Genomic DNA, 115343 nt, shown 5'->3' on the forward strand with positions numbered 1-115343 from the left:
CACCTGCACGTATCTGGCCATACCCGCTGCAGCGGCGGTGATCGGCAGAATCGGCGCGGCCCATTTCAGGGACGCGTTATCGCCGCCGAGTACCGCCGGGGCGATCTGCGCATGCGGGCAGGGCACATCGGCGGCGGCCCGCACCTGGTGGGCGGGTACGGCGAGCAGCCCTGGCATCCCGCCGGTGGCCGCAGCACGCGTGAGTTGGCCGCCTGAGCCTGCCGCAGTGCCCGTGCGGGGCAGATCGGCGCTGCACCCCAGCGCCGCCAGGACAGTCAGCGCCGCCGCCAGCAGCAGTGCCCCCGCACGCTCCCGCAGCGGTCGGCGCTGCCCATAGCCCGGGGGCATCCGCATACACCCACTGTAGCTCTTACCCCTACCGGGTATGGCTTTATTGGCGTGGTGGGCGGACGGTGTCCAGGTACGCGTGCAAGGATGCCCCCCACGGGTATGGCGATCGCGCGGCGGGCGGGCCGTCGCGGCACTGCCCGGTACGCCAGGAGGTGGATCTGTGGGTACGGTGCTGCGGTCCGTGCGGTTCCAGATTGCGGTGGTCGCGGTGGTGGTTTTGGCTGCAGCCGGTGTGGTCGCGCTCGGCGTGCGTCATCGGCTGCTGCTGGGCCCGGACACGGTGGACTGTGCGCGGTACAAATGTGTGGCGCTGACCTTCGATGACGGCCCCACCCCGTTCACCGATCGGCTGCTGCAGGTGCTCACCGACCGCGGCGCCAAGGCCACGTTTTTCCTGATCGGCAACAAGGTGGCCGCCGACCCCGAGGCGGCCCGCCGGATCGCTGCGGCCGGGATGGAGGTGGCGGGCCACACCTGGGAGCATCCGAACATGGCCACCATCGCGGTGGCTGATATCCCCGCGCAGCTGCGCCGGGGCGCCGAGGCGATCGCGGCGGCCACCGGCACCTTCCCGCACCTGTACCGGCCTGCCGGCGGGGTCTCCAGCGACGCGGTGCGCGCCGAGGCCCGCAGGCAGGGACTGGCCGAAATCCTGTGGGACGTCATACCGTTCGACTGGATCAACGACGCCAACACCGCCGCCACCGTCTACATGCTCAAAACCCAGATCAAACCCGGCGCGGTGGTGCTGTTGCACGACACCTATTCGAGCACCGTCGACATCGTCTACCAGTTCCTGCCGGTGCTGATCGCAGGCGGCTATCACATGGTCACCGTCAGTCATCTGCTCGGGCAGCGCGCCCCCGGCTCCAGCTACGGTGGCCGCGAAAATGGACCGCCGGTCAATGACATTCATGACATCGCGGCCACCAAGATTCCCGGGCTACCGGCCACGCCGTCGCCCAGGCCCGCACCGAACCTGCCCATCACCGACATCCCGAACCAAAATCCCGGCGGCCCACAATAACCCGAACCGGCACCCAGTTAGCCTGCGGGCTAACGATTTTCAGGCACACTGAGCAGGCTGGGGCCCTGGGGGCGGGCGAGGCCGACAGGCAGCGCCCCTTCGGTGATCGCGGGCGCCGGCCACCCCGGCCAGTGCCCCCGTTGCAGCCGGGCCCGAGGAGCCGCCGATCCACGGTCTCTGAGTTACCTATCGGTGCCATGGCGCACCCACATGTTCTGTAAATCGGCGTGGCGGAGCGCTCCTGTGCGGCGCGCCCGGAGCCGGTCAGCACTGCACGGTGACGTACATGACGTGCGAGGCCAGGGCCCGGGTGGCTGGGCCTTTGCGCTGGGGCACTTGGTTGTAGATGTGTCGGCCGACGCGCACCGAGACGGCGGTGCACCCCGACAGCGGTCTTCCGGTGGTGTCGCCGTTGACGATCACCTGATCGCCGCGGGTTTTGAGTTCGGTGATCACGGTTTGGGCGTTGCCCGGCGCTTTCGGTCCGGGTTGGGCCGGGCCGGCGGCGGCCGGCGCTGCCCATGCGAGCGCGGTGAGGCTGGCCGCGACCGTCAAGGCGGCAGCGGCCAGTGCTCGTGGTGCACTTAGTGCTCGTAGGGGTGCGGTCACGGTCATGGATGTCCTTGTATGGCAGGAGTATTCGAAGTGCTGCAGATGCCTGCGCGGCCATGTGGCCGGGGCGCGGTGGTGCCGTGAGGGTGCCGCCCCCGCAGGGACGCAGAGTGGCGGGGGCGGCACCGGCTTAAGGGGCGGGGTTAGCGGTGCGGGGGTTAGCGGTGCGGACCCCAGCCACCGCCGTGGCTCCAGCCACCGCCCCAGCCGCCACCGTGGCCCGGTCGGGGCCAGCAGTTGTGATGGCGGCAGCCGGGACCGGCGGGCGCCTGGGTGCTGATGGAGTCGGCGGCCCGGCCGGGCCCGGCCGCTTGGGCCAGGGCGGGTGCGCTCAAGGCCAGGGTGAACGCGGCCAGTGGGGCCGCGACAGCAGCGGTGAGCCTGCGATAACAGATAATTGTGTTGTAGTTCATGAGGATTCCTTGCGTGAGGGGGCCGCCGTTGCGGCGGCCGCGATGGGATGGCCCCGACCAGTGCTCCCCCCAGTACCCGCATGCGGGTACCGGGGAACTGATGGTCAGCGCCGCATCACGCAGAAATGCTGCAGACGCTCACGTCCGCCGCGCAGAAACCAGGTCGAGGGCCGCCGCGGCGGGCCGCGGGTGCTGTGCGACCACAGCGCCCCCCATGTCGCCGCGGCGACCACCGCAGCCGCGGACAGCAGATCCCACCCGTGCAACGCACCAACTGCCTCCGCGGCCACCGCGGCGGCAGTCACTAAGGCGCACCGATGGTGATCGCGATCAGTGGCCGCGTCGGCTGCGCCTACGTGTGTGGCAGCGGCAGGGGCCCCAGCCACGGAAAGCACGTGCGGCGCGGGTGCGGCGACAGCGACGGCCTCGCGCATGCCCGGCACGCATTGCAGCGAGGGCACCAACACCACCGCCGCGGTCAGCAGTACGCGCACCACGCCCACCGCCATCCGGTGCGGGCGTGGTGCGATGCGTTCACCGCACAGCGCCATCACTTCACCATACACATCTACCAGGTACCCGTATAGGGTATCGCCGAAATGCATTGACGCTGGTCGCATCGGTGCTTGCACCAGGCGCCGATGTCCGGCAGGTGGTTACGGGGACTCTTCGGCGGGCGCTGGGGGCGGCTGCCCGTGCGGGTCTTCCAGGATGGGGGCGGCCGGTGCGCCGGGCATGACCGTCGGCGGGGTGGCGGCCTCGGCGCCGCCGATGTTTTGCGGCGGGCGTCCATAGGGGTCTTCGAGTGCGGGGCTCTCGTTGCCTGCGCCGAACTGCACGCCCGTGGTGCTCGGTGCCACCGGCCGGCTGATGCCTCCGGCGATCCCGTAGCGGGTGCTAGAGGAGGACTGGATGTTGGGCGGGTGGGCGGCGTTGCCGAGCTTGCTGCCGGGCATCCCCGACCCGGCGGCTCCGGGGTCGGCGTTGGTGGCGATCTTCACCCCGCGCGCATCCACCGTGGCGGGGGCCACGGCCGGGAAGTTGTAGTAGCTGTAGGTGTAGCTGCCCGGCACTGCCGGCAACGGGGCGGGGATGGCGGGAATGAACGGGATCGGCGGGGCCGGGTCGGCCGAGGCCGCCGGTGTCGCGGCGATGGCGAGTGCGGCGGCGAGCACGCCGGCCGTGGTGCCCGCCGCACTCAGAACACGGTGTCGTGTGGCCATAAGCGGTGTCCTCTCAAAAGGGATGTGTTGTTTGCCGAGCCGTGCTGTCCGGCCGCCTGCCCGAGATGGGCCCGGCCATGCGGTCTTATGCGGCCAGTGTGTAGCCGGCCCGGCCTATAGCCGCCTCGATCGCGGCGACCTGCAGCGGCGCGGTGCTGGAGATGGTGACGGTGCCCGCGGTGACATCGACGTCCACACCGCTGACCCCCGGCAGGGCACCGACCTCCTGACGCACCGCCGCGGCGCAGTGCCCGCAGCTCATACCGGACACCCTGACTGTCACTGTGCTCGCCGGAACGCTCATCGCAACCTCCTTGCCGGGACCTAACAGATTACGAAAGGATACCCCCGTAGGGTTAATCGTGCAGAGCATTGCTGCCAGGCCTGACAGGTCGGCTTTCCAGGAAGGCCCATATACCCGATCAGGGTATCGATATCCGCCCTCTAACTGCGATGTTATGCAGGGCTTGGCCGCACAACATCGACCGTTCCGACGATGTCATCACAAGGAGATGTGGGTTGCCCTGCCGTACACGTACGGGGTATCTCAGAGTGGCGGAAGCTTGTGCGGCGGCCTGTTTCCGTATCCTGGCCGCCGGTGGTGGCCTGTGTGCGCTACGGGCTGCACAGCAGTGCGCCGGAGGCGGCCAGTGCGGCGGTGATCAGCGGCCCGGCGGCGATGAGCGTGAGGGTGATCGCCAGCGCGGTCGCTGCGCGTGCCCGCGCCACCAGCGTCGGCGGAGATGCCACGAGCCGTTCGGCGCGGTTCAGGACCGCCACATGGGCCGCGCCCAGGGCCCAGGCCGGGGTGCTGGCGGCGCCGGCTAGGTTCATCAGCCCTTCCAGCAGGGCGCTGCGGCCGTGCTGGCGTACTGCGGCGTCATCGGCGCACATCTCCAGTAGCCCGGACACCTCGGTGTGGCCGTCGGTCATGAGCCGAACCCGCGGTAGCACCGTGGCCAGAGCGCGCAGCGCGGTCACGAGCTGGGGGTGATGTCCGGCCAGGTGGGCGCGTTCGTGTGCCAGTACCGCCGCGATCTGCTGGTCATCGAGGGCGGCAAGGGCGGCGGTGGTGAGCACGATCGCCGAGGGGCGTCCCGCCACGCAGTAGGCGGCCGGTTCTTGGGCCTGCAGAACCATCACGTCGCCGGCGGCGCCGGTGTGCCGGCCCACAATGTGTACGGCGCGGGCGTGTTCGTGGGCGGTGCCGCGCAAGCCGATGAGCGTTCGGGCCAGGCGCACACCCAGTGCGGCGGCCGCTGCGCTGATCGCGGTGGCCAGGGCCAACAGCGCGGCCTGGGCGGCGATACCTGCATCGCCGGCAGCCACCGCGTGCAGGCTGGTGATGCACGCCGCGAGTACCAACGCGGGGGAATCCCATTGGCGGGCAACGTCAATGACGATGAGTACGGTAGCGGCCAGCCAGGTGGCCAGGACGCTGGCGATAGCGGCCAGCCATGCGGTGATCGCCAGGTGCGGGGTATGGCCGGCGCGGGTCAGCAGCGGCAAACAGCGCGGCCCGAAAACCAGCACCACGGTGCTGTAGAGCAGCAGACAGACGGCGATACTCACGTGGCGCGGGCCCGTTTGGCCGGGCGACGCAGCACCGCCCGCAGCCGCGCCGATTCTTCCGGGGTGATCTGTTCCAGGAAGTGGGTCAGAACCAGATCTGCGCTGCCGCCGCCGTCGAGGGCCTCGCGCATCAGGCGGGCGCTGTGCTGCTCGCGGGTCAGGACCGCCCAATACCGGTAGGCTTTGCCCTCGCGTTCGCGCTCCAGCCAGCCCTTGGTGTGCAGGTTGTCCATCGTGGACATCACGGTGGTGTAGGCGATATCGCGTTCGGTGGCCAGCTCGTCGAACACCTCCCGCACCGTGGTGCCCGTGTCCTGGCCGCGGCTCCACACACGGTCCATCACGACCGCTTCCAGCTCCCCAAAACCTCGACTACGCACTGCTGGTATCTCCCTGGCCGTCAGCATTCTTACGGTCTACGTACGTACATAGTAATCCCGGCGGTCAGCCGATGCCTCCGGCACTGTCATTGGCCGTCGGCGAACTGGTATGTGGAGGCGATGGCCTCCCCCGGGCGCGGGGCGCCGTAGATGACGGCGATCTGGTCGTGGGCCGCCAGGGTGATCGCGGCCGGGTTACCTGTCTGCGGCACGCCATTGACCAGCACGCGCAGCTGTTTTCCCGCCCCGGTGCGCAGGCCTCCGATGTGATCGGCGGCCAAGCTGACCTGCCATTCGGTGAACAATTCGCCGAGGCTGAACTGCCGGCGCACCGGTGACTCGATATGGATGAGGCCGCTGTCGTCGTGGGTGTGCAGGGCGCTCATCGTGCCGCGGCGCACATCGACACCGATATTGGCCGGTACCGGCACCGGCTGCCCGTCCACCTGCACGTCAAGATGGGCGTGAATGTGCTGCACCGTGCCTTCCATGCGGGCCATCGGCAGACCCGCGGCGTCCGCCGCCGCACCGGGATCGGCCGGGGCCGGCCACGGCGGGGTGCCCTCGGCGCCCACCGCAACGGTGGCTGCCGGATGATCCAAACCTGCCGGCGCACCCGGCGCGGTGTGCTGAGCACCGTGCGAGGCGATCACGGTACCGATGACCGCGACCGCGAACACCGCCGCCGCCGTGGTACCCACCAGCGGCACCAGGGGCCCACCCGCACCCGAGCGCAGATCCGTTACGGCACTGCGCCTGTCACGGCGGCCCGCAGCGCGTGCTGCGCGCCAAAACGTCATCGATAACACTCCGTTCACCGGCCAATGCGCCCACTCGATCTCGGCGCCTTCCGGGTTCATCGACCCGGGGTACGGCACCCTTTGGGTGGCCACCGCGGATCGGGCTGCTAACTACAGGGCGCGGTCGCGCCCGGATTTGAGCTGGTCGATCTCTGTACGCAACGCTCGCAGTTCCTGGCGCTCAGCAGTATTGGACTCGCCTGGGGCCCGCATCATCATCCACATCATCGCGCCCATCACCAGCGGACAAGCCAGTACCGCCGCCGCTGTGAAGTAATACGCCATCGGGCTCCTTCCCAAACGGTTGATGACTCATACCCACGATCTACTATCTCCGTACCTAGATAGTAGATCGTGGGTATGAGTTGCGCCAGGGCCCGGAGATGCGGCGCTTCGGTGTGTCACATCACCTGCCCTGCACGTCAATTCACCGCACAGTCCCGTCAGGGCTTATCGTCGCAGCAGTCGCCGCCGCCCTTGGGCGCGGGCATATCGGCGCAGCAGGAACATTCCGAGTCCGGCGCGGATTTCATCGCGGCCATCATCGTCTTCATCGCCGCCCCATCGCACCACATCAGCGCGGGCATCGCCCCGCCGCCCTGGTAGGTCACCATCCCCGGCGCCGCACCGGTGACATCGAAATACACCTTGCCCGTGGCGGTGTGCCCGGCGGCGATGGTGGCCCCCGGGATGCCGTAGGGGCTGGCCACCTGCCACAGCACCGGGTAGTGCTCCTGCGCGCCGGAGACGGCGGCCAGGTTCGGAATGAGCGGGGTCACCGACCCGGTCACCGCGCGCACCGAAGCGGTTGCCTCCCAAAGCTGCCCAGCCACCGGATAACCCAGCACCGCATCGACGCTCGCCCGCAGCCCGCTGACGGTCCATTCCTGCACCACCGCGCCACCGGCATCACTGAGCCGCTGATGCGACCCCATCTTGTGAGGACAGCCGGGTTTGGCCGCGTTCGCCAGCGGAACGCTGACCGCCAACATCGCCACCACCGCAGCCGTAGCCACCATGATCATTCGCAATACACGCACGTGCACAACTCCTTCCAACGCAACTCGGTTTCCTATGTACCTGCTACGTAAATCGATCGCATGTTGATCTACTATCTACGTACCTAGATAGTAGATCAGGGGCGAGGATTGTGGTGGCTCGACGGCAGATGCGGTATTCGGTGAGGCGGCTCGCCGTACTGCTGGTAGCCGGCGCCACCGCGATAGCGGTGCTGCATTGCATGGCAGCAGTCGAAGGCCCCGCGCTCGCCGCCGATCGGGGGCACCCGAGCGCCCCGGCCGCTGCTGCGCCCAGCGCCGATGCGGTCCGCGCAGTCCTTGGGCCGGCGCATCCTTGGGTGCATTGCCTACCCGCTGCGCCCACGATCGACGTCGGCGACAGCCATGGCCTTGGGCCGGTGTCGGGTCCGGCCCAGACGTCCTCGACGGCGTATCACCAGCTCCGAACCCCGGGGCCGCGGGCACCGCCATGGCTGGCACCAAGCGGCGGTGGCCGCAACCTTCGGTACCGGCTCTGCGTGATCCGGCGCTGAGCGTGCGCCCGGGTCCCGGCATTTCGCGCGCGGGCCCCACACGCCACGCTCACTTGCCGCCGCTCTCGATGCGGCGCCTCACACGTAGGGAAATCCCATGCAAAACAACAGTTTTCTTCGCCGCATCAGCATCAGCGCAGCGGCTGCGCTCGGGGCCGCGGCGCTAGCGGTCGCGGCCGCCCCCACAGCGCCCGCCGGGCCTGTCGGGCCCGATGCCCTGCAAGTCATCGCCATGCTGCAGCGCCAAGGCGACAAGGTCATCGTCAGCCGGACCGGAAACAAGCCCCTGCAAATGTGCGCGGTGACCTCGGTGCGGGAAATCGACGCCCAGTACTGGTGGACACGCCCACAAGTGCGGGACCCCAGACCCGCCAGGCGCCCCAGCGGGGTCGGGCCACAGCTGATCATCCGCACCATGCGGGTAGAAATCAGATGCTAGTGGCGATGTGCGCGGCGAACCGGGCCGACCTGCACCGCCGCCGCTGAGCACCTCGCCGGGCCTGCTCCCGGTGAGCGTGTGGCGGTGGACGGGTTGGCAATCCAACAACAGGAAACGCTATCATCGCCTTATGGCGATTAAAGGGTGGGTGGCGCAGGCTTCTGAACCGGTGTCATTGGGGGCGGCTTCGGCGCTGTTCCATAGCCTTTCCGATCAGACGCGGTTGGCGATCTTGCGGCGGCTGGCCTCCGGTGAGGCGCGGGTGGTGGATTTGACGGCCGAGTTGGGGCTGGCGCAGTCGACGGTGTCGGCGCATCTGGGGTGCCTGCGTGATTGCGGGCTGGTCGATTTCCGGCCGCAGGGCCGTTCCTCGGTGTACCGGCTGACCCGCCCGGAGGTGCTGGCGGTGTTCAGCGCCGCCGAGGCCTTGTTGGCCGCCACGGGCAACGCGGTGGCGTTGTGCCCGAACTACGGCCACTCCACAGAGCGGAAGGTAGCGCGATGAGTGATGCATGCTGCGGCCACGCCGAACCCGCCGGCAGTGACGCCGATGGCGGCCACCAGCGTGAGCCCGAACGGCTTTGGGAGGTCAGCGAACTGCGGTTCGCGGCGCTCGCCGGGGTGGTGCTTTTGGCCGGGTATGTGGTGGGCTGGACCGGCGGGCTCCGGCCCGTCGAGATCGGCCTGCAGGCGACCGCGCTGGCGATCGGCGGCTACACGTTTATGCCCTCGACGCTGCGCCGGCTGGCCCAAGGCAAGATCGGTGTCGGCACCCTGATGACGATCGCCGCGGTCGGGGCGGTGATCCTCGGTGAGGTCGGCGAAGCCGCGATGCTGGCGTTCCTGTTCTCCATCAGCGAAGGCCTCGAAGAATACGCGCTGGCCCGCACCCGCCGCGGGCTGCGGGCACTGCTGTCCCTGGTGCCCGAGGAAGCCACCGTCATCCGCGATGACACCGAAATAACTATCCCAGCAACCGAGTTGCGGGTCGGTGACACGATGTTGGTGCTCCCCGGAGAGCGGGTGGCCACCGACGGCACCATCACCGCGGGCCGCACTGCCCTGAACACCTCGGCGATCACCGGCGAATCGGTACCGGTTGAAGCCGGGCCGGGCGATGAGGTATTCGCCGGCTCGATCAACGGCACCGGGGTCCTGCACGTGGACGTTACCGCTACCGCAGCCGATAACTCGCTGGCCCGAATCGTGGCGATCGTGGAAGCCGAACAATCCCGCAAGGGCGCCAGCCAGCGCCTAGCGGACCGGATCGCCAAACCGCTGGTGCCCGCGATCATGATCATCGCCGCCGCGATCGCCGCCATCGGCTCGGTGTTGGGGGATCCGCTGGTGTGGATTGAGCGGGCTCTGGTGGTGCTGGTGGCCGCATCCCCATGCGCACTGGCCATTTCGGTTCCGGTTACCGTGGTCGCCGCTATCGGCGCCGCCTCCAAACTCGGCGTCCTGGTCAAAGGCGGTGCTGCCCTTGAGGCTTTGGGTGCGGTGCGCACCATCGCACTGGATAAGACCGGCACCCTGACCGCCAACCGGCCCACCGTCATCGAAGTCGCCACCACCATCGGCGCCACCGCGGAGCAAGTCCTATCCGCCGCAGCAGCATTAGAGGCCCGCAGCGAGCACCCACTGGCCGCAGCGATCCTGGCCGCCGCCGGCCGCATCGACCCGGCCGACGAGGTGCAAGCGGTCACCGGCGCAGGGTTGACCGGCCGCCGCGACAGCCGCACGCTGCGGCTGGGGCGGCCCGGCTGGCTCGATCCCGGCCCGCTCGCCGCGGACGTGGCGCGGATGCAGAACAGCGGCGCTACCGCGGTCCTGGTCGAACAGGACGGCCAGCTGCTCGGCGCGATCGCGGTGCGCGACGAGCTGCGCCCCGAAGCCGCCCAAGTCATCGCCGATCTGCACCGCGGCGGCTACCAGGTGGCGATGCTCACCGGCGATAACACCGCCACCGCCACCGCCCTGGCCCGCCAGGTCGGTATCGACACCGTGCACGCCGACCTGCGCCCCGAAGACAAAGCCCGCATCATCAGTCAACTGCGCCAACATCATCCGACCGCAATGGTCGGCGACGGCGTCAACGACGCCCCCGCCCTGGCCACCGCCGACCTCGGCATCGCCATGGGCGCCATGGGCACCGACGTAGCCATCGAAACCGCCGACGTGGCCCTCATGGGCGAAGACCTGCGCCACCTCACCCAAGCCCTGGCCCACGCCCGCCGCGCCCGCGCCATCATGCTGCAAAACGTCGGTATGTCCCTGGGACTGATCGCCATCCTGATCCCACTGGCCCTGACCGGCCTGCTGGGCCTGGCCGCGGTCGTGGCCGTACACGAACTAGCCGAAATCGTCGTCATCGCCAACGGCGTACGCGCCGGACGCACGAAACCGCTGATCAACCCCGAACAAGCGAAAACCTCTGCAGCACAACTGGCTCATCAACCATAACCGGCCCGCCACCGGCCACCCCCGTGATCAAAAAACAGTGACAACACGGCGACCAGAGAGCGACCATGAAAAAGGCAGGCCATCACTCCCCATCGGCGAGCAGCACCCAGGCCCTGCACCTCGAAGCGGGAGTCACCGCGCTACGTGGGATACACCGCTACATAAAATTGTGTATCTCATGGCTATAAGCCCACAGCCAAAACACCTCGGTAACAATCAGATACACCGCCCAAAACGTTACAGATAAAATGGCTGCGGCGAACTGAGAATGGAGTGCGGCGCGGTCAAGGCCGCCCAGAGCGCCGAGCGCCTCCAACCTTGCGGGGACTTCTGCCGGAGCGTTCGCATGGACGGTTCCCGCACCGCCATCGTGGCCGGTGTTGAGGGCGGTCAGCAGTTCGACCACCTCGGCTCCGCGCACCTCACCGACCACGATGCGGTCGGGACGCATGCGCAATGCCTGACGAACCAACTGGCGCAGAGTCACTTCCCCGGCGCCCTCGACGTTGACGGTGCGCGCCGACAGCGTGACCACATGCGGGTGACGCGGCGCGAGCTCGGCGGCGTCCTCGGCGCAGATGATGCGTTCTGACGGGTGGACCGCTCCGAGCAGTGCCGAAAGCAAGGTGGTCTTACCTGCGCCTGTGCCCCCGGTGACAAGAAAGGCCAGCCGGGCGGCAAGCATTCCGCGAAGTAGCGCACCGGCATCCTCCGCAACGGTGCCGTCGGCGATCAGCTGCTCCAAACCCTTAACAGTGGGGCGCAATACGCGCAGCGATACACAGGTGCCGCCTACTGCGACGGGCGCCAGCACCGCGTGGATACGCACCACCGAACGGGGCGGACCGATGCCCGTCAGCTGTCCGTCAACAAATGGCTGCGCGTCATCGAGGCGTCGTCCAACCGCAAGAGCCAACCGTTGCGCGAGTCTGCGCACGGCAGCCTCGTCGGCGAATCTCACTGTAGTGAGCCGCAACCCTTGACTGTCATCCACCCAGACCCGATCGGGTGCGGTGACCAAGACATCCGTCGTACCCTCGGCGCACAACAGCGGTTCGAGAATGCCTGCACCGGCCAGCTCACTCTGGAGCTCCTTTATGTTGTGTAGCACATCGCTATCGCCCAGTACGCCACCGGATTCAGCGCGAATCAGGGCCGCCACTGCCGAGGGACGCAGCGTGACATTCTCGGTGGCGAGCCGCTCCCGAACACGGTCGATCAACGATCCGGTCACGCCGCCGCACCCTTGCCGTCCCGCGAAACCAGCGCCAGCACTGCTCGCGCGGCACCCGCCAATGGTGAACGCCCCGATAGCCGTAGACCACCGTTGTCGAGACGATTGCCGAGATTCGGTTCTGGCCGCATAGCGGCGATCATTGGAACTCCCACGATTTCGGCCACCTCCGCCGGGCGCAACCCGCTCGGCGCCGGACCGCGCACCACCGTGCCGATGTTCTGGTTGGTGGCTTGTATCGCGGCAGTCACCAGCGCTGCGGCTGCACACGCCCGTACCTCGGCCGGCGTCACCACGACGACCAAATCCGTACGCTCCAGTGCGGCCACACTCGTCGGGCTGAGCCGCCTCGGCAGATCAATGATCACCGGCACTCCGGCTTCCCGTGCGCTGTCGATCACCCCACCGACTGCCTCCGCGTTTCCGCCGCCTCCCGTTCTATCGCCCGACACGACAACAAGCCCGCGACGATGTGGCAATGCACGACGAAGAGCGTCGAAACTCACTCGACCGCTGCGCATATCAATATCCGGCCACCGCAGGCCGTCGATGTCCTCCCACCCGAGCAGCAAGTCGATTCCGCCGCCATAAGGATCGGCATCCACGATGAGCGCACCTCCCGGCACGCTCAGGCCAATCGCGGCACACAGAACAGATGCACCGGCACCACCGCGCCCACCCACCACAGCAATCACCGGGGCCTGGCCCGCCCGTGCGGTGGGCGGTATTGCTGAACAAGCCTCGACGAGCCGGACCTCATCCTCGGGCAAGGCGAGCACCTGCTCGGCACCCACCGCAACTGCCCTTCGCCACATCTCACTCGTCGGCTCGTCGCGAGAGACAAGCAGGACCCGCGCTCGGCGCGGCAGTCGACTCACCGCATCCAGCGACGGATCAGCGCCGTCGAGCACCACAGCGCCCGCACGGGTCCACGCCTGCCTGCCGATCGCGCCGGCGTCGGTAGCGAGGATCAACGGTCTACCGGTCGCGGCGACGATCCGTTCGATGTCGTTGCCGAGAGTTCGATCGCCCACGGCGACGACGATCGGCTCTCCCGCCATTCCCTCCACGCGCTCCACCATCGAGGTTGCGCGATGAGAGCACCAGGGACGTCGTCGAGATTGGGGATGGATGCGAATCTGTGGATAGATCCGAGATGAACCGCAAAAACCGGTGATTTAACGTCCCCAGAAAAGAGGACGACCCTCGCCAGGGGGGGAGGAGGCGAGGGTCGTCGTGCTTCAGCCCCGGGGGGTCGGGCTGAGACACACTCGGCATAGCCGAGTAACCCCACTATACACACGAACCAGGTGAGGGTGGCAAGACCAATCGGCTGAAAAAAGGGAAAGAAAGGCAACCCTTCTTCTAGCACCGCTGCGTTACCAGACCACCCCCGTTGAACTGCGACTTTCCGGATGGACACGACGGCACACCCGGTGAGATCTATCCTCGAGCTGTGACCGACCACGCAACGGAACCCGGACCCTTCCCTTCCGTTGAGGACCGGGATACCGACGCCATCAGCCAGCCCACGGATAGCGCGCCGGCCCCCAGGACGGCAGCCTTCTTCGATCTGGACAAGACCGTGATCGCGAAGTCGAGCACACTCGCGTTTAGCAAGCCGTTCTTCGACCAGGGCCTAATAAATAGACGCGCCGTCTTAAAATCGAGTTACGCGCAGTTTTTCTTCTTGCTGTCCGGCGCCGATCACGACCAGATGGATCGCATGCGTACGCACATCACCAATATGTGTACGGGCTGGGACGTCGAGCAGGTGAAGGCGATCGTTGCCGAGACACTGCACGACATCGTCGATCCGCTGGTGTTCGCCGAGGCCGCTGACCTGATCGCCGACCACAAACTCTGCGGCCGCGATGTCGTGGTGGTCTCCGCCTCGGGCGAGGAGATCGTCGCGCCCATCGCCCGCGCTCTCGGCGCGACCCACGCCATGGCTACGCGCATGGTGGTGGAGAACGGTAAGTACACCGGCGATGTCGCCTTCTACTGCTACGGCGAAGGGAAGGTGGCAGCGATCCAGGAACTCGCCAAACGCGAGGGCTACCCCCTGGAACACTGCTACGCCTACTCCGATTCGATTACCGACCTACCGATGCTGGAATCTGTCGGTCACCCGACAGCCGTCAATCCAGATCGGGCGCTGCGCAAGGAATCCATGGCGCGCGGCTGGCCGGTGCTGACGTTTTCGCGGCCCGTGTCGCTGGGTGATCGGATACCGGTCCCCTCCGGTGCCGCGGCCGCCACTACGGCCGCCGTTGGACTGAGCGCGATTGCCGCTGGGGCACTTACTTATTCGTTAATCCGCAAGCTGCGACCGTAGTACTAGACACGCGTCACTTTTGGTACGCGAGTAACAAAGTAGTGACCATTGGAATTGCCCCTTGATGTGACCGTCGTCTCAGTGTAGAAAGAAGGTACGGAAGCCTGGCAAGGCCAAGGTCGACTCGGAAGAGAAGGATCGATCTCCCGACCTAGGATTCCCAGCACGGACCACGGCACCCACGCGGAGCACGCCGCGACAAGGGCAGAAGCGTTGTGGGCCTGCGCAATCGCGAACAGAGACGACTCATCAGACTTCTTGGGTGAAGTCCGAGTAAGAAGCGTCGTGAAAGCGCCGAGGCCACCCACACAACCCATAATGCACGCTTGGTAACCGGAGGATCCGTGCTAACGGGCGGCGGGCCGATTTATTCGGACCGTCGCCCGTTTTTATGTACAGACGGTTTTCATCAGCTCGACGCCGTATCGGCAATCGATGTCGCCTCAGCAGCCCCTGCCGTTAATGCCTGACAGCAGAAGATAATCCACGCGGCAATAGCCTCCGGCGTCCCCTCGGCAAAAGCGGAGGAAAGCTCTCGGTATCTTCCCGATTGACGCATCCACATCACCTCCGGAACACCGAGCGCATGCGGGTCAAGACCGCGCGACACTGTCACCAACCGGGATGCCGCGCGCGCGACCACACCATCGGCAGAACCAAATGGGTTCAGCGCCAAGAGTTCCCCGTGTGCAATCGCCGCAAGAATCGGTGCGGACGCCGATGTTCCGCCCGAGATCAGCTGCGCCAACAGCTCCAGCCGCTCGGTATCGACACCGGGGCGCGGCCGTCCCAGAGTGTCCTCGTCGGCCATGCCGGTGGCCGCCAGCACATGGAGACGCGCCAATGCCTGCAGCGGTGCGCGCGACCACACCGATGTCATCTGGCTGAGCGCGTCCCCATCGAGGGCCTGCCCCACACGCAGCGCACCTGCCAATACCGGGTCATCCACCGCTCCATCGGCGCTCAGCTTCATGGTGCCACCATCCAGCGCCGACGAGGATCTGGCCGCCCGCACCGCCGCCTCGGCCGCGGTCACCGGCCATCCCCGCAGATTGGCGCGGTGACGGTGAACCTTGCTCAGCGCGTCGCGAGCGGATTCGGCGGCTTCGGATACTCCCGGCAAGGTGGCCAGCGGCGCGAGTGGATCAGTCATGGTCCACTAACGGTACTGAATGGCTCGTCGTGCAACAGACTCACCGCAACGCCTTGCGCTCCTCGCGCCGGATCCGCTGCTGCTCCGGGTCGGGAACCGGCACCGCCGCCAGCAGACGCTTGGTGTAGTCATCCGTTGGTGCGGTCAATACCTGCTTATCGGAACCAAATTCAGCGAGGCGGCCATGGTTGAGCACCGCGATACGGCTCGCGACCAATTCGACCACCGCCAGGTCATGGCTGATGAACAAGCATGCGAAGCCGTGCTCACGTTGTAGCTCGGCGAAGAGTTCGAGCACCCGCGCCTGCACCGAAACATCCAGCGCCGAGGTCGGTTCGTCGGCGATCAGCAGCGTTGGCTCCAGCGCCAAGGCCCGCGCGATGCCGACACGCTGCCGCTGCCCACCAGAGAGCTGATGGGGGAAGCGGTTTCGCATGTTCGCGGGCAACTGCACCTGCTCCAGCAGCGTCTTGACGCGGTTTTCCCGTTGGGAGCGATCCATATCGGTGTGCAGAGTCAACGGTTCGGCGATCGACTGGCCGATCGGCCATCGCGGATTCAGCGATGATCCCGGATCCTGGAACACCACCCCCACCTTGCTCCGGATGTCCCGCAGCTGTTTGCGGTTGGCCTTCGAAATATCATGTCCCGCAACACAGATAGTTCCCGATGTCACCTTGAGCAGACCTACCGCGGCACGCCCGATGGTGGATTTCCCGGAACCTGATTCGCCCACGAGGCCCACCACCTCACCCCGGCCGATGGAGAAGGACACATCGTCGATGGCCCGGAAGCTTCCCCCCTTGCCCGGATACTCGATGACCGCGTGCTCCACCTTTAGCGCAAGATCGCTTGGCGGTTCCAAAGATTCGTCATTGCCGTGCAGGGTGGCACCCAGGTGGGGCACCGCCGCCAGCAGCTGCTGCGTGTACGGCTGCTGGGCCCGGTGGAAGATGGCATCGGCATCCCCCTCCTCAACGACCTCACCGTCCTTCATCACCATGATGCGGTCCGCCATGTCCGCCACCACACCCATATCGTGCGTGATCAGAATGATTCCAGCATCGATGCGATGTCGCAGATCGCGCATGAGATCAAGGATTTCGGCCTGCACGGTCACGTCGAGCGCGGTGGTGGGCTCGTCGGCGATGAGCAGCCCGGGATCCAGCGCAAGAGCCTGCGCGATCATCGCTCGCTGACGCTGCCCGCCGGAAAGCTGGTGCGGGTAGTGCTTAACGCGCTTCTGCGGCTCGGGCATATCCACCAGCTCAAGGAGCTCGATGGCGCGGTCGCGTGCCTGACGGCGCGTCACCTTCTTATGCGCACAGACGGCCTCGGCGATCTGCCAGCCGATGGTGTACACCGGATTTAGTGCCGTCATCGGCTCCTGGAAGATGACGGCGACGTCCTTGCCGCGCACCTCTCGCAGCTCGTCATTGGTGGCACCGAGCAACTCGGAACCGTTGAGCTTGATGCTTCCGTCAATGCGCGCGCTGGAGGGCAACAGCGCCGGAATGGCCATGGCGGTGGTGGATTTTCCCGAACCGGACTCGCCAACGATGGCAAGCACCTCGCCCTTGGCGACGGTCAGCGAGACACCCTTGACGGCCGGCACCCATTGTTTATCGACCTCGAAATCGACCGTGAGGTCCCTGATCTCGATCACGGAATCTGTTGGCACCTCGTCTACCTCCTCCGCGGATCGAGAGCGTCGCGGAGGGCGTCGCCCACCATGATGAAGCCCAGCACGGCGGCCGACAGGAACAGGGCGGGAACGATGACCAGTCGTGGCGTGGTGGCAAAACGGGACTGTCCGTCATTGATCTGCAGCCCCCACGATATCTCCGGCAACTCCAGACCGATGCCCATATAGGTCAGCGTGGCTTCTGCCGCGATGAAGCTACCCACCGCGATGGTGGCGTACACGAGGACCGGCGCCAACGCGTTGGGAAGTATGTGTCGCAGCAGGATTCGCCATGTCGGTGCTCCCAGCGCGATGGCGGCCTGGACGTAGTCGCTCTGCTTGATGGTCATCACGCTGGAACGCACGAGCCGCATCGAGGTCATCCAGCCGAACACAATCAGCGCACCTGCGACACTCCACACGGTCCGATGGCCCACCACGGACAACAGGATCATTCCGCCCAGAATCGTGGGAATGCCATAGAAGACATCGGTCAAACGAGACAAAGCAGAGTCCGCGATGCCCCCGAAATATCCCGCCAGCGCCCCGACGAAGACGCCGATGATCAGCACACCGATCATCGCGATCAGCCCAATCGTCAGTGACACCCGGGCTCCATAGACCACATTGGCGTAGTAGTCGCAGCCCTGCAGGTCCGTTCCCAGCCAATGGGCCGCGCTGATCCCCTTACGGGCCTGATAGAGGTCACAGTCGCGGGGGTCTTTCCCGAAGGTGAACAACTGTGGCGCCAACGCCATCAAGACCAGAATCGTCAACAGGATCGACCCGGTGATGAAGAAGCCGCTGCGGCGCAAGTATTTCCAGGCATTACCCCAGAGGTCCGCCTGCTCCACCAGCGATTCGGCAGCGGCGTCGGGGCCCGACACCGGGCCCGGAGCGTGTATGGGGTCACTCATAGCGAATCCTCGGATCCAGCAGCGCATACAGGATGTCGACGACGAGATTGAAGAAGATGTAGAAGAAGACGATCAACGTCAGGATGCTCACCACCACGGCACCCTCCTGGTTGCGGACCGCGTCGAATGTCGCTCTCCCCAGTCCGGGGATATTGAACACCGATTCGGTGACGACGGCCCCCGCCAGCAGCGCCCCGACATCTGCCCCGATGAACGTGACCACCGGAATCAGGCTGTTACGCAGCGTGTGCCGCAGCAGAATGCGCGATTCGGAGATGCCCTTGGCACGGGCGGTACGGACGTAGTCGGCATCCATGGTCTCCAGCATCGAGGTCCGGGTCAGGCGAGCGACATAGGCCATGGACAGTGAGGCCAACACCAGTCCAGGTAGCAGGAAGCTGTACCAGCCGTCCCGGATTCCCGCGATGGGGAACCAGCCAAGCTTGAAGCCGAACAGGTACTGCGCCAAGAAGCCGAGCACAAACACCGGCATCGAGACCAACAGGGTTGTGGTGACGAGGACCAGGTTGTCGTAGAACGATCCCCGGCGCACCGCACACAGCACTCCGGCGGTGATGCCGATGATCGTCTCGAATACCACCGCCACCACCGTGAGCCGCAAGGTCACCGGCAAGCGTTGTGCAACGGTATGCGCGACAGGACGTTCCTGAAAGTCAGTACCGAAGTCACCGTGTAGAAAGCCCACGATGTACTTGCCGTACCGCACCAAGAACGGATCGTTGAGGTGAAAGCGCTCGCGCAGCTGCGCCATGACCTCGGGCGTGAATGGGCGGTCACCCGCCAGTGCCCGAATGGGATCACCCGGCAGCGCGTACACCAGGGCGTAGATGAGCAGAGATGTGCCGATGAGTACCGGGATGGCCAGCAGCAGCCGCTTCACGATGTAGCGAAACATGCCTGCGTTCTGCCACAAGTGCCGGACATCAAGGAGTTTGGCGGTCATTGCACGACCTCCACATCGGCGTACTCAATGCAGTCCTGGATGCCGATCTTGACATTGCTCACCCGCTTGGAATGCACCGCCTGGTTGACCTCATAGAACAGCGGGGCGGCCGGAAGATCCTTGAACAACAAGTCCTCCGCCTTCTGATACGCCTTGGTGGCAAGCTCCACGGTCGGTTGGTTATTGCCCTGCCTCAGCAGCTCATCGAACGCTGGATTGCTGTAGAACACGTAGTTCGATCCGGCAGGAGGAAGCGCCACCGTGCCGTACAACGACTCAAGGAAGTTGTAGATCGACGGGTAATCCATCACCCAGCCGGACCGAAAAGGTCCTGTCATTCCCTTACTGTCCTGCAACGGCAGGAACTGCGACCACGGCAGGCTCTTGAGGATGTACGGCACCTTCAGGTTGGACTGCAGCTGGTTTCCGATGGCCTGCACCCACGACAACGCACCGGTGCTCGACGAGCTGTACCACAGCTCAATGGGCTTGCTCCGATCGAAATGAGCGTCATCGAGCAGCTTGTTGGCCTCGTCGACGTGCAGCTCACACAGCTTTCCGCAGGCCCCCTTGCGGTACCCGTAGACCACCGCCGAACCGTAAGAAGTGGCGGGCGTGCGAGTGCCGGAGAAGATCACCTGGGTGATCGCCTCGCGATCGATGGCCATGGAAATCGCCTGGCGCACACGCACATCACCGAACCGCGGGTCATACATCGGAAAGCCCAGTGAGGTGATGTCCGGGCGTGGCCGCTCCAAAAAGGCCGATCCGAATTCGGCCCTGGCGTTCTCGTAGGCGGAGTCGGGCAGATCAAGCTGAATATCCAGGGCGCCGGCCTGCATATCGGTGTACGCGGTCAGTCCCTCGGTGTACACGCGCCAGATCAAGCCCTTGGACTTGGCCTTCTTCGGGCCTACATATTGGTCGTAGCGACTCAGCGTGAAACCGACGCCGCGCACCCAATCGCCGTCTGCCTTGAACGGGCCGTTGCCTATGGGGTGCACCCCGAACTTGGCCGGATCCTGAAAAAAGACCTTGGGCAACGGGAGAAACGCGGTGTACCCCAATGTCATCGGGTAGATCGCGAACGGAGTGTTCAGCCGCACGGTGAACGTCAGGTCATCCACGACATGCAATCCGCGCATCTGTGTCGCCCGCGGTGGAATCTTGTTCTTCGGGTCACCCTGCAGATCATCGAACCCGTCGACATTGGCGAGGAAGCTCGAGGAGCCCTGGGCGTTGGTGCTCAGGGCGGTGTAATTCCATGCGTCGACATAGGACTGGGACATCACCGGTTCCCCGTTGTGGAATGTCCATCCGGGCTTGAGCTTTATCGTCCAGTTGATGTTGTCGTGACTGGTGATCGATTCGGCCACCCCGGTGTACTCCACCTCGGCGGTGTCATTGTTGAACTCGACCAGCGCGGTAAATAGCGAGCGCAGGATCCGACCACCCTGATTCTCGGTGGTGTTTCCCGGTACCAAGGTGTGCTCGGGTTCGGTGATGTACATGCTGAAGTAGCCCGGCGGCGCCGGAGTCACGAGGTCACCGCAGCCGGCGGGAAGGATCGCGGCAACACCAACGAGCAACGCGACGGCCAGTCGGCGGAACCTCATCCTCACCCTTCCCTTCGGTAGCTGAAATAGGTAGGACGAACCATAGGCGGGTATCACGCCGATGTCTCTTCATCGACACACCGCCGCGCCCGGATCTGCACGACGACCCCAATTACTTCTCGGTAATCAAGACCGCCCACTAGGCTTTCGAAGCGGACCTGTCTATGGCAGAAAGGCCAGATCAGATGACCGAAATCAGCACCGAACCGGATCGCTACCCGCCGTCACCGGAGTTTGTGGCGACGGCGAACGCGACCGCCGACCTCTACCAGGCGGCCGAGGAAGACCGACTCGGGTTCTGGGCGCAGCAGGCCAACCGCCTGCACTGGAGCGAGCCCTTCGGTGAGGTACTCGACTGGTCCGGGGCGCCGTTCGCGAAGTGGTTCGTCGGCGGCAAGCTCAATGTCGCGTACAACTGCGTCGATCGGCACGTGGAGGCCGGCAATGGTGATCGCGTCGCCATCCACTGGGAGGGCGAGCCCGGCGACACCCGCACCATCACTTACGCCGAGCTGCTGACTCAGGTCAGCCAGGCGGCCAACTATCTGACCGAGCTCGGCCTGGTGTCCGGTGACCGAGTCGCCATCTACATGCCCATGCTGCCCGAGGCGATCGTGGCGATGCTGGCATGTGCGCGGCTGGGGCTGATGCATTCGGTGGTGTTCGCGGGATTCTCCGCCGCCGCGCTGCGGGCGCGCATCGACGACGCCCAGGCCAAGCTGGTCATCACCTCCGATGGCCAATGGCGGCGCGGCACCGCTGCCCCGCTGAAGGCCGCCGTGGACGAAGCGCTGGGCGGCGAGCCAAGTTCTGTCGAACATGTTCTCGTGGTGCGCCGCACCGAGATTCCCGTCGACTGGACGCAGGAACGCGACCTGTGGTGGCACGAGACGGTCGCTCACGCCGACACCACCCATACGCCCGAATCCTTTGATTCCGAGCATCCGCTGTTCCTGCTGTACACCTCGGGGACGACCGGAAAGCCCAAGGGCATCGTGCACACCTCAGGCGGCTTCCTGACGCAGACCTCGTACACGCATTTCAACATCTTCGACCTCAAGCCCGAGACCGACGTGTATTGGTGCACAGCCGATATCGGCTGGGTCACCGGCCACACCTACATCGTCTACGGCCCGCTGTCCAACGGCGCCACTCAGGTGGTCTACGAGGGCACACCCACCTCGCCCAACGAGCACCGGCATTTCGAGATCATCGAAAAGTACGGTGTCACCATCTATTACATCGCTCCCACGCTGGTGCGTACGTTCATGAAGTGGGGGCGCGACATCCCGTTCGCACACGATCTGTCGAGCCTGCGACTGCTGGGCAGCGTCGGTGAGCCGATCAACCCTGAGGCATGGCGCTGGTACCGCGAGGTCATCGGCGGCAACCGCACCCCCATCGTCGACACCTGGTGGCAGACCGAAACCGGCTCGGCGATGATCTCGATGAACCGGTCACCGGCTATCTGGTGCTCGATCAGCCGTGGCCGTCCATGCTGCGCGGCATCTGGGGCGACCCTGAGCGCTTCAAGGAGACCTACTGGTCTCGCTACGCCGACAAAGGCTGGTACTTCGCCGGAGACGGCGCACGCTATGACAGCGACGGCGCCATCTGGGTATTGGGTCGCATCGACGACGTCATGAACATCTCCGGGCACCGGATCTCCACCGCTGAGGTGGAATCCGCACTTGTCGGACACGAAGGTGTCGCCGAGGCCGCCGTCGTCGGCGCCACCGACGAGACGACGGGGCAGGCCATCGTGGCGTTCGTGATTCTCAAGGCCAGCCACACCGTCGAGGGTGACGAGCTCGTCTCGCACCTGAAAGCCCAGGTTTCCAAGGAGATCTCGCCCATAGCCAAGCCACGCGAGATTCACGTGGTACCCGAGCTGCCCAAGACCCGCAGCGGCAAGATCATGCGGCGGCTGCTGCGTGACGTGGCCGAGGGGCGCGAGCTGGGCGATACCTCGACACTGGTCGACCCGAGCGTCTTCGAGGCGATCAGAGCCAGCAAGTAGGACCGACTCGAGCGCAACGACCGGGGGCTATCCCACCGGGGTGTAACCCACTCCGGCGGTGCGGTTCTTGGCGTTGATATCGGCCAGCACGGTGTTGATCGAGTATGTGGTGGTCGGGGTGTGCAGCGGGATGTATTTGATGACGCACACCGGCAGCTTGGTCGCAGCGCCGTGGATCATTCCCACCAGCTGTCCGTTCACGGTGACCGGCGCACCCGAGTCCCCTGGCTGTCCGCAGACCTGATTGATGAATGTGCCGGGCTCAGCTCCGGCCCCGAAGGTCACGCCGCATGAGTTGCCGGTGGTACGTCCCAGCTTGCACGCGATGTCACCGGGCTGCGGGTCCGGCCCGATTCCGGTGATGGTGAAACCCTTGTAGGTGTTCACCGGCTGCACCTTCTCGGGATCGAACTGGATGGTCGCGTAGTCGTACTGCTCATTGCCGTTGACGAACTTGCCGAGCACACCCTTCTTGGGAAAGTCCTCCGAGGCCACCTGCGAACCCGCACCACCGCAGTGGGCCGAGGTGAAGCCCACCAGATTGCCCTTGTTGTCGTGACCGATCGTCGTCAGCGTGCAGAGGGTGTCGCCGTTGATGACCAGCCCGGCGCCACCGCCCATGGGCACCTTGTCATCGGCGCCGGCCGCGGGGGCCGCGCCAGCCGGAATCACGCCCGCGACGAGGCCGAACAGCGCGATCAGGACCGACAACCCGTATCGCATACGCCGCCCAGATGACCTCATCGGCGCCTTAGCCTCTTCACGCATGCGGCTCATTGGTGCAGCCTTTCTCATTCCGGCCGCATCTCTCCCCCGTCGGCCATGCCTGCCACCCATTCTAAACAAGATTCACACTGGTCACTTCTGTCACAGTGTTATCGATTGGGTAACGACGCCGCCCGGTCAGACGCGCCGCAACCCCGGCGCCATCGACGTGGCAACATAGGCCGCACGACATCACACCGGACCCGCAAGGGGACACGGAGGGAGCACAGTGAGCAGCCCTGGAAGCCGCAACTACCGCACAGACAGCAATGGTGTTCCGATCACCGTCGCCGCCATTCCGCTGTCCGATCCGAACGCGACCGGCACCGGCGAACCCACCATCGGCAATCTCGTCCGTGACGCCACCACCCAGGTTTCTGCCCTGGTGCGCGCCGAGGTGGAGCTGGCCCGCGCCGAGGTCGTCCGGGACGTCAAGAAGGGCGTTGCGGGCAGCATCTTCTTCATCGCGGCCCTCGTCGTGCTGTTCTACTCGACGTTCTTCTTCTTCTTTTTCGCTGCCGAGATTCTCAAGATCTGGCTGCCCGCTTGGGCCGCCTATCTGATCATCTTCGCCGCCATGGTGTTCGTCGCCGTCCTGGCGGTGCTGATCGGTTTCCTCCAGGTCAGACGAATCCGTGGACCGCGTGACACCATCGCCTCCGTCAAGGAGACACGGACCGTGTTCACCTCGCGAGACGATGAGACCCCCGCACTGACCGAGTCGGCCAAGCCCGCAGACCCGTCGGGCTGGTAACTGATTCACGTCGGCTCGATACCGACACACCTATGCTCTTTGATCAGACGGCCCGCCACCCCGACCCGTCCGTGGTCCGCATCGTCGGCCCATGGCGTCATTTCGACGTGCATGCCAATGGAATTCGGTTTCACGTGGTGGAGGCCGAGGCCCCCAGCACACCGACCGTAGCCGTCACCAGCAGACCGCTCGTACTGCTGCTGCACGGATTCGGCTCCTTCTGGTGGTCGTGGCGCCATCAGCTTCGCGAACTGACGGACGCCCGCGTGGTGGCCGTCGATCTGCGCGGCTACGGGGGCAGCGACAAACCACCGCGCGGATACGACGGATGGACACTGGCCGGCGACACCGCCGGATTGATTCGCGCGCTGGGCCACACCTCGGCCACGCTCGTCGGGCATGCCGAGGGCGGTCTGGTCTGCTGGGCCACCGCCAACCTGCATCCCCGGCTTGTCGATGCCATCGCAGTGGTGAGCTCACCGCACCCGATCGCGCTGCGCACCGCCACATTCCGCAGAACCGGGCAGGGTGGGGCGCTACTGCCTTCATTGATGCGCTACCAGGTGCCGATCCTTCCCGAGCGCACCCTGACACGTCATCACGGTGCCGAGCTGGAACATCTGGTGCGCTCGCGGGCCGGCGCACAGTGGACCACCACCGAGGATTTCACCGAGACCATGAAGCAGCTGCGCACCGCGATCTCCATCCCGGGGGTGGCCCATTGCGCGCTGGAGTATCAGCGGTGGGCGGTGCGCAGCCAATTACGCAGCGAAGGTTGGCGTTTCATGCGCTCGATGAACCGCGAACTGTCCGTCCCCGTGCTCCACATGCGCGGCGATACCGATCCGTACGTGCTCGCCGACCCGGTGCACCGGTCACTGCGATTCGCACCCCACGGACAGTTCGCCGCACTGCGCGGGGTGGGTCACTACGGCCACGAGGAAGATCCCGCCACCGTCAACGAACACCTACGGGGCTTTATTGGGCGCCGGTGACTGCGGCCCATTGACGGGCTGCTCCGGCGACTTGTTGGCCTCCGGCGAGGAGATGCAGCTGCCAGTACCGACGGGCTCGACAAGATCGGCCTTGGCGAGCTGATCCTTGACCTGTTTGGCGGTGAGCGCGAATCCGGTGTCGTCATCGTCGATGGCCGCCCCGAAGACCACGCCGAGCACCCGACCTTCCGTGTCGATCAGCGGACCGCCCGAATTGCCTTGGAGCACCGAGCCCCGGACGGTGTACACCTCGCGGGTGACCGTGGTGGACCGGTAGATGTCTGGGCCATTCAGTTCGATGATCTCGCGGACCCGCGCCGGGGTCGCCTTGTAGTTCCCACCGCCCGGGTAGCCCAGCACGATGGCATCATCCCCGGTCTTGGCAGGCTTGGGCGCGAAGACCAGCGGCGCCGCCGGCATATCCGGAACGGCGAGGATCGAGATGTCCGCGCTGGGGTCGTAGGCCACCACGCTGGCGTCGAAGGTCTGCCCCGCCGACTCCACGGTGACACTGTTCGTGCCGGCCACCACGTGGGCATTCGACATCACGCGGTGCGGGGCGATGACGAATCCGGTTCCCTCAAGCGATTTTTGGCAGCTGCGGGCAATACCCTTGATCTTGACGACGCTCGGCTCGGCTCCGCGCACCACCGGACCATCAACCAGTGATGAATCCGGCGCATCAACGGCCGCAATGGGGGTCTTGCCGAACGGCTGCAGCACACTGGTGACCCCAGAGGTGTCCAACAGCTTCGACAGATCGTTGGGCACCTTGCGGAGTTGGTCCGGGGCGTACTTGTCGACCTGGCTGAGCACCTTCGATTCACGTGCTGCCGCAGCGATATTCGGCTGATTCGAGCTTTGCATCGGGATGGACAGCAGCCATGCGGCCACCAGTACGGCCGCTACCTGCAGCACCACCCCCACCGCCGAATCACCGGCGCGCAACGCCCGATTCTTGATGGCACCGCGCATGGCCCGGCCCAGCACCACGCCGGCGACCTCACCGATGACCACCAGCACGAGGATGAGCAAGAGTGAGGCGAACAGTCGGGTGCGCGCTCCATCCAGGTTGCCCACCACATGCGGAGCGAGCATGACGCCCGCCACCGCGCCCAGAATCACTCCGACGAAGGACATCAGGGAACCCAATGCGCCGGAACGCCATCCGGACACCGCCGCGATGAATGCGACAGCGATGACGCCGATATCAAGCCACTGCGATGGATTCAGGTTCATACCGACCCTCCCAGGTGCTCGGCCAGTAGCTCATCAAGATCACGAAGGTTACGAGTGTCCCACGGCTGCGCCCAGCCGGACACTTCCAGCATCGCCGCGATGATCTGCCCGGTGAAACCCCACACCAGCATCCCCGGAAGCAAGAAGGCCGGGCCGCTGTAACGAATACCAAAAGTCTTCTTGGTCACCATGATCCGATTTGCCGGATTGACGAGGTCGCCGATCTTCACGCGCGAAACCTCGGCGGTCTCGCCCGGATCGACGGCGAGGACCGGACCTGGATCGGGTGAATACGCAAGCACCGGCGAGACGTGAAAACCGGACGGAGGAATGAAGAGCGGCTCCATCACCGTCAGCGGTTGCACCCGGACGGGATCCAGCCCCGTCTCCTCGTGCGCCTCACGCAATGCCGTTCCCACCGGTCCCCCGTCACCGGGATCGGTGGCGCCGCCGGGAAACGACACCTGGCCGCTGTGCTGACGCAAGGTCGATGCCCGCACCGTCAGCAACAGATCTGCCTCGGTGGGGTCGGTGACCGTTCCGTCGGCGGATACCAGCACTAAAACCGCCGCCGGACGCCCGGAGGAAGGCAGCTTGCGCGCCCGAAGCACCGCCTTGATCGCGGGGTGCACGCCTCGGCCGTAGATATCTTTGACACCCGCGGCGTTGTCCACCAGCGGTCGCATCCAGTCAGGAGCGGCGCCGGGCGTCAACGGCGCCGTCGCCAATCCTCTTCGCGCAAGCGGCTCATCGGCAGTCACGACCTAGAACCTCACTCCCAACGCTTGCTCCACCTCGGCACCGATCTCATCCGCCGAAGTGAACGAACGCGGTAGCACTCGGGCAACGCTACCGTCCGCACGAATCAAAATTGTTGTGGGCATGACATTCGGTGACTTCAGCGCGGCCGCGATTCGGCGGGCTCCATCCTGGATCATCGGCAGCCGGACGTGGAGCTCGGCCAGCTTGGCCAGCCCGGCGGCCTCATTCTCGTCTTGGTGCACCGTCACAACGGTCAGCTTGTCGCCCGCGCGGCGCTGCACCTCGGCCATCGCCGGCAGCTCATCGGCACACGGACCACACCAGTAAGCCCACAGGTTCAGCACCACCGGACGCCCGGCGAGCGCGGCACCGACCGGCACGCTGACCCCACTGCATTCCAGAGTTATCCCGGCCAGTTCCGGCATGCCCGGGGCGCTACCAGCGGCCGGACAGGGCGGCAGTTGGGCCTGGCGGCGCAGTTCCGCCAGGGCCTCGGGGGTATCGGCGTCTCGGCGTTCCCGGGCGGCGACAGCTTCCTGGCCCCGCGGCCCGCGCTGCCGCTCATCGTGTTGTTGCGACAACATGACAGTGATCAGCGCGGCGACCAGCACCACCCCGACGATCGTCCACCGTGCCCCGGTGCTGAGCCGAGCCACGTCACAACCCGGCCAAGGCCAGCAAGTGCTCGGTTTCCGGGCCCTTCACCAGCGCGGCCGCCAGCTCCGGATCTGTCGGGCCCAGCCCATACGACGGGCAATCCTTGGCCAGGGTGCACACCCCGCAGGCCGGCTTGCGGGCATGGCATACGCGCCGGCCGTGGAAGATCACCCGGTGACTGAGCAGGGTCCATTCCTTGCGCTCGATGAGCTCGCCGACAATGTGCTCGACCTTGACCGGGTCTTCTTCCTCGGTCCACCCCCAACGCCGAACCAGCCGTCCAAAATGCGTGTCGACGGTAATGCCCGGGATATCAAAGGCGTTGCCCAGGACAACATTTGCCGTCTTACGGCCAATGCCGGGCAGGGTGACCAAGTCCTTCAGGCGCGGCGGCACCTCGCCGCCGTATCGCTCCACCAGCTGGGTTCCCAGCCCAATGATCGAGTTCGCCTTGTTCCGGTAGAAGCCGGTGGTGCGGATCATTTCTTCGAGTTCGGTCCGGTTGGCCCCGGCGTAGTCCTCCGCCGTGCGGTACTTGGCGAACAATGCGGGGGTCACCATGTTGACCCGAACGTCGGTGCATTGCGCCGACAAGATGGTGGCGACCGTCAATTCCAGCGGTGTGGTGAAATCCAGTTCGCAGTAAACATGTGGAAATGCTTGCGCCAGAGTTCGATTCATCCGTCGCGCACGACGGACCAGTCCCGTGTGCGTCTCGGTCTTCCCGGCCCGGACCGGGGCTGACGTCTTCGCCGTCGATTTCGCTCTGGGCTTAGAGGCCGATCCGGTCACAGACACAAGCCCAGGGTAGCGGGAGCTTGCGACACCGCAGGGGCGAGCACGTCCACCGATTGCACCCTTGCGCAGGACAAACCGGTTGTTTTTCGTGACCTCGTCGAGATCTTGGGCGTGTTTACTTCAACCCGTGTCGGGCCTATTCGGTTTGTTGGTACCCGGACTTCTCATGCTTGCCAGCCTTGGGCTGGGCAGGCTGGAAGCCGGGTTGATGCGGCATACCTTGCAGCCAAGTGAGGTCGCCGATTTCCTGGACCAAGCAAGTCCATCGGATATGAATCGGCTCGCCCGTGACGGCATGCCGTCGGCCATCGAGGGTTTGCACCAGCGTCAGTTGCAACGCATCGAGCCGTCGTTGGAAGCGGTGTACGAGGCCACCACAAACGGCTATAACCAGCCACGAGTCAACGGTTTGTCCATGAATCGCCTGCGTGACGAGGGTGTGCCCTCCATGCGCTCACGGCATTCGGTGGTGGATTCACTGCGTGCCGGTGGGGCAGCGGTGTAGCTTGGATCACGTTCTTTAGCGACTTGGCCTCTAGACTCATGTCGAGCAGGCCAGCGCAAGCATGACCAACGAATTTGGGTAAGGGGCAAACGTGGACGAGATCCTGGCCAGGGCCGGAATCTTCCAGGGTGTCGAACCGAGTGCCATCTCGGCGCTGACGAAGCAGCTGCAGCCGGTTGACTTTCCGCGCGGGCACACGGTGTTCGCCGAGGGCGAGCCTGGCGACCGTCTGTACATCATCATCACGGGCAAGGTGAAGATCGGACGCCGGTCACCCGACGGCCGTGAGAACCTGCTGACGATCATGGGCCCGTCGGACATGTTCGGTGAGCTGTCGATCTTCGACCCCGGGCCCCGGACGTCCAGCGCCACCACCATCACCGAGGTGCGCGCGGTGTCGATGGACCGGGACGCGTTGCGCGCCTGGATCGGCGACCGTCCGGAGATCGCCGAGCAGCTACTACGCGTGTTGGCTCGCCGCCTGCGCCGCACCAACAACAATCTCGCCGACTTGATCTTCACCGATGTGCCCGGTCGCGTCGCCAAGCAGCTGCTACAGCTGGCCCAGCGGTTCGGCACTCAGGAGGGCGGCTCGCTGCGCGTGACGCACGACCTGACGCAGGAAGAGATCGCTCAGCTGGTGGGTGCGTCCCGCGAGACCGTGAACAAGGCGCTGGCCGATTTCGCGCACCGCGGCTGGATCCGGCTGGAGGGCAAGAGCGTCCTGATCTCCGATTCGGAGCGTCTGGCTCGCCGCGCGCGCTAGCGGTTCGTGCATCAGCGTGACGCGCTGAACGCCACCACCGCGACGCACACCAGCGTCAACACCGCACCGGCTTGTTGAATCCGGCTGAGCCGCTCATGGAGCACCACGCGGGCGATAAGCACTGTCACCACTGGGTACAGCGAGGACAGCACCGCCGCCACACCCAGGCTTCCGCGCGATGAGGCGTACGTGAAGAGCAGGATCGCGGACGTGTCCAGCACCCCTGCGAAGGGCACCACCCCGAACGGCGGGCGCAGGTTCCGCCGCAGGCTCGTCCAGTTGAACGCCCCCAGTACCAGGATCAGCATCACCTCGGTGGCGCGGGAAACCACCACCGCCTCAACGGGGTGATGCCGGCCTGCCTCGGCCAGCAGGATCATGCAGACCCCGAACATCACCATGCAGAAGAACGACCACACCAGCACCTGTCGCCCCGGGCGCTGTCCATCCAAGCCCTGCGAGGCAGAGGCCAACATGACGCCGACGAGTGTGCCGGCCAGCCCCAGATATGTCAGCCCCGAGAGTGACTGTCCGATCATCGCGCCCCAGATGACCGGTACCACTGCGCCCACCGCCGCGATGGGCGAGACGACCCCCATCGGACCGATGGCAAGCGCGCGATACAACGCGTAGAGAGCCGTGAAAGCTGCTGGGCCGGAAAGCGTTCCCAGCAGCGTGCGGCCGTCGAAATGCGTAGACGCGGTAAGCACAGCCACCAAACTCACCACGGCCAGCCCGACGGGCCGGCTCAGCGCAAGCACGGCGAGCGTGGAACGCCGCTTGCTCGCGTGCCCGCCAATGAAGTCACTGATGCCCCAGCTGAGCGACCCCGCGAGGGCCAATGGGATGGGGTTCACCGCTGACTAAACAGCGCGCAGGTAGTCCAGCTGCGCCTGCACCGACCATTCGGCGGCGCCCCACAGCGACGGGTCCACGTCGGTGTAGACGAACTCGACAACCTGCCGGGCCGAGGCATGCTCACCCAATGCGGCCAGCGCCCCGCGCACCTGGTCAAGACGCTGCTCGCGGTGCGCCAGGTACTCGGCCGAGATCGCCGACAAATCACCGTGCTCCGGACCGTGGCCGGGCAGCACGGTGCGCCTGCCCAGGCCCTCGAGGCGTTTCAGTGATTCCAGGTAGTCGCCCAGACCGCCTCCGTCCTGTGCGATGACGGTCGTGCCCCGCCCGAGGATGGTGTCGGCGGTCAACACCGCGTCATCCAGAACGAAGGACACCGAATCATCGCTGTGCCCGGGGGTGGCGAGCACCGAGATCGACAATCCCGCGACGTCGATGCGCTCACCGTCGGACAGCGCCACCGAATCGCCGCGCAGCCACGCCGGGTCCGCGGCACGCACCGGCGCACCGGTCAGCTCGACCAGACGGTCGACACCACCGGTGTGATCGAAATGCCGATGGCTCACCAAAACCAGAGCCACCTTGCCGATCTTCGCCAGCTCCTCGACGTGCACATCGGGGTCACCGGTGGCGACACCCGGACCAGGGTCGACGATGACGACCTCGTCGCTGCCCGGCGCGCGCAGCACCCAGGTATTGGTGCCTTCGAGCGTCATCATCCCCGGGTTGTTGGCCAGCAGCACCGAAGCGGTCTCGGTGACCGGACGCAGTTGCCCGTAGGCGGGATGGGTCATCAGGCGGAGGCTTCCGCTCTGACTTCCACCACGATCTCCACCTCCACCGGGGCGTTGATCGGCAGCTCCGCAACACCCACGGCCGAGCGCGCGTGCACACCGGCATCCCCGAACACGTCGCCTAGCAGCTCCGATGCTCCGTTCACCACACCAGGCTGGCCGGTGAACCCAGGTGCCGAGGCGACGAATCCGACGACCTTGACCACCTTCACGACGTTGTTGATCCCGACGAGCGCGTCCACCGCGGCGACAGCATTGAGGGCACAGGTACGGGCCAGTGCCTTGGCATCCTCCGGCGTGACCTCGGCGCCCACCTTGCCCGCGGCGACCAGGTTGCCGTCCACAATGGGCAGCTGCCCCGAGGTGTAGACGTGGTTGCCGCTGCGCACCGCGGGTTGATACGCGGCCAAGGGCGCTGCGACGGCGGGCAGTTCGATTCCGAGCTCGGCGAGCCGGGCGCTATGGGTGCTCATTTCGACCTCTTCAGGTAGGCGACGTGCTGTTCACCGGTGGGTCCGGGTAGCACGCTCACCAGCTCCCAGCCGTCACTTCCCCACTGATCCAGGATCTGCTTGGTGGCATGTGTCAACAGCGGGACGGTGGCGTACTCCCATGCGGTGCGTTCGGTCATACACGCAACCCTAGACAAGCACAGACGTTCTGACATCGGCTCGATCATGGACAGTTAGCATGCGTGCGTGGTGAACACTTCCCCTGACTCCCCCAGCGATGCGGCGGCGGGGCCCTTGTCAGATGCCTGGCCCGCACGAGTCGCGAATGCGCGACTGCACTTTGTGACCGGCAAGGGCGGGACGGGAAAGTCCACCATCGCCGCGGCGCTGGCCCTTGCGCTGGCCGCGGGCGGCCGCAAGGTACTGCTGGTCGAGGTCGAAAACCGGCAGGGCATCGCCCAGCTTTTCGACGTACCTCCACTGGCACCCAAGGAACTCAAGATCGCCACCGCCGAGGGCGGCGGGGCGGTGAATGCCCTCGCCGTCGAGATCGAAACGGCGTTCATGGAGTACCTCGAGATGTTCTACAACCTCGGACTGGCCGGGCGTGCGATGAAGCGCATCGGCGCCATTGAGTTCGCCACCACCATCGCGCCGGGTCTGCGGGACGTCATCCTGACCGGAAAGATCAAGGAGTGCATCGTCCGCGTCGATAAGTCCGGGCGGCATGTGTACGACGCCGTCGTGGTCGATGCACCGCCCACCGGCCGGATCGCCCGCTTCCTCGATGTGACGTCGGCACTATCCGATATCGCCAAGGGCGGCCCCATCCACTCCCAGTCCGAGGGAGTGCGCAAGCTGCTGCACTCGGACCAGACGGCCATCCACCTGGTGACCCTGCTTGAGGCGCTGCCCATGCAGGAAACCGCCGAGGCCATCGCGGAACTGAGCGAGATGGGCCTGCCGATCGGCAGCGTCATCGTCAACCGAACCGTGGTGCCACACCTCTCGCCCGCCGATCTGGATAAGGCCGCCGAGGGCGTCATCGACGCCGACGCGGTGCGTAAGGCATTGACCGATAACAACGTAACTCTCTCCGACGCGGACTTCGCCGGTCTGCTTACCGAGACGATCGAGCACGCGACACGGATGCGTGCGCGCGCCGAGAGCGAAGAGCTGCTTGGCGAGCTGCAGATACCTCGACTGGAATTACCCACGCTGGCCGACGGCGTCGACCTAGGCAGCCTCTACGAACTGGCCGAGAGCCTGGCCGAGCAGGGAGTCCGATGAGCAACACACCTGCCGTCTTGGACATGGCGGCCATCCTGGAAGATCGCAAGAATCGCGTCGTGGTCTGCTGCGGCGCAGGCGGTGTCGGCAAGACCACCACCGCCGCATCGGTCGCACTCCGTGCCGCGGAGTACGGCCGCACCGTCGTGGTGCTCACCATCGACCCTGCACGCAGGTTGGCCCAGTCGCTGGGCATCGAGGCACTGGGCAACACCCCGCAACAGGTGCACGTCGAAGGCATCAAGGGCGAGCTGTACGCGATGATGCTGGACATGCGTCGCACCTTCGACGAGCTGGTGGTCCAGCACGCGGGATCCGATCGCGCACAATCGATTCTGGACAACAAGTTCTATCAGACCGTCGCCACTTCCATGTCGGGCACGCAGGAATACATGGCCATGGAGAAACTGGGACAGCTTCTCCACGAAGATAAATGGGACCTGATCGTGGTGGACACACCACCATCCCGCAATGCCCTTGACTTCCTGGACGCGCCAAAGCGGTTGGGCAGCTTCATGGATGGACGCCTCTGGAAGATGCTGCTGGGCTCCAGCCGCGGCCTGGGCCGGATCGTCACCGGAGCCGTCGGGCTGGCGATGAAGGCGCTGTCGACGGTGCTCGGATCGCAATTGCTTTCCGATGCTTCCCTGTTCGTGCAATCACTGGACTCCACGTTCGGAGGCTTCCGCGAGAAGGCCGACCGCACCTACGAACTGCTGCGCCGGCGCAGCACTCAGTTCGTCGTGGTGTCGGCCGCCGAACCCGATGCGCTGCGTGAGGCGACCTTCTTCGTCGAGCGGCTGAGCCAAGAGGGCATGCCGCTGGCGGGCCTCATCCTCAACCGCACCCACCCCACGCTGTCGAGCCTGACCGTCGAGCGCGCCATCGATGTCGCGGACAATCTCGAGGAATCGGGCGAGTACAGCCTGCCCGGAGCGGTGCTGCGGGTTCATGCCGAGCGCGCGGCGACCGCCAAGCGGGAAATCCGGCTGCTGTCGCGGTTCACGAGTGCCAACCCCACGGTCCCGATCGTCGGAGTGCCCTCGCTCCCGTTCGATGTCTCCGATGTGGACGCGCTGCGCGCCATCGCCGATCAGATCACCGGCGTCGCTTCCTAAAAAACGCAACGAGCGCGCACTCAGGTGCTCCAATCCTCGCGGATCGGCGGGCCTGAGCGCGCGCTCGGCGCTAAGTGTTAGACGGCGCTCTTGTGCTTGCGCTGCGCGGCGAAGAAGTCCGCCCAGGACTCGACCTCGGGGTGAGCTTTGAGCATCGCGCGGCGCTGCCGTTCGGTCAGTCCGCCCCATACGCCGAATTCCACCCGGTTATCCAGGGCGTCGGCACCACATTCCATCATCACCGGGCAATGCCGGCAGATGACTGCGGCCTTGCGCTGTGCCGCTCCGCGGACGAACAACTCGTCAGGGTCGCCTTGTCTGCATCTGGCCTGCGAAACCCAGGCAATGCGTGCTTCTCCACCATCGATCGATCCCACTGTATGTAAAGCACTCATGGCAGGCCTTGAAGCTGACACGGGTTATCCCTTCTGTCACTAGTGGCCCACAAGAGGCGTGGGCCACAGTCCGCTCGGTGTGTAACTTGAATCACACCGTGAGATCAAGCTAGTGGTCAGGGATCTCCAACGCAACACCTGATCCGAATTTTTTGGGACGGTTGTGCCGACAACGTCTTTTCATCGCCCTTTCGGAGCCCCGCGTTACCGATCAACTACCCGCAGACACCCCCCGGGGACGCCAGTTACCCTGTGCGTATGTCAGAACGCCCGCCCGAGACGGTGACCCTCGCCAAGCTCGCGGGCTGCGGGCTTATCGCGGCGGTGGTCTTGGCCGGGCTGATGTTCCCCCTTGCGGGCGGATTCGGGCTCGCATCCAATCGGGCATCCGATGTGGTGGCCAACGGCTCCACCCAGCTGCTCGAGGGTGAGGTACCCGCGGTCACCACGGTCGAGGACGCCAGGGGCAACAAGATTGCGTACCTCTACACACAGCGGCGTTTCGAGGTGCCCGCCGACCAGATTGCCGACACCATCAAGCTGGCTCTGCTGTCCATCGAGGACAAAAGGTTCACCTCGCATAACGGTGTCGACTGGAAGGGCACGCTGGGCGGTCTGGCCGGGTACGCCTCCGGCGACGAGGACACGCGCGGTGGTTCGACCATCGAGCAGCAGTATGTGAAGAACTACCAGCTGCTGGTGGTGGCCAAGACCGACGCCGAACGCAAGGCAGCCATCGAGACCACCCCCGCGCGCAAGCTGCGCGAGATCCGGATGGCGCTGCGGCTGGACCGCACCTTTACCAAGCAGGAGATCCTGACCCGGTACCTGAACCTGGTGTCCTTCGGTAACAACTCCTTCGGCGTGCAGGACGCCGCACAGACCTACTTCGGGGTCGACGCCAAGGACCTGAACTGGCAGCAGGCGGCGCTGTTGGCGGGCATGGTGCAGTCCACCTCCGGGCTGAATCCCTACGTCAATCCCGAGCGCGCGCTGGCGCGCCGCAACCTGGTGCTCGACACCATGATCGCCAACGCCCCCGAGAAGAAGGCCGAACTCGTGGCCGCCAGGGTACAGCCCCTGGGTGTACTGCCCCAGCCCAACGAACTGCCACGCGGTTGTATCGCCGCCGGTGACCGTGCGTTCTTCTGCGATTACGTGCTCGACTACCTGGCCAAGTCCGGGATCAGCAAGGACCAGGTGATGAAGGGCGGCTACCTCATCCGCACCACCCTGGACCCCGACGTGCAGAACTCGGTGAAACAGGCGGTCTCGCACGTCGCCGATCCGGGCCTCAACGGCGTTGCCGACGTCATGAGCGTCATCAAACCCGGGCAGACTAGCCACCCCATCCTGGCGATGGCCTCGAGTCGCACCTACGGTCTGGATGGCGCGACCAACGAGACCATGCAGCCGCAGCCGTTCTCGCTTGTCGGCGACGGCGCCGGCTCGATCTTCAAGATCTTCACGATCGCCGCGGCCATGGATATGGGCATGGGTATCAACACCGTGCTCGACGTGCCGCCCACCTTTGCGGCCAAGGGCCTCGGCAGCAGCGATGGCACCAAGGGCTGCCCCAAGGACACCTGGTGCGTCAAAAACGTCGGCAACTACCGCGGGCAGATGAGCGTGACCGACGCCCTGGCGACCTCACCAAACACCGCCTTCGCCAAGCTTATTCAGTCGATCGGCGTGTCCAAGGCGGTCGATATGGCCGTGAAGCTGGGCATGCGTTCCTACGCGCAGGCGGGCACCGCCAAACCCTATGATCCCGAGGGCGACGAGAGCCTGGCCGACTACATCAAAAAGTACAACCTGGGCTCGTTCACGCTGGGCCCCATCCAGGTCAATGCCCTCGAACTGTCCAATGTGGCAGCCACTTTGGCCTCGGGCGGCAAGTGGTGCCCGCCCAATCCCATCGACAAGGTCTTCGACCGCCACGGCAAAGAGGTGCCGACGACCACCGAGTCGTGCGAGCAGGTGGTGCCCACCGGATTGGCCAACACTCTCGCGAACGCCCTGAGCAAGGACGACCAGCCCGGCGGCACCGCCGCAGGCTCGGCAGGTTCGGTCGGCTGGGGCCTGCCGTTGTCCAGTAAGACGGGAACCACTGAGGCACATCGGTCTTCGGCGTTCCTGGGCTTTACCAACAACTTGGCCGGGGCGAGCTACATCTTCGATGACTCCACCAGCCCGGGCGATCTGTGCTCGTTCCCGCTGCGCAAGTGCGGCGACGGAAACCTGTACGGCGGCAACGAGCCGGCACGGGCCTGGTTCGAGGCCATGAAGCCGATTGCCGAGAACTACGGCCCCACCGCCCTACCGCCCACTGAACCGCGGTATGTCGAAGGAGGCCCGGGCTCCAAGGTGCCCAGCATCAACGGGTTGCGCGAGAGCGAGGCGCGTGACGCCCTCAAGAAGGCCGGCTTCAAGGTGGCAGATCAGGCCAGCGTCGTGAACAGCACCGCGCCGTTCAACGAGGTCGTGGGCACCAGCCCGTCCGGGACCACCATCCCCGGCTCCACCATCACCATCTTGTTGAGTAACGGCATCCCGCCGGCGCCGCCGCCGATCGTCATTCCGGGCTTTGGCGGCCCACCAGGCGAGATGACCACCACGGTCGTCAACATTCCCGGCTTGCCGCCGATCACCGTGCCGGTGCTCGCGCCGCCCCCGTGATCTAGCGCGCGGGGGATCATCCACGACGAGAAATTCGCCACGTTTCGCGCCGGTGATCAGGGGCCACTCAGCTTTCGGAGTTACTCTCGGATGATGAACACGTCGTTCAACACGGTTATCAAGCGGGCCGCGGCGTACTCGGCAGGTTCGGCCGCGCTTGGTATCGGGTACGCCTCGATCATCGAACGCAACGCGTTCACCATCCGTGAAGCGACGATGGATGTACTCGATCCCGGTGCCTCCCCGCTGCGCGTGCTGCACATCAGCGACATCCATATGCGGCCCGGTCAGCGCCTCAAACAGGCCTGGTTGCGCGAGCTCGCGCAATGGCAGCCGGACTTGGTGATCAACACCGGCGACAACCTGGCCCACCCCAGGGCGGTGTCCTCGGTTGTCCAGGCACTCGGTGATTTGTTGTCGATCCCGGGGCTTTTCGTCTTCGGAAGCAACGACTACTTCGGCCCGCGGCTGAAGAATCCGGCCAAGTACCTCTACAAGAGCGACGAGCGCACGCACGGCGAACCACTGCCGTGGCAGGATCTGCGCGCCGCGTTCACCGAGCGTGGCTGGCACGACATGACCCACACTCGTCACGAGCTGGAGGTCGCCGGGGTGCGGATCGCGGCTGCTGGCGTAGACGACCCACATCTGCACCGGGACCGCTACGACACCATCGCCGGAATGCCGAATCCGCTGGCCACTCTGCGACTCGGCCTGACTCATTCGCCAGAGCCGCGAGTGCTGGATCGCTTCGCCGAGGATGGCTACCAGCTGGTGATGGCCGGCCACACTCACGGCGGCCAACTGTGCCTGCCGTTCTACGGTGCCATCGTCACCAACTGCGAGCTGGATCGGTCCCGGGTGAAAGGCCCGTCGCAGTGGGGTTCGCACATGCAGCTGCACGTGTCGGCGGGTATCGGGACATCACCGTTCGCGCCCATGCGGTTCTTCTGCCGCCCGGAGGCGACGCTGCTGACACTGGTGCCCGCACGCATCCGCGGCCAAGGGGCGGACGCCGAATCCGGCGACCGGCTGCCCAGCGCCACCGCGCAGTGACGTGAGCCGTGCGTGGGCCGATAACGCGGTCCGGTTGATCGAGGCGGACGCCCGCCGTAGCGCCGACACCCACTTGCTGCGATATCCGTTGCCTGCGGCCTGGGCCGACACCGTGGATGTGCAGCTGTATCTCAAGGACGAGTCCACGCACATCACCGGGAGCCTCAAACATCGTTTAGCGCGTTCACTTTTCCTGTACTCGCTATGCAACGGGTTCACCAGGGAAGGCACCACGATCGTGGAGGCCTCCTCCGGTTCGACCGCCGTCTCCGAGGCCTATTTCGCGCAACTGCTGGGGTTGCCGTTCATCGCGGTGATGACCGCCTCGACGAGCCCCAGCAAGATCGCCTTGATCGAGTCTCAGGGTGGCCGTTGCCATTTCGTCGATGAGGCACAGCAGGTGTACGCCGAGGCACAGCGACTCGCCGACGAGACCGGCGGACACTATCTGGACCAGTTCACCAACGCCGAACGAGCGACCGACTGGCGCGGCAACAACAACATCGCCGAATCGATCTTCAACCAGATGCATCACGAAAAACACCCGCTGCCAACGTGGATCGTGGTCGGCGCGGGCACCGGCGGCACCAGCGCGACCATCGGGCGGTACATCCGGTACCGGCGCTACCCCACCCAATTGTGCGTGGTGGATCCCGACAACTCGGCCTTCTACCCGTCATACATAGCGGGACATGAAGTGGTGACAGGTATTTCGTCGCGCATCGAGGGCATCGGACGCCCCCGGGTGGAATCCTCGTTCCTGCCGACCGTGGTGGACCGCATGGAACAGGTACCCGATGCCGCTTCGGTGGCGGTGATGAGACACGCCAGCAGAGTGCTGGGCCGTCGAGTGGGGGCGTCGACGGGAACCAACCTCTGCGGCGCGTTCCGGCTCATTTCTGAGATGGCACGTGATGGTGTCCCCGGGTCAGTGGTGACACTGCTGGCCGACACCGGCGATCGGTATGCCGACACCTATTTCAACGACGGCTGGGTCGCCGAGCAGGGCTTCGATCTAAAGGAGCCGTCACAGCGTCTGGCCGAGTTCGAGGACACCGGCCGGTGGGGTTAAACCTCGAGACAATAAGGGCACGTCACATCCTGTTTTCACGCCCGCGATTCAACGCATTCGCGACCGACGGCCTCGATGCGATACCCTTGCGTGGCTTCAAAGCGGGGTGTGGCGCAGCTTGGTAGCGCGCTTCGTTCGGGACGAAGAGGTCGTGGGTTCGAATCCCGCCACCCCGACTCGCAGGATCGCAGGTGAGAGGCCCTGACCGGGAGATTCGGTCGGGGCCTTCTTACTTCTCAGTCCGCAGCTGGTCCGCAGTGGCTGCCAAAGACCGCATGCGCGCCGCATCTAGTGCAACCGAAACCTGCTCCAGGTCGTCCGGGAACAGGTCGGCATAGGTATCCAAGGTGAGGACCGCAGACGCGTGTCCGAGCATCGTTTGGACCGCCTTCACGTTGGCCCCCGCACTGATCGACAGGGATGCCGCCGTATGACGGAGATCATGGGGCGTGACGGTGGGGTACGCCGGGTCTGCTTCCTGGAGGCGTTGGACAGCCACGTTGAAGACTCGCGGCCGCCAGGTCGACACTCGGAGCAGCGCTCCCCCTGGTGATGTGAACACCAAGTCCTCACGCTTTTTGCCGATCATTTGCGCGGCCAGCAGCTTGGCGAGGAACGCCGGGAAGGGCACCGAGCGACGTTCATGGGATTTCGGCGTGGACCACACCACCCGTCCGTTGACCTCGGCGATTGCCTCGCGGATGTTGACCCGGCGACGCAACATGTCGAATGACTCCACCCGCAGCGCTGCCATCTCGCCCCAACGCAACCCGGTGTAAGCGAGAAATCGGACAACGGTGGCGTACTCGCCAACCTCGCATGCCAGAAGCTCCACCTGCTGGTGCGTCAGATAGCCCCGCGATCGGTGCTGTCGTCGCGGCGACTTCACTCCCGTGCACGGATTCCGGGGGATCCGGCGGTCCTCGACGGCCATCTCGAGGATCTGGCGCAAGACGCTAAGCGCGTTCTCGATGGTGGCGGGCTTGGCTCCGCCGGCCGCCAGTTCCTGCACCCACGCTCTGATGTCCGACGACTGCACGTCGGCCACCGCAACGGCGGACCACCGTCCTTCCACGTAGCCCGACCAGGCGAACGCGCGTGTCGCGACCGTGGTCTCCTTCAAATGGCTCTGCGTCCCAAGCCATTTGGTATGCACCTCGCGGACGGTGATGCGGCCCGCTTTCGGCGCGACATAGGTGCCGATCGTCTGGGCGGCAGTGATCTCGTTGAGAAAGGCCTGCGCATCGACCTTGCGTTCGAATGACCGCGTGTTCTCTCCACCCTGGTCGTCCACATACCGGGCCAACCACCGGCGTCCCCTACCACTGCGCGCGGAAGGGCTTCCGTCTGATCGACGCCACCTGTCCTCGACGCCCGCGCGGCGGTTTCGTCGCTGCATGTGAGCCACCTCCCTTGGTGCCCAGTTTCACATCGACTACCGACAGCCGACGAAACCGTTCGGCTGGAGTCAATTTGCAAGTGATCTGCAGGGTAGTGGTGGACAAATACGGGGCGCCACCACCAGCGTTGGATTCGTTGACAGAACACACCTTTGAGGAGCATCAGATGGATCTACTGAACGCGAAACAGGTTTCGGAAATCATCGGCGTCCCCGTCGGGACCCTGCGCTACTGGCGCCACTGCGATATCGGGCCTGCCAGTTTTGCCTTGGGCCGCCGCGTCGTCTACCGCCGCGACGAGGTGCTGCGGTGGATCTCGGAGCAAGAAATTGCAACTCGGCGTGGAGGCGGCGACGCCGCGTGAGATCCGCAATTGAGAAAGACCCCGGGTCCTAGCCGAGGTCTTTCATTCGAACCACCCGATCGCTCAACCGGAGGACTCCTCATGAGAATAACCTGCCATGCCCGCCTTCAGAAGCTTCGTAGGCGGGAAAAGCATTGAGTGCCAGGGCCGAGACCGACAAAAAGTCCGTTGCCGTTCGGCTGGTGGAGATGGCCCAAGAGCGATATTGCCTCGGCGTCTCCGAGGACGGTGAACCCTTCGGCGCCGAACGCACGCGGCCGCACCTGGCGATGCTGCTACGCGCCGGCAAGGCCGGCCTGCGAGCCGAACTCGCCTCGCGCTACTTCCGCGACACCGGCACTGTCGCCGTCGGCCAGGCACTCACTGACGCCACGTTGATCCTCGAAGGCATGGCCGCCATCAAGGCTCCGGAGAAGTTGTATCTGCGCGTCGCAGAACTGGACGGTATCAACTACATCGATACTGGACGACCTGACGGCAAGGTGATCCGCATCGGCCAGGGACGGTGGACTGTCACCGATTCCGCCCCGGTTCGTTTCTTGCGAAGCAAGCTGACGGCCGCGATGCCACTGCCGTCGGTGGGTGATTTGGATCGACTGTGGGATTTCGTCAACATCAACGTCGAGGACCGACCCGTCCTCCTCGCGGTGCTCGTCGCCGCGCTCGTCCAGTGCGATGTCCCGCATCCTGTGTTGGCACTCTTCGCCGAACAGGGCAGCGCCAAGAGCACGACGACGCGCATGCTGGTCGATCTGATCGATGGCACGGTGCGCACCGCCCTCGCGCCACTGGCCGGAATCCTCACCCAAGCTCAATCCGCGGGAACTCAGGTCAACCAGTTCCGCCCACTGCTGCAACAACTTTCCGCCACCGCCCCCGCCGTCGACCAAGCCATCCAATCCGGCCCAGGACTGCGACCGCTGGCCAACCAGGCGCAGAACGCGATCACCCAGCTCGATCCACTCGTGGGCGCGCTCAACACCTCACCGTGGTGTGCCGCCACCCCGCAGTGCGCCCAAATTCGTGACCAGGTGAAGATTTTGGTCAGCCTGCGCGACAGCGGATTCTTCGACCAGATCGCCGACCTCGGGGACCGCTACGATCCCGCGACCAATGCCACCGTTGGTGGCACCCTCGCCAACGTCCAGAACGCAGTCGCCTCGCTGGACAAGGCATTCGGAGCCCTGGGTGATCCCGACGACCTGGCCACCAACCTCCGCCGACTACAGGAGGGAATCGGACAGCTGGCCTCCGGCGCTCAAGCACTCGCGACCGGTGTCCGCACCCTGGCCGACAGCAACATCGAAATGCTGTCCGGCATGAGCCAGATCGCCACCCAACTACAGAATTCCTCACGCGCAGCGGCGGACTCCGACTCCTCGAGCGGTTTCTACTTGCCCGCTAATGCATTCGAGAACCGGCAATTCACCGACGTTGCCAAGCAATTCCTCTCACCGGACGGCAAGACCGCGCGGTTCATGATCGAAAGCAGCCACGACCCTTACAGCGTCGAAGCCATGGAGCTCGCCAGCCGCATCACCGACACCGCCAACACCGCACGACCCAACACGTCGCTCGCCGACGCCACCGTATCCGTCGCCGGCTTCCCCGCCGTCAACTCCGATATCCAACGATTCCTATGGGCCGACTTCGCACAACTGGCCGTCGCCACCATAATCATCGTCGGCGTCATCCTGGTCCTACTGCTGCGCGCACTCCTGGCACCGCTCTACCTACTAGGCACCGTCGTGCTCAACTACCTCGCTTCGCTCGGCATCGGCGTTGTGGTATTCCAATGGGGACTGGGCTACGAAATCGCTTGGCCCGTACCATTACTGGCATTCATCATCCTCGTCGCCGTCGGCGCCGACTACAACATGCTGCTCGTCTCACGGCTCCGCGAAGAATCCGGGACCAACATCCGCGTCGGCGTCCTGCGCACCGTGGCAAACACCGGAGCCGTCATCACCTCAGCTGGTCTGATATTCGCGGCCAGCATGTTCGGCCTCATGGTCGGCTCAGTCGCCATCATGATCCAAGCCGGCCTCATCATCGGCTTCGGATTGCTGCTCGATACCTTCCTCGTGCGCACCCTCACCGTGCCCGCTATCGCCACACTGTTACGCGAAGCCAGCTGGTGGCCCACCAAACCAACAGCCCCGCGACGTGGTGAGCCCATCGTCGGCTGACGGCTCCTGCAAGACCTGAAACACCCCCTTCCGAGGGCGCATGAGTTGCGCGATGTCCGCAAGAGCCACACCTGCGAGGGCGACAGGCTCACGTCGTCAGGTTCAGGTTCTGGGCCTCTGTGTATTTGTCGTCGATGAGGACGACGGCGCGGTCGGGTTGGTCGATGAGTGATGCGGCGATGGAGGAGCGGTAGCCGGAGGCGCAGTGCACCCAGACTTCACCGGTGGGGACGTCGCCGACGCGGCCGGGTAGTTCATGCAGGGCGATGTTGAGGGCGTTGGGGATGTGGCCGTTGTCGTATTCGTCGGCGCGGCGGACGTCGAGGACAGTGATGTTGGGGTTGTCGATCTCGGTGGCGAGGGCGGCGAAGTCGGCGACGCGGTAGCTGCGCAGCGGGGTGTCGTGGGCCAGGGTGTGGACGTCTCCGGTAGCGGAGCCGGTGAGGTTGTCAACGCCGATGCGGGCGAGTTCGCGTCGCGCCTCGAGGATTTGGTCGTGGTCGTCGCCGATGAGGGTGAGCGGGGCGCCCCAGGTGTAGAGCCAGCCGAGGTAGGCGACGAAGGATCCTGAGAGTTCGAAGCCGAGGGTGCCGGCGAGGTGTCCGGCGGCGAAGGCGGTGCGGTTGCGTAGGTCGATGACCCAGTCGCCGGCGTCGATCCGTCGACGCAGTTCCTGGGGGTCTACCGGTGTCGGCAGTGACAGGTCGACGGGGGCGGGGCCGCGGCTGTTGATGACGCCCATGTGGGCGTAATAGGTCGGATATTCCGAGAGCCCAGCGATGAGTTCCTCGACGTAGGTCTGTTCGTCTTGAGTGAGTGCAGGGTTGGTGGTGCGTTGTTCGGCGATGGTGGAGGAGTCGCCGGTGGCGGGGCTGGAGGAGCAGAAGCTGCCGAAGCCGTGGGTGGGATAGACCGCGGTGGTGTCGGGCAGTTCAGCGGCGAGGCGACGCACCGAATGGAACTGCGCGTGCGACAGGGTTTCGGTCTGGTCGCTGCCGAGCAGGTCAGTACGCCCGGTGGTGCCGTGCAGCATGGACCCGCCGGTGAATACACCGTGCACCGTGCCGGCGGCGTCCTGCAGCACGTAGCTGACGTGGTGATGGGTGTGGCCAGGGGTGTGCAGGACGCGGAGCTGGATGGGCCCGGCGTCGATGGTGTCTCCGTCGGTGACGGCGTGTCGCTGGTAGTCGACGTCGTCGCCGGCGGGCACGACGTACACCGCGCCGGTCGTGCGGGCCAGTTCCAGGCCGCCGGTGAGGTAATCGTTGTGGATGTGGGTTTCGAGTACGTGGGTAATCTGCACGCCGTGGTCGGCGACGAGGTCGAGTACCCGGTCGATGTCGCGTTGCGGGTCGATCACCACCGCGGTGTCACCGTGGGTGATCAGGTAGCTGCGGTCTCCGAGACCGGAGGTTTCGATGATGGACACGTCCATGAGATGAACTCCTTGTTCGAATTGGGGGTGGGGTGTCACGTCGGTGTTGTGCCTCAATGCAGGAGCAGGGTGTCGACGAGGACGTAGGCCGCGACCACGAAGACGAGGTAGGCGAACCAGTGCTGGAGGCGGGTGTTGTTCAGTTTGGTGCCGAGCTGCCCGGCGATCAGCGAGCCGGCTACCGCGGTAGCGACGAAGGCTGCGGTCACCGACCAGTTGATGGTGGCGTCCTGAGCGTGCGAGGCGATGCCGGCCGCGGAGTTGGCGGTGATGATCAGCAAGGAGGTCCCCACCGCGATCGGCATCTCCACGCCCAACATGATCACCAGCGCGGGAATGATGAGGAATCCGCCGCCCACGCCGAACAGGCCGGTGAGCAACCCGACAACAGCAGCAGCGGGGATCGAGCGCGGTGCGCAGCGGCGCCAGTTGATCCCGCCGTCAGCGATCTCGCACGCGCCGCCGGTGTCGTCGGCGTCGGTCAGCATGCGGATCCCGGCGACGACCATGACCACGGCGAACCCCACCATGACGACCGTTTGCGGTAGGTGGTCACCGATGGCGGAACCGGCGAACGCGGCCGGGATGCCGGCAAGGGCGAACACACCCGCCAGCCGCCAATTGACCTGCCCGGCAGAAATTTTGGGTAGCGATCCCACCGCGGAGGCCACCGCGATTACGATCAGCGCGATGAGCACGGCCTGTTGGAAGTCCAGCCCAAGTGCATAGACCAGGGCCGGGATGGCCATGATGGACCCGCCCCCGCCGAGCAAGCCCAGCAGGACCCCGATGACCGCCCCGAAAGCCAGCGCCAGCGCGATGGTCATCGGTGCGGGGACGGCATCGGAGTCTGTGGCTGTCTAGCTGGCCGCGGTCTGCTGCAGCGAGGCGATCGCCGCTTGCAACTTCTCGGCGGCGTCGTCGGCGACCTCCCGCAGCCCGGGCGCATTAGACATTTGCACCATGACCTGCGGATCCATGGCATCGACGATGATGGTGTCCGCGTCGTCGGGGTCGGTGCGCACCGCCACATTGCAGGGCAGCAGCAACCCGATCTGTCGATCGCAGGTCACGGCGCGGTGCGCCAGCGGTGGATTGCACGCACCCAGGATCAGGTAGTTCTCCATGTCCTCACCGAGTTTGGCCTTCAGTGTGGCCTTCATGTCGATTTCGGTGAGCACACCGAAACCCTGCTCGGACAACGCCGTACGCGTGCGCGCCACCGCGTCGTCGAATGTCGTGCGCAGTGTCGTCGACAAGGCGTATCCCATCTCTCACTCCCTTCTCAATAGGTCAGGCCAACGCCAGAAACAGTTTCTCCAGCTCGGCCTCGGTCAACGGCGTCGTACCCTCGGGGGCCTCGCCGGTCACACACTGGCGCATCCCGGTCGCGACGATCTTGAATCCGGCCCGGTCCAATGCGCGCGACACCGCCGCCAGCTGGGTCACCACGTCCTTGCAGTCGCGGCCCTGCTCGATCATCGAGATCACCCCCGACAACTGACCCTGCGCACGACGTAATCGGTTGAGCACCAACGTCATACTCGCATCATCAGCAACCATCGCACACTCCTTCGCGGACCTTACCGGGTTACGCCACTACAGCGCCGACCCCACTTTCAATACTATACCCCGTAGGGTATCTAGCGGCGAACGACTTTCCTGCCGCGTAGTTCTTCCGCAGTGACGGGGACTTGGGTGAACAGTCCGGCGTAATCAGTTGGGAGGTGACGGCGTGGGCGGCGATCGCGACGCTAAGCAGCCACAGGCGTGCATAGACCGAGCGGCGCCTCGGTGCGGGGTCGGGCCGGCGATGACCCCGGCGCACAGGTAGCCCACCAGCAGGAAGTGCAGGTCAATGAGGGCGTGCAGTGCGGGGCTGTCGCTGGCGGCGGCGTAGAGCGGGGTGAAGCAGAGCGCGGCCAGGCCGCGCCGATGGTCAAGGTGAGCGTGACGATCGGGTCGGGCCAGGATGTGGGCGAGCCAACGAACGCAGGATGCGGCCGATCTCTTGGCCGTGCCGCCGCGGGATCGAACGCAGCAGCAGGGTCATCGGGGCACCGAGCACCAGGGCCAGTGCCAGTGCCAGTGCCAGTGCCAGTGCCAGTGCCAGTGCCAGTGGTGCGTACATCCCAGGAGCAGGTGTTGGTGCCGGGTCCCTGATGTACTACGGCGGCGACATCGCCGAACTCCTGCTCGTCCTGGCCCTGCTGGCCAACTGGCGCCCAACCGAGCCACCACCAAGGCGCCGACGCCACGTCCGGGACCGCAACGACACGCATCCATTCCTGCCTAGGAAGAATCTGCTCGCTCGCCGCCAGCCGCCCTACGCACTGTCGGCCGCACCACGAGTAGGTCACGGTCAGCGGCGACCCTGCGTAGGCCTCTGTGGTGGGCCCGACGTCGGCATGCCGACCGGGCAGTCGACGGGCGTGACGTTGGCCTGGCGAGGGTCCGCGGCGGGCGGCGAGCGCGTCGGTGACTGCGCCGGTGGTGAAGGCGTAGACGCCTTTGTGCAGCACGTCGATGACCTGCTCACGCCGTGGCCAGGTCTGCGGCGGAGCGCCGACACCAGTGGCGTTCTCCAGGATCTGGTCGTTGGTCAGGCGCAGCACAGTGAACTTCGCCGACGCCAGCGGCCCACGCAGACCAGCTTCCGACATCACCGAGCGCAGCACGCCCAACAAGGCCCCTTGCCCGTAGTGCATGCCCCAGTTCGCCGCCAATCGTGTGCGCGGTGACATGTCCTGCGCCCCACTCAGGCGCGACCACACATCTGCCGGCACGTAGGAGTTCGGCCGGCCGGTGAGCCGCTGCTCGATCTTCTCCGCCACGGTCATCACCGCCACGCCAACCGCGCCTGCCATCAATCCCTCGGTCACCGTATGTCGCCACATGATGGCAGTCGGTACCCCGCCGATACGGAAGGAAACTGGCCTCGCGGGGATGCGCCACCGGTCATTGTTGGAGACCGGGTATGGGTTGCCGATGGTTATCCGCTGAGGGCGCGAACGTGGTCGTAGATGGCGTTCGGGATGTCGTGCAGTGGTAGGACGCGATGGACTAGTCCGGTATCGATCGCTGCGCCAGGCATGCCGGAATGCTCGGAGCTGAACTCACTTTGAGCGAACACTGTTCCCTTGCAGAGCCTGATGGCGCGGATGCCGGCTTGCGCGTCGGTACCCTTGCCTGTGAGCACGACCGCCAGGGCGCGCGGTCCGCAGGTGACGGCCAGGGTGGCCAGCAACAGATCCGCTGACGGCCGCGCGGGTGGGAGGTCTCCGGACCTGATCAGCCCGAGACGGGCCTCGGAGGTCACCAGCAGGTGTTGAGCGGGCGGTGCGATCAACACGGTGCCCGGTGTGAGGGTGTCGCCGTCCTCGGCGTCGCGTACCGGCAGCGCGGTGCGTCGACTCAGAATCTCAGCCAAGGCACTGGTCTTGTCCGGGCTGTGGTGTTGAACGACAAGCACGGTCGCAGGCAAATCGGCTGGCAGCGGAGCCAGCACATGCGACAACGCATCCAAGCCGCCCGCCGACGTCACCAGTGCGATGACCGGGTGGTTGACCGCGTAGGGGTCATCGGTTGCGATGCCGTCACTCCGTTTACTCAGACGAGGCTTCCCAACTACTTGGCATTGTTCTCTCCTGATCGTTTCGCCACATCATGCCGTCCTGCGGGCAGATCACTACCCGGCCCGAATAGAAGGCGTGTGGAAACCGAGGCCAGCGTCCGTCTCATTTCTAGACATTCGACGCGTCTCGGCTTTTGCCTAATCGAGTTGCCATGGGCTGCGGTGTCGGTCATGCTCCGGGTTGGGGATCGCCGCGTGGACGAAGTGGTCGACGAGGGTCACGGGCTAGTTCGCGTAGGGGTCCGCGGTCGCATCAACGTTGATCTCGGTGCCGGCTGCGGCGTGGGCGGGCATCAGCGGCGTGATGCCGTAAGTCCAGCGCAGCTCCTCCAAATCACGTGCGACGACGTCGAAGAAGTCCCACTGCGGTGAAAGTACGTCGGTGGTAGCGGCCTCGCCGCGCTGCCAACTGATCAGGAACTTGACCGGATCCAGAGCCCCCTGCTGCTTGCCGATGCCATTGACCTCCTGACCGACATGCCACTCGAAGATGGTCGGCAGGATCTGAGCGCGCAACGCGTCACGGCGGTGCATCCCCCCGGTAAACGCACTGACCAGTAACTCACCCTGAATCGACGTGCTGTACCCCGACAGGACGTGCAAGCCGTCGTGCGGCACGGCCCACACACCGGTGAACGCGTTGGGCTGACCAGGAAAGTCGAAGCCGTGCTTGCGAAAGTGCGCCCAGAACTGATGTCCGTAGGTGTTCTTCGGCAACCCCTCCAAGACGAGAAACCGCTCGGCGAGTCGCTTGTCGTCATCGGTCTGCGTCTCATAGGGCATCATCGGTGCCAAGGTGTCATCGGGATTGGCGAACCCGGGAAAGTTCGAGGCGTTGCGTCGCGTCATGTCGGCCATTGCCCACGCTAGATGCCCTCGGGCGACCTGCAGAACATCGCGCACCCAGCCGTCGCTGACGTGCATGGCATGGGCGTACTCCACGACCAGTCGCAGACGGGTGGGCTCGATTACGCCGTCGGCGAGGCCAGCGCAGGCGATGAGGGCGGCCGCATGCTCTGCGAGGTCACGGTTGGCCCCGATTGCCTTGCCGAGATCCTGGGGCTCGATGCGCGGCAACGCCTTTGGATCGACGAATACTTCGGGGGTGAACAGCAAGCGGCCCGCCGCCACGACGACGCCGTCACCACGTCCAGAACGGGGGTCCGCGGGGTCGAGCACTTGTTGGACGACCCGGTGAGCGGCGGCCAGCACCGCCAGAGCCTGCTCAGTGGTCGCGCCTTCGAACACGACTTCAACCTACTGCGGATCACTAGATACGGATAGCAAGCCGTGCCCGCCTGGCTACTCCTGACGCGACCAAGACGCCTACCGACGTGAACCAACTGCTCGGTCTCATTTGTAGAGAAACGGGACACCCGACAAGTGGCCCACTCCCCGCCGCATAGTCCCAGCTTGCCTTGTCTCGTTTCCTGTCTCGCATCCCGTGTCTCAGATCCTCATGTCGGAGCCGAATGAGACGGTAGTGGTGTGACAACGATTCTCGGGTACGCCCGCGTGAGCACCGCCGCCCAAGGCCTCGATGCGCAACTGGCCGCACTCGCTGCCCAAGGCGTTGAAACCCCTAACTGAGGCCGCGGAGCTATCGCTCCTCGATGATCGGCGGGGCGGTTTTCCTTATCCACGGCGGGGTTGCGTTAGGCGGCGGTTCGCCCACCCAGGTGCCAGTTTCCTTATCTCGAGGCGCTGTCCCGAGGACCTTCCGAAAGCCCTCCTCGGTGTCGCACTCCCGAACCAACTTTTCAACGTAGGCCTGCGTGTAGCCGTAGTCCTTGTGCCGCTCGTCGTAGAGGCAGTATTTTTCGTCGGTCTTCTCGGGATGGGGGCTACCGACCGGGGGACGCACGCCAAGCCGCTTCCAGGCGTTAGTGAAGTGCCCGGTGCTGAAGAGGAACGGGATCCGATCCTGCACGACCTTGGCGGCCCTAGTCGGCTTCATGAGGCCATGCCCGACGACACCCCGCTGGCGCTCCCGGACGACGACGTGGCCTTTCTTGCCGATCGCCTCGACAATGGCCCGCTGCTCATCGTCCATGTCGTCGTATCTGGTGAATTGCACCGCCAGAGCGTCAGGGTCCTTCGGCGCGAGTTCTTGTATCACCCGGAGGCGGAGTTCGTAGCGGGAGTCACTGGTGATCGAGTCGTCGAGTCCGGCGTCGTACTCGGATATGAAGGTTCGTAGCGTCGCCGGGAGTTGAGCGCGCAGTCTGCGCAGAGTGCGCTCGCCCTCGTCGGTGAACGAGCCAATGAAGACTGGGAACCGCAGGCGAGTAGCCAGCGACAGTTCGACGCCAAACTGGCTGGTCACTTCTTCCTCGTAGTTCAGCAGAAGCGCCTGGACTTGACCACCCACCACCGCCGTTAGGGCTTCCTGCTGACGGGCGTACCGGTGCTCAAACTTGTTGCGCAGCCCGATGAAGAACATGAGGTTTGCCCGGACGGGGTCCTTCTCGTTCGGCCAGCGGTAGCGCATGCTTTTTGCCAACTCCCAACGCTTAGGCTCTCCGTCCACCCGCTCCAGCCGACGGGAGCGGCCCTGCTGGTGCCAGTACCGGTAGTCGACCCCGTCACGCGTCAACTCGGCGTGCAGCAAGTAAAGCCAGGCCAGGTGCATATGAACTACAAACCCTTCGAACGACCGGGCTTCCGAGGGGTTGTTGTAAAGCCGGACAGCCAGCGATGCCTCGTCGCGCGAGGATTCGACCATTTGCATAAACCGGGTGGGCGGCGCCATCGCACTACTCTGCCTCGCAGAGGCGCGGCGGAAGGTTAGAAACAGGGCACAAGGGCAGCCAAACAACATCGGCCGCCCCCGCCTAACGCTCATCCGCGCTACGTCACCGCCGTATCCGAATGATGTGCCGGGGCCCGTCGCCGTCACGAATCGGCCGGTGATCGCGCTGCGGCCTCACCGTGGTTTGCGCCGCTCTTGACGACGCGGCTGCAGGGGCAGCTGACGTCGAAGAATCTTTAGGCCATCAGGGGCAGTGCCGCCTCAATAATTGCTTTCCGAGGTCGGTGCCGGCCGCGGTCGCGATCGAGGTCATCGCTTCTGTGGCTAATTCCTGAACCGGCTGGGCGTCGGACTTGCCGTGTTTCAACGTCGAGCCTCGCGAAACCTTCGCCGAGTTTGGCGGGCGCCGACGAGCCCTCCCGTTGCCACCATCGGCGCTCGCACTCTAACCAGCGTCAACGAGGCACGCGAGGTCCGCGAGGGTCTTTCGCAGTTGTCATCTTGCGCTGCGCATCATCAGGATCGCAGGCCGAAAGGGCCGTCCCGGCCGAACGTCAGTACTCCAGCGCCGCCAGGACACCGTCACATTGAAAAATTCGGTCGTATCGTCCCGCAGTCCTTTGCCGGAGTATCCCTTTATCGACCAGCTTGGTGATAGCGGTGTTCGCGGCCTGGTAGGACACGCCGTGGAGCGCCGCCGCAGCCGACGCAGTGATCATGGGGTAACCGATCAGGTCGTCGGCGATCCGGAGCGAGACCCCTTTAGCTCCGTGCAAAATCGCCTGGAACTCCTCGCGGAGTGCAAGAAGCTTGTCCACTCGGTCGATGACTTCCAAGGCCTCAGCATGGATGGCCGCGGAAATAAAGCACACCCAGTTGTCCCATCCGCCAGTCTGCGAGACCCGCAGCAAGCCGTCCTGATACTCCGTGCGATGTTGCTCTAGCCACGGTGAGATGTTCAGGACTGGAAAGCGCAGTTCACCAGCACTCATCAACTGCAGAGCCATAACGAGACGCCCCAGACGGCCGTTGCCGTCATGGAACGGGTGCAGTGTCTCGAACTGGTAGTGCGAAACCGCGACTCGGATGATGGTCGGTATCGCGCTGGGTTCCCGGATCCAGTCCTGCCACAGCCGCAAGCCGTCGAGCAGCCGATGATCGGCCGGGGGCGGCACAAAGCGAGCCGACATGACACGCTGATTGCCGAGTCCGATGAACACCTGAGTGGTGCGAACACTGCCTGCGTGCGAGCCATCACTGGCAGTCCCGCGCAATAGTTCGCGCTGCAAATCCTCGAGCATCCGAACCGATATCGGTTGTCCTTCGGCCACCATGTCGTATGCCCGCTCAGCTGCGGTGACGTAGTTTCTGACCTCGCTGACCGAACCGGTGAGTTCCCCGACGTCGAGAAAGTCTGCTTCGAACACGTCCGCCAATAAGGCGTAGGTGCCCTCCAGCGCGGAGGTGCTTACCGCTTCACGTCGAGTGGCCGGCCGGGCGAGCAGGCTTGGGTTCGGCAGCAGCGAGGACGCCTGGTCGGCACGCGCCATTGCCGAGGCGGCGTCAATGACGGCAGCATAAGTCTCGGCTTTCAGCTCGAGGTTCGACGGTAGGGGGTCCGGGACGTAGGCGACGTATTCGTACGCCTCGCCTAGGCGGGGGTCATGACCCCTGATCGGAACCAGCTGTCCGATCGGGCTGTCACGAAGCGCCTCGATGTCCACCGCTTCCACCTCGACTCGCCAAGCTTGAATTCCAGAACTGTAATTTCAAGGTTAGCGCGTCAACCTTGAAAACCGACACTCTGATTTCAAGGTTCACGTTCCGCCTAACTCAGAAACGGTGGTGGTCGCGACGTGGCCTCCAGTCCGCAGTCAGTCCGCAGTACATTTTCGCACCGCCTGCGCACCCCAACCGTCCCAATGCAGCTGACCTGGGGAAACTCGCTTCCGCCAACGCACCCAACGTCATCAAAACCCCAGGTGGCGTGGTTCGGGACGAAGAGGTCGTGGGTTCGAATCCCGCCACCCCGACGCTGGAGTAAGGCCCTGACCAGGAATCCCCGGTCAGGGCCTTCTACCTTTCCAGCCCGCAGTTGGTCCGCAGCAGCCTTGAGTAACTTGGCTGGGGCCTCATCCAGCGCCGCCGACACCTTTTCCAGATCGTCGGGAATCAGGTCGGCACAGGTGTCCGAGCGTAAGCACTGCCAACGCGTGCCTGAACGGCCTTGAAGTTCGCGCCCCCTGATGGCGAGGGACGCTGCTGTATGCCGCAGATCGTGCGGCGTCACCGTAGGGAATCCTCGGTGGCCTTGACGAGCCGTCGCATCGCGGGGCGAAGATACGGGGTCGCCAGTTGGACACTCGCAACGCTCCCCATCGGCAGCGGTGAAGATCGGTCATCACGGTCCTTCCTCCCAGCACGGTGGCCTTACAGCACAGTGACGGGTCCGCAGCGGCTCGGTGTTGGCCAAAAACTCAGGGCTCGGGCATGGACCCGCCGTACGCCTTCGTTGCGGCCGCAGCCGTCCGACTCGATATACTCGGCCAAGTTGCGATGACGTTATATGGCCGAGCTCCGTTTTCGGCAGCAAAGGGTGCCGGTGGGGTTCGATCTATCTGGTCTTGCAGGGCTACTCAATATGGGCCCGCCCGTTGGCGAGGCTTGGTTTGCGCAGACCGAGTCAATCGTCGGCTTCGCTCCGCAAAAGCCCAGTGCCAAAAGACCGATAATCCTCCGCTATTGGCCGAGTTCCGGCGCGATTGCCTATGTGTTTGCCCGCACGTCCAGCCTCGACCGCTTGGAAGTTCTAAACCCTGGGCACGACCATCGTGATGAATGGCCTAAATGCTGGCTCCGCGACGACGGCAGTATCGTGGTCTCGCGGCCGCTCCCGGTGTCGAAGGATGCCCTCGACGAGGCGCACCGACTGTGTAGCGACGATGACGAAAGCACAGTCGAAGCAGTAATGAAAGCGCCATGGCGGACGAAGTAGACGCCGACGATCTGCTCACGGACGTCGGCGAAGAGCTCGACCTCGGCGATGTGGGCGTTGGTGACCTTTATGCCTTGATCGAAGAATTCGAGCGCGGCGGTATCGGTTCGCGCTGGCTCCAAGAAATTCAGACGGCGGCGCAGCGCGTTGCCCGGCGGTACAGCCCCTCGGTCTACGCGCGCAGCGCCGCATGGGATGACGAAGCCGTCAACGACTTGGCCCAAGACGTCGTCGAACGCATGCTAACGAAGGGCCAGGCCGAGTACATCTGCGATGTCGCGAACGACTTTGGACACGCCCGCGCCCTGATATACCGCCAGGTACGAATGACCTTGATCGATCGCAGGCAGCGGACTGCGATCGACAACCTTTTCGATCGAGCCGTCGAACGCCTGGGAGACCCACCCTTTGAGCAGGTGAAGAAAATGCCACGATCTTGGCGGATCGCTGGCCATAGTCCTGACGCCGCGCCTTACACGCGACGCCTCACTGCATCACTCGCTGCGTTGCCGCGCCTTCCAGGCAGTGGGACCGAACGAGCCAGTGCGATCTGGACGAAGGAGACCCTTACTGGTGCTCTGGTCCTCATCTGCAACGCCGTTCGAGAGGTCGTGGAACTCGACCTTCGAAAGATTCTGGACGAATCGTTGACAGTCTTCGCAACAGCGGAGGTTGTCTCTGATGAGGCCGGGACTGAAGACAGATCCGGCGAACTCGACCCCGGCGACCTAATTATGGCTAACGAACTCACAGAACGGCTCGACGCAGCACTGACGCGTGACGAAGCGACGGTGCTCGCTGGCAAGTGGATCGGCGATTCTGATGGCGACATTGCACGCCGCCTCGGTGTCAGCCGGCCAACCGCCGCGAAGTACAAAGCATCTGCCTTCCACAAGGTAAGTGGCGAACTGACATCACAAAGTGAAGCCGTGCTCGGGTACGTGTTGGGGCGTCTGCAGTCAATTGTTATCACCAAGGCGGGAGGAGGTACGAATGACCGAGATTGAGATCGGTGGCATCTACCGCGCGGTGGCGATGGACCGTGATACCCCGGCCGCGTTAGTGCTCGTGACAGATTTCGATGAGACGACGCAATCTGTCACCGTTGCACTGCTCAGCCCGGACATCGAGTACGGCTCAAGCGCCGACCTCGTATTATCCGGCGAGGAGATCGGCCGGACGTACGACCTACTCGCGGAGTCCGAGATTTTCGGCTACATGTGGGTGGTCCAGCTCGACCGTCGCATTGGACGAGTCGACGCGCAGGTTCTGGAGGCGCTCTCCGCGCTACGTGAGGAGGACGTTGTCGGTCGTCCGATAGCTGGCCCTCCAGTTGTTGACCGCAGCGACCCTCGCTGGAACTTCAAACTCCACGAGTTGAAGCGGCTCCAGAGGTTGACCACAGATTGCACTCGCGATCTGATCGACGGTGGGCGGGTTGCTTCCATCGACCCCCACGCACTTCGCGCACCCTCCACGGAGGTGGAAGTCGCAGCATTTGAGGAGTTTGTGGTGGAAGTGATCGACGGAGTGAGCCGTGGGACAGCGCTAGTTCCCGGTTGGCTCGTAGACAGAGCGTTGGACGACGAACTCGTGGAGGCCTACCGTGCGGTCGGCCTCTACAACTCTCTGCGTCTCTTATGGAGACTTGCCGACCCAACAGAGGCAGCGCCTACAACTCCAGCTGCCGGCTCATCGATGGAGCACTTCCAGGTACTTCAAGTGGAGATGGCATCCGCGTCTGGACACTCGAGCCTGTGGCTTCTGGGCCGGTCGACCGATATTCGAGGTCCGATCGAAGCGCGGACCGCCCGCACCCGCGATGGACGTCTCGTCCAGATCGGCCTTTTTTCTGCCAGCGCGCGCGTCACACAGTCCCGAGGGGTCTACGCATGAGCAATCCATTAATCGAGCGCCGCTTGCCATTCGCGATGCGCCGGGGCATCACTCTTCGCCGGTGGCGTCTACAAAACTTCAAGTCCGTTCGAAATGCCGAGGTCGAGCTTCGCCCACTGACCGTCGTCGTTGGTGCGAACAGCGCGGGCAAGAGCACACTGCTCCAGAGCATCCGCGCTGCGAGCCAGGCGACAGGAACGACGGGCTACCTCTACCCGCTCAATGGTCGCGGGGTCCGTCTCGGCACCGTGGCCGAAGTGAAGCACCGGGGCCCCGGCACCGACGATGAAGAACCGCTAATCATCGGCGCTGATTTCGACATTCGGGCCCCGCGAAGCGTAAATCGGGACGGAAGGGTGCTCGCCCCGGCTCAGCCAGGACCATTTCTGGCAACCCTGTCCTGGGAGGTCAAGCTTGGCGAGTCAACACAACAGAAGGGTATCGCCAAGATTGAGCGGCTTAACGTCGACCTGAAGCCAAAGGACACGGACTCGTTTTCCAGGAACGTCCAGCGTGTCGATAGGGCGTGGCTACTTGCCATCGCGGATGACGATGCCGAAGACCTTGTTCCGCTCGAGGAGGACGATGATGCGCGCTTGATTCCAAACTACTTTTCGGGACAGTTCGCCGGTGCCAATGGCAACGTGCTGGAAGTTGTCGACATCCTTGTCACTGGAGGCTTCCCGCTCGACGCCTCGGTGATGCGCCCACGCGCCGAGGTCTTGTTCGAGGCTTGGCGCGACATGCTCCTACGGCGATCCATCCAAGAGCGGGACGAGATCGAGCATGACCTCCTCACCGAGGCCAAAGCCATCGAGGAAGTCGGACGTATTCTGCTGTCGGTTCATGCCGCGGTGGTCGACGCGAAGGCTGAGTACGTGGATGCTGTGCGTATCGAGCTCAGCTCCAAGGCCCCTAAGACACGTTCCAAGATCGACCTCAACATTGCATCGGCCGAAACCTTCAGCGATGCAGTTGTCGAGGAACTGACCAAGGGCGGAGTTGGAGGCGAGGTCCCGTTCCCTCATCGCCTAGACGACCTGGGCCGGGCGTCGAATCTCGCGTCCTCGTATCTGAGTACAGGCATTCGCTACCTCGGCCCGCTTCGCGACGAACCCCGAGCCTCCTATCCCGACTCGCCAGAAGGCGACGACACCTATGTCGGGACAAAGGGAGAGTTCACGGCCTCAGTGCTGCAGCGACACGGTACTCGGAAGGTCAGTGTCCCGACTCCGCAAGACGATGGATCGATCAGGCCTTCGCGCCGACCGATCCAGCTCATGACAGCGGTGAGTCGGTGGGCCAATTACCTCGATATCGGCGAGAGCTTCTCGGTATCGGACCAAGGCCGCTTCGGGATCCAGATGGAAGTGAGGCAAAAGGATGTCGAGGGCGACCTGGACCTGACCAGTGTCGGCACCGGCGTCAGCCAGTTGCTGCCGGTCATTGTGATGTGCGTAGAGGCACCGGTCGGCTCCCTGCTCCTGATCGAACAACCTGAGTTGCATCTGAATCCACGGGTGCAGCAGCGCCTTACTGACTTCCTGTTGGCGATCGCCCAAAGCGGGCGACACCTAATCGTCGAGACCCACAGCGAGTACATGATTTCGCGATTGCGACGGCATGTCGCTGAGGATCTCGATGATGCCCTTCGGGACACGATCGGTATCTACTTTGCGAAGCGCGTAAACGGCGCGACCACATACGACCTCGTGAAGACGAACGAATACGGCGGGATTGATGAGTGGCCGGAGAACTTCTTCGACCAGGCCACCGAGGAAGAGCACGCGATCCTCTCAGCGGCGGTTAAGAAGCGCCGCACCAAGGCAGCCCAATCGGAATAGCAGCCTGAGTTTTACATCGACGCCACCTAGCCGGATTGTTCTTGGTATCCGGCAGAAAACCAGCAACAACGCAGAAGGGAGGCGCCGTATGGCACGAGGTGCACGCAAGGTCGCAACTAAGACCCTTGAGCAGAAGCTCTGGGACGCCGCCGACGCCCTACGCGGCAATCAGGAGCCGAGCGAGTACAAGCACGTCGTGCTCGGCTTGGTGTTCCTCAAGTACATCTCCGACCGATTCGAGGGTCGCCGCCAGGAGATTGAGGCCGAACTTGCAGCTGAGGGGCTGAAGCCCGAGCAGATCGAGCGTCTCGTCGAGGACCGCGACGAGTACAGCAGTCACTCGGTCTTCTGGGTTCCCGCCGCCGCCCGGTGGGACATCATTCGAAAGTCCGCGAAGCAGCCGGAGATCGGCGAATCGATCGACAATGCGATGGACCTCATTGAGCGCGAGAACCCGAAGCTGCGCGGAGTGTTGCCGCGCAATTACGGTCGTGAGGACCTCGATAAGGGTCGCCTCGGTCAGCTTGTTGACATCATCGGCTCGATCGGGTTTACCGAGACCGACGACCACGGGTCCGATGACGTGCTCGGCCGAGTCTACGAATACTTCCTCGGCCAGTTCGCCGGGAGGGAGACCGGCAAGGACGCGGGGGCGTTCTACACTCCACGCTCGGTGGTCAAAACTCTGGTCGAGATGCTGGAGCCCTATCATGGCCGCGTCTACGACCCCGCATGCGGTTCGGGAGGCATGTTCGTCCAGTCCGCCGAATTCGTGAAGGCGCACGGTGGTAAGCGCAACGACATCTCGGTGTACGGCCAGGAGTTCACCGCGACCACCTGGAAGCTTGCGAAGATGAACCTCGCCCTTCGAGGTATCGACGCGGACCTCGGAGACAAATCCGCAGACGCCTTCACCCAGGATCTGCATCCCGACCTACGGGCCGACTTCGTGCTCGCGAACCCTCCGTTCAACGTAAGCGACTGGTGGAACGCGAAACTCGGCGACGACCCCCGCTGGAAGTACGGCACGCCGCCCGTCGGCAACGCGAACTTCGCGTGGGTCCAGCACTTCCTCTACCACCTGTCACCCCGCGGTACAGCCGGGTTCGTGCTCGCCAACGGATCGCTTAGCTCGAAGAGCGGCGGCGAGGGCGAGATTCGCCGAAAACTAATCGAGGATGACCTCGTTGACTGCATTATCGCGATGCCCGACAGGCTTTTCTTCAACACCGGCATCCCGGTCAGTCTGTGGTTCGCAAGCCGTGACCGCGCCGGCAACGCACAGCATCGTGCACGAAAGGGGGAGGTGCTGTTCATCGACGCCCGCAACCTTGGCGCAATGGTCAGCCGACGTCTCCGCGAGTTGTCGGACGACGAAATCCAGCAGATTGCAGGCGTTTACCACGCGTGGCGCAATCACGACGGTGCCTTCGCGGATGTGCCTGGATTTGCGAAGACTGCGACGCTCGCCGACATAGAAGCACACGGCTTCGTTCTCACACCTGGACGCTACGTCGGGACTGAAGAAGCCGAGGTCGAAGATGAACCTATCGAGGCAAAAATTACCCGCCTGACCGCTGAGTTGTATGCCGAGTTCGACCGTGGACGAGAGCTTGAATCAACCGTCCGCGCCCGCCTTCAAGGTATCCATGACAACTGACACCCTCACTGGTGGGGACGTCGCCCGCGGTCTCGGTGGCGAGACCCGGGTCAAGTGGCCTCTCAAGCGTTCTAGCGAACTGTTCGATCTTCGCTACGGGAAGGCCCTAGTCGCGTCGAGTCGCCAACCGGGGCGAGTTCCCGTGTTCGGAACTAATGGCCAGACAGGGACTCACGACACTCCGTTGTTTCAGGGGCCCGGCGTGATCGTCGGACGCAAGGGTGCCGGGCACCTGGGTGTGCATTGGACCGACCACGATTACTGGGTTATCGATACCGCGTATTCACTGGTTCCCCGCGCCGACATAGACCTCAAGTTTGCGTACTACCTCGTGAACTATGTCGGTCTAAACCATCTAAAGCACGGCACATCGAATCCGTCGCTGACGCGCGAGGCCTTCGGTGCGCAGTACTTTCCGGTGCCGCCCGCCGAGGAGCAGCGCGCCATCGCGGCCACCCTCGACATCCTTGACGAGAAGATCGAATCGAACGGCCGCAGCGCGGCACTGCTCAACGCTTTGGTGACGCTTCACTTCCGGAGTCTGCTCGCACGCGAAACCCCCACCTATGAGCCCCTTGGGCAGCTCGCGACGATCACCAAGGGCGTTTCCTATAAGAGTGCGGATCTGAAGGAATCAAGGACCTCGCTCGTTACACTGAAGTCATTCGACCGGGCGGGTGGCTATAAGCCGGACGGCTTGAAGCCATACGCAGGACGGTACAAGCCCGCGCAGGTCGTAGTGCCAGGAGAACTCGCCGTTGCTCAGACTGACCTGACACAAGGCGCTGAAGTAGTCGGACGCGCGGTGCGCGTACCTGCCAATTCGACGGCTGACGTGCTCGTGGCGTCGCTCGACCTCGCTATTGTCCGGCCAATCGACGGGATTGCCAACGAGTACTTGCTTGGAATCCTGACCGACGAACGATTCCGTCAGCACTGCCGAAGCAGAACGAGTGGCACCACCGTGCTCCACCTAGCAAGCGATGCCATCCCCACGTACTCCGCTCCCGTCGTGACCAAGGACGCTCAGTCCCAATATGCGGACCTCGTCCGACCACTCCTAGCACGCATCGACTCTCTCGAGCGTGAGTCGGTGGCGCTGTCGAAGCTCCGTGACTCCTTACTTCCGGAATTGCTCTCCGGCCGACTCGTTGTTCCCTTGGAGGTCACCAGATGACTGGCATCGAGTGCGAACGCGCCGCCCGCGTGTACCAGCAATTCGTGCGTGCGACCTATCGAATCACGTTCGACAACCAGGCGGGAAGCTGCATCGCGATGCTGGGACCACGCCGGCGGATTGCAGACTCCGAAGCTACGGAATTCCGACACCTCGCTGAGCAGTCTTCGCGCGGTGCCATCGAAGGCGCTGCGAAGACTGCTCAGTGCGAGGCTCATCATAAAGTCGACCGAGGCGGTGCCAGCCAAACCGCCTTGTCGCTGCCGGCATTCAGCCTCGATGTCCCGGCCCGCGAAATGCCACGGCTGCGGCGCCGGAAACCCGACGGCTCCGACACCTACAAATCCGTCCAGCGTAGCGCCTGGGCACTTGCAGACGGCATCTACGGCGGGATTCGCAACCCGTTCAATCACGAAGACCATAGGGACATCGACGAACAGACGGCGCTGGAGTACGTCGCCGCGCTCAGCGTGTTCGCCCGATGGGTAGACGACGCGGAGGTCGAAACAGCACCGTGAGCAACTTCAACGAATCCGTCGTAGAGCAAGCCACTTTGGAGTGGCTCGCCGACCTCGGCTACCAAACTCTCCATGGGCCGAGTATTTCTCCGGGAGGTGATGGCCCACAGTTGCGCGACTCGTTCGCCGACGTCGTGCTCATTGACCGTCTGCTGCCCACTGTTCGCGGAATGAACGCCGGCATTGACAACACGGTCATAGACCAGGCGGTCAAGCGCCTGCTCCGCCCGGAATCCCAGAACCCGATCGATGAGAACTATCGAATCCACCAATTCCTTATCGGCGGAGTTCCTGTCGAGCATCGTGGGGCCGACGGTCAAACTCGCACCGTCCGCGTAAAGTTCCTCGACTTCGAGAATCCCGACATGAACGACTGGGTCGCTGTCAACCAGTTCACAGTGACGAAGGACGGAAAGAACCGCCGCCCCGACGTCGTCGTCTTCGTGAACGGCATGCCGCTAGCCCTGTTCGAGCTGAAGAATCCCGCCGACGAGAACGCCGACATGAAGGGCGCCTGGAACCAGATCCAGACATACCGCCGAGATATCGCGCCGATCTTCGACTTCAACGCCGTCACCGTCATCTCCGACGGTGTGCCCAGCGCCGCCATGAGTTCATTCACTGGCGCATTCGAGCACTACGCGCCGTGGAAGACCATCGACGGCCGCGACGTCGTTACCGACCGGCCTTCCCTCGAAGTGCTCATCCGAGGCGTGTTCGAGCCGAAGCGATTCCTCGACATCCTCCGCAACTTCGTGGTTTTCAGCGACGAGACGATCACTGACAAGGCCACCGGTCAGCCGATGCGTTCCCTCGTGAAGCGGGTCGCGAAGTACCACCAGTACTGGGCGGTCAACACCGCGGTCGAGTCAACTGTGAAGGCCGCGAGTCCCGAGGGCGACAAACGCGGTGGTGTGGTCTGGCATACCCAAGGGTCGGGTAAGAGCTTCGAGATGGTGTTCTACGCCGCGAAGATCATGCGCGATCCGCGCATGGAGAACCCGACTCTCGTCTTCATCACTGACCGTAACGACCTCGATGACCAGCTCTTCGGCGAGACCTTCTCGCCCGCGACAATCCTCCCTGAAAGGCCGGTACAGGCAGAGAATCGCAGCAACCTGCGCGAGCTGCTCCAGCGCGCCTCTGGGGGAATCATTTTCACGACGCTGCAGAAGTTTGCACCCGAGGAACGCGGCGACACCAACCCTGTGCTCACCGACCGCCGCAATGTCATCGTCGTCGCCGACGAGGCGCACCGCTCACAGTATGGCTTCGGCGAGACCCTTGACTCTGAGGGGCGGCTCAAGTCCGGCCTCGCCAAACACATGCGGGACGCGCTCCCCGGTGCAACCTGCCTGGGCTTCACCGGAACGCCAATCGAGACCGCCGACAAGTCCACGCAGGCTGTATTCGGTGATTACATCGACATTTACGACCTCACTCGCGCCGTCGAGGATGGCGCGACCGTCAAGATCTTCTACGAACCCAGACTCGTCAAGGTTGGGCTAAGCGACGCGATTTCCGGCGAACTCGACGTCCTCGCCGACGAGATCACCGAGCAGGTCGAAGAGACCACAGCAACGGCGGCCAAATCTCGCTGGGCTCGGCTCGAAGCGATCGTCGGTGCGGACGAGCGTCTCGACCTGGTCGCGCATGAGATCGTCGAGCACTGGGAGAAGCGGCGAGAATCCCTCGTCGGTAAGGGCATGATCGTGGCGATGAGCCGCCGTATCGCGGTCAAGCTTTACGAGAAAATCGTCGCTCTACGACCCGAGTGGCATACCGACAACCACCGCACAGGCAAGATCAAGGTTGTCATGACAGGGTCCGCATCCGACCCACAGGAGTTCCAGCCGCATCTACACGACAAGTCCACCCGGAAGGAGATCCAGCTTCGGGCAAAGAATCCCGACGACGAGCTGGAACTCGTGATCGTGCGTGATATGTGGCTCACCGGCTTCGACGCGCCCGCGATGCACACGATGTACGTCGACAAGACAATGCAGGGCGCCGGCCTGATGCAGGCTATTGCGCGCGTCAACCGAACTTTCCGTGACAAGCCAGGCGGCCTGATCGTTGACCTGATCGGGGTCTACTCCAGCCTGCAAGAGGCGCTCAAGGTCTACTCACCGTCGGACCGTGACCAAGCGGGCGTACCCATCGACGAGATGGTCGCCGTCATGCTCGAAAAGCATGACATCGTGACGTCGCTTCTACACGGAGTGACATTCGACTCGTCTCCAGGCCTGACGCCGTCGGAGAGGCTAGCGCAGTATGCGAAGGTATTCGACTTTGTGATGGCCGATCCTGATCGCACCAAGCGCTACAACGACCAAGCGCTAGCTCTCGCAAAGACATACGCGCTGTGCGGGGCGCGGGATGAAGCAGCCGCGATCCGCAACGACGTGCGTCTCTTCGTCGACGTGCGCGCCGCAATCCTGAAGATTCTCGACCCTGGTTCAGGTCGCAGCGGATCGGGCGCGGTCGACCTGGATACCGCTATCGGGCAGCTTGTAAACGAAGCAGTGTTGGGTGACAAGGTAATCGACATCTACCAGCTCGCCGGCGTCGAGACGCCTGAGCTGTCGATCCTCTCCAATGAGTTTCTCGATGGCCTTGCGCACAAGGACAAGCCGAATCTACAGATCGGTCTGCTACGTCGACTTCTCGATGACCGGATCAAGACGATCAAGCGGAGCAACGTCGTGCAGACCCGGAAGTTCTCCGAGATGCTCGACGATGCCGTAAACAGGTACAACAACCGATCGCTCACCTCCGCGCAGATCATCGCCGAACTTGTGACGCTTGCGAAGCAGATGCGTGACGATATGAATCGGCATGCGGCCCTTGGCCTTCGCGACGACGAGATCGCCTTCTACGATGCCGTCGCCCAGAACGACTCGGCCGTAATTGAACTCGGAGACGAAACACTGAAAGCTATCGCCCGCGACCTTGTGCGAACCATCCGTGACAACTGGACGATCGACTGGGACGTCAAGGAGAGCGTGCGTGCGCGGATGCGCGCGGCAGTTCGCCGCATTCTAGTTCGCTATGACTACCCGCCTGATGCCGAAGTTGAGGCTATCGAATTGGTCATCGAGCAGGCCGAACTCTTCGCCGACGACGAAGAAGAGTTCTTCGCCTGAGGTTTACATCCTTCCAGTCAGGCCAGATTGACCTTGGTGACACAGGAAGGAGATAGCCAATGAACGAGATCAAGTGCCCGCACTGCGGGACCGTATTCACCATCGACGAAGCAGATTATGCAGGCCTCGTACAGCAGGTACGGACCGTGGAGTTCGAGAAGGAACTCCACGCGCGGCTCGCCGAGGCCGAGAAGGCCAAGAATGCCGAGATCAAGCTCGCTGAAGCGAAGGTCGCTCAGCAAGCGCAGGAGGCTGCCGCACGGAAAGACGCTGAGATTCAGAGGCTTAAGAACGAGATTGCAGGGGCCAGCGCTGCGCAGGCTCTCGCAATTGCGACGGCCGCTGAGGAGGCCCAGAAAGCCTTCGGCGACAAGGATACTCAGATCGAGCGGCTCAAAGCTGAGCTGGACGGCGCGGATACCGCCCAGGCTCTCGCGGTCGCGAAAGTCAGCGAGTCGGCCCAGAAGACTGCTTCCGAGAAGGACGCGGAGATCCAGCGACTGAAGGCCGAACTCGAAAACGCAAGCACCACCCAGGAACTCGCTCTCGTAAAGGCCGTGTCGGCGGTGCAGCACAAGCTCGATCAGGCCGAGAACAAGCTCGCCCTCCAGAAAGCCGAGCATAAGGTCTCTGAAGGAGCGCTCAAACAGAGCCACTCGAAGGAGATCGCACTCAAGGACGATCTCATCGAACGCCTAAAGGACCTGAAGGCCAAGCTTTCAGTGAAGCTGCTCGGCGAGGATCTCGAGCAGCACTGCGAGACCGAGTTCAACCGCGTGCGGGCGCTAGCATTCCCGAACGCCGAATTCGGTAAGGACAACGACGCATCCGGCGGAACCAAGGGTGACTACATCTTCCGTGACTTTAACGACGATGGGGTCGAGTACATCTCGATCATGTTCGAAATGAAGAACGAGGCCGACGGATCATCGAACAAGAAGAAGAACTCCGACTTCTTCGCCAAGCTCGATAAGGACCGTCGGGAAAAGGGCTGTGAGTACGCCGTACTCGTGTCCATGCTGGAAGAGGACTCCGAGCTATACACCGGCATCACCGACGTCTCACACGAGTACCCGAAGATGTTCGTCGTCCGGCCGCAGTTCTTCCTCGCTATCGTCGCCCTGCTGCGCAATGCTGCCCAGGAGACCATCGTGGTCAAGGCCGAACTGGAGCAGGTGAAGAAGCAGAACATCGACATCACCAACTTCGAGGCGGAACTCGACGGGTTCAAGTCGGCGTTCGGCAGGAACTACGACCTTGCGAAGCGCAAGTTCGATACCGCCATCAAGGAGATCGACACCACTATCGATCGCCTCCAGAAGGTGAAGGACGCGTTGCTCGGCTCGGAGAATAACCTCCGCCTCGCCAACGACAAGGCGACCGCTCTCAGTGTCAAGAAGCTCATCCGGGGCAACGAGACGATGAAAGTCAAATTCGCAGAACTCGAACCGCCGCAGGAGCCTGGGGCCGCCTGACCGACCCGTTTTGATGTGCCCCTTAGCCTCCCCGGCTGAGGGGCACATCACTGTCAGTGTTTCGCTAAACCGGATACGCCCACTCATCCCCATGTGCAAGCAGGCCCGCACCACTTGAACTCGTTAAACCCCGGTCTCAAGCCGGTGGCGAGGCCGGGGTCATTCGACTAGAGCACAGACCCGAGGGCCACTGGTCAAACACGTCCTCATTGCGCCGGCCGCGGACCAGCTTGGCCGCAGCTAGAACCGCCTCCCCGGACAGCGGGCCGGAAATCATAGCCTCGCCAGTCCACAGCCAGTCCGCAGCGCTCTCGACTCCGCCCGAACTCAGCCAACGCCGCCAACGCGCTGACCTTGCAAAATCCAACGCTGCCAATTCACTCAAAATGGCTGGAACCGCCGATTTCGGGACGAAGAGGTCGTGGGTTCGAATCCCGCCACCCCGACGCTGGAAGTAAGGCCCTGACCAGGAATCCCCGGTCAGGGCCCTTTTCATACGCATGGCGGAGCAGCGCGTTACCCCACCACCGTGACATGGTGGAGGTATGGCCGTCTCTGAACTCGCGTCGAATCCTGTCGCCCTCGCGGCCGTCGCCATCGGTTTGCTTCTTGTCTGGAAGCTGCGCAAGGCCGTGATGTTGATTGGCGTACTGGCAGCACTGGTGCTCCTGGTCGCCATGTACCGGTAACAGCTAAGCAGGAACGCGCGACATTTCATTCGGTAAGGTTTGACAAAACCCGACGATGGGAGCTTTTAGATGAAGAATCGCCTTATGGGCGCTGGCGTGATCGCGCTGGCAGCCGCACTCAGCGGACCGGCGTTGGCCGCCGCCGCCCCTGCCGATGATCAGCAGATCCGGCAGATCATTTCCGGCGAGGCTTCGGCGATCAAGTCGCTCGACAACGCCACACTCTCGACATTCTTCTGCGATAAGTACCGCGGCACGATCGCCTCGAAGTCTGCTGATGACCAGATCCCCCCGATCGGTCAGGTCGCTGGGTACGGGCCGGGCATGATCAGCGCCGTTGCGTCCGCGGCCGGGGTCTCCGCTCCCACCGCTCAGGCGCTGACCACCGCGATCCAGAACAATGACGACAAGGCCTACCGTTCGTCGTTCCGCGCAGCAGCCAAAGAGGTGCTGTCCGGCGTCACCTACGACGTCCACGACATCAACGTCACCGGACCGACGGCCACCGCCGGGGTCACCGCGCAGGGCCACGACGTGACCGCCAATCAGCAACGCGAATTCGTGCTGGAGAACGGCAAGTGGAAGGACTGCACCGACCCCGAAAAGCGGGCCGAGACCTCGGGCAATCCGCTGCTCACGTCGTTGATGGGCTGACGCCCTAGAACTCCACACAGATCAGGCCGCCTGTGTCCTTCGGGACGTAGGCGGCCTGATCTGTGGTGACTCGCCGCAATATTCGGTGGCGCTACCCCATTCTGGTCTCTACTCTGGATCCGTTTGTGCCATAACCGATTACCTCACACAAGATAGAGCCGATGTCTGATTTCTCCCCGATCATCACCGATTTCTGGCAGGGCTATCTTGGCCGGGGCACCATCCTGCACACCGATGACGATTTCCAACTCGCCGTCTACCCTGACCTCGACGAGGACAGTCGGCTGATGGTGCTACGCACGGCGGACGGCAAGACCAGCGTCGCGCTCGTTCCGGAACTCGCCAAGCGCACTGGAAATGATGGTGCACAACCGATTTCGAGATCCGAATTCTGGGCCAGACTGGACAACGCAGACATCGCGATGCACGGTGCGGACAACCTGTTCTACTTCACCGACGAGGCCCGCGCCGCACTCGTGGCCGAGGTACCGACCGGAGATGTCCGTCGGCTGACGGCGGACGACGCGGCCATCTTCGCAGCGTTCGAATCGGCTGCCTCGGAACAAGACTTGGATAATGCCCAGGTGGAACTGGATCACTGGGCGGTGTTCGGTTCCTTCGACAACGGCCGCCTCGTCGCCGTCTCCAGCATCTATCAGTGGGAGGACGCGGCGATCATGGATCTCGGGGTGCTGACGCTGCCGATCTTCCGGGGCAGAGGGCACGCCCGACTGCTGGTGCGTGCCGCGTTTCGGTATGCCTGCGCGCAGGGTTATGAACCGCAATACCGGTGCCAGGTGGACAACGTGGCGTCCAGCGCGCTGGCTCCCGCCGCGGGGCTCACGCTGTTCGGCACATTGGACGTGATCGCCGACTAGCGCGCTCCTATTGCGCGGTCACCGGCATGTCGACGGTCTCAGCCTTGCCGTCACGGTCCGTGATGATCAGCTTGGTGAACTGCCACCACCCACTGTCATCGGGGAGCGCCTTCGAGTCCTGGAAGGTCAGCGTGACGTCCCGACGGGTTGTCCCGCCCGTCGCGCAGTCGGGGACACAGTCCTTGGTCGCGCGGACTGCCTTCCCAGTGGCCTGCTGTTGCGTCCAGCTGTCCCAGGTGATGTCGACAAGCATGTCTCCGGCGTCGGCGGGGGTCAGCACGATCTGCGTGGGCTTCTCCTCCGGCTGCTGGGTCACCGGATTCCAGTAGACGCCGCCCGGCGGCACCACCTTGTGCGAAGGCTCGGGGAGCGATGTCGAGGATGGCGCGGCCGACGTGGACACGGGCTTTTGCTCCGTCGATGTTGAACCACAGCCTGTAAAAGTGAACGCTGCCAAGGCAATTCCGGCTAACCACGCGATCCGCGTCATGCCTGGACTCTACTCTCAGAGCCGACGGGTCAGCCGGGTACCGATGAGCGGGGCGATCTTGTCGGCCATGTACGCGTGCCCGGCATCGTTGGGGTGCACGCCGTCCGAGCCGATCAGCTCCGGGTGCCCCACGAACCAGCGCTCGGCCAGCGGATCCACCCAGGATGCGCCGATCGCACAGGCCTCGCCGTACAGAATGTCGCGCAGCTGCAACACCACGTCGGGCACATCAGCCGTCGGCCAGGGTGGGCCGATCACGAGCAGCTTGGCCGCCGGTGCCATGCGCCGCGCCGACGCCAACGTATTGCGGGTCACCTCGGCGTACACGTCCGGATCGACGCCCTGGTCATTGCGTGAACCGAAGAACACCACCAGCTCGTCGTCGGGACGAACCACTCGGTTAGTGAGGTCGGCGAAGACGCTGCCGTGGTCACCGCGCACGCCGTACCCCGCGCGCCCTTCGGCAGCGACGTCGGCGTTGATGCGGACTCCTTCGCGTCCCAAGATCCGCCATGCCAGCGATGTCCACGACTTGGCGCCCAGGCCGCCTTCCTTTGTGCCGGTGGTGTACGAATCGCTGACCACCGCGACATGGTTCAGTCCGGAACCTAAGTAGGCGAGTCGGTAGGGGCGCACCGGCGCGGGCTGCGGGGCAGCCACACCGAAGAGAAACGCGAATGCGATGACGATCGCCGCCAGACGAACCACTACTACCTCCACTGTCCCCAGCATTTTAGGGGCCTCAAACCCGGCTGCGGCACAGCGTTATTCGTTTGAAACTATCGGCTCGTTACACCTGTGGGCACCGGCTCCCGATCGGAATCCTTCACGTCCGCGGGCACCTGGTGTTTATGGCGATTGTGCGGAACATGGTGATCGGTGATCGCTGGTTTGGTGACGCCGATCATGCGGCGCATCCAGCGCCGTCCGGGTTCCTCCACGCCGTGATACAGCGCCATGGACAGCACCACGGACAGTGCAATCAGGCCGAGCACGATCCAGCCCCCGCCGGGGTCGGTCAGTGAGAGTTCGAACTGCTTGGTGGTCCATGTCCAGGAGACGTGCACGAGCTCATGCACCATGTACAGCCCAAAGGAGATCTGACCGCCGTAGACCATGACGCGCGTAGAGAGCAGTGTGGGTAGCGGGCCGATGCCCACCGCCAGCGCCATCACCAGCGGCACGAAGAGGACATCCACCACCCCGCTGCTATCAGTCACTCCGGAGATCGGATGAGCGTCCAGGAAGTACAGCGCACCCACGATCGCCGCGATAATCGCGATCGCCACATAGCCGGCGATATGGCGAGAGCGGTGAGTCAGCCGCAGCCGACTCACCGCCGCGCACGCCAGCGCGCCCGCGGTGAACTGCATGACGATGCGCGGTAACCAGCTCCACGGGGTATAGAACTGCCCAGTCAGCAGCAGCAGTATGACCGGCGGCAGCGAGGCCACCACGGCCAGAACCATCAGGCTGCGGGCGCGGGTCGCGCGCGCCATCCGGAAGATGACAAGGACCAGGCCGCCGAAGAGCAGGTAGGCCAGCCATTCGGCGCTGATAGACCACGCCGGGCCGTTCCAACTGGACAGGTCGAAGTACGGACGGAACCACAGCTGCACCATGAAGAGCTGGCGCACATAGCTCATGGCGTCGTATCCGTTGACGTCCTTCGGCGGTACGTGCCCAACGTGCATGGTGAAGATGACCCACAGCGCGGCCAGATGCATCGTGACTAGGTAGACGGGCCACACCCGGGCCAGGCGCAGCCACAGGAAGTGCAGCGTCTCCCTGCTGGACCAGCGGTGGCCCATCCTGTCGAGGTAGTTCCAGGTCAGCACGAACCCGCTCAGAATGAAGAAAAGATCGACGCCCTGAGCGCCACAGTTCAGGACGGGTGCCAGCGCGGAGCGGAATCCGGGGACGGATTCCTCCAGCAGCGGGCGGAAGTGAAAGAGCACAACCCAGAGCGCGGCGATGATGCGAAGCCCTGTGAGGGCCTTGATCTCTCCGCCGCGCACAACTCTCATCTCTGCTTCACCAGGCATTTTTCGTTGCCGGCCGGTCGCGCGCCTCCCCTGCGTCCCCAACAGACCGTCCTCGGAGGGTATCAGCGCGGCCTGGAAGGTGCCGTATTCCTCGAGTGCGTGGTGCCCGGACGACTCCGCGAACGCGTGGGACACTCGGCTAGTGGACAGCGCGATCGAGCTGCAACTACGCAGAATGATCTTCGATCGCTTAGCTGAAATCCGTGCTAAGCACGGAGTCGCCACTCGAGCCGATCTTGAGGCTCTTCAGATTGACAACGGCGAAATACGGAGAGTCATCGACCAAAGCGGCGGCATCTGGAATCCCGCAGACCTGAATGCGACGCTATCTGTGGTTTCTAGCCCCGACAGCCCATACTCAGACACCGATATTGGTGATTCTTTGTTCGCTTACGACTACCGAGTAGGCAGCACAAACGGCAGCAATCGAAAACTACGTCGAGCCTACGAACTCGCTTTGCCTATTATTCTTTTACGCAAGATAAAGAAGGCCGTGTTCGTCCCCATTTTCCCGGTCTATGTCGTGGCCGACGATGTCACTCAACGCCGATTCATGCTCGCGCTGGACGAGAGTCTGCGTTTTGTAGCAGACCCCCTGCACTTGAAGCCCGCAGAGCGCGAGTACGCGGAACGCATTGTGAAGTTACGGCTGCATCAACCTGAGTTCCGTGGCCGGATCCTCATGGCCTACGAACAGCGTTGCACTGTATGCACATTGAGACATGGGAAGCTCCTCGACGCCGCACACATCATCGGCGACAACAAACCTAATGGACTGCCTGTTGTCGAAAACGGACTGAGTCTCTGCAAAATTCACCACGCCGCGTATGACGCGAATCTCCTTGGAATTTCGCCGGACTACACAGTCAGCATCAACCGCGAACTCATGGAAGAAAACGACGGGCCAATGTTGAAGCATGGGCTTCAGGAAATGGATGGCCGTGCGTTGTCACTACCGCCTCGTCGCGCAGACCTACCCTGCAAGGACCGGCTCGCCGAGAGGTTCGAAGAGTTCCGGACGGCAGGCTAATCCGCATAGTTCTCGGCGGAGCGGCACCCGCACCTCCCCCATCCGGCACACTGGCAGGGAATGCCATGACCGCCGCCGCGCTAGGACAGACACACAAATGACGCAACCGCAGTACCCCCACGGCCAGTTCCAGCAGCCTCAGCCCCAGTTCCCGGGATACCCGCAGCCTGACCAGTACGGCCCGCCTCCTGGCGGGTACTTCCCGACCCCGAAGCCACCCCGGCCACCGATGTCCCCGCAGCAGAAGGCCCTGGCCGTCGTCGGCGGCTCGCTCGGCATCTTCCTGATCGCCCTGCTGGTACTCGGCCTCACCACCACCAACTCCAGCACCCAGAGCACCCGAACGTCCGCCAACGATCAGATCGTCGACGCGCCCCGCTCCTCGGGCGCTAACAAAGACGAGGACATCAAGCAGATCAAGCAGACCATCTCCGGGATGGCCGAGGCCGCCAAGGCGAACGACTTCAAGAAGATGCTCACCTTCTTCTGCGCCAAGTACCGCGAGGCATTCAAGGACATCGCGGGCAGCGGCCAGGCTCCCGATCTCAACGCCTTGACCAAGGCCGACAACGGCCCATCGAAAATCACTGGTCTCGAGATCGACGGCGACACCGCCGTCATTCACATCACCGACGCCAAGGGCAAGCACGACATCGAGTTCAAAAAGGAGACGGGCGGCTGGAAGTTCTGCCCGGGGGCCTAGCAGCGTCACTCACCCGCGAGTGGATTCCACCGTGGCCGTTGGATATTCGCCGCACGCTCGGCATCCATCGCCGCGGGTCAACTGACCCGACGTATCGCGTGTCTTCCGGAGGATCCATTACCCGGGGCTCCTACACTCCGGATGGCCCCGGCGTGCTGACGATCTCGCGTGAAGACAAGACAGTCGTCGGCCGCGCCTGCGGCGACGGGGCCGAATGGCTGCTGGATCGCCTTCCTCGCCTGCTGGGCGCCGACGACGAGCCCGAGGCACTCACACCGAAACACGACGTCATCACCCGGCTGGTCCGGGGCGCGAAAGGCGTCCGTCTCGGCGCTAGCGATCGCGTCTGGGAAGCCCTCGTCCCCGCTGTGCTGGAACAGAAGGTGCCCGGCGCGGAGGCCTGGCGCGCCTGGCGCTATCTGATCAACCATGTCGGCACCGACCTGGTCTGCGCCAATGTCCCACCGCCCCAACGGGAATGGCTCGACATCCCGTCGTGGGAGTGGCACAGGTCCGGTGCCGAACCGGTGCGCATGCGCACCATCCGCACGGCCGCCACCGTCGACGTGGAAACCAAACCGGGGCACCTGACCTCGATCCACGGAATCGGGCCGTGGACCGAGGCTGAGGTCCGAGCACGTGCGCTCGGCGATACCGACGCCGTCCCCGTCGGGGACTACCACATCGCCGGACAGGTGGGCCTCGCGCTCACTGGTCACAAAACGGACGACGCCGGCATGCTGGAACTCCTGGAACCCTATGCCGGGCAACGTTATCGCGTGATTCGGCTCATCGAGCTAGCGGCACCCAAGCCGGAGAGACGTGGTTCACGGATGCCGGTCCGGGACTACCGCAACTTCTGACATCCGACAAGCGGTTCGTCAAACTTGTGGATAGCCATCGCGGTTGTGGATAACCCAGGCCCGCTGTCGGTCGACGTCCATAACCTTCAGACATGAGTCCCATCGGCGATCTACTGACGACGGCCGCAGCCGTCGTCGAGTCGTCATTCGATGAGCTCAACAATCCTGAATTACTCTCGGCACTACGGCAACTGGAAGTCGCACAGCGCAAGATCACCGCGGCCTCACATACGCTGACCGCCCGGCTGGTGGAACGCGGTTCGCCAGTCGCGTTGGGCGGCACGTCATTCGCGGAGGTGCTGGCCCGGCACCTCTCGATAAGTACCGCAACCGCCCGGCGCCGCCTCGCAGACGCCGCACATCTCGGCCCACGGCGCGCATTCACCGGCGAGCCTTTGCAGCCCCTACTTCCGCATGCCGCCCACGCATTGCGAGAGGGCCGCCTCGGTGACGAGCACGTACGGATCATCCGCAGGTTCTTCGACGTCTTACCCGAGGCGGTCGACGCCGACACCCGCGAGGCCGCCGAAGAGCGGCTGGCATCAATGGGAACCGAGTTCGGCCCGGAACAACTCCGCGCTGGCGCCGAGCGGATCGCGGCTCTGATTAATCCCGACGGCCGCTTCTCCGACATCGACCGCGCCCGCAGGCGGGGCATATCGATCGGACGCCAGGGATCCGACGGGATGAGCGCCGTCAGCGGCCTGCTGGATCCGGAGACCCGCGCCTACCTCGACGCGGTGTTGAGCAAGCTCGCCGCGCCGGGCATGTGCGATCCTCGCGATGAATCTCCCATCACCGAGGGTGCACCCGACTCAGCGGCCGCCGAGCGAGACACGCGATCTACCGCCCAACGCAATCACGATGCACTGCGGGCCTGCCTGCGCAGCACCCTGACCTCCGGCAAGCTGGGCTCACACCATGGACTACCCGTCACCGTGGTGGTCACGGCGACGCTGAGCGAGCTGCAGAGCGCAGCCGGGCAGGCGATATCGGGTAGCGGCAACCTACTGCCTATCCCCGATCTGATCCGGATGGCTGCCCACTCCCTGCATTACCTCTCGATATTCGACGACGGCGGCCGTCCCCTCTACCTCGGGCGGTCTAAAAGGATCGCGACTCCCGATCAACGAATTGTCTTACACGCCAAGGATCGCGGTTGTTCGGCGCCTGGATGTACGGTGCCGGGTTATCTCTGCCAGGTGCATCACGTCGACGACTGGCGCGACGATGGGCCCACCGACATCGACAATCTGACCTTCGCCTGCGGCCCGCACCATCGGCTGCTACAACAGGGCTGGACTACCCGAAAACGCCGTAGCGACGGGCTCACTGAATGGATTCCGCCACCGCACCTCGACACAGGCCAGGTCCGCACCAATGCCTACCACCACCCTGAGCGGTTCCTCCTAGACAGCTAGCCCGCCAGGTGAGCCGACAGCAACCACGCCGCAACCGATGCCCGGCCATCGGGCTCGACCTGGTGCCGGGCGAAGCCTTGCGCCACACCCTGTTCGAACCCATTGAAGTTCGCGTAGATCTTCGCCGGACGAATCTCGTCGATGGACCAGTACTTCGAAACCACATCCCGGAGTTCGTTTTCGGTAACGGCCTTGACGGGTGATTCCGCCGGGAACGCGGCCCGATCGAAGACCAACACGTAGTAGCGAGCACCTGGTGCGGCCGCCCGAACGATTGAACGCTGATAGCCCTCGCGCAGTTCGACGGGCATCGAGTGGAACAGCGTCGAATCGATGATGGTGTCAAACCGCCCGTCGTACCCGGTGAAGGCCGAGATATCGGCGACCGCGAAGCTGGCATTCGTCAGACCGCGCTCGGCCGCATAGCCTTTCGCCAACTCAATGGCCTTGGGCGCGGAGTCGAGCCCGACGGTGCTGTGTCCCGCCTCGGCCAGATACAACGAGGTCGCCGCCTCGCCGCAGCCGGCGTCCAACACCTCGCCTCGCACCTTGCCCTCGGCGATCAGCGTCGCGATCTCCGGCTGTGGTTCGCCAATGCTCCACGGCGGCCTCACACCCAGACCGTCGGGACGCTCGCCGCGGTACGCGGCCTCAAACGCGAGATCAAATTCCTCTGTAGCGATCTTCTCAGTCATACATTCAGAATGTCAATCCGCTTGACATATGTCAAGGGTATTGACATGAGAATCAGGAGGCAATTGCCAGAAACTCCCTCAGCCGCCAAAATGGAGTCATGAGCAACGACGAGGGGGGCGTCACTCCGTCTCCGCTACCCCCGGGACCCCCGCCCGCCTACCCTCCTCCTGCACCTGGCTATGCCCCTCCACCGGCGTATGGATACCCGCCACCTGGGTATCAGCCACCGCCACCCGGATACCCGAGCCCGCCACCGGTTCCCTACTGGGTGACGCCGGTGCCGCCCGCCCTGAAACCCGGAGTCATCCCGTTGCGGCCGTTAGATCTGTCCGCCCTCTACAACGGAGCCGTCGCCGCCATCCGCGCCAATCCCAAAGCAACCATCGGGATCACGGCCGTCGTCGTGGTCATCAGCCAGCTGCTGACCTTCGCATTGCAGGCAGGCCCCATCATCGGGCTCCTGAGCGGCGCCGCCGGCTTCGACGCGAACAGTGACGACGCATTTGCCGCCGCATTCGGAATCGGGTACTTCGGCGGGGCACTCATTGGCTATGTGATCACCATTCTGGTCACCATTGTTCTCAGCGGCATGCTGACGGTCACCGTGGGCCGCTCCGTATTCGGCGAGCACACCACCCCCGCGGCAGCATGGCAGCGCGCCAAACCACGCATATGGGCCCTCATCGGGCTGGCATTCGCCTCGGGCCTACTGCTCGCCCTGCCCCTCGCGATCGGTATCTCCGGCGTAGTCGCGCTAGCGCTCACCGTCGGCCCCTGGGGCGCGGTACCGGCAGGTTTCGCACTCGGGTTCGGCTTCTTGGCGCTCTACTTCTACCTGATCCCGGTGTTCGCCCTCGCCTCACCAGTGCTGATCCTTGAGCGCCAGACCGTCTTCGGGGCGCTGAGCCGCTCGATGTCGTTGGTGCGCAAGAGCTACTGGCGCCTGCTGGGCATCCTGTTACTCACCTCGATCATCGTCGGCTTCGTGGCAGGCATCCTGGGAATGCCCTTCAGCATCGGCGGGCAGATCTCCATGGGCATGGGCACCTCGAACACCAGCAGCACGGCGATGATCCTGGGTCTGGCGCTCACGACTGTCGGTGTGATCATCGCCCAGATCATCACGCTGCCGTTCAACGCCGCGGTGAATGTGCTGCTCTACACCGATCAGCGGATGCGCACCGAGGCATTCGATCTGGTGCTGCAGACCGAGACCAGAACGCGAGAACGCCTCGGCCAGCCGGGCATCGACCCTGATGCGTTGTGGCTGCCCGCGTATCCCCCGGTTCAGGTGTAATGCCAGCCATCGACATCGACCGTGAATCCGCGGCCGAGGCAGCCCAGCACGAACTCGCGAAGCCGATTTACGAGCGCCCGTCGCCGCTCGACCGTCTGATCAATTGGATCATCGAGCACCTGGATTACCTGGAGTTCCGGGCCAGCGAGCTTCCCGGCGGCTGGTTCACCATTCTGGTGACCACGCTGATCCTCATCGCCGCCGTGGTGCTGTTGATCCGCATTGCCCGCCGCGCGGTTCGAACCAAGGGCGGCGGCGACTTCGGACTGTTCGAATCCGGCGAGCTGACCGCGGCAGAACACCGGGCGGCCGCCGAACTTGCCGCAGCCCAGGGCGATTGGGCATCGGCCATCCGGCACCGACTGCGTGCAGTGGCACGTCAGCTCGAGGAACGCACGATTCTGACGCCGGTGCCGGGCCGTACCGCCAACGAGCTGGCCGCCGACGCCGGGCGCGAATTGCCCTCGTTGGCAGCGGAATTCCGGTCCAGCGCGGAAATCTTCAACGACGTGAGCTACGGCGAACGTCCGGGCACCGAGAAGTCGTATCGCAAGATCGCCGAGTTGGACGACCACATCCGCGACGCCCCGGTCCTCGTCACCTCCGCGGATCCCGCTGTGACGACGGGTTGGGAGGCGGTGCGGTGACCACCAGCACCGCGACATCGCCACGCCTGCGGGACCGCTGGCGCACCTGGGCGTGGATACTCGCCGCCTTGACCGGCATCGTCGTCACCGCCCTGCTCGTCACCAAAACGCCTCGGCCTGAAGGCTACCTCGACCCGGATGCCGTCACCCAGCGTGGCGGGCACGCGCTCGCTCAATTGCTGCGCGACCGCGGCGTCACCGTCACACGCGCCACCACCATCTCCGAGGTCCGTGAAGCGATGCGCCCCGGCAGCCAACTCATGGTGCTGGACAACGGGAACATCTCCGACGAGATACTGGACGTCCTCGTCGAGCTTCCGGGGGACCGCCTGCTGCTGGCTCCCTTTTCCGCCACCCGAGAACGACTGGCCGCACAGGTACGCATCACCTCGTATCAAGGCAACGAGATCACCGAACCACGCTGCGACCTACGAGAAGCCCAGCGCGCCGGGGTAATTCAGACATACATCGGCCCCACCTATACATTCACCAGCCCAGGACCGGGCCAGGTCAGCTGCTATGCGGGCACGCTGGTGCGCTATCAGGACGGCAACCACACCATCACCGTGCTCGGTGATGACACCCCGCTGACCAACGTGCAACTGGCCAAGCAGGGCAACGCGGCGCTCGCCATGAATCTCGCCGGCCGCTCCTCCCACCTGGTGTGGTACGTACCCGAGCGGCCGAAGGTCGGCACCAGCGCCCAACCGAAATCAATGGGCGACCTGATCCCCAACCAGGTGAGCATGGCCATCTGGCAGCTCTGCATCGTCGTGCTGCTACTGGCCATCTGGCGCGGACGCCGCTTGGGACCCGTTGTCGCCGAGAAACTTCCGGTGATCGTACGTGCCTCGGAAACCACCGAGGGGCGGGGGCGGCTGTATCGTTCGCGCCGCGCCCGCGACCTCGCCTCCGACTCCCTACGCGAGGCGGCGCGGTACCGGATCGTGCGCCGGCTCGGCCTTCCCGTCGACGAGATACCACAGGTCATCACCGCCACGGTGGCAGAGCGAATCGGCAGGAATCCCGTGGAGATTCATCATGTGCTGTTCGGCCCCGTCCCGACGGACGACCAGCAGCTCAGCAATCTGACTCAGCAGCTTGACATCATCGAAAGGCAGGTCCGCGACTCGTGACGACACAGGCAACTTCCAGTGAGGACGCCGCACGCAATGCCCTCGCCGCGTTACGTGAGCAAATCGCCACCGTGGTCGTCGGACAGGACTCGGTGGTCAGCGGCCTGGTCGTCGCGCTGCTATGCCGCGGACACGTCCTGTTAGAAGGTGTACCGGGCGTCGCGAAAACCCTTTTGGTTCGCACACTCTCGGCGGCACTGTCCCTGGAGTTCAAGCGGGTGCAGTTCACCCCCGACCTGATGCCCGGCGACGTCACCGGGTCTCTGGTCTATGACGCACGCACCGCGGCATTCGAATTCCGCGCCGGTCCGGTGTTCACCAATCTGCTACTGGCCGACGAGATCAACCGCACCCCTCCCAAGACTCAAGCGGCGCTACTCGAGGCCATGGAAGAACGCCAGGTCACGGTCGACGGCACCCCACGCCCACTGCCTGATCCGTTCATCGTGGCCGCGACCCAGAACCCCATCGAGTACGAGGGCACCTACCAGCTGCCCGAAGCTCAGCTGGACCGCTTTCTGATGAAGCTCAATGTTTCCCTACCGGAACGTGATCAAGAGATTGCCATCCTGGAGCGGCACGCACAGGGCTTCGACCCCCGCAACCTGTCGCACGTCACCGCGGTGGCCTCGGCCGCCGACCTAGAGGCGGGTCGCGCCGCGGTGGGCCGGGTGCTGGTGGCTCCCGAGGTGCTCGCCTACGTGGTCGACGTCATCCGCGCCACCCGTCAGTCACCTTCGCTGCAGCTGGGCGCCTCCCCCCGTGCGGCGACGGCACTACTGGCGACATCCCGCGCGTGGGCCTGGCTGTCCGGTCGCAACTACGTCACTCCTGACGACGTCAAGGCCATGGCGCGCCCCACCCTGCGCCACCGCATCGGTCTGCGCCCCGAGGCCGAGCTGGAGGGCGCGACCTCGGACCGGGTTCTGGACGGCATCCTGGTCACGGTTCCGGTGCCGCGCTAGTGATTCTCACCGGACGCGCGGGATTGGCGGCGCTACTCAGCGCGCTGCTGATTCTGGTGTCGCCGTGGCCGGTTCGGCTGTTCTGGCTGCTGCTCCTGACGCTCGCGGTGCTGATTGTCGTCGATATCGCCGCCGCCGCCAGCCCACGCCGGCTGACATTTGTCCGATCAGGGCCCGATTCCATCCGACTTGGCGAATCCGCGGATATCGCCCTGCAGGTCCAGAATCCGGGGCGTCGGGCACGCGGATGGATCCGCGACAGTTGGGCACCGAGTATGCGCGCCACCCCGCGTGCGCATCGGTTGGATCTGCGCACCGGCGAACGCAGCCAGGTCGTTACCGCCTTGCGCCCCCTACGCCGTGGCGATCACAAGCCAGCGACCGTGACCGTGCGCACGGTGGGCCCACTCGGGCTGGCCGGGCGGCAGGGGCGTCACGACGTGCCGTGGCGGCTGCGGGTGCTGCCCCCGTTCCTAAGCCGCAAGCATCTACCATCCCGGCTAGCCAGACTGCGCGAGCTGGAGGGCGCCATCCCGGTCCTGATCCGTGGCCAAGGCACCGAATTCGACTCGCTGCGTGAATATGTCGTCGGCGACGATGTCCGTTCCATCGACTGGCGCGCCTCCGCCCGACGCAACGACGTGGTGGTGCGCACCTGGCGACCGGAACGAGACCGCCGCATCCTCGTCGTCCTGGACACCGGCCGCACCTCGGCGGGACGCATCGGCGTCGACCCCACCTCGGGCGATCCCTCCGGATGGCCCCGGCTGGATTGGGCGATGGACGCCGCATTGCTGTTGGTGGCATTGGCATCTCGTGCCGGAGATCGCGTCGATTTCCTGGCGCACGACCGTGCGGTGCGCTCGCAGGTATCGGGGGCGTCGCGCAACGAGCTGCTTCCACTGGTGGTCAACGCGATGGCGCCGCTGGAGCCGTCGCTTGTCGAGTCCGATGCTCGCGATCTTGTGGCCACCATCCGCCGCAGGTCCCGCCATCGGTCATTTATCGTGCTCCTGACCGACCTGAACCCGACAGCGCTGGAGGAGGGCCTGTTGCCGCTGCTTCCACAGCTGACCAGCCATCACCACCTGATGGTGGCCGCGGTCAGCGATCCGCGGGTCGACGACATGGTGATGCCCGAAAATGCCACGGCGCCAGGAAATATTCGGTCACTCGATGTCGAGCAGGTCTACGACGCGGCCGCGGCCGAACGTACCCGAGGAGAGCGACGGCGCATCGTCACGCTGCTGCGCCGGCAGGGTGTCGAGGTTGTCGATGCCCCGCCGGATGAGATCGCTCCGGCGCTGGCCGACCGGTACCTGTCGTTGAAAGCGTCCGGGCGCCTGTAACGCTCAGGACGCCGGCGCGTAGTCGGGAGCGTTTTCGATATCGCCGGATTCATTGGCCGCGACCCCGCGCCTCCCCAGAATCACGACATAGGCCAGGAACAGCACCTCGGCGATCACACCGATCCCGACGCGCGCGAACGTCGGTAGCGGCGATGGGGTGACCAGCGCCTCGATGAGACCGCTGACCAGCAGCACCCCAACCAGTCCGCCGGCCACCGACATGACGGCACGTCCCTGTTCGGCGAGGACCCGTCCACGGGGGCGGTCGCCGGGGTCAATCACTTTCCATCCCAGGCGCATTCCGGCGCCCGCGGCCAGGAACACCGCCGTCAGCTCTAACAGACCGTGCGGCAAGATCAAGCCGAAGAACACGTCGCCACGGCCCGCCGCGAGCATCAGTCCGCCCGCCAGGCCCAGATTCGCCGCGTTGAGGAACAGCACAAACGGGATCGGTATGCCCAGCAGCACGGCGAAAATGATGCACTGTGCCGCCACCCACGAGTTGTTGATCCACACGTGCAGTGCGAAGGCCGCCGCGGGATGTTCGCTGTAATAGTTTTCGAAGTCCTCATTCACCAGGTGCGCGATCTCATCGGGTGTCCCGATCACCGATTGCAGCTCGGGTGAATGCATTACCCAGATGCCGACCGCGACCGCCACCGCCATCGACCCGACCGCCGCACCCAGCCACCAGCGCCAGCTGCGGTAAGCGACCACCGGAAAGGACACCGTCCAGAATCGGATGAAATGACGCCACAGCGGGGCATGCTCGCCCGTGACGGCAGAACGCGCCCGAGCAACCAATGTCGACAGCCGTCCGACCAAGGCCGGATCCCCCGAGGACGACCGCACGGTCGACAGATGTGTCGACACCGTCTGGTACAGGTCGACCAGTTCATCGATCTCTAGCCCACTCAGGCTCCGCCTGCGCTTGAGCAGCAACTCCAGTCGGTCCCATGTCCCCCGGTGAGTGGCGACGAATGCGTCCACGTCCATCTGGCAAATACTAGTAGTCTCGGGGCATGTCGGAGTTGGTGACGGGCGACGCGGTTGTCTTGGACGTCAAGGTTGCCCAGCTCCCGGTGCGGGTCGTCTCCGCGTTCATCGACATCTTCGTCCAGGTGATCGTGCTGTACGCCGGCATCTTCGTCGTCGCGTTCTCGCTCTCGCAGTTCGACGAGGCACTGGCCGGGGCGCTCAGTATCGCCTATTCGGTGCTGGCACTCGTGGGCTATCCGGTCATCTGGGAGATGTCCACCCGGGGACGCTCCTTGGGCAAGATGGCCATGGGATTGCGCGTGGTATCCGATGACGGCGGCCCGGAACGCCTGCGGCAGGCCGTCATCCGCGCGCTCGCGGCCGTGGTGGAGATTTACCTGTTTATGGGCGCCCCGGCCGTCATCACCAGCCTGGTGTCGCCCCAGGGTAAGCGCCTCGGCGACATCTTCGCGGGCACGATGGTGATCAGCGAACGGGGACCCAAACTCCCTCCGCCCCCGGTCATGCCACCGCAGCTGGCTGCGTGGGCGCAGACGTTGCAACTGTCCGGGCTCACCACCGATCAGGCCAACCTGGTCCGTCAATTCCTCAACCGCGCAGGGCAATTGGCACCGCACACTCGAGACCAGATGCTCTATCAGATCTCCACCGACGTGCTCGCCAGCATCGCACCGCCCCCTCCGCCGGGTACTCCCCCACAGTTCATGCTTGCCGCGGTGCTGGCCGAACGTCACCTTCGGGCCCTCGAGCAGATGCAGCCGTCCTATCCCCCAGCCCCATTGCCGGAACCGCCGGTGGACTGGGCCGCACCATCCGCCCCGCCGCCCCCAGCATCAGCAGTGCCGGAGCCCTCCGAGTCACCCCGAGGGCCTTCGGGTTTCGCCACACCTGGCTGATTTCGAGCCGATGTCTTCGCATAGAGCGCGCCGCCCAGGGTCGCCGCGACGACCGTGACAAGCGCGCCCAGGATGAGCGCCGCGGCCTCACCGTGTATCAGTGACTGCTGCTGCTCACCGATCGCGGCCGCGGCGATGGGCACGCCGAGCTGAGCGGCGGCCAAGGCACCCAGCGACAACGGCTGTCCAAAGATCCGGCCCACCACGTGCGCCAACACTGCCGCGCTACCCAGCCCCAGACCCAGCAGCATGAGCTTGGGGTTCTCACCGAGCTCGCGCACGTGCAGCGACGCCCCGAGCCAGACGAAGAACAGCGGCGAGAAGAAGCCTTCGGTGAATCCGAAGAGCTGCTTGGCAAGGCGGCGTGGTTCCCCGATGCCCGCGACGACAAGACCCAGGGCGAATCCGGCCAGCATGATCGATACATGGGTTTCCACGGCCAGCGCCGCCAGCCCAAAGACGATGGCCAGGCTGATCCGCAGCTCCATGGCCACTCGGCGCTGCTTCGAATAGTCGTGGAACCGATCGAGCGTTCCAGCCTGATCGAGCGCGCGCAGGACCACGAAGACAATGCCCGCGCACGCCGCGACCGCCACCGCGCCGACCGCCGCGCGGGGGGCGTGCTTGAGATCGATGACCAAGGGCAGCAGCACAATCGAGGCGGTATCGGCGATGGCCACCTGGGCGGTGGTGCTCAGCACCTTGGGGCCATCAAGGCTCAGCGAGTCGATGATAGGCAGTACCAGTGCCGCCGATGAGGAGGCGATGAGAACCGCGTACAGCGGCGCATGCCCCGTGTGGAATGCGCTGGCCAGCAACACACCCAACACCGCACCGGCCACGCCCACCACGACAGCGCGCAGCGCCGCCTTCGGCAGTGCCGCCACCATGGTCTTATCGCGAATCGGCACATGCGTGCCTGCCACGAACATGACCAGCGCGAATCCGACGTCGGCGAACATCTTGAACGTTGGATCGAAGGCGTCGATCCAACCAAATCCGGTGCGGCCGATGACGATTCCGGCGAGAAGTTCGCCGATGACCACGGGGATCCGCAGTCGCGTATTGAGCGCTAACAGCGGCCCCACCATTCCGACGACGACGACGATCGCCAGCGTTGGGAAACCGAAGCCAGTCATGGAGTTACTGCCACGAGACCAGATGGCAGGGAATGTCGGTGTTTTCGTCGGATATATAGCTCGCGCAGACCCGGTGGTAACCGTCCGCGATCTCCAGCCGCGCTCCTGAGCCCGCATTCCCCCGCACCAGCAAGATCGGGGACAGCGCCTTGTCCTTGGCGATCTTCGCGAGGTCGCGGGCCACGTGGGCATTGGTCTTGGGCAGCATGTCCAGGTGAGCCGCCCGCAGGATGTCCTTGGCCTTGCGGTACTCCAGCGTCGCATTGCGCAGCGCCTTCACGGTCCGCTTCACCACATCGGCCTCACCGACGAGCGTCAGGTAATCCACGGCCGCCGCATAGTCATGGTCCTCGGGTTGTTCCAGCCACTTCACCGTCATGGCGGTCACCCTACGGCGCATGTCTGGCAGCAGCCCGGAAAATCGTCGCCGAAAGTTTTCGTTGCATCACGATCGATTCCGATATATCGTTAACTATCGAGAGGCGATACCGCCTCCTCCCAAGCACTAAGGAGCAACACAATGACTTCCCATGAAGAAAGGGCCGATCAGTTCCGGCCCGACACACCCTTTGGTTTCGGATTCGGTTTCGACCCCACACGTCGCGGACCAGGTCGGCGCCACGGCGGTCGTCAGCACGACTGCGATCCGCGCGGCGAGTTCCAGGAGCAAGCCTGGGCCGGTCGTCGCAGACCCGGCGCGTTCATGGAACGCGGGTTCGGACGTGGATTCGGTCCCGGCTTTGGTCCCTTCGGATTCGGTTTAGGTGACCCGCAGCGTGGACGCGGACGGGGACGTGGCCAGCGCGGCGACGTCCGGGCCGCCATCCTGGCGCTGCTCGCCGAACGCCCGATGCACGGCTACGAGATGATCCGCGAGATCGCCGAACGCAGTAACAACATCTGGCGGCCGAGCCCCGGTTCGGTGTATCCGACACTGCAACTGCTCGTCGACGAGGGCCTCATCGTTGAGGCCGAGGGCAGCGGCAGTCGCAAGCAGTTCGACCTGACTGCCGAGGGCCGCGAGGCGGCCGAAAAACTCGACACCCCGCCCTGGGACAAGATCAACGAAGGCGCCGATCCCTCGGTGCTCGATCTTCGTTCGGCACTCGGCCAGCTGATGGGTGCGGTCGCGCAGTCGGCCCACGCGGCCTCAGCCGAGCAGCAGCAGCGGATCATCGAGATCGTCAACTCTGCCCGCAAGCAGATCTACGGCATCTTGGGTGAGACCGACTGAGCCTGTCCTACGGTTCCACCACGTGGCCCGTAACGGCCCCTCGCACATCGGGGGCGCCGAGGCGGGCCGCGTCGGCGGTTCTGTCGTCCGGCGCGCGTTGCGATTCACGCTCGGCGGCAATGCGTTTCTGATAATGCTCAACCTCGCGGTCGATGTCGGCCGCATCCCAGCCGAGCACCGGAGCCACCAGCTCGGCGGCCTCCCGGGCCGCCGCATCGCCGCGATCCCATGTCTCGATGGAGATCCGTGTCCTGCGGGCAAGCACATCGTCCAGATGCAGGGCGCCCTCGTGGCTCGCGGCATAGACGATCTCCGCCTTCATGTACGACGGGGCGCTGTCCATCGGCATACCCAGCTTCGGGTCACTGTCGATGAGTCCGAGCACCTCGTCGATCATCGACCCGTATCGGCCGAGTAGATGCTCGACGGTGTTCACCCGTAGGCCGTTGCGCGCCGCCACCCGCTCGCGCGCGTTCCACAGCGCGCCATAGCCTTCGGCTCCCAGAAGCGGCACCCGCTCGGTGATCGATGGTGGCACCATCCGCTCCAGACCATGCACGGCATGGTCGACGGCATCCTTGGCCATCACGCGGTACGTGGTGTACTTGCCGCCCGCGATCATGGTCAGACCCTTGACCGGACTCGCCACCGCGTGCTCACGCGACAGCTTGCTCGTCGAATCGGATTCCCCCGAAAGTAGCGGGCGCAGGCCGGCATACACACCGACCACGTCATCGCGATCCAGCGGGTCGGCCAACAGCGTATTCGCATGTTCCAGGAGGTAGTCGATGTCGGACTGGCTCGCCGCGGGATGCGCCAGGTCCAGATCCCAGTCGGTATCGGTGGTTCCGATGATCCAATGACTGCCCCAGGGGATGACGAAAAGCAGGCTCTTCTCGGTGCGGGTGATGATGCCCGCCGACGAGTTGATGCGGGCCCTGGGCACCAGGATGTGCACGCCCTTGGAGGCGCGCACATTGAACTGCCCTCGGCCACCGACCATCTGCTGAATCTCGTCGGTCCATACGCCCGCGGCATTGATGGTCTGCCGGGCGCGGACCTCGAACTCACGACCGCTTTCCAGGTCACGCACCCGAACACCGACGACCTCGTCGCGCTCGCGCAGAAACCCGATCACGCGGGTGCTCGTCGCACAGACCGCGCCGTATCGTGCGGCGGTTCGCGCCAAAGTCATGGTGTGCCGGGCATCGTCCACCTGGCCCTCATAGAACTTGATCGCACCACGCACGTTCGCCCGGTTGGCCGACGGGAACGCCTCGATGGTCTTGTGCCGACCCAGATGCCGCATGTGCGAGGGCACCCCGCGGCCGGCACCCATGATGTCGTACACACCGATGCCCAGCCCGGCGTACGCTCTGTCGATTACCGGAGCCGACAGCGGGTACAGGAACGGCACCGGGTGCGCCAGGTGCGGCGCCAGGGTCTTGAGCACCAACTGACGCTCGCGCAACGCCTCGAACACCAATGAGAAGTTGAACTGTTCGAGATACCGCAGGCCGCCGTGGAACAGCTTCGACGAACGACTGGAGGTACCCGCCGCGTAGTCCCGCGCCTCCACCAAACCTGTTGTCAAACCCCGGGTTATCGCATCGAGTGCGATACCCGATCCGGTGACTCCGCCTCCGATGACGAGAATGTCCAGCTCTTCGGCCTCCAGCCGAGCCAGCGCTTGCGCGCGGCCCGCCGGACTCAACGGTTCGATTTTGTCGCTCATGAGACATCAACCCAATCCAGGGTGCGCTGGACGGCCTTCTTCCAGCCCGAGAACCCTTCGGCACGCTGCTGTTCGGTGATCGACGAGCTCCACCGCTCGTCTTCCAGCCAGTTCTGTCGCAGGTCGTCGGCGTCCTTCCAGAAGCCGGCCGCCAGACCCGCCGCATAGGCCGCACCGAGCGCAGTGGTCTCGGCGACAACGGGTTTGACGACCTCCACACCGAGAGTATCGGCCTGGATCTGCATGCAGAGCTTGTTGGCGGTGATACCGCCGTCGACCTTGAGCACCTCGAGGTGGACACCCGAATCGGCCTCCATGGCCTCGACCACTTCGCGACTTTGGTAGCAGATCGCTTCCAAGGTGGCACGCGCCAGATGCGCATTGGTGTTGAACCGCGACATGCCCACGATGGCCCCGCGCGCGTCCGAACGCCAGTACGGTGCAAACAATCCCGAGAACGCGGGGACAAAGTACATACCTCCGCTGTCCGGCACCTGCCGCGCCAAATCCTCACTCTCGGCGGCGCCGCTGATGATCCCCAGCTGATCGCGCAGCCACTGCACGGCAGATCCGGTCACCGCGATCGAGCCTTCCAGGGCGTATACGGGTTTGTTGTCGGCGAACTGGTAGCACACCGTGGTCAACAGCCCGTTCTTGGAGCGCACCAGATCCTCGCCGGTATTGAGCAGCAGGAAGTTGCCGGTGCCGTAGGTGTTCTTCGCCTCACCGGCCTCCAGACAGACCTGACCGACCATGGCCGCCTGCTGGTCGCCCAGGTCACCGGTAAGAGGCACCTCGCCCCGCACTGGGCCCGAAAGCTGGGTAACGCCATACGGCTCCGGCGAGGACGAAGGTCGGATCTGCGGCAGCATCTGCCGCGGCACCCCGAAGAAGCCCAGTAGCTCGTCGTCCCAGTCCAACGTCTCCAGGTTCATCAACATGGTGCGACTGGCGTTGGTGACGTCGGTGACGTGCACACCACCGTCAACTCCCCCGGTCAGGTTCCACAGTAGCCAGCTGTCGGTGGTGCCGAAGATGGCTTCGCCGTTCTCCGCGTCGCGGCGCACCCCGTCGACATTCTCCAGAATCCACTGGATCTTTCCGCCAGAGAAGTACGTCGCGGGCGGCAATCCCGCCTTGCGCCGGATCACGTCACCGCGTCCGTCACGACCCAGCGCCGAGGCGATGCGGTCGGTACGGGTGTCCTGCCACACGATGGCGTTGTAGTACGGCCGACCGGTGTGCTTGTTCCACACCAGCGTTGTCTCACGCTGATTGGTAATGCCCAGCGCAACAAGGTCAATGGAGCCGAGGCCGGTCGAGTTCAACGCGGTGGTCAGCACCGAAGCGGTGCGCTCCCAGATTTCCACGGGGTTGTGCTCCACCCAACCCGCCTGCGGCAAGATCTGCTGATGCTCCAGCTGGTGGCGCCCCATCACCTCGCCGGCGTGGTTGAAGATCATGGCACGCGTGCTCGTGGTGCCCTGATCGATCGATGCCACGAAATCAGCCATTGGCAAACTCCTCTGTATGCGATGGGGATTGAGCGAGAAAATCTTCGTCTGCGGGTAGGAAGGGTTCCACCAGGTATCGGTACAGCGCGGCGCCCAGCAGACCGCCGATGAGCGGTCCGACGATGGGCACCCACCAGTACTGCGCGCCGTGCTGGTCCACAAACGCAGTATCGAATCCGGTGAGATAGGACGCGAGCCGCGGGCCGAAATCGCGGGCCGGGTTGATCGCATACCCGGCGATCGACCCCCATGCCATGCCGAGCCCCACGACCACACCGCCGATCGCGAACGGTGCCAGGCTCTCGGGCATCCGGATGTTGCGCCTGTCGGTGATCGCGAAGATCAGGAACAACAAGATGGCGGTACCGATGATCTGGTCGCGCAGGCCACCCCACAGACTGACGTCGAGCGCGCCGTTACCCGGCAGCGTGGAGAACACGCCCTGCGTGGCAATGGTGTGCCCCGGATCGACGGCGGTCAGCACACTGCCGTAGTTCCACCGCACCAATAGCGCCGCCACAAAAGCTCCTGCGGTCTGGGCGGCGATGAAGGGCAACACCTGTTTCCCCGGGAAATCACGAAAGGCCGCCAATGCCACGGTGACGGCCGGGTTCAGGTGGGCACTGGATACCCGGCCGGCCACGAAAATCCCCAGAGTGACGCCGATGCCCCAGGCCCAGGCGATGGAGTTGTGATTGCCGTAGTCCTGGTCACCCGCCGTGACCACCTGGGCGACGACACCGACTCCGAACAGAATCAGAATCAGCGTGCCGACGAACTCCGCGGCCAGCTGGCCCATGTGCCTCATGTCACCGAATCTAGGAGTGGGTGTCACCGGTCACAATAGACTGCATTCGGCATTGTCGAACGATCTTGACGGTTTCTGACTAGCCTGGGCACCGATGCCCGGTTCTGTGCAGGCAGTCGAGCGAGCGGCGGCGATCCTGCGAGTCCTGGCCGACAGCCCCGAGCCGCTGGGTGTCGGCCAGGTGGCGCGTGCGCTGGGGCTGCCCAAGCCCACCGCCCACGGACTGATTCGCACGCTCTACGAGGTCGGATTCGTCGGTCAGGATCCGGGCACCAGCCGGTACTTCCAGTCCGGGGTCATCGCCGCACCTCTCGTCGAGCACAGCGCCAGCGTGATTCGCGCCCAGTCGCTGAACTACGCCGACTCCCTGGCGGCCCGATCATCGGAAGCCGTGCATGTCGCCGTGCTGGAGGGCACCGACGCTGTGATCGCTCATCACGTCTTCGGGCCCAACACATCTCGTGACACCGTGGAAGTCGGCACCCACTGGCCCGCCTATGCCTGTGCGCTCGGCAAGGTGCTGCTGGCATTTCGGCCCGCGGCGGCCGATGCGGCCCTGGCCGCATCTCTTGAGCCCATGACGTATCGAACCGTCAGCACACCAACACAATTGAGCCGTCAGCTGACCGCGACACGGACTTCGGGGTGGGCCTGCGACGCCGGCGAGCTGTGGGTCGACAAAGCCGGTGTCGCCGCACCGATCCGGGCGCGTGGCGGTTTGGTCATCGCGGCGATCGGGATCAGCGGGCCGATCGAGCGGGTCTGTGATCATCGGCTCGCACCCAGATCCCGGCTGGTGCAGGAGGTGACGCGCGTGGCACGGGTGATCTCGGCCAACTTCGGATACCGGGTGCCTCGATGACACGTTATGTCGCGGCGATAGACCAGGGCACCACCTCAACACGCTGCATCCTGTTCGACCACGACGGACAGCTGGTTTCGGTAGCGCAGTACGAGCATCGCCAACATCACCCGCGCCCCGGCTGGGTCGAGCATGACGCGTCGGAGATCTGGCGCACCACCAAACGTGTTCTGGAAGAGTCGATCTCTACCGCCGATGCCGAGCCTGCCGATATCGCCGCCCTCGGCATCACCAATCAGCGGGAATCCACGGTGCTATGGGACCGTGAAACCGGGCGGCCCGTGGCACGGTCGATCGTCTGGACCGATACGCGCACCGAGACCCTGGTACGGCAGCTTGCCGCCGAGCACGGCGGCCGGGCGCGCGAGCTGTCGGGGCTATCCTTCGAGACCTACTTCTCCGGCCCGAAAATCCGGTGGCTGCTGGATTCCGATCCGACGCTCAAGGCCAGAGCCCATGCCGGCGAGCTGATGTTCGGAACGATGGACACCTGGGTGGCATGGAACCTGACCGGCGGAGCAGACGGCGGCGCACACGTCACCGACGTCACCAACGCCAGCCGCACCATGCTGATGGACCTGCGAACCTTGCAGTGGAGCGATGAGTTGTTGTCCATCATGGACATTCCCCGCTCACTACTCCCAGAAATACGGCCCTGCGTTGGCGATTTCGGGAAAACTCGCACGGTGACACCGGGAATATCGATCGGCGCCATGATCGGCGATCAGCAGGCCGCCCTGTTCGGGCATACGTGTTTCCTGCCCGGGGAAGGCAAGTGCACCTTGGGAACCGGCGGCTTCGTGCTGCTCAACACTGGTGACACACCGGTGCGTTCGGGCAACGGCATGGTCACCACGGTGGGCTATCAGATCCGTGACGAACCGCCGGTCTACGCACTGGAAGGATCCATCGCCACCACCGGCTCACTAGTGCAGTGGCTACGCGACGGCCTCGGACTGATCAGCGTCCCCTCGGAGGTGGAGACGCTGGCCCTCAGTGTTCCCGACAACGGGGGCTGTTACATCGTGCCTGCCTTCTACGGAATGTTCGCGCCCTATTGGGAGCCCGCGGCGCGCGGCGTGATCGCCGGGCTGACGGCCTACGTCACCAAGGGGCATCTCGCACGTGCCGTGCTGGAAGCAACCGCGTGGCAAGTGCACGATGTCATCGACGTGATGCAGGTCGATGCCGGAGTATCGCTGTCCAGCCTGCAGGTCGACGGGGGTATGACCGCCAACAACCTGCTGATGCAGACCCTGGCTGACGTGGTCGACGTCCCCATTCTGCGCACCACAGTCGCCGAGACCGTATCGCTGGGCGCTGCCTACGCCGCCGGACTGTCGGTCGGATTCTGGAAGAACAAGGAGGAGCTGCGGCGCCACGGCCACCGCGCGGGCCAATGGATACCGCGTCTGGCCGCTGACACCCGCGCCACCGAGCTCGCGAATTGGCGCCTGGCAGTTAATAACACGTTGAATTGGAATACCGCATCACCACGAGTCACGTAAGGATCGTGTAAACCCCCGCCTCGTCTGCACACCGAAAAGCCTTGCTATTCAGCTATTTCAGCTACTTCGCAGCATTTCTGTGAGCACGGTTACAGGTGCCCTTTTCAACTGGCAGTTCTACAGTTTCAACTGTCACAAGGCCGTGTCGCACCCGGATATCAATTCCACTGCTCCCCTCAATCGCAGAGTGATTGGAGTCCCTCGTGTCACCATGCACTGTTCCGCATGTCCGCTTCCACAATGGCGTCGACATCCCCCAATTGGGCCTGGGCGTTGTCGCCATACCCGAAAATGACGCGGAAACTGTTGTCCGACAAGCTATTGATGCCGGATACCGCCATATCAACACCGCCACCAGATATGGAAATGAACGGGGCGTTGGTCTCGGCATCTCCGGTTCCGGCGTGCCCGGGAAGAGGTTTTCATCACCACGAAGTTATGGGTGGAGGATTTCCACGATGTCGCCCGGGCCTTCACCCGCAGCCTGGAGGCCCTTGGCACCGACTACGTCGACCTGTTCCTCATCCATTGGCCTGCACCGGATCACGGGCAATACGTGACCGCCTGGTAGCAGATTGTGCAGCTGTATCTCTCCGGCGCGATCCGCGCCATCGGGGTGTCCAACTTCGAGCCTGAGCATGTACACGCCATCGTGGACAAGACCGGCGTGCTGCCCGTCGTCAACCAGGTGGAGCTGCACCCGTACTTCCAGCAGCGAGAGTTACGGCAGTTCAACGCCGAACGCGAGATCGTGACCGAGGCGTGGAGTCCGCTGGCCCAGGGCATCGGCACGGAAGAAGACTCCCCGCTGACCGCGCTGGCCGCCAAGAACAACAAACAACAGCGCAGCTGATCTTGCGATGGCACATCGAGCTCGGTCACGTGGTGATCCCCAAAACCTGCTCACCTCACAGGCTGACCGAGAACCTCCAGATATTCGACTTCAGCTTGTCACCAGAGGATTTCGAGGTATTCACACAGCTCGACAGCCCCGAAGGCCGGCTGGGAACCCACCCGAACGAGGGTTTCTCGGCGCATCATTCCGCGCGGAGTCGATGGCATCGAGACAAACCGACAAGGCGGGCCGCCTGATCGGCGACCCGCCCTCGGCATACGTCCTTACTTCCAGGGTTCGACGCTCTCGCGCACCAGGTCGATGCTCCACGGTCCGTCGGTCTCCGCGGTATCGGTCACCGACCAACCCTTGAGCCGCTGAATCGAACCACCGGTCACCTTGAACACCTGGCCGGTCCACGGGTTCTTCTCGGTGCTCAGGTACGCGACCAACGGAGAGATATTGGCGGGGCTGAACATGTCGAACTGTCCCTCGTCCACCGGGGCCGCGAAGATCGCACCCATGCCCGGGGTGGCCAGCGTCAGACGTGTGCGCGCAACCGGCGCGATCGCATTCACCTTGACGCCGTACCGCTCCAGCTCGGCGGCTGCGACGCAGGACAGCGCGGCGATACCCGCCTTGGCCGCACCGTAGTTTCCCTGGCCCGGGTTCGGCAGTGTCACACCCGAATCCGATGCGGTGTTCACCACGGTGGCCTTGACATCGGCTCCGGCCTTGGACTGCGCCTTCCAGTACTCGGCTGCGTGCCGCAGCACCGCGAAATGGCCCTTGAGGTGCACCTGGATGACCGAATCCCACTGGTCCTCCTCCAGGCCGGCCACGAAGCCGTCCCGCAGGATGCCCGCGTTGTTCACGACGGCATCCAGCTGGCCGAAGGTTTCGACGGCCTGGTTCACCAGATTCGAGGCACCCGCCCAGGTGGAGATGTTGTCGGTGTTCGCAACTGCTTTGCCTCCGGCCGCCACGATCTCGTCGACCACTTCCTGCGCGGGCCCTGCATCCGACCCGGAGCCATCGTTGGCGCCGCCGAGGTCGTTGACGACCACAGATGCGCCTTCCCGGGCGAAGAGCAGCGCGTGCTCACGGCCGATGCCACGTCCGGCACCGGTGATGACCGCCACCCGTCCGTCAAGTTGTCCCATGTTGATTCCCTCTCCTTCTGCAAATGACTTAGGCGATAACGGCGTGGCCGTTTTTGATGACGAGGTCGTCGCCGACGCTGGTCTCGTACGAGTAGGTGCCGGCGGCACCGTTCTTCCAGAAGCTGGTGGTGATGTCCTGGCCGGGCAGCACCGGCTTGGCGAACCGCACCGCGAGCTCCTTGAGCCGCTCGGTGCGCGAGTCGGCGAGCTCGGTCAGGGCCGCCCATGACGTAAATGCCATGGTGCACAACCCATGCGCGATGATGCCCGGCAGTCCGGCCGCCACCGCGGCATCGTTGTCGAGGTGGATCGGCATCGGATCGCCCGATGCCGGGCTGTACCGGAACGTCTGGTCGTCATCGACATGCTGCACCAGGGAGGCCGCCGGCCCGTTGGCCTTGATCGCCTCATCCAGCACAACGTTCGGACCGAGAACACCACGCGTCTCACCCACGTCGTACTTGCGGAAGAAGAACGTCACGTACTGCTCGTTGACCAGATCACCCGAGGCATCGCGTGTTTCGGCATACACCGTGCCGCGGGTGCCGTTCTCCATGCCCTCGTAGCCGGTCATCTTCGACTTGGCGACCAACGTGTCACCGGGCTTTATGGGCCGGTGGAACCTGAAGAACTGCTCGCCGTGCACGACGCGCGGAATCAGCTGGTAGGGAACAACACTCATCGTGGTTCCGACCAGAGACTGGAAGATGGGCACCACCGCGAAAACCGGCGGCGCCACCTCTCCCTTCCGATGCTCCTCGATCGGGTCATTGGTGGCCTCGGCGTAAGCGATCAGGCGATCCTTGTCGACCTCGATGGTCTCCTCGGCACCCCACTGATCAAGGCCGTCGTTGTTAAACGGATACTTGTTGTCAGCCATTACTTCCCAGCCCCTTTCAGCGGTTGGCCGGGCGGTATGCGGTGACCACGCAGGCGCCACCGAGGCCGAGGTTGTGCTGCAACGCCACCTGCGCGCCGTCCACCTGACGCTTGTCGGCATCGCCGCGCAGCTGCCAGGTGAGCTCGGCGCACTGCGCCAGGCCGGTAGCACCGAGTGGGTGCCCCTTAGAGATCAGGCCACCCGACGGGTTGACCACCCAGCGGCCACCGTAGGTGGTGTCGCCGTTGTCAATCAGCTTTCCGCCCTCACCCTCGGCGCACAGCCCCAGCGCCTCATAGGTGATCAGCTCGTTGGCCGAGAAGCAGTCATGCAGTTCGATGACATCCACATCATCGGCCGAAATCTGCGCCTGCTCATACACTTTCTGCGCCGCGAGCTTGGCCATGTCGAATCCGACGAGCGTGATCGCCGACTTGGACTCCAGGGTCCCCGGGGTGTCAGTGGTCATCGCCTGGCCGACAATCTCGACGGCACGGTCACCGAGCCCGTTCTCCTCGACGAACCGCTCCGAGGCCAGGATGGCCGCACCCGATCCATCGGAGGTCGGTGAGCACTGCAGCTTGGTCAGCGGTGCGTAGATCTCCTTGGCGTCCAAGATGTCCTGCAGTGTGTATTCCTCTTGGAACTGCGCATAGGGGTTGTTCACCGAATGCTTGTGGTTCTTGTAGCCGATCTTGGCGAAGTGCTCGGCGGTGGTGCCGTACTTCTGCATGTGCTCACGACCGGCGGCACCGAACATCCAGGGCGCGGGCGGGAAGGCGAAATCGAACAACCCGGCGAGTGCTTCGATGTGCCGCTGCATCGGCTGCTCACGGTCGGTGAAGGTCGCACCCAGCGAACCGGGCTGCATCTTCTCGAATCCGAGCGCCAGCGTGACATCGGCGAGTCCGCCGCGGATGGCCTGCGCCGCATTGAACAGGGCGGTCGATCCGGTCGAACAGTTGTTGTTCACGTTGGTGACCGGGATGCCGGTCATGCCAAGCTCGTAGACCGCACGCTGGCCGGAGGTGGACTCGCCGGCGCAGTACCCGACATAGGCGGCTTCCACCTTGTCGTAGTCAATACCGGCGTCCGTCAGCGCATTGGTGCCGGACTCCTTGGCCATGGCCGGGTAATCCCAACCCTCACGTCGTCCGGGTTTCTCGAATTTCGTCATCCCGACGCCGATGACAAATACCTTTTCGGGGGCCTTAGGGGGCATCGTTCCAAGCTCCTTTTGCGCGCACTTCGATGGGGGCGCCGTCAACGTAACATACGTTCTATCCTGAATGTAAGGGTCCAGTACAGATGTATTGCCAGGCCATAGAACGGCCGGTTCATCGAACGAAGTACTTGGTGAACATGCGCCAAACTTGCCCGGAATACCCGGGACACTTACCTACAGTGCAGTTTGTTTCTGCGCATTGGGTGATGGCGCGCGAAGCCGCAGCTCCAGCATCTGCTTGGCCCGGGACCAGCGACGATCGCGGGTTTCCTGAGAAGCGGTCAGGCTGCTGACGAGGACGCCGCGGATGATGTCCATGGCGAGCAGTCCAAAGTCGCGGCGGTCTTTGGGCGAGGTCGGATCCTCGTCGTCGAGCACGTGAAGCGCCGACAGATTGTGCAGCACCATCTTTTCGAACTGGTCCAGGTGTACGCGTAGATCTGGCTCGGTGCGCGCCGCGATGAGCAGCTCCACCATCGCGATGAACAGCGGCCCCTGGTGAATCCGCCAGAGCATGTCGAGGTACCGCTCGACCGGGTCGGCGGACTGATCCATGGACATCAGCTCTTCGAGCACCGCCTGGGTGCGCTTGAACGCGAGATGACGCACCGATTCGGCCATCAGTTCCGACTTGGACTGGAAGTGGTGGATCAGCGCACCGCGCGTGGCGCCAGCGCGGCTCGCGATGCGCGAGGTGGTGGTGCCGGAATACCCGAACTCGACAAGACAGTCGATAGTCGCCTCAAGCAACCGGGACCGCATGGCTGCCGAACGTTCCTCCTGGGTGCGTCTCGGCGTGGGCATGCCCAGATTGCACCACAGTCAGTCGAGACGAAGCGCAGCTATCGGCCGCTGATCTGATGGAAAATCTGCGCGGCCTGCGCCTCGTACTTCGCGTATGCGTCGGGGAAAGCCGACCGCTGAACCGCCTGTGCGGCTTGGGCAACGCTCATGTCCTGCCAGCCCGAAACCTTCACCAACTGGTCGTAGAACTTACCCGCCGACCTCGACGGATCCATCAAATCGGCTGTAGCGCCCCAGCTTTGACGCTGCTGAAATGGCCCTACCGAGTCGTGGTCATGTCCCACACCGTCATTGGCCAGCATCATCGAATCGGGCACCGAGGAGTTGGCGAGGCTGCGCAGGCCGGACTCGGTAAGTGCGGTCGCCAACGCAATCTGAATCGCCTCGGGCGAAAGCCCACGACGTAGACCTTCCTCGATGATCTTCCGGGCGACGTCCATCTGACCGGCGTCGAGATTCATAAAGACCGACGGACCCGACGGGCGCAGTGACGGAGCACCCGTGTTGGAGTAGCTCCCGTCGGGCACACTGTGGCCCCCGCCGCCCCCGCTACCACCGCCGTGGCCTCCACCACTGCCGCCGCCGAAACCGCCGCCTCCACTGCCGCCACCAAACCCGCTGCTACCGGCCCTCATTGAGCCACTCGCCGCACCGCCACTGCTGGCCGGCATGAACGCTGCGGGCTGGGTGCTCGCCGCGTTGTGCTCAGCGTCCACGGTCTCCGATGCCTTACGCAGATCGTTCGACGAGGCGCGATCGGCCTCTTCCAGTGACTTCAGCGCCTGGCGAATCGCGTCGGTCAGTCGCCGGGCCTCGGCCTGCAGATCCCTATTGCCCTCGGGAGCGGTGACGGTGCCGTCGTCGGCAACCTGCAGGCCCTTCGCGTTGGCCTCGTCTACCAGCGCCATCACCTTGTCACGCGCCGCGGTGAGGGCCGAGTGCCCGCCGCGGACGGCCTCGGCGACATTGCCGATGGCATACGAAAGCCGGTTGGTCGAAGACTGCTCGCTCGATGCCTGGTCGTAGGCGGACTTGAAGGACTTGCCCTTCCAGAACGACTCTGCCGAGTCCAGATCGCGGACCACCCCGTCGATGGATAGGTCCAGGTTCTTGCTGGCATCCTCGATGGCCTTGGCGGCCGCGTCGAGGTTGCCGACGTTCCACCCCCGCAGCTGCGAAATCGTCGGTCTCACAGGTTGACCTCCGCAACCCTGGACACCTGGCGACGGTTGACGGCGTCCTGGCCCGTCAACGCGCCCGAGCTGCTCTGCACAAAGTTCGAAATGCTCTCGATGCGATCGGACGCGCCGCCCCCGGCACGCTTGAGTGCCGCACTGACCGCGCGCAGCACCTCCGCGAACTCGGTACCGGCGACCGAGTTGGCCGCCGCCTCGAAATCGACGTCAGGAAACGCATCCTTCGCACGTCCTGCCACGCGACTGGCCAGCCGTGACATCTCGGCACCGTTGGCCTTCATGATGTCGCTCATAGTTACCTCCCCAAGGAACCGGTCCTGCGCGCACGTGACGGCGCGGTTCGTCGCCAGATTGTGCCTCTGATCAGATACGACGGGCTTGGTGTTGATTTGGTTCCATGTTTTTCAACCTTTTTTCGCCGAATCGTCCTGCACGCCGTGCGGGCAAACCGCCAGGTCCGAGGCCCCGGTTGAGGAACAATACGACCCATGGGCGACGAGGTCGCACGCACCCAGTTCACCGGTGAGCACCGCCGGGCCTACCGCACCAAGGTGCAGAACTGTCTGGACGTGTTCGAGACCATGCTGTCGGAGTCCAGATTCGACTTCGAGCGACCGCTGACCGGCATGGAGATCGAATTCAACCTGGTAGACGGCGACTACCAGCCGGCGATGACGAATACCGAAGTGCTCGCCTCGATCGCCGATCCGGCTTTTCAGACAGAACTGGGCGCCTACAACATCGAGTTGAATGTGCCGCCCCGCGCGCTTCCGGGGTCGGCCGCCCTCGAACTCGAGCGCGATGTACGGGCCAGCCTCAATGCCGCCGAGCAGCGCGCCGGTGAGCGAGGCGCGCACATCGTGATGATCGGCATCCTGCCGACGGTGATGCCCGAACACCTGAACGGCGCGTGGATGAGTCCGTCCTCCCGGTACCGGGCGTTGAACGACGCCGTGTTCACCGCCCGCGGCGAGGACATGCAGATCGATATTGCCGGTGCCGAGCGCCTCAGCGTCAGGTCGCCCTCGATCGCCCCGGAATCGGCGTGCACCAGCATGCAGCTGCACTTGCAGGTGGCACCCGATGACTTCGCCGCCAACTGGAATGCCGCCCAGCTGCTGGCCGGTCCGCAGCTGGCGCTGGCCGCCAACTCACCCTTCTTCTTCGGCAAGTCCTTGTGGGCGGAGACGCGCATCGAGCTCTTCACGCAGTCCACCGATACCCGCCCGCAGGAACTCAAGGTGCAAGGGGTGCGGCCACGGGTGTGGTTCGGCGAGCGCTGGATCACCTCGATCTTCGACCTGTTCGAAGAGAACGTCCTCTACTTCCCATCGCTGCTGCCGGAGATCTCCGACGAGGACCCCGTGGCCGAGCTCGCTGCCGGGAGGGCACCACGGCTTCAGGAACTGCGGTTGCACAACGGCACCATCTACCGCTGGAACCGGCCGATCTACGACGTCGTCAACGGCACCCCGCATCTGCGCGTGGAGAATCGGGTGTTGCCCGCCGGGCCGACGGTCATCGACGTGATGGCCAACGCCGCGTTCTACTACGGTGCGCTGCGAGCGCTGTCCGAGGATGACCGCCCGGTGTGGACCAAGATGACTTTCGCTGCAGCCCATGACAATTTCCTCGAAGGTGCGCGGCGTGGCGCGGAGGCCCGGATGTACTGGCCCGGCGTCGGTGAGATGACCGCCGATGAATTGACGCTGCGACACCTGCTGCCCATGGCCCATGAGGGGTTGCAACGCTGGGGTGTGGCCACCGAGGTACGCGAACGCTATCTCGGTGTCATCGAGGCGCGTGCGACATCGGGCATCAACGGCGCGGCCTGGCAGACACACACAGTCGGCGCGCTGCAGGAGCGCGGGTTGACGCGCAAGGCGGCGCTCAGCGAGATGCTCCGGATGTATTGCGAGTACATGCATTCCAACGAGCCCGTGCACACCTGGAAGCTGATCTGAACGTGGCGTGCCGCATCACATCACGGTGCATATCGGTGCCGGTGTCGCCGCAATTCGGTCCAGCACCCGCAGGTTCTCCACCACATCGCGGCTCTCTCGCGCGGCGATTGCGTTGACAAACACGGCGATTGACGCAGGCGGGCTGTAGGCCAGCGCTCCTTGCTGTGCGACTTGCAGATCACGCGCCAGAATTACGCCTGGATCGAGAATATCCGGCATAGCGGCTAGCACTACGGCGAATCGCCATGCGCTATCACGAAACACTTTGACCGCCTCGTTGATCACTGCGATCTGCTGTTCCTGGAGCACCGCGTACAAGTCGGCCAGCACCGGAGAGAGCTCGTTGATGTCTGCTACCACACCGTTTACCTGACTGGCCAGTACTGCGTTGAGCCGATTGAAATCCTCACGTAACGACGGCAATTGCGCGCCGCCCGCGACACCCTGGGCGACGATTCCAAGATCGAGGCCGATATGTGCATTGACCCCAGCGAGCATGTGCTGCACCAGGATCGGCTGCTCCAGGTGAGCCGCCTCGAATGTCACCTGCCACGAGTGCGCTGGTTTTCCGTACTGGCCTGGGTAGAAGTAGCGATTCAGCGCAGCGAAATAGCGCCCGGCAAACTCCACATCAAACCGTTCCATCCGTGCGCCATCCTGGAACACGTGTTGCTCAATCGCGATGCCGACAGCGAGGGTTATCCGCTTGTAGAGCGCTGCGAAGTACCCGAGGCTGCTAGCCGCCTCCATGGACCACGCGATGATGGAGTCGATCGCCGCGACGACTTCGTCGATCGTGGTGCAGATGGGGAGGGGACTCAGAGGGGACGCATAATCGGGCACGGCTTTGCCTTTCGGGACAGGATGGTGCGATGTTGGATGAGCGACATGCACATAGCGCTATCTGGTTCCCCCGCCTGAGCTATCTGAGGAGATAGAGCCCGACAGTCCCGGCGTCGTTGGCCGCATAGACTGCCTCACCGGCGCCGCTCCCTGCTTGATTGGCCGCAGTCACCGCCGCCGGAGCATCCGCATAGTTGCCCATCCACTGCCAGTTACTCATGAGAAGCCCTTGCCTGTTCGATAGCTTCGCCCGCACTGCGCGGACGCCACCAACCATGGCATCGACCCATCGACCCCAGCACGAGTAGCGGGCTACCTACATTTGGACGGGCTCTACCCAATCGCTGCTCCGGACAGCCCGACTGTCGTTAAGCGAGAGCACAAAGCCGTGCGTCGTAGTCTGCGTCGGATCTGGCCCGAATCCCTGTGCCTGGCATGCGGTCAGCTGGTCTCGCACGCCGCACTGCATGGGGAGACCGATTCTTCGACCAATTTCATCCCTGAGGGAAGCGGCTTGTAGGCATTGGACTAAATGTTCGGGTGGGGCCGCCGGGCCCGGAGCTTAGAAGAGCCGGTACCCCTCCGGAGACAACACAAACCCATGTCGGTCGCCATTGGTGGGGTTTTGTTCGGTGACGCACGCGGTCATGTGTGCGTCCACCACACAGGTAGCCGACGACGGGTCATAAATTCGTCCGCCTACAGGCAACGGTTTGTAGTCGCCAGGCTCGAAGGTCTTTTCGACCTCACGCCCGTCCGACCAGACCGAGTACTTATCGAACGTGGCAAGGTCGCGCGTCTCGAAACGAGCCTCCTGAAAATCGGACACGAGGACCACGTTCTCGGTGGTTCCGGGTAGGTTGCCCCAGCATTGCCCAAACTTGTCCGGGTATGCCTTGGCCACGTGGTAAATCCGGCAGCGGTACCCCGCAGGGGAGGTGAACTGATAGCCCTGTGACGTCCCGAGAAAGTCCAGGCCCACCCCGTAGTCCTTAAGTTCCACGGCTGCAAAGGAACTAACGTCGGGGAATTCCGGTTCGGCGTGCGCCGCGGGCGTAGCGGACGCGGCGACCAGAATAATGATCGGTATCACTACCCGCCAAGACCTCGTCATGTCCGGAGGGCCTTGGCCACCAATTCCAGCTCCTCGTCGGTGCCGTCGATATGCGCGCTGATCCGCAGCACCGGCGTGGTCATCTCGAACGGCGCGCGCACCGTCTCGGCAGCGGTCGTCACGATCGAGTGTTCCGCGATGAGGCGCGTCCGCACGGCCACGACGTCGATATCCCCGACGGGCTCCAGTGTGGTGATGGCACTGGGCTCGTCCACGGATTCCACTACCCGCCAATCCGTGAGATCCCCCAGGATCTTTCGTGCCGATCGTCCGCGCTCGGCCAAGGCGCTCTGAACCTCGGCGGGGCCAGCCGCCAGATGCTGCCCCACGGCGACCGACAGACCCACCCAGCCCGCCACATGCGCTTCCACATGGCCGGCCCACTGCGGAATCAGATGTGCAAGATCCGGATTGACGGCAAGCACGCCCACCCCGCGCGGCCCGGCCAACCACTTGCGTGACGGTGCGTACATGGCGTCGGCACCGTAGGTGCAGTCGACATGGCCAAGGGCCTGCGCGGCATCGACCACGACGGGCACCCCGGCCGCTCGCGCGCATGCGACCACCTCCGCACCGGGTTGCACGGTGCCACGGTGGCTGCCGACGACCGTGAAATGCACCAGGTCCACCTTCTCGCGGCGTAGAAACGCCTCGATCCCGTCGACATCGGCGCGGCCATCCCCGTCAACCGGCAGCCACACCGGCGTAAATCCGAAGTGGTTCATGATCATCAGATTCGGGCCGAATTCTCCTGGCAGACAGGCAACAACCCGTCCGGCATCGACCGGCCACGACTGCAGGAGCGTACGCAGAGCATCGGCGGCGCCCGTGGTGAACTGAACCTGTGCCTCGGGCATGCCCGTCAACTTCCGCACCGCGGCACGCCCGGCGTCGAGCACCGGTGTCGCAGCCTCCTGCGCCACGTAGCCGCCGATCTGCGCCTCATGTTCGGCATGCTGAGCCACCGCACGAATGGTCTCGATGCTCTGCCGCGAGCAGGCTGCCGAGTCCACGTGCACGCCGAGAACCGGCGGCCTGCCCTGCCTCCACTGCTCACCCAGGCTCACCGCTTCACTGCCAGCGATAGTCCGAAATCATGGGAATCGTCAGTCCACCAATGCGTCTGATCCAGACCCGCAGCGGCCAACTCGCGCGCGACGCCCTCCTTCCGGAACTTGCAGGACACCTCCGTCAGCATCATCTCGCCCGCCCCGAATTCGACGGCGAGATCCAGGGCCTCGATCCTCACCCGCTGATCACACACCGACCGCAGCCACATCTCCATGCGCTCCTCGTCGCCGTTCCACAGGGCGACGTGTTCGAAATCCTCGAGAGAGAAATCCGCGTCAAGTTCACGATTGATCACTGCCAGCACATTGCGGTTGAAGGCTGCGGTCACTCCGGCGCTGTCATCGTAGGCCCGCACCAGACGCTCGGTATCCTTGACCAGATCTGTTCCTAATAGCAGCATTTCACCGGAATCGAGTGCACCCGCGACATCAGCCAGGAATCGCGCCCGCGGTTCGGTGGTCAGATTCCCGATGGTGGAGCCCAGGAAGGCAACCAACCGCCGCCCTTCCCGCGGGATCCGCGAAAGATCCCTCTCAAAGTCTCCACACACCGCGCGGACCCGCATCCCCAGGTACTCATCGACGAGCGCATCTCCCGCCGCACGTAGCACACCGGAGTCTACATCGAAGGGGATGAAGGTACTGGGAGCCAACGCATCCAGCAGCATCCGGGTCTTCTCGGAGGTCCCGCTGCCGAGCTCTACCAGGGTGTCGGCGCCGGACACCTCAGCGATACTGCCCGCATGGGCGCGGAGCAGGCCCGCCTCGGTCCGCGTCGGATAGTACTCCGGCAGCCGAGTGATCTCATCGAACAGATCGCTGCCCACCTCGTCGTAAAACCATTTCGGGGGAAGCGATTTCGCGTCTGCGGTGAGGCCTCGCCGGACATCGCGCCGTAGTGCTTCTGCTGCCGCTCCAGAGGCTAAGTGATTCTCTAGGGTCATGGTCATAATGGCACCACCTCCACCTTCCCATCGCGTACCCGCACCACTTGCCGGTCCGGGATGTCGACCCAAGACGGGTCGTCGTCGTACGGTTCACTCGCCACCACCACACCGTCGGCGGCCGCCAAGATCGACAGGGTGTCGCCCCACGTCGTGGCGATCAACTCATTTCCGTTGGCCGCCAGAATGTTCAGTCGAGCCCCGGGATCTGCGGCCCCAACGCGACGCACCGTCTCCCCCAGGTTCTCGGGCCCCGCGGCGAAGATGCGTGCCGCCAACACCGCACTGTCCACCACCGATTCAGCGCCAAAGACTTCACCCACCGCAGCGCGATCGACGATCCCGTTGTGCGACAACAGCCAGGTTCCGTCCGTGAATGGCGCGGCCGCGGACTCGTCGATGGGCATTCCGGCACTGGCGGAACGAACCGCCGCCACCACGCATCGGCTGCGTAGCACCGGGGCCACCGAGGAGAAGGACGCATCGCCCCACAGCGGCCGTGCACCGCGCCACCTGTGGGCCGCACCATCGGCGAAGAATCCGGCGCCCCAGCCGTCGGCGTTCACCAGACCATGCTTTTGACGCCGCGGCGAATATGACTGCACGAGAAGGCCATGCGGTGGTTCAAGTATCAGCGACGCAAGACTGCGCGGCTCGCCCAGCCAGCCCAGATGACGGCACATGCTAGACGTCCCAGGCCAGACGAACGCCGCTGAATATTTGCCGCCGGATCGGATGATCCCAGTTCCGGAAGCTGGGCCGCATGATCGACGGTGCCACCGCCCACGAACCTCCGCGAAGCACGCGATAGTCGCCGGCCCCCGAACCTTCGAAGAAGGGCTCGCTGTACTGCTGATAGATCATCGGCGTGAACCCGGGCCACGGCCGCAGCGGGGATGTCGTCCACTCCCATACATCGCCGAGCATCTGCTCAGCACCGCAGGCCGATGCCGACTCGGGATACGCCCCGACCGGGGCCGGCCCCAGCGCACCCCCGCCCAGATTGGCCCGGTTTCGGCTCGGCGGATCTTCGCCCCACGGAAAACGCCGTCGCGCAGAAGCTTCCGGATCCCAGACGCAGGCCTTTTCCCATTCGGCTTCGGTGGGCAATCGTGCTCCCACCCAGGCTGCGTAGGCCTGTGCCTCGTGAAAGCTGACATGCTGCACCGGCTCGTCGGGCACGATCTCCACCTCACGACCGAACCGCGTGAGGGTTCCGCCCGAGTTCCAAAACTTGGGCACCGTGAGGTCTTCCGCGCATCGGTATGCCCACCCAGCCTCGGTCCAGAATTCCTGGTGCCGGTATCCACCGTCGGCGATAAATGCCGACCACTCGGCGTTGGTCACCGGAACCCGGCCTATCCGGAAGCTCTTGAGATCCACCACATGCGCGGGCCGTTCATTGTCGAGCGAGAACGGCTCGTCGCTCGCATCGACGCCCAGCACAAATGGGCCCGCCGGCACGAGCACCGAGGTTCCCGCCACCCCGGGACGTCCCGGCGGCAACGGGTCAACACGCTCCAGCAATGCGGCACCACGGCGAATCGACAAGGCCTGCAACATGGTTTCGTCATGTTGATGCTCATGGCTGAGCACCATGGAGTAGACGAATTCGTCCGACCGCGCGGAACCATCGGAGGGCAACGTCTCGAGCCGGTCCAAAACCCGGCCCCGCACCTCGTGACAGAAGGACCGCGCCTGGGCCGGTGAGAGCAGTGGCAACTGCACCCTGCTGGCTCGGGGATGCTGGAAGGCGTCGTAGAGGGACTCGATGTCACCGGGCAGCATCCCCGGCCTACGCGGATCTCCACCGCGCAGCAGCCACAACTCTTCTTGCTGGCCGATATGGGCGAGGTCCCACACCAAAGGACTCATCAACGGGTCGTACTGACGATGCAGCTCCGCATCATCGTGGTCGGTGATCGTCAACGTGCGCACACGGGCCGCTTCAAGATCCCGCGCTAAATCCTCCCGGATCATCGCGCCGCCCCGGAGAAGGCCTGCTCCACCCCGTACTCGGCGACATTGTCCATGAAGTCGTCTGCAGGACAACGACCTTCCTCGACACGCTCAAGCAGGAATGCCATATCCGCGGCCAACTCGGCCGGCGCCACCGCACATGCCGCCGACACCAGCCGGCGCCCGGCCGCGTGCAGGGCGGGATCCGCCAGGCCGTCCCGCGCCGCTGCCTCCCAGGCGTCGCCAACCGGTTCAACCGTCTCCGCGGCGATATCGGCGACCCGCGGATAGTCCAGCGCCGCGACCGCTGTGAAGGCCAGCGCGGGCCACCACCAGTCCGGTGCGGCATCCAGGTATCGCAGCTCCAGCCAGCGGCGTGGCCGCACCGGCGGAAAGAGAGTGGTCAGGTGATAGTCGAGGTCTTCGGTGGTGGGAGCACGCCCTGCGAGGCGCACGCTCCCGTCGACCCAGGATTGGAACGGCACATGGGTAACAACCGCTTCGGCGCCGTCCTTGTTTCGCACCAACATGACGGGTGCCCGCAGCGCGTACCGGACCCAGGAATCGGTCGGGTCAGGGCCAATCTCAACCGGGGCGCACCGCCGCGGATCCAGGTTGTCCCAGATCCACTGCCTGGTGTTTCGCCGCCCCGTCCGGCGCCCCGCGAGCATGGGCGAGGCCGCCGAAAGCGCCACCATTGTCGGGCCGATCCGTTGTGCCAACGCGAACCTGTCTCGCCACTGACCTGATGTCCCGGATTGCAGATTGACCTGCAATGACGCGGTACAGGTCATCATCTGCAGCGCGGCCTCGCTGAAACCAGCCGCACCGAAATGACTGGCCATCGCGGCGTATCGCGCAGCGGGATTGACGCGCTCGGGGGTCCGCAACGGGTCGGTGCCCAGGCTGGCGAGCGCCACCCCCGCGTCGCGATATGTCGAGGTCAAGATCGCGTGATCGGCCCGCATCGACGAGATCGCGGACAATACATCGGCACGCGGGGGACCGGAGAGCTCGACGGCCCCACCCGGTTCAAACGTGATTGTGCTGGACCCGGGCAGATCGGGAACCGAGTCCGCGATCTCATGCAACCGATTCCAGCTGACCCTGCGGTGCGGGGCAGCCAGCTCGACGCTATGAGCCTCCAGCTCCAGCCCGACCGTTCCAACGTGTGCGTCGACGAAGGCCTGCCGAGCGATGTGCTCGGCAGCCTCGTCCGCGTTCGACAGTGTCTCCACTGTCGAAGTGGTGGCCATCTCTCCAATGTTCCATAGGCCACCGACAAGTGGCCTACTTCGGCTGAAGCCTGGCCCCGCCGTCGATGCGAATCGTCTCGGCGTTCATGTAGCTGTTGGTGACGAGCTCGAGGGCCAGCGACGCGAATTCTTCGGGGTTACCCAGGCGCTGCGGGTACAGCACGTTCGGCGCCAGGCGGTCCTTGAACTGTTGCGCGGACTCGCCCTCACCGTAGATCGGGGTGTCGATCAGACCCGGTGCGATGGTGTTCACGCGGATGCCGACGACCGACAGATCGCGCGCGATCGGAAGAGTCATGCCGACGATGCCGCCCTTGGAGGCCGAGTAGGCGGCCTGCCCGATCTGGCCGTCGAAGGCCGCGACGGATGCGGTGTTGACAATGGCACCGCGCTCACCGAACTCGTCGACAGGCTCTTCCTGGCTGATCGCGGTGGCCGCGAGACGGATCAGATTGAACGAGCCGATGAGGTTGATGCCGATGACCTTGGAGAAGATGTCCAGCGAGTGCGCCGAGGCGTACTGGCCGTCCTTGCCGATGGTGCGACCGGGCCAGCCCACGCCCGCGCAGTTGATGAGCACGCGCACCGGGCCGAGCTCCTTGGCCGCGTCGACGGCGGCGATGCCGTCGGCCTCGCTGGTGACATCGGTGTGCACGAAAGCGCCACCGAGTTCCTTGGCCAGAGCCTCACCCTTTTCGTCCTGGACGTCGGCGATGACGACCTTGGCGCCCTGTGCGGCGAGCAGGCGAGCAGTTGCGGCGCCGAGACCCGAGGCACCACCCGTGACGATTGCAGACACACCATTGATATCCATGAGCCGCACCATAACCGATCGGTTGGTTGGGAGGTCCAGGCCCCATAGGCTTTGTATCCGTGACCGATGACCGACTCGCCATCCAGGATCTTGTCGCCCGGTATGCCCGTGCCGCCGATAGCCGTGATCTCGAGGAACTCGTGGCGCTGTTCTCTGCAGAGGCCGAGTTGGTGCGCCCGCCGGCCCTGCTGCGCAAGGGCGATGTGGCCGTCCTGTGCGGTCGGCAGGCCATCGCGGATTCGATTGTCGCCGCTCTCAAACCGCTGCACGCGACGTATCACCTGCTCGGGCAGCAGACGGCGACCGTCAACGGCGATACCGCGACGGGCGAGGTGTACTGCATGGCCCACCACATCTATGTGCGCGGGACGGACGGAAACCGCGACGCGTTTCACGACAATGTGATGGCCGTGCGCTATCTCGACACTTACGAGCGCGGACCCGCAGGCTGGGTCTTCTCCCGCCGCGAGCCGGTCGTGGTGTTCAGTGAGGACCGGCCAGTTCGAGTCGGCTAGCGCACTCAGCCATCTCGTCGAGCACTGCCTCCAGGGTGGTGGCGCGCCGCGAGGCCGAGAGCAACATGCGCCCCGCCCCGATCTGTTGAGCCTGGTCCAGCGCCGCCTGATCCACGCGATGCAGACCATGGCCGAGCACGAGATCGATCTCCGCGGGATCTCGGCCCCTGTCAGCTGCCTCCGCGCGCATGACGGCCACCGCGGCCGACAGGTCCTCACCGACCAGACCCAGCGGCTGAAAACCGTCGCCCAGTCGCCCCGCTCTGCGCGCCGCGGCCTTGCTGTGCCCGCCGATATACAGCGGGACACCCTGCGGCTGTACCGGTTTGGGATACGAATAGGCGTCCTTGAATCGATAGAACTCGCCATCGTATGCCGCGGGACCGTCCGTGGACCACAGCGCACGCATGACCACGATGGCCTCATCGGTGGCTCGGCCCCGACGATCGAAATCGCCGCCGCACGCCTCGATCTCCTCGCGCATCCACCCCACGCCCAGGCATATTCGCAGCCGCCCCCGGCTCAGCCGGTCGAGAGTGGCCAGGCGCTTGGCCAGCACCACGGGGTGGTGGTCCGGTAGCACCAGCACCCCGGTGGACAGCCCCAGGGTTGTGGTGGCGCCCGCGATGAAGGACAGCAGCTCAAGCGGGTCGGGGATATCGACGTCATCGGGCAGGTGCGACTGCCCGGTCGGCGAATAGGGATAGGTGCTCTGCGTATTTCCGATGACGACGGCATGCTCCACCACGGAGATCTCGCTGAATCCCAGGCGTTCCGCGGCACGCGCGAATTCGAGGATCTTGTCTGGTTCTGCGGTAATCCCGAGCTCCACGGGAGCGACAACACCGATCTTCACAGTCATCCAATCTGCTTCACGCAAGCGCTCATCGGCACCTAATCTTCTTCACGCAAGCGCTCATCAGTGTCTAATACGTGGGATGAGCCTGATCACCGACCTCCGCGCAACGTCGCGTCTGGGCCTGATGGTGGCCGTCACCGCCGCAGCGGTTGGCGTTATCTACGGATACGACTCCTCCAACATCGCGGGAGCGCTGCTGTTCCTCACCGATGACCTACACCTGTCCACCCACGACCAACAGGTGGCCGCCACCGCGGTGGTGATCGGCGAGATCGTCGGCGCACTCATCGGTGGGCCACTGTCCAACCGGATTGGCCGGAAGCGGTCAATGGTCTTGGTGGCCGCAACGTTTGGAATCTTCTCCCTGTTGTCCGCGCTGGCCATCGACCTGACAACGCTGGTCGCGGCCAGAACCCTACTTGGGGTGACGGTGGGAATCTCGGTGGTGGTGGTGCCGGTGTTCGTCGCCGAGTCCTCCCCCACCAAGATCCGCGGCTCCATGCTGGTGCTCTACCAACTGGCCTGCGTAACGGGCATCATCGCCGGGTACCTCATTGCCTGGGCGTTGTCGTCCACCGGCAGCTGGCGACTGATGCTGGGCCTGGCGGCCATCCCGGCCGCGCTGGTGCTGATCGCCTTGCGCAAGCTCCCCGACACCGCCCGCTGGTACATGATGCGTGGTGACCGTGCACGTGCGCGTGAGATCCTGGCCGCGGTGGATCCGGATATCGATATCGACCACGAGCTCGACGAGATCACTGAGGCGTTGCGGGCCGAGGGCGGCGGTTCGGTGCTGGCGCGGTTACGAGAGATGATCACTCCGCCCTATAACAGGGCAACGTTTTTCGTTGTCGGCCTTGGCTTTTTCATCCAGATCACCGGCATCAACGCTGTCGTCTACTACGGGCCTCGCATCTTCGAGGCGATGGGCATGTCGGGATACTTCGCCAAACTCGGGCTCCCGGCACTCGTTCAGGTGGCCGCACTACTGGCAGTGTTCGTATCCATGTCGACCATCGACCGGATGGGCCGCCGGCCCATCCTCATGATCGGTATCACCATCATGATCATTGCCGACGCGCTGCTGGTCGGTGTATTCGCAGTCGGCGGATCCTCGTTCGGAGGCGTGCTGACCGTCCTCGGGTTCCTCGGCATCGTGCTCATCGCGGTGGGCTTCACCTTCGGATTCGGCTCGCTGGTATGGGTGTACGCGGGCGAGAGCTTCCCGGCACGGCTGCGCTCCTATGGCGCTAGCGCCATGCTGACATCGGATCTCGTGGCGAACGCCATTGTGTCCATGTACTTCCTGACGTTGTTGACCGCGCTCGGCGGCGTGGTGGCGTTCGGCGTATTCGGCGCTCTCGCATTGGCGGCCCTCGTGTTCGTCTATCTGTTGGCCCCGGAGACCAAGGGCCGCGACCTCGAAGAGATCCGGCACTTCTGGGAAAGCGGGGGCAAGTGGCCCGAGACATAGCAGGCGGCGTGATAGTCGGAATCGACATCGGCGGATCTAAGACCCGCGCGCTGGCCGTCTCGGGTGGCAAGGTGATCGGCGAGGCGCTGGCCGGGAGTGCGAACCTGCAGTCGGTGACCGAAGAACAGGCGAAAACCGTATTCGCCGAAATCTTTTCCCAGCTGAACTACGGCGACATCTCCCGCGTGAGCGCCGGATCGGCCGGTGTGGATACCGAGGAGGGTGCGCAAACCCTGATTCGGCTGCTGCGACCGCACGCACCCCACGCCGACATCACCGCGGTGCACGACACACAGCTGATCCTCGCCGCGGGCGGTCTGACGGCAGGTATCGCGGTGATATCCGGTACCGGGTCAGTGGCGTGGGGAAAACGCGCCGACGGCACCGCGGCGCGGGTAGGGGGTTGGGGATACCTCCTCGGGGACGAGGGCAGCGGCTACGGCGTGTCGAGATCTGCTGTGCGGCACGCGCTCTCCCTGTCAGACAGAGGCGACCCGCCAGATGCGCTGTCGCGGAGGTTCGCCTCTGAGTGTGGCGTGACCGAGCCCGCTCAGCTACTCGACCATTTCTATGCCCACTCCGAACGGCGCTATTGGGCCAAGATGGCGGGGCTGGTTTTCGACCTCGCAGCGGCCGGTGACGAGGCCGCCAAGGTGATCACCAGACAAACAGCCGTGGACTTGGCCGCGTTGATCGAGGGTGTCTGCATACGATTGGGCCCTGGACTGCCCGTGGTGCTCGGCGGGGGCCTGCTGGTCAACCAGCCGGGCTTGGTCGCCGATATCATCGAACGCACACGGACCACCGGCGTTTCGGATATTGCTGTGCTGCAACGTGAACCGGTATTTGGAGCATTGGCCCTAGCCGGGGCCGATGTCGACGGATTGGAGAAGGCATGACCGCGGGGACGCATATGGCTGACGAGATCCGCCAACAGCCAGCCGTGTGGGGGCGGCTGCTCTCTGACGGCCGGGCCGCGATTGCGGAGGTGGCAGCGAAGATCGTCGAGTACCGGCCCCGCTTCGTGCTCTTCGTCGCGCGGGGGACCAGTGACCATGCGGCGCTGTATGGCAAATACCTCACCGAGATCATCCTGCAAGTCCCCGCGGGACTGGCCTCGCCGTCGACCATGACCACCTACGGTGCGCGCCCCGACCTTTCGGGTGTGCTGGTGATCGGGGTCAGCCAATCGGGCGGTTCCCCCGACCTGGTGCAGACGCTGTCGGTGGCACGCGAGCAGGGCGCGCTGACCGTGGCCGTGACCAACGCCCCGACATCCGCACTGGCGACCGCCGCCGAATACCACGTAGACGTGTTGGCCGGACCCGAACTCGCCGTTGCCGCCACCAAGTCGTACACCGCGCAACTGCTGGCACTGTATCTACTGCTCACCGATATTGCGGGCCGCGACAATACGGCAGTCAACCTGCTCCCCGAACGCGGCGAGGAGATCCTGCACAGCGCCGTCGTGCAGCAGCTGGCCACCCGCTACCGCTTCGCGTCACGCTTGGTCACCACCGGTCGCGGCTACTCATACCCGACGGCGCGTGAGGCCGCCCTCAAGCTGATGGAAACGAGTTATCTTTCTGCTCAGGCCTTCTCAGGAGCCGATCTGTTGCACGGCCCACTGGCGATGATCGACCCACAGGTACCGGTGATCGCGATCGTGCCCGACGGAGTCGGGGGACGTGCCATGAATGAGGTGCTGCACCGGCTGGCCGGACGCGGGGCGGACGTGTGCTGTGTGGGGTCGGCGGACGCTGTGGCGGCCACCGGTTTGGGCGTGACGCTGGAGCCGACGCTCGAGGAACTTTCGCCCATGTTGGCCATTCTCCCGCTGCAGCTACTCGCGATGCAGTTGGCGATCGGACGCGGCGAAAATCCAGATGTACCCAGAGGTTTATCCAAGGTGACCGAAACGCTGTGAAGCGACAGTGACCATGCCCGGGTTTTTTGATATGCACGTGCACGGCGGAGGCGGCGCGTCATTCGGAGACGACCCTGAGGCCAATCGTGTTGCCGCAGAATGGCATCAGTCTCATGGAACTGTCGGCATGCTGGCCAGCCTGGTGACCCTGGCGCCCGATGAGTTGCTTGGCGCCGTGCGTGTGCTTGCCGGGATGGCGGGTGCGGATGGCATCGCCGGGATTCACCTCGAAGGCCCCTGGCTGTCACCACGGTATGCCGGTGCTCATGATCCACGCCTGCTGCGCACACCGAATCTCGCCGAGCTGGAGCGGCTACTGGACGCCGGGGCCGGGCACATTCGGATGGTCACCATCGCGCCCGAACTTCCGGGCGCCATCCCGGCCATCGAGTTACTCGTCGCGCGAGGCGTGGTGGCCGCGGTGGGACACACCGATGCTACGTATGAGCAGACATTGCAAGCCATTTCGTCTGGCGCGACGGTCGCCACTCATCTCTTCAACGCCATGCGCCCGATCCACCACCGCGAACCCGGCCCCATCCCGGCGCTCCTGGAAAGCCCAGAGGTGACCATCGAGCTGATCGCCGACGGTGTCCACGTCCACCCCGCGATCTACCGAATGGTGCTGGCCACGGTGGGCCCCGACCGGATCGCTCTTGTCACCGATGCGATGTGTGCGGCCGGAATGCCGGACGGCGCTTATCACTTGGGCCAATTGCCGGTCACCGTCGCCCGCGGCGAGGCGCGGCTGCCGGATGGCACCATCGCGGGGAGCACCGCGAACATGGCCGACCTGTACCGGTTCGCGGTGACCCAGGCCGGATCTGCGGTGGCCACCCTGCAGACATCGGTCAATCCCCGGCGTGCGGTGTGTGTTCAGGCGGCGTCGTAGCGCGGTCCGATGATCTTCGCGATCCCCAGCAGCCGTTGGTAACTTTCCGGGCCCGCCGAGCATCCGCGTAGATCGGTCGCGGTGTTGCGAACCCTGGCCAGCACACGCGAGCAGGACATGCGTGCTCCGTCGTTCGTAATCATCACGTAGGAACCAACTACCGCGTCATCGTCTCGGTGCAACGAGCCGATCACGTACCTCCATTGCGCGGAGTCGTGCACGGTGTGCTTCGCACACCTCAACCACATGTCCATCTCACTGGAGGCGAAGTTACGTGCCTCGGCATCCGTGGGGAAAACAGCGATGCGTTGTGCAACCTGCACGTTCCACGGTGAGCTGTCCTGCAAGTACTGCTCGTGCGCGGCCATGTACGGACCGCGGTCGTAGGTGGCCACTGACGGGCCGACCACGCTGCCGCAGTCCGGTCTGTCCGTCGTGAGGTCGGAGAGGGCGGTGCGCCGATCGACGACCGGAAAAGCTGCTCCCATAACAGAGGACGCCTCTTCCGGTGTCACCATCAGATCGTCGATCGCGGCGGGCGGTATCGGCGCGCCCTGCTCGGCGGAAGCGGGCGCCGCGAATGCCAGTGCGAGCACCATCAGCACGACCGTCATCGCCGACATTCTCATGACTCAGACCTCCCACACTCGCGGGCCGACAATTTTCATCAATTCGAAGGCGCGCTCACCACCACTCTTGGAAACCGTTGAGCAGGTGCGAATGTCAATGGCGACATTGCGTTCTCCGAGAAGCACGTGCTGGCATGCGGCATACGCGGCATCGTTCCTTCCGTAGACGACGGCCAGAACGTTGTCGACCTGTGTGACGCCCCGGATGTCCACCGTCGCCGTCAGAGTGGTGCCATCGATCGACTGCTCGGAGACGTTGATCGTCTGCTGTTCGCACTTGCGCCAGCGGTCGGCTTCACTCCGCGCGAAGTCTCGGGCCTCCTCATCCGTGCTGAACACCGCCACACTTTGATCGACCAAGGTGAACCAGCCCGGGTGATCCCACAGCGCTTGGGAGTGCGCCGCCACATAGGAGGACCGGTCGTAGCTCGACACAGAAGCCAACACAACGCTTCCGCAATCCGGCCGATCGGTGTCCGATGCGAAGGTCGCACTCTGCCGGTGAATGTTGGGGAGACCGACGCCCATCACCTGTTCCGCCTCGTGCTGCCTGAACATGAGTCGATCGATGGACGCGGGCGGCACGTGTGGTGAAGGTTCGGCGAGGGCGACGGCCGGGTGCACGGCGCCCAGTGCCACCGTCAGCGCCCCCACCACCGATCGCATGCGTTCCCCTCACCTAGGCCTCGGTTGTTCTGTATTGAACTCTAGGGCGCCAGCCGGCGCAGCTCCTTGGTCAGCTCGGCCGCATCCGGCGGTTGCGCCCCGGGCCGGCTACAGGTGATCGCCGCGGCCACCGCCGCCCGCCGCAACGCCTCAGGCAGATCGAGTCGACGCTGATAGAACCCGTCGAGGAAGACGCCGGTGTACGTGTCACCGGCGCCGACAGTGTCGACGACGGCGACCTCGTGGGCAGGGACGTGCAGTGGCGACGGTTCACCCCGCTGGAAGGCCAACGACCCCGCCGCCCCACAGGTGACCACTGCGATCTCGAGGCGCGGGTGCTCGTCGAACCAGCGGCCAACCACGCCCTCGACCGACGCGCCCGGGTACAGGAATTCAAGATCTTCGGTGCTGGCCCGCGCCACCTCCGCAATGGACAACCAGGGGGCAATGCGCGCGACGTACGTCTCCCGGTCGGTGACGAGCGTGGGGCGCACGTTCACGTCGAAGGTGAGCGGAATGGCCGCATAGTGCCGCATGATCCACGCGCGTAACTCGTCG

113 protein-coding genes, 1 tRNA gene and 4 pseudogenes (2 of these 118 running past the window's edge) are annotated in these 115343 nt (G+C 64.4%); 51 read left to right on the forward strand and 67 right to left on the reverse strand.

The features are described from left to right. Positions 1-354: the 5' portion of a hypothetical protein gene (locus tag B4394_RS20005; protein ID WP_078316066.1), read on the reverse strand. The gene continues 84 nt to the left of window position 1, outside the view; 354 of the gene's 438 nt are visible here — the first part of the coding sequence; the start codon lies at positions 352-354; the stop codon falls past the left edge of the window. A gap of 157 nt (positions 355-511) precedes the next feature. On the opposite strand from B4394_RS20005, the gene B4394_RS20010 reads away from it, so the two are divergent. Beyond that, positions 512-1378, forward strand: coding sequence for a polysaccharide deacetylase family protein (locus tag B4394_RS20010; RefSeq protein WP_078316067.1), 867 nt, complete (start codon positions 512-514; stop codon positions 1376-1378). A 264-nt stretch (positions 1379-1642) separates the two neighbouring features. Here B4394_RS20010 and B4394_RS20015 read toward each other — a convergent pair whose 3' ends face one another. The 10 genes from B4394_RS20015 to B4394_RS20055 form a co-directional block, all read right to left on the reverse strand. Further along, positions 1643-1993, reverse strand: coding sequence for a hypothetical protein (locus B4394_RS20015; protein WP_165758480.1), 351 nt, complete (start codon positions 1991-1993; stop codon positions 1643-1645). A gap of 155 nt (positions 1994-2148) precedes the next feature. After that, positions 2149-2403 (reverse strand): hypothetical protein, encoded by a 255-nt coding sequence (locus tag B4394_RS20020; RefSeq protein WP_078316068.1) that lies wholly within the window; start codon positions 2401-2403, stop codon positions 2149-2151. Between the two features lie 104 nt (positions 2404-2507). After that, the gene (lpqS, locus tag B4394_RS20025) at positions 2508-2954 is read right to left on the reverse strand and encodes a putative copper homeostasis (lipo)protein LpqS (RefSeq protein WP_133052542.1); all 447 of its coding nucleotides are present in this window, start codon (positions 2952-2954) and stop codon (positions 2508-2510) included. A gap of 105 nt (positions 2955-3059) precedes the next feature. Continuing rightward, entirely contained in the window at positions 3060-3626 is a 567-nt protein-coding gene (locus B4394_RS20030; protein ID WP_078316070.1) for a hypothetical protein, read from the reverse strand. 85 nt (positions 3627-3711) lie between these two features. Then, positions 3712-3930, reverse strand: coding sequence for a heavy-metal-associated domain-containing protein (locus B4394_RS20035; RefSeq protein ID WP_078316071.1), 219 nt, complete (start codon positions 3928-3930; stop codon positions 3712-3714). 311 nt (positions 3931-4241) lie between these two features. Beyond that, complete coding sequence (locus tag B4394_RS20040) at positions 4242-5198, reverse strand: M56 family metallopeptidase (RefSeq protein WP_078316072.1); 957 nt, start codon at positions 5196-5198, stop codon at positions 4242-4244. After that, a complete protein-coding gene (locus tag B4394_RS20045; protein WP_078316073.1) occupies positions 5195-5578 on the reverse strand; it encodes a BlaI/MecI/CopY family transcriptional regulator in 384 nt (127 codons plus the stop codon). The genes B4394_RS20040 and B4394_RS20045 overlap by 4 nt, the downstream gene beginning before the upstream one ends. Positions 5579-5664: 86 nt before the next feature. After that, positions 5665-6438, reverse strand: a complete 774-nt coding sequence (locus B4394_RS20050) for a hypothetical protein (RefSeq protein ID WP_109842413.1) — start codon at positions 6436-6438, stop codon at positions 5665-5667. Positions 6439-6489: 51 nt separating this feature from the next. Further along, a complete protein-coding gene (locus tag B4394_RS25480) occupies positions 6490-6663 on the reverse strand; it encodes a hypothetical protein (RefSeq protein WP_164909429.1) in 174 nt (57 codons plus the stop codon). A gap of 158 nt (positions 6664-6821) precedes the next feature. Next, positions 6822-7403, reverse strand: a complete 582-nt coding sequence (locus B4394_RS20055) for a DUF1942 domain-containing protein (RefSeq protein WP_165758484.1) — start codon at positions 7401-7403, stop codon at positions 6822-6824. A 128-nt stretch (positions 7404-7531) separates the two neighbouring features. Here B4394_RS20055 and B4394_RS25825 point away from each other — a divergent pair, with 128 nt between their 5' ends. From B4394_RS25825 to B4394_RS20075, 4 genes are all read left to right on the forward strand, one after another. After that, the gene (locus B4394_RS25825; RefSeq protein ID WP_236743264.1) at positions 7532-7930 is read left to right on the forward strand and encodes a hypothetical protein; all 399 of its coding nucleotides are present in this window, start codon (positions 7532-7534) and stop codon (positions 7928-7930) included. Positions 7931-8027: 97 nt separating this feature from the next. Then, entirely contained in the window at positions 8028-8369 is a 342-nt protein-coding gene (locus B4394_RS20065; RefSeq protein WP_078316075.1) for a hypothetical protein, read from the forward strand. Positions 8370-8499: 130 nt separating this feature from the next. Continuing rightward, on the forward strand, positions 8500-8874 hold the full coding sequence (locus B4394_RS20070; RefSeq protein WP_078316076.1) for an ArsR/SmtB family transcription factor: 375 nt from the start codon (positions 8500-8502) through the stop codon (positions 8872-8874). Further along, positions 8871-10832 (forward strand): heavy metal translocating P-type ATPase, encoded by a 1962-nt coding sequence (locus tag B4394_RS20075; RefSeq protein ID WP_078316077.1) that lies wholly within the window; start codon positions 8871-8873, stop codon positions 10830-10832. Before B4394_RS20070 ends, B4394_RS20075 begins: the two co-directional genes overlap by 4 nt. A gap of 157 nt (positions 10833-10989) precedes the next feature. Here the strand turns inward: B4394_RS20075 and B4394_RS20080 are convergent, their stop codons facing one another. Continuing rightward, positions 10990-12066 carry a TadA family conjugal transfer-associated ATPase gene (locus B4394_RS20080; RefSeq protein ID WP_078316078.1) on the reverse strand — a complete coding sequence of 359 codons (1077 nt, stop codon included), beginning with the start codon at positions 12064-12066 and terminating at the stop codon, positions 10990-10992. Then, a complete protein-coding gene (gene ssd / locus B4394_RS20085) occupies positions 12063-13127 on the reverse strand; it encodes a septum site-determining protein Ssd (RefSeq protein ID WP_502688393.1) in 1065 nt (354 codons plus the stop codon). The genes B4394_RS20080 and ssd overlap by 4 nt, the downstream gene beginning before the upstream one ends. A 458-nt stretch (positions 13128-13585) precedes the next feature. Here ssd and B4394_RS20095 point away from each other — a divergent pair, with 458 nt between their 5' ends. Then, complete coding sequence (locus tag B4394_RS20095; protein ID WP_170914976.1) at positions 13586-14404, forward strand: HAD-IB family hydrolase; 819 nt, start codon at positions 13586-13588, stop codon at positions 14402-14404. A gap of 409 nt (positions 14405-14813) precedes the next feature. Here the strand turns inward: B4394_RS20095 and B4394_RS20100 are convergent, their stop codons facing one another. Genes B4394_RS20100 through B4394_RS20120 form a run of 5 tightly spaced genes read right to left on the reverse strand, consistent with a single transcriptional unit; the run spans position 14814 to position 20738 of the window. Further along, positions 14814-15557, reverse strand: coding sequence for a Fic family protein (locus B4394_RS20100; RefSeq protein ID WP_078311571.1), 744 nt, complete (start codon positions 15555-15557; stop codon positions 14814-14816). Positions 15558-15597: 40 nt separating this feature from the next. After that, positions 15598-17238 (reverse strand): ABC transporter ATP-binding protein, encoded by a 1641-nt coding sequence (locus tag B4394_RS20105; protein WP_502688391.1) that lies wholly within the window; start codon positions 17236-17238, stop codon positions 15598-15600. Between the two features lie 5 nt (positions 17239-17243). Beyond that, a complete protein-coding gene (locus B4394_RS20110) occupies positions 17244-18158 on the reverse strand; it encodes an ABC transporter permease (protein WP_078311573.1) in 915 nt (304 codons plus the stop codon). Further along, positions 18151-19122: an ABC transporter permease gene (locus tag B4394_RS20115; protein ID WP_078311574.1), complete on the reverse strand. Its 972-nt coding sequence runs from the start codon at positions 19120-19122 to the stop codon at positions 18151-18153. The genes B4394_RS20110 and B4394_RS20115 overlap by 8 nt, the downstream gene beginning before the upstream one ends. Further along, positions 19119-20738 (reverse strand): peptide ABC transporter substrate-binding protein, encoded by a 1620-nt coding sequence (locus B4394_RS20120; RefSeq protein ID WP_078311575.1) that lies wholly within the window; start codon positions 20736-20738, stop codon positions 19119-19121. The genes B4394_RS20115 and B4394_RS20120 overlap by 4 nt, the downstream gene beginning before the upstream one ends. Before the next feature lie 185 nt (positions 20739-20923). Between B4394_RS20120 and B4394_RS20125 the strand changes: the two are divergent. Continuing rightward, positions 20924-22758: pseudogene (locus tag B4394_RS20125) on the forward strand (acetate--CoA ligase). A gap of 27 nt (positions 22759-22785) precedes the next feature. On the opposite strand, the gene B4394_RS20130 reads toward B4394_RS20125, so the two are convergent. Continuing rightward, entirely contained in the window at positions 22786-23481 is a 696-nt protein-coding gene (locus tag B4394_RS20130; RefSeq protein ID WP_078311577.1) for a chymotrypsin family serine protease, read from the reverse strand. A gap of 271 nt (positions 23482-23752) precedes the next feature. Between B4394_RS20130 and B4394_RS20135 the strand changes: the two genes are divergently transcribed. Together B4394_RS20135 and B4394_RS20140 are read left to right on the forward strand one after the other, a co-directional pair. Continuing rightward, positions 23753-24277, forward strand: coding sequence for a phage holin family protein (locus B4394_RS20135; RefSeq protein ID WP_078316079.1), 525 nt, complete (start codon positions 23753-23755; stop codon positions 24275-24277). Positions 24278-24309: 32 nt separating this feature from the next. Then, positions 24310-25272 (forward strand): alpha/beta fold hydrolase, encoded by a 963-nt coding sequence (locus B4394_RS20140; protein WP_078311579.1) that lies wholly within the window; start codon positions 24310-24312, stop codon positions 25270-25272. Here B4394_RS20140 and marP read toward each other — a convergent pair. From marP to nth, 4 genes are read right to left on the reverse strand one after another with little or no spacing between them, the layout of a single operon-like run. Further along, a complete protein-coding gene (marP, locus tag B4394_RS20145) occupies positions 25246-26511 on the reverse strand; it encodes an acid resistance serine protease MarP (protein ID WP_078311580.1) in 1266 nt (421 codons plus the stop codon). The two genes, B4394_RS20140 and marP, sit on opposite strands and share 27 nt — an antisense overlap. Continuing rightward, positions 26508-27272 (reverse strand): NUDIX hydrolase, encoded by a 765-nt coding sequence (locus tag B4394_RS20150; RefSeq protein ID WP_078311581.1) that lies wholly within the window; start codon positions 27270-27272, stop codon positions 26508-26510. Before B4394_RS20150 ends, marP begins: the two co-directional genes overlap by 4 nt. Before the next feature lie 3 nt (positions 27273-27275). Continuing rightward, positions 27276-27929 carry a TlpA family protein disulfide reductase gene (locus B4394_RS20155; protein WP_078311582.1) on the reverse strand — a complete coding sequence of 218 codons (654 nt, stop codon included), beginning with the start codon at positions 27927-27929 and terminating at the stop codon, positions 27276-27278. Between the two features lies 1 nt (position 27930). After that, complete coding sequence (nth, locus tag B4394_RS20160) at positions 27931-28611, reverse strand: endonuclease III (protein WP_078290137.1); 681 nt, start codon at positions 28609-28611, stop codon at positions 27931-27933. Between the two features lie 283 nt (positions 28612-28894). Between nth and B4394_RS20165 the strand changes: the two genes are divergently transcribed. Together B4394_RS20165 and crp are read left to right on the forward strand one after the other, a co-directional pair. Continuing rightward, positions 28895-29233, forward strand: coding sequence for a hypothetical protein (locus B4394_RS20165; RefSeq protein WP_078311671.1), 339 nt, complete (start codon positions 28895-28897; stop codon positions 29231-29233). 91 nt (positions 29234-29324) lie between these two features. Further along, on the forward strand, positions 29325-29999 hold the full coding sequence (gene crp, locus B4394_RS20170; RefSeq protein ID WP_078311583.1) for a cAMP-activated global transcriptional regulator CRP: 675 nt from the start codon (positions 29325-29327) through the stop codon (positions 29997-29999). An 11-nt stretch (positions 30000-30010) separates the two neighbouring features. On the opposite strand, the gene B4394_RS20175 is transcribed toward crp, so the two are convergent. The 4 genes from B4394_RS20175 to sp36 are packed head-to-tail and all read right to left on the reverse strand — an operon-like array spanning position 30011 to position 32282. After that, a complete protein-coding gene (locus B4394_RS20175) occupies positions 30011-30856 on the reverse strand; it encodes a DMT family transporter (protein WP_078311584.1) in 846 nt (281 codons plus the stop codon). Positions 30857-30862: 6 nt separating this feature from the next. Further along, positions 30863-31651: an MBL fold metallo-hydrolase gene (locus B4394_RS20180; protein WP_078316080.1), complete on the reverse strand. Its 789-nt coding sequence runs from the start codon at positions 31649-31651 to the stop codon at positions 30863-30865. Beyond that, positions 31651-32124, reverse strand: coding sequence for a RidA family protein (locus B4394_RS20185; protein ID WP_078311586.1), 474 nt, complete (start codon positions 32122-32124; stop codon positions 31651-31653). The genes B4394_RS20180 and B4394_RS20185 overlap by 1 nt, the downstream gene beginning before the upstream one ends. Beyond that, positions 32121-32282 (reverse strand): Sp36 family protein, encoded by a 162-nt coding sequence (gene sp36, locus B4394_RS25260; RefSeq protein WP_005063257.1) that lies wholly within the window; start codon positions 32280-32282, stop codon positions 32121-32123. The genes B4394_RS20185 and sp36 overlap by 4 nt, the downstream gene beginning before the upstream one ends. Positions 32283-32397: 115 nt before the next feature. On the opposite strand from sp36, the gene bagA reads away from it, so the two are divergent. Together bagA and bagB are read left to right on the forward strand one after the other, a co-directional pair. Next, positions 32398-33393 carry an ATPase BagA gene (bagA, locus tag B4394_RS20190; RefSeq protein ID WP_078311672.1) on the forward strand — a complete coding sequence of 332 codons (996 nt, stop codon included), beginning with the start codon at positions 32398-32400 and terminating at the stop codon, positions 33391-33393. Next, on the forward strand, positions 33390-34511 hold the full coding sequence (gene bagB / locus B4394_RS20195) for an ATPase BagB (RefSeq protein WP_078290131.1): 1122 nt from the start codon (positions 33390-33392) through the stop codon (positions 34509-34511). The genes bagA and bagB overlap by 4 nt, the downstream gene beginning before the upstream one ends. A gap of 77 nt (positions 34512-34588) precedes the next feature. Here bagB and B4394_RS20200 read toward each other — a convergent pair whose 3' ends face one another. Beyond that, a complete protein-coding gene (locus B4394_RS20200; RefSeq protein WP_078311587.1) occupies positions 34589-34906 on the reverse strand; it encodes a WhiB family transcriptional regulator in 318 nt (105 codons plus the stop codon). Between the two features lie 258 nt (positions 34907-35164). On the opposite strand from B4394_RS20200, the gene ponA2 reads away from it, so the two are divergent. The 4 genes from ponA2 to B4394_RS20220 all read left to right on the forward strand — a co-directional run bounded on the left by ponA2 (position 35165) and on the right by B4394_RS20220 (position 39889). Further along, a complete protein-coding gene (ponA2, locus tag B4394_RS20205) occupies positions 35165-37585 on the forward strand; it encodes a transglycosylase/D,D-transpeptidase PonA2 (RefSeq protein ID WP_139360335.1) in 2421 nt (806 codons plus the stop codon). Positions 37586-37678: 93 nt separating this feature from the next. Beyond that, positions 37679-38641, forward strand: a complete 963-nt coding sequence (locus B4394_RS20210) for a metallophosphoesterase (protein ID WP_078311673.1) — start codon at positions 37679-37681, stop codon at positions 38639-38641. A gap of 1 nt (position 38642) precedes the next feature. Further along, on the forward strand, positions 38643-39713 hold the full coding sequence (gene cds1 / locus B4394_RS20215) for an L-cysteine desulfhydrase Cds1 (protein WP_078316081.1): 1071 nt from the start codon (positions 38643-38645) through the stop codon (positions 39711-39713). Between the two features lie 102 nt (positions 39714-39815). Then, positions 39816-39889: transfer RNA gene (locus B4394_RS20220), tRNA-Pro, on the forward strand. Between the two features lie 53 nt (positions 39890-39942). Here B4394_RS20220 and B4394_RS20225 read toward each other — a convergent pair. Beyond that, positions 39943-41112, reverse strand: coding sequence for a tyrosine-type recombinase/integrase (locus B4394_RS20225; protein WP_078316082.1), 1170 nt, complete (start codon positions 41110-41112; stop codon positions 39943-39945). Positions 41113-41279: 167 nt separating this feature from the next. Between B4394_RS20225 and B4394_RS20230 the strand changes: the two genes are divergently transcribed. After that, positions 41280-41477, forward strand: a complete 198-nt coding sequence (locus tag B4394_RS20230) for a helix-turn-helix transcriptional regulator (protein ID WP_078316144.1) — start codon at positions 41280-41282, stop codon at positions 41475-41477. 755 nt (positions 41478-42232) lie between these two features. Beyond that, positions 42233-43666: pseudogene (locus tag B4394_RS20235) on the forward strand (MMPL family transporter); the annotation flags it as partial. An 88-nt stretch (positions 43667-43754) separates the two neighbouring features. Here the strand turns inward: B4394_RS20235 and B4394_RS20240 are convergent. From B4394_RS20240 to B4394_RS20285, 9 genes are all read right to left on the reverse strand, one after another. Further along, positions 43755-45101 carry an MBL fold metallo-hydrolase gene (locus tag B4394_RS20240; protein WP_078316084.1) on the reverse strand — a complete coding sequence of 449 codons (1347 nt, stop codon included), beginning with the start codon at positions 45099-45101 and terminating at the stop codon, positions 43755-43757. 53 nt (positions 45102-45154) lie between these two features. Then, positions 45155-45928: a sulfite exporter TauE/SafE family protein gene (locus tag B4394_RS20245; RefSeq protein WP_078316085.1), complete on the reverse strand. Its 774-nt coding sequence runs from the start codon at positions 45926-45928 to the stop codon at positions 45155-45157. Between the two features lie 33 nt (positions 45929-45961). Continuing rightward, positions 45962-46372 (reverse strand): DUF302 domain-containing protein, encoded by a 411-nt coding sequence (locus B4394_RS20250; RefSeq protein WP_078316086.1) that lies wholly within the window; start codon positions 46370-46372, stop codon positions 45962-45964. 22 nt (positions 46373-46394) lie between these two features. After that, positions 46395-46664 carry a metal-sensitive transcriptional regulator gene (locus B4394_RS20255; protein ID WP_078316087.1) on the reverse strand — a complete coding sequence of 90 codons (270 nt, stop codon included), beginning with the start codon at positions 46662-46664 and terminating at the stop codon, positions 46395-46397. Positions 46665-46817: 153 nt separating this feature from the next. After that, complete coding sequence (locus B4394_RS20260) at positions 46818-47075, reverse strand: cytochrome c oxidase assembly protein (protein ID WP_078316088.1); 258 nt, start codon at positions 47073-47075, stop codon at positions 46818-46820. Positions 47076-48093: 1018 nt separating this feature from the next. Beyond that, the gene (locus tag B4394_RS20270; RefSeq protein WP_197748316.1) at positions 48094-48645 is read right to left on the reverse strand and encodes a chemotaxis protein CheB; all 552 of its coding nucleotides are present in this window, start codon (positions 48643-48645) and stop codon (positions 48094-48096) included. A 315-nt stretch (positions 48646-48960) separates the two neighbouring features. Then, on the reverse strand, positions 48961-49983 hold the full coding sequence (locus tag B4394_RS20275; RefSeq protein ID WP_078316090.1) for a hypothetical protein: 1023 nt from the start codon (positions 49981-49983) through the stop codon (positions 48961-48963). 352 nt (positions 49984-50335) lie between these two features. Next, entirely contained in the window at positions 50336-51487 is a 1152-nt protein-coding gene (locus tag B4394_RS20280) for a DUF3644 domain-containing protein (protein WP_174266744.1), read from the reverse strand. Between the two features lie 554 nt (positions 51488-52041). After that, positions 52042-53211: a Fic family protein gene (locus tag B4394_RS20285; protein WP_078316146.1), complete on the reverse strand. Its 1170-nt coding sequence runs from the start codon at positions 53209-53211 to the stop codon at positions 52042-52044. Positions 53212-54053: 842 nt separating this feature from the next. On the opposite strand from B4394_RS20285, the gene B4394_RS25560 reads away from it, so the two are divergent. The 12 genes from B4394_RS25560 to B4394_RS20335 all read left to right on the forward strand — a co-directional run bounded on the left by B4394_RS25560 (position 54054) and on the right by B4394_RS20335 (position 68419). Further along, positions 54054-54482, forward strand: coding sequence for a hypothetical protein (locus B4394_RS25560; RefSeq protein WP_078316091.1), 429 nt, complete (start codon positions 54054-54056; stop codon positions 54480-54482). After that, positions 54467-55489: a helix-turn-helix transcriptional regulator gene (locus B4394_RS20295; protein ID WP_078316092.1), complete on the forward strand. Its 1023-nt coding sequence runs from the start codon at positions 54467-54469 to the stop codon at positions 55487-55489. Before B4394_RS25560 ends, B4394_RS20295 begins: the two co-directional genes overlap by 16 nt. Then, positions 55476-56378 carry a hypothetical protein gene (locus tag B4394_RS25490; RefSeq protein WP_176138345.1) on the forward strand — a complete coding sequence of 301 codons (903 nt, stop codon included), beginning with the start codon at positions 55476-55478 and terminating at the stop codon, positions 56376-56378. Before B4394_RS20295 ends, B4394_RS25490 begins: the two co-directional genes overlap by 14 nt. Continuing rightward, on the forward strand, positions 56375-58222 hold the full coding sequence (locus B4394_RS20300; protein WP_176138346.1) for an AAA family ATPase: 1848 nt from the start codon (positions 56375-56377) through the stop codon (positions 58220-58222). The genes B4394_RS25490 and B4394_RS20300 overlap by 4 nt, the downstream gene beginning before the upstream one ends. A gap of 88 nt (positions 58223-58310) precedes the next feature. Further along, a complete protein-coding gene (locus B4394_RS20305) occupies positions 58311-59882 on the forward strand; it encodes a class I SAM-dependent DNA methyltransferase (protein WP_078316094.1) in 1572 nt (523 codons plus the stop codon). Further along, positions 59872-61059 (forward strand): restriction endonuclease subunit S, encoded by a 1188-nt coding sequence (locus B4394_RS20310; RefSeq protein WP_176138347.1) that lies wholly within the window; start codon positions 59872-59874, stop codon positions 61057-61059. Before B4394_RS20305 ends, B4394_RS20310 begins: the two co-directional genes overlap by 11 nt. Then, the gene (locus tag B4394_RS20315) at positions 61056-61577 is read left to right on the forward strand and encodes a TIGR02391 family protein (RefSeq protein ID WP_078316096.1); all 522 of its coding nucleotides are present in this window, start codon (positions 61056-61058) and stop codon (positions 61575-61577) included. The genes B4394_RS20310 and B4394_RS20315 overlap by 4 nt, the downstream gene beginning before the upstream one ends. Then, positions 61574-64723, forward strand: coding sequence for a type I restriction endonuclease subunit R (locus B4394_RS20320; protein ID WP_078316097.1), 3150 nt, complete (start codon positions 61574-61576; stop codon positions 64721-64723). The genes B4394_RS20315 and B4394_RS20320 overlap by 4 nt, the downstream gene beginning before the upstream one ends. Before the next feature lie 59 nt (positions 64724-64782). Further along, entirely contained in the window at positions 64783-66198 is a 1416-nt protein-coding gene (locus B4394_RS20325; protein WP_078316098.1) for a DUF2130 domain-containing protein, read from the forward strand. Positions 66199-66743: 545 nt separating this feature from the next. Further along, positions 66744-66887, forward strand: coding sequence for a hypothetical protein (locus B4394_RS25495; protein WP_176138348.1), 144 nt, complete (start codon positions 66744-66746; stop codon positions 66885-66887). Between the two features lie 69 nt (positions 66888-66956). Then, positions 66957-67541 (forward strand): hypothetical protein, encoded by a 585-nt coding sequence (locus tag B4394_RS20330; RefSeq protein WP_078316099.1) that lies wholly within the window; start codon positions 66957-66959, stop codon positions 67539-67541. A gap of 161 nt (positions 67542-67702) precedes the next feature. Beyond that, the gene (locus B4394_RS20335; protein ID WP_078316100.1) at positions 67703-68419 is read left to right on the forward strand and encodes a GNAT family N-acetyltransferase; all 717 of its coding nucleotides are present in this window, start codon (positions 67703-67705) and stop codon (positions 68417-68419) included. Positions 68420-68426: 7 nt separating this feature from the next. Here the strand turns inward: B4394_RS20335 and B4394_RS20340 are convergent, their stop codons facing one another. From B4394_RS20340 to B4394_RS20350, 3 genes are all read right to left on the reverse strand, one after another. Next, positions 68427-68909: a hypothetical protein gene (locus B4394_RS20340; protein WP_078316101.1), complete on the reverse strand. Its 483-nt coding sequence runs from the start codon at positions 68907-68909 to the stop codon at positions 68427-68429. 15 nt (positions 68910-68924) lie between these two features. Beyond that, positions 68925-69617 carry an Rv0518 family GDSL lipase gene (locus B4394_RS20345; protein ID WP_078316147.1) on the reverse strand — a complete coding sequence of 231 codons (693 nt, stop codon included), beginning with the start codon at positions 69615-69617 and terminating at the stop codon, positions 68925-68927. A gap of 71 nt (positions 69618-69688) precedes the next feature. Further along, positions 69689-70927 carry an acyltransferase family protein gene (locus B4394_RS20350; protein WP_078316148.1) on the reverse strand — a complete coding sequence of 413 codons (1239 nt, stop codon included), beginning with the start codon at positions 70925-70927 and terminating at the stop codon, positions 69689-69691. A 169-nt stretch (positions 70928-71096) separates the two neighbouring features. Here B4394_RS20350 and B4394_RS20355 point away from each other — a divergent pair, with 169 nt between their 5' ends. From B4394_RS20355 to B4394_RS20370, 4 genes are all read left to right on the forward strand, one after another. Then, positions 71097-71984: an HNH endonuclease gene (locus B4394_RS20355; RefSeq protein WP_078316102.1), complete on the forward strand. Its 888-nt coding sequence runs from the start codon at positions 71097-71099 to the stop codon at positions 71982-71984. Between the two features lie 97 nt (positions 71985-72081). Beyond that, positions 72082-72687 (forward strand): hypothetical protein, encoded by a 606-nt coding sequence (locus tag B4394_RS20360; protein WP_078311598.1) that lies wholly within the window; start codon positions 72082-72084, stop codon positions 72685-72687. Positions 72688-72725: 38 nt separating this feature from the next. Continuing rightward, the gene (locus tag B4394_RS20365; protein ID WP_078316103.1) at positions 72726-73550 is read left to right on the forward strand and encodes a DNA-3-methyladenine glycosylase family protein; all 825 of its coding nucleotides are present in this window, start codon (positions 72726-72728) and stop codon (positions 73548-73550) included. Positions 73551-73642: 92 nt separating this feature from the next. After that, positions 73643-74971 carry an HNH endonuclease signature motif containing protein gene (locus tag B4394_RS20370; RefSeq protein ID WP_078316104.1) on the forward strand — a complete coding sequence of 443 codons (1329 nt, stop codon included), beginning with the start codon at positions 73643-73645 and terminating at the stop codon, positions 74969-74971. Here B4394_RS20370 and B4394_RS20375 read toward each other — a convergent pair. Beyond that, positions 74968-75666, reverse strand: coding sequence for a class I SAM-dependent methyltransferase (locus B4394_RS20375; RefSeq protein WP_078311601.1), 699 nt, complete (start codon positions 75664-75666; stop codon positions 74968-74970). The two genes, B4394_RS20370 and B4394_RS20375, sit on opposite strands and share 4 nt — an antisense overlap. 269 nt (positions 75667-75935) lie before the next feature. Here B4394_RS20375 and B4394_RS20380 point away from each other — a divergent pair, with 269 nt between their 5' ends. Genes B4394_RS20380 through B4394_RS20400 form a run of 5 tightly spaced genes read left to right on the forward strand, consistent with a single transcriptional unit; the run spans position 75936 to position 81061 of the window. Further along, entirely contained in the window at positions 75936-76964 is a 1029-nt protein-coding gene (locus B4394_RS20380) for a glycerophosphoryl diester phosphodiesterase membrane domain-containing protein (RefSeq protein ID WP_078316105.1), read from the forward strand. Further along, the gene (locus B4394_RS20385) at positions 76964-77611 is read left to right on the forward strand and encodes a DUF4129 domain-containing protein (protein ID WP_078316106.1); all 648 of its coding nucleotides are present in this window, start codon (positions 76964-76966) and stop codon (positions 77609-77611) included. Before B4394_RS20380 ends, B4394_RS20385 begins: the two co-directional genes overlap by 1 nt. Continuing rightward, positions 77608-78747, forward strand: coding sequence for a DUF4350 domain-containing protein (locus B4394_RS20390; RefSeq protein ID WP_078316107.1), 1140 nt, complete (start codon positions 77608-77610; stop codon positions 78745-78747). Before B4394_RS20385 ends, B4394_RS20390 begins: the two co-directional genes overlap by 4 nt. After that, positions 78744-79712 (forward strand): AAA family ATPase, encoded by a 969-nt coding sequence (locus B4394_RS20395; protein WP_078316108.1) that lies wholly within the window; start codon positions 78744-78746, stop codon positions 79710-79712. The genes B4394_RS20390 and B4394_RS20395 overlap by 4 nt, the downstream gene beginning before the upstream one ends. Further along, a complete protein-coding gene (locus tag B4394_RS20400; protein ID WP_078311606.1) occupies positions 79712-81061 on the forward strand; it encodes a DUF58 domain-containing protein in 1350 nt (449 codons plus the stop codon). The genes B4394_RS20395 and B4394_RS20400 overlap by 1 nt, the downstream gene beginning before the upstream one ends. A gap of 3 nt (positions 81062-81064) precedes the next feature. On the opposite strand, the gene B4394_RS20405 is transcribed toward B4394_RS20400, so the two are convergent. Then, the gene (locus B4394_RS20405; protein ID WP_078316109.1) at positions 81065-82057 is read right to left on the reverse strand and encodes a stage II sporulation protein M; all 993 of its coding nucleotides are present in this window, start codon (positions 82055-82057) and stop codon (positions 81065-81067) included. A 131-nt stretch (positions 82058-82188) separates the two neighbouring features. Here B4394_RS20405 and B4394_RS25835 point away from each other — a divergent pair. Beyond that, positions 82189-82455, forward strand: a pseudogene (locus B4394_RS25835) (RDD family protein); the annotation flags it as partial. Between the two features lie 368 nt (positions 82456-82823). Here B4394_RS25835 and B4394_RS20415 read toward each other — a convergent pair. Beyond that, a complete protein-coding gene (locus tag B4394_RS20415; protein ID WP_078316110.1) occupies positions 82824-84095 on the reverse strand; it encodes a cation:proton antiporter in 1272 nt (423 codons plus the stop codon). A gap of 4 nt (positions 84096-84099) precedes the next feature. Further along, positions 84100-84474, reverse strand: coding sequence for a hypothetical protein (locus B4394_RS20420; RefSeq protein WP_078316149.1), 375 nt, complete (start codon positions 84472-84474; stop codon positions 84100-84102). A gap of 141 nt (positions 84475-84615) precedes the next feature. Here B4394_RS20420 and B4394_RS20425 point away from each other — a divergent pair, with 141 nt between their 5' ends. Next, positions 84616-85329, forward strand: coding sequence for a PadR family transcriptional regulator (locus B4394_RS20425; RefSeq protein ID WP_078316111.1), 714 nt, complete (start codon positions 84616-84618; stop codon positions 85327-85329). A gap of 7 nt (positions 85330-85336) precedes the next feature. On the opposite strand, the gene B4394_RS20430 is transcribed toward B4394_RS20425, so the two are convergent. The 3 genes from B4394_RS20430 to B4394_RS20440 are packed head-to-tail and all read right to left on the reverse strand — an operon-like array spanning position 85337 to position 89377. Next, positions 85337-87064, reverse strand: coding sequence for a glycerol-3-phosphate dehydrogenase/oxidase (locus B4394_RS20430; protein WP_078316112.1), 1728 nt, complete (start codon positions 87062-87064; stop codon positions 85337-85339). Further along, positions 87061-88578: a glycerol kinase GlpK gene (gene glpK, locus B4394_RS20435; protein ID WP_078316113.1), complete on the reverse strand. Its 1518-nt coding sequence runs from the start codon at positions 88576-88578 to the stop codon at positions 87061-87063. Before glpK (B4394_RS20435) ends, B4394_RS20430 begins: the two co-directional genes overlap by 4 nt. Continuing rightward, complete coding sequence (locus B4394_RS20440; protein WP_078316114.1) at positions 88571-89377, reverse strand: MIP/aquaporin family protein; 807 nt, start codon at positions 89375-89377, stop codon at positions 88571-88573. Before B4394_RS20440 ends, glpK (B4394_RS20435) begins: the two co-directional genes overlap by 8 nt. A 103-nt stretch (positions 89378-89480) precedes the next feature. Between B4394_RS20440 and B4394_RS20445 the strand changes: the two genes are divergently transcribed. The 3 genes and pseudogenes from B4394_RS20445 (at position 89481) to B4394_RS20455 (ending at position 92848) form a co-directional block, all read left to right on the forward strand. After that, positions 89481-90248, forward strand: coding sequence for an IclR family transcriptional regulator (locus B4394_RS20445; RefSeq protein WP_078316115.1), 768 nt, complete (start codon positions 89481-89483; stop codon positions 90246-90248). After that, positions 90245-91756: a glycerol kinase GlpK gene (gene glpK, locus B4394_RS20450; RefSeq protein ID WP_078316116.1), complete on the forward strand. Its 1512-nt coding sequence runs from the start codon at positions 90245-90247 to the stop codon at positions 91754-91756. Before B4394_RS20445 ends, glpK (B4394_RS20450) begins: the two co-directional genes overlap by 4 nt. Positions 91757-91959: 203 nt before the next feature. Continuing rightward, positions 91960-92848: pseudogene (locus B4394_RS20455) on the forward strand (aldo/keto reductase). 27 nt (positions 92849-92875) lie between these two features. On the opposite strand, the gene B4394_RS20460 reads toward B4394_RS20455, so the two are convergent. The 6 genes from B4394_RS20460 to B4394_RS20485 all read right to left on the reverse strand — a co-directional run bounded on the left by B4394_RS20460 (position 92876) and on the right by B4394_RS20485 (position 98152). Beyond that, positions 92876-93754, reverse strand: a complete 879-nt coding sequence (locus tag B4394_RS20460; RefSeq protein ID WP_078311612.1) for an SDR family oxidoreductase — start codon at positions 93752-93754, stop codon at positions 92876-92878. Positions 93755-93782: 28 nt separating this feature from the next. Beyond that, positions 93783-94634, reverse strand: coding sequence for a MaoC/PaaZ C-terminal domain-containing protein (locus tag B4394_RS20465; RefSeq protein ID WP_078311613.1), 852 nt, complete (start codon positions 94632-94634; stop codon positions 93783-93785). Positions 94635-94650: 16 nt separating this feature from the next. Beyond that, the gene (locus B4394_RS20470) at positions 94651-95856 is read right to left on the reverse strand and encodes a lipid-transfer protein (protein WP_078311614.1); all 1206 of its coding nucleotides are present in this window, start codon (positions 95854-95856) and stop codon (positions 94651-94653) included. A 177-nt stretch (positions 95857-96033) separates the two neighbouring features. Continuing rightward, positions 96034-96663 carry a TetR/AcrR family transcriptional regulator gene (locus B4394_RS20475; RefSeq protein WP_078311677.1) on the reverse strand — a complete coding sequence of 210 codons (630 nt, stop codon included), beginning with the start codon at positions 96661-96663 and terminating at the stop codon, positions 96034-96036. A 38-nt stretch (positions 96664-96701) separates the two neighbouring features. Then, complete coding sequence (locus B4394_RS20480) at positions 96702-97856, reverse strand: hypothetical protein (RefSeq protein WP_078316117.1); 1155 nt, start codon at positions 97854-97856, stop codon at positions 96702-96704. Then, a complete protein-coding gene (locus B4394_RS20485) occupies positions 97853-98152 on the reverse strand; it encodes a hypothetical protein (RefSeq protein WP_078311616.1) in 300 nt (99 codons plus the stop codon). Before B4394_RS20485 ends, B4394_RS20480 begins: the two co-directional genes overlap by 4 nt. Before the next feature lie 195 nt (positions 98153-98347). On the opposite strand from B4394_RS20485, the gene B4394_RS20490 reads away from it, so the two are divergent. Beyond that, positions 98348-99823: a glutamate-cysteine ligase family protein gene (locus B4394_RS20490; RefSeq protein ID WP_078316118.1), complete on the forward strand. Its 1476-nt coding sequence runs from the start codon at positions 98348-98350 to the stop codon at positions 99821-99823. A gap of 15 nt (positions 99824-99838) precedes the next feature. Here B4394_RS20490 and B4394_RS20495 read toward each other — a convergent pair whose 3' ends face one another. The 9 genes from B4394_RS20495 to B4394_RS20535 all read right to left on the reverse strand — a co-directional run bounded on the left by B4394_RS20495 (position 99839) and on the right by B4394_RS20535 (position 107823). Then, positions 99839-100666, reverse strand: coding sequence for a DUF5995 family protein (locus B4394_RS20495; protein WP_078316119.1), 828 nt, complete (start codon positions 100664-100666; stop codon positions 99839-99841). A gap of 79 nt (positions 100667-100745) precedes the next feature. After that, the gene (locus tag B4394_RS25500) at positions 100746-100886 is read right to left on the reverse strand and encodes a hypothetical protein (RefSeq protein ID WP_176138349.1); all 141 of its coding nucleotides are present in this window, start codon (positions 100884-100886) and stop codon (positions 100746-100748) included. A gap of 342 nt (positions 100887-101228) precedes the next feature. After that, positions 101229-101780, reverse strand: coding sequence for a hypothetical protein (locus B4394_RS20505; RefSeq protein WP_078316121.1), 552 nt, complete (start codon positions 101778-101780; stop codon positions 101229-101231). Further along, positions 101777-102847: an ergothioneine biosynthesis PLP-dependent enzyme EgtE gene (gene egtE, locus B4394_RS20510; RefSeq protein ID WP_078316122.1), complete on the reverse strand. Its 1071-nt coding sequence runs from the start codon at positions 102845-102847 to the stop codon at positions 101777-101779. The genes B4394_RS20505 and egtE overlap by 4 nt, the downstream gene beginning before the upstream one ends. After that, complete coding sequence (egtD, locus tag B4394_RS20515; protein WP_176138351.1) at positions 102844-103794, reverse strand: L-histidine N(alpha)-methyltransferase; 951 nt, start codon at positions 103792-103794, stop codon at positions 102844-102846. Before egtD ends, egtE begins: the two co-directional genes overlap by 4 nt. Before the next feature lie 2 nt (positions 103795-103796). Beyond that, the gene (gene egtC / locus B4394_RS20520) at positions 103797-104477 is read right to left on the reverse strand and encodes an ergothioneine biosynthesis protein EgtC (protein ID WP_078316124.1); all 681 of its coding nucleotides are present in this window, start codon (positions 104475-104477) and stop codon (positions 103797-103799) included. A gap of 1 nt (position 104478) precedes the next feature. Then, entirely contained in the window at positions 104479-105774 is a 1296-nt protein-coding gene (gene egtB / locus B4394_RS20525) for an ergothioneine biosynthesis protein EgtB (protein ID WP_078316125.1), read from the reverse strand. Continuing rightward, the gene (gene egtA / locus B4394_RS20530) at positions 105771-107009 is read right to left on the reverse strand and encodes an ergothioneine biosynthesis glutamate--cysteine ligase EgtA (RefSeq protein ID WP_078316126.1); all 1239 of its coding nucleotides are present in this window, start codon (positions 107007-107009) and stop codon (positions 105771-105773) included. Before egtA ends, egtB begins: the two co-directional genes overlap by 4 nt. Positions 107010-107043: 34 nt before the next feature. Further along, the gene (locus B4394_RS20535; RefSeq protein WP_005063198.1) at positions 107044-107823 is read right to left on the reverse strand and encodes an SDR family NAD(P)-dependent oxidoreductase; all 780 of its coding nucleotides are present in this window, start codon (positions 107821-107823) and stop codon (positions 107044-107046) included. 59 nt (positions 107824-107882) lie between these two features. Between B4394_RS20535 and B4394_RS20540 the strand changes: the two genes are divergently transcribed. After that, entirely contained in the window at positions 107883-108338 is a 456-nt protein-coding gene (locus tag B4394_RS20540; protein ID WP_078311625.1) for a nuclear transport factor 2 family protein, read from the forward strand. Here B4394_RS20540 and B4394_RS20545 read toward each other — a convergent pair. Beyond that, positions 108307-109194: an LLM class F420-dependent oxidoreductase gene (locus B4394_RS20545; RefSeq protein ID WP_078311678.1), complete on the reverse strand. Its 888-nt coding sequence runs from the start codon at positions 109192-109194 to the stop codon at positions 108307-108309. The genes B4394_RS20540 and B4394_RS20545 overlap by 32 nt on opposite strands. 82 nt (positions 109195-109276) lie before the next feature. Here B4394_RS20545 and B4394_RS20550 point away from each other — a divergent pair, with 82 nt between their 5' ends. From B4394_RS20550 to B4394_RS20565, 4 genes are read left to right on the forward strand one after another with little or no spacing between them, the layout of a single operon-like run. Then, positions 109277-110671: a sugar porter family MFS transporter gene (locus B4394_RS20550; protein WP_078316127.1), complete on the forward strand. Its 1395-nt coding sequence runs from the start codon at positions 109277-109279 to the stop codon at positions 110669-110671. After that, positions 110656-111570 (forward strand): N-acetylglucosamine kinase, encoded by a 915-nt coding sequence (locus B4394_RS20555; protein ID WP_078311627.1) that lies wholly within the window; start codon positions 110656-110658, stop codon positions 111568-111570. The genes B4394_RS20550 and B4394_RS20555 overlap by 16 nt, the downstream gene beginning before the upstream one ends. A 14-nt stretch (positions 111571-111584) precedes the next feature. Then, positions 111585-112598 carry an SIS domain-containing protein gene (locus B4394_RS20560; RefSeq protein WP_078311679.1) on the forward strand — a complete coding sequence of 338 codons (1014 nt, stop codon included), beginning with the start codon at positions 111585-111587 and terminating at the stop codon, positions 112596-112598. 7 nt (positions 112599-112605) lie between these two features. After that, positions 112606-113490: an N-acetylglucosamine-6-phosphate deacetylase gene (locus tag B4394_RS20565; RefSeq protein ID WP_286142155.1), complete on the forward strand. Its 885-nt coding sequence runs from the start codon at positions 112606-112608 to the stop codon at positions 113488-113490. Here B4394_RS20565 and B4394_RS20570 read toward each other — a convergent pair. The 3 genes in view from B4394_RS20570 to B4394_RS20580 are tightly spaced (at most 41 nt apart) and all read right to left on the reverse strand, a layout consistent with a single transcriptional unit that may run on beyond the window. After that, positions 113475-114104, reverse strand: coding sequence for a sensor domain-containing protein (locus tag B4394_RS20570; RefSeq protein ID WP_139360339.1), 630 nt, complete (start codon positions 114102-114104; stop codon positions 113475-113477). The two genes, B4394_RS20565 and B4394_RS20570, sit on opposite strands and share 16 nt — an antisense overlap. Positions 114105-114122: 18 nt before the next feature. Then, positions 114123-114785: a sensor domain-containing protein gene (locus tag B4394_RS20575; protein ID WP_078316128.1), complete on the reverse strand. Its 663-nt coding sequence runs from the start codon at positions 114783-114785 to the stop codon at positions 114123-114125. 41 nt (positions 114786-114826) lie between these two features. Next, positions 114827-115343, reverse strand: partial view of a PfkB family carbohydrate kinase gene (locus tag B4394_RS20580; protein WP_078316129.1) — the 3' portion only. Its footprint extends 410 nt past the window's final position; 517 of the gene's 927 nt are visible here — the last part of the coding sequence; its start codon lies beyond the right edge, outside the window; the stop codon is at positions 114827-114829.

This window comes from Mycobacterium sp. D16Q16, assembly GCF_002013745.1.
Classification (GTDB): domain Bacteria; phylum Actinomycetota; class Actinomycetes; order Mycobacteriales; family Mycobacteriaceae; genus Mycobacterium.

Coding starts and splice junctions, on each gene's coding strand:
- glpK (WP_078316116.1), top strand. CDS start 90,245: ATGACACGTTATGTCGCGGCGATAGACCAGGGCACCACCTCAACACGC.
- B4394_RS20130 (WP_078311577.1), bottom strand. CDS start 23,481: ATGCGATACGGGTTGTCGGTCCTGATCGCGCTGTTCGGCCTCGTCGCG.
- bagB (WP_078290131.1), top strand. CDS start 33,390: ATGAGCAACACACCTGCCGTCTTGGACATGGCGGCCATCCTGGAAGAT.
- B4394_RS20295 (WP_078316092.1), top strand. CDS start 54,467: ATGGCGGACGAAGTAGACGCCGACGATCTGCTCACGGACGTCGGCGAA.
- B4394_RS20505 (WP_078316121.1), bottom strand. CDS start 101,780: ATGACGAGGTCTTGGCGGGTAGTGATACCGATCATTATTCTGGTCGCC.
- B4394_RS20245 (WP_078316085.1), bottom strand. CDS start 45,928: ATGACCATCGCGCTGGCGCTGGCTTTCGGGGCGGTCATCGGGGTCCTG.
- B4394_RS20230 (WP_078316144.1), top strand. CDS start 41,280: ATGGATCTACTGAACGCGAAACAGGTTTCGGAAATCATCGGCGTCCCC.
- B4394_RS20210 (WP_078311673.1), top strand. CDS start 37,679: ATGAACACGTCGTTCAACACGGTTATCAAGCGGGCCGCGGCGTACTCG.
- egtC (WP_078316124.1), bottom strand. CDS start 104,477: ATGTGCCGTCATCTGGGCTGGCTGGGCGAGCCGCGCAGTCTTGCGTCG.
- B4394_RS20445 (WP_078316115.1), top strand. CDS start 89,481: ATGCCCGGTTCTGTGCAGGCAGTCGAGCGAGCGGCGGCGATCCTGCGA.
- B4394_RS20055 (WP_165758484.1), bottom strand. CDS start 7,403: ATGATCATGGTGGCTACGGCTGCGGTGGTGGCGATGTTGGCGGTCAGC.
- B4394_RS20575 (WP_078316128.1), bottom strand. CDS start 114,785: ATGCGATCGGTGGTGGGGGCGCTGACGGTGGCACTGGGCGCCGTGCAC.
- B4394_RS20560 (WP_078311679.1), top strand. CDS start 111,585: ATGGCTGACGAGATCCGCCAACAGCCAGCCGTGTGGGGGCGGCTGCTC.
- B4394_RS20460 (WP_078311612.1), bottom strand. CDS start 93,754: ATGGGACAACTTGACGGACGGGTGGCGGTCATCACCGGTGCCGGACGT.
- B4394_RS20100 (WP_078311571.1), bottom strand. CDS start 15,557: ATGACTGATCCACTCGCGCCGCTGGCCACCTTGCCGGGAGTATCCGAA.
- B4394_RS20225 (WP_078316082.1), bottom strand. CDS start 41,112: ATGCAGCGACGAAACCGCCGCGCGGGCGTCGAGGACAGGTGGCGTCGA.
- B4394_RS20485 (WP_078311616.1), bottom strand. CDS start 98,152: ATGAGCGACATCATGAAGGCCAACGGTGCCGAGATGTCACGGCTGGCC.
- marP (WP_078311580.1), bottom strand. CDS start 26,511: ATGAACCTGAATCCATCGCAGTGGCTTGATATCGGCGTCATCGCTGTC.
- B4394_RS20255 (WP_078316087.1), bottom strand. CDS start 46,664: ATGGTTGCTGATGATGCGAGTATGACGTTGGTGCTCAACCGATTACGT.
- B4394_RS20315 (WP_078316096.1), top strand. CDS start 61,056: ATGACTGGCATCGAGTGCGAACGCGCCGCCCGCGTGTACCAGCAATTC.
- B4394_RS25560 (WP_078316091.1), top strand. CDS start 54,054: ATGGCCGAGCTCCGTTTTCGGCAGCAAAGGGTGCCGGTGGGGTTCGAT.
- B4394_RS20070 (WP_078316076.1), top strand. CDS start 8,500: ATGGCGATTAAAGGGTGGGTGGCGCAGGCTTCTGAACCGGTGTCATTG.
- B4394_RS20440 (WP_078316114.1), bottom strand. CDS start 89,377: ATGGGCCAGCTGGCCGCGGAGTTCGTCGGCACGCTGATTCTGATTCTG.
- B4394_RS20200 (WP_078311587.1), bottom strand. CDS start 34,906: ATGAGTGCTTTACATACAGTGGGATCGATCGATGGTGGAGAAGCACGC.
- B4394_RS25490 (WP_176138345.1), top strand. CDS start 55,476: ATGACCGAGATTGAGATCGGTGGCATCTACCGCGCGGTGGCGATGGAC.
- B4394_RS20180 (WP_078316080.1), bottom strand. CDS start 31,651: ATGACCCATCCCGCCTACGGGCAACTGCGTCCGGTCACCGAGACCGCT.
- B4394_RS20305 (WP_078316094.1), top strand. CDS start 58,311: ATGGCACGAGGTGCACGCAAGGTCGCAACTAAGACCCTTGAGCAGAAG.
- B4394_RS20405 (WP_078316109.1), bottom strand. CDS start 82,057: ATGGACGTGGACGCATTCGTCGCCACTCACCGGGGGACATGGGACCGA.
- B4394_RS20120 (WP_078311575.1), bottom strand. CDS start 20,738: ATGAGGTTCCGCCGACTGGCCGTCGCGTTGCTCGTTGGTGTTGCCGCG.
- B4394_RS20280 (WP_174266744.1), bottom strand. CDS start 51,487: ATGGCGCCGCCCACCCGGTTTATGCAAATGGTCGAATCCTCGCGCGAC.
- B4394_RS20465 (WP_078311613.1), bottom strand. CDS start 94,634: ATGGCTGACAACAAGTATCCGTTTAACAACGACGGCCTTGATCAGTGG.
- B4394_RS20360 (WP_078311598.1), top strand. CDS start 72,082: ATGACGCAACCGCAGTACCCCCACGGCCAGTTCCAGCAGCCTCAGCCC.
- ponA2 (WP_139360335.1), top strand. CDS start 35,165: ATGTCAGAACGCCCGCCCGAGACGGTGACCCTCGCCAAGCTCGCGGGC.
- B4394_RS20140 (WP_078311579.1), top strand. CDS start 24,310: ATGCTCTTTGATCAGACGGCCCGCCACCCCGACCCGTCCGTGGTCCGC.
- B4394_RS20330 (WP_078316099.1), top strand. CDS start 66,957: ATGAAGAATCGCCTTATGGGCGCTGGCGTGATCGCGCTGGCAGCCGCA.
- B4394_RS20035 (WP_078316071.1), bottom strand. CDS start 3,930: ATGAGCGTTCCGGCGAGCACAGTGACAGTCAGGGTGTCCGGTATGAGC.
- B4394_RS25495 (WP_176138348.1), top strand. CDS start 66,744: ATGGCCGTCTCTGAACTCGCGTCGAATCCTGTCGCCCTCGCGGCCGTC.
- B4394_RS25480 (WP_164909429.1), bottom strand. CDS start 6,663: ATGGCGTATTACTTCACAGCGGCGGCGGTACTGGCTTGTCCGCTGGTG.
- B4394_RS25500 (WP_176138349.1), bottom strand. CDS start 100,886: ATGAGTAACTGGCAGTGGATGGGCAACTATGCGGATGCTCCGGCGGCG.
- B4394_RS20325 (WP_078316098.1), top strand. CDS start 64,783: ATGAACGAGATCAAGTGCCCGCACTGCGGGACCGTATTCACCATCGAC.
- B4394_RS20030 (WP_078316070.1), bottom strand. CDS start 3,626: ATGGCCACACGACACCGTGTTCTGAGTGCGGCGGGCACCACGGCCGGC.
- B4394_RS20020 (WP_078316068.1), bottom strand. CDS start 2,403: ATGAACTACAACACAATTATCTGTTATCGCAGGCTCACCGCTGCTGTC.
- B4394_RS20430 (WP_078316112.1), bottom strand. CDS start 87,064: ATGAGCGACAAAATCGAACCGTTGAGTCCGGCGGGCCGCGCGCAAGCG.
- egtD (WP_176138351.1), bottom strand. CDS start 103,794: ATGACCCTAGAGAATCACTTAGCCTCTGGAGCGGCAGCAGAAGCACTA.
- sp36 (WP_005063257.1), bottom strand. CDS start 32,282: ATGACCGAACGCACCGCATGGGAGTACGCCACCGTCCCGCTGTTGACA.
- B4394_RS20420 (WP_078316149.1), bottom strand. CDS start 84,474: ATGACGGTGAAGTGGCTGGAACAACCCGAGGACCATGACTATGCGGCG.
- B4394_RS20375 (WP_078311601.1), bottom strand. CDS start 75,666: ATGACTGAGAAGATCGCTACAGAGGAATTTGATCTCGCGTTTGAGGCC.
- B4394_RS20335 (WP_078316100.1), top strand. CDS start 67,703: ATGTCTGATTTCTCCCCGATCATCACCGATTTCTGGCAGGGCTATCTT.
- egtB (WP_078316125.1), bottom strand. CDS start 105,774: ATGATCCGGGAGGATTTAGCGCGGGATCTTGAAGCGGCCCGTGTGCGC.
- B4394_RS20015 (WP_165758480.1), bottom strand. CDS start 1,993: ATGACCGTGACCGCACCCCTACGAGCACTAAGTGCACCACGAGCACTG.
- B4394_RS20110 (WP_078311573.1), bottom strand. CDS start 18,158: ATGAGTGACCCCATACACGCTCCGGGCCCGGTGTCGGGCCCCGACGCC.
- B4394_RS20370 (WP_078316104.1), top strand. CDS start 73,643: ATGAGTCCCATCGGCGATCTACTGACGACGGCCGCAGCCGTCGTCGAG.
- B4394_RS20115 (WP_078311574.1), bottom strand. CDS start 19,122: ATGACCGCCAAACTCCTTGATGTCCGGCACTTGTGGCAGAACGCAGGC.
- B4394_RS20415 (WP_078316110.1), bottom strand. CDS start 84,095: ATGACTGGCTTCGGTTTCCCAACGCTGGCGATCGTCGTCGTCGTCGGA.
- B4394_RS20165 (WP_078311671.1), top strand. CDS start 28,895: ATGCTTGCCAGCCTTGGGCTGGGCAGGCTGGAAGCCGGGTTGATGCGG.
- B4394_RS20250 (WP_078316086.1), bottom strand. CDS start 46,372: ATGGGATACGCCTTGTCGACGACACTGCGCACGACATTCGACGACGCG.
- lpqS (WP_133052542.1), bottom strand. CDS start 2,954: ATGGCGCTGTGCGGTGAACGCATCGCACCACGCCCGCACCGGATGGCG.
- B4394_RS20570 (WP_139360339.1), bottom strand. CDS start 114,104: ATGACGGTCGTGCTGATGGTGCTCGCACTGGCATTCGCGGCGCCCGCT.
- glpK (WP_078316113.1), bottom strand. CDS start 88,578: ATGGCTGATTTCGTGGCATCGATCGATCAGGGCACCACGAGCACGCGT.
- B4394_RS20535 (WP_005063198.1), bottom strand. CDS start 107,823: ATGGATATCAATGGTGTGTCTGCAATCGTCACGGGTGGTGCCTCGGGT.
- B4394_RS20340 (WP_078316101.1), bottom strand. CDS start 68,909: ATGACGCGGATCGCGTGGTTAGCCGGAATTGCCTTGGCAGCGTTCACT.
- B4394_RS20075 (WP_078316077.1), top strand. CDS start 8,871: ATGAGTGATGCATGCTGCGGCCACGCCGAACCCGCCGGCAGTGACGCC.
- B4394_RS20425 (WP_078316111.1), top strand. CDS start 84,616: ATGACTTCCCATGAAGAAAGGGCCGATCAGTTCCGGCCCGACACACCC.
- ssd (WP_502688393.1), bottom strand. CDS start 13,127: ATGGCGGGAGAGCCGATCGTCGTCGCCGTGGGCGATCGAACTCTCGGC.
- B4394_RS20050 (WP_109842413.1), bottom strand. CDS start 6,438: ATGAACCCGGAAGGCGCCGAGATCGAGTGGGCGCATTGGCCGGTGAAC.
- B4394_RS20065 (WP_078316075.1), top strand. CDS start 8,028: ATGCAAAACAACAGTTTTCTTCGCCGCATCAGCATCAGCGCAGCGGCT.
- B4394_RS20490 (WP_078316118.1), top strand. CDS start 98,348: ATGGGCGACGAGGTCGCACGCACCCAGTTCACCGGTGAGCACCGCCGG.
- egtA (WP_078316126.1), bottom strand. CDS start 107,009: ATGGCCACCACTTCGACAGTGGAGACACTGTCGAACGCGGACGAGGCT.
- B4394_RS20475 (WP_078311677.1), bottom strand. CDS start 96,663: ATGCCCACGCCGAGACGCACCCAGGAGGAACGTTCGGCAGCCATGCGG.
- B4394_RS20310 (WP_176138347.1), top strand. CDS start 59,872: ATGACAACTGACACCCTCACTGGTGGGGACGTCGCCCGCGGTCTCGGT.
- B4394_RS20470 (WP_078311614.1), bottom strand. CDS start 95,856: ATGCCCCCTAAGGCCCCCGAAAAGGTATTTGTCATCGGCGTCGGGATG.
- B4394_RS20385 (WP_078316106.1), top strand. CDS start 76,964: ATGCCAGCCATCGACATCGACCGTGAATCCGCGGCCGAGGCAGCCCAG.
- B4394_RS20185 (WP_078311586.1), bottom strand. CDS start 32,124: ATGAGCACCCATAGCGCCCGGCTCGCCGAGCTCGGAATCGAACTGCCC.
- nth (WP_078290137.1), bottom strand. CDS start 28,611: ATGAATCGAACTCTGGCGCAAGCATTTCCACATGTTTACTGCGAACTG.
- B4394_RS20240 (WP_078316084.1), bottom strand. CDS start 45,101: ATGGACGTGTCCATCATCGAAACCTCCGGTCTCGGAGACCGCAGCTAC.
- B4394_RS20550 (WP_078316127.1), top strand. CDS start 109,277: ATGAGCCTGATCACCGACCTCCGCGCAACGTCGCGTCTGGGCCTGATG.
- B4394_RS20300 (WP_176138346.1), top strand. CDS start 56,375: ATGAGCAATCCATTAATCGAGCGCCGCTTGCCATTCGCGATGCGCCGG.